At 70.6% G+C, this 97,428-nt stretch carries 81 protein-coding genes and 2 pseudogenes; 39 read left to right on the top strand and 44 right to left on the bottom strand.

All coding sequences use genetic code 11. The features are described from left to right. From KBY19_RS12440 to KBY19_RS12425, 4 genes and pseudogenes are all read left to right on the top strand, one after another. Positions 1-1,672: pseudogene (locus KBY19_RS12440) on the top strand (ABC transporter); the annotation flags it as partial. 181 nt (positions 1,673-1,853) lie between these two features. Next, positions 1,854-3,218 carry an FAD-dependent oxidoreductase gene (locus KBY19_RS12435; RefSeq protein ID WP_210965763.1) on the top strand — a complete coding sequence of 455 codons (1,365 nt, stop codon included), beginning with the start codon at positions 1,854-1,856 and terminating at the stop codon, positions 3,216-3,218. Between the two features lie 32 nt (positions 3,219-3,250). After that, the gene (locus KBY19_RS12430) at positions 3,251-3,928 is read left to right on the top strand and encodes a response regulator transcription factor (RefSeq protein ID WP_185018895.1); all 678 of its coding nucleotides are present in this window, start codon (positions 3,251-3,253) and stop codon (positions 3,926-3,928) included. Positions 3,929-4,021: 93 nt separating this feature from the next. Beyond that, the gene (locus tag KBY19_RS12425; protein WP_099885691.1) at positions 4,022-5,143 is read left to right on the top strand and encodes an MsnO8 family LLM class oxidoreductase; all 1,122 of its coding nucleotides are present in this window, start codon (positions 4,022-4,024) and stop codon (positions 5,141-5,143) included. A 30-nt stretch (positions 5,144-5,173) separates the two neighbouring features. On the opposite strand, the gene KBY19_RS12420 is transcribed toward KBY19_RS12425, so the two are convergent. From KBY19_RS12420 to xylB, 6 genes are all read right to left on the bottom strand, one after another. Then, positions 5,174-6,634: an acyl-CoA synthetase gene (locus KBY19_RS12420; protein ID WP_185018897.1), complete on the bottom strand. Its 1,461-nt coding sequence runs from the start codon at positions 6,632-6,634 to the stop codon at positions 5,174-5,176. A 198-nt stretch (positions 6,635-6,832) separates the two neighbouring features. Continuing rightward, complete coding sequence (locus KBY19_RS12415) at positions 6,833-7,603, bottom strand: DUF4239 domain-containing protein (protein ID WP_185018899.1); 771 nt, start codon at positions 7,601-7,603, stop codon at positions 6,833-6,835. Positions 7,604-7,956: 353 nt separating this feature from the next. After that, positions 7,957-8,193, bottom strand: coding sequence for a hypothetical protein (locus tag KBY19_RS12410; protein WP_180289835.1), 237 nt, complete (start codon positions 8,191-8,193; stop codon positions 7,957-7,959). Between the two features lie 833 nt (positions 8,194-9,026). After that, on the bottom strand, positions 9,027-9,680 hold the full coding sequence (locus tag KBY19_RS12405; RefSeq protein WP_099885694.1) for an N-acetylmuramoyl-L-alanine amidase: 654 nt from the start codon (positions 9,678-9,680) through the stop codon (positions 9,027-9,029). A 237-nt stretch (positions 9,681-9,917) separates the two neighbouring features. Next, positions 9,918-11,378: an ROK family transcriptional regulator gene (locus KBY19_RS12400; RefSeq protein WP_210965762.1), complete on the bottom strand. Its 1,461-nt coding sequence runs from the start codon at positions 11,376-11,378 to the stop codon at positions 9,918-9,920. A gap of 145 nt (positions 11,379-11,523) precedes the next feature. Then, positions 11,524-12,972 (bottom strand): xylulokinase, encoded by a 1,449-nt coding sequence (xylB, locus tag KBY19_RS12395; protein WP_210965761.1) that lies wholly within the window; start codon positions 12,970-12,972, stop codon positions 11,524-11,526. Between the two features lie 133 nt (positions 12,973-13,105). On the opposite strand from xylB, the gene xylA reads away from it, so the two are divergent. Next, positions 13,106-14,272: a xylose isomerase gene (gene xylA / locus KBY19_RS12390; protein WP_185018905.1), complete on the top strand. Its 1,167-nt coding sequence runs from the start codon at positions 13,106-13,108 to the stop codon at positions 14,270-14,272. Between the two features lie 9 nt (positions 14,273-14,281). Here the strand turns inward: xylA and KBY19_RS12385 are convergent, their stop codons facing one another. The 5 genes from KBY19_RS12385 to KBY19_RS12365 all read right to left on the bottom strand — a co-directional run bounded on the left by KBY19_RS12385 (position 14,282) and on the right by KBY19_RS12365 (position 18,776). Continuing rightward, entirely contained in the window at positions 14,282-15,322 is a 1,041-nt protein-coding gene (locus KBY19_RS12385; RefSeq protein ID WP_210957553.1) for a sigma-70 family RNA polymerase sigma factor, read from the bottom strand. Positions 15,323-15,624: 302 nt separating this feature from the next. Then, positions 15,625-16,461, bottom strand: a complete 837-nt coding sequence (locus tag KBY19_RS12380) for an amino acid ABC transporter ATP-binding protein (RefSeq protein ID WP_307843499.1) — start codon at positions 16,459-16,461, stop codon at positions 15,625-15,627. 83 nt (positions 16,462-16,544) lie between these two features. Then, positions 16,545-17,324 carry an amino acid ABC transporter permease gene (locus tag KBY19_RS12375; RefSeq protein ID WP_099885699.1) on the bottom strand — a complete coding sequence of 260 codons (780 nt, stop codon included), beginning with the start codon at positions 17,322-17,324 and terminating at the stop codon, positions 16,545-16,547. Further along, complete coding sequence (locus KBY19_RS12370; protein WP_247690909.1) at positions 17,321-18,073, bottom strand: ABC transporter substrate-binding protein; 753 nt, start codon at positions 18,071-18,073, stop codon at positions 17,321-17,323. Before KBY19_RS12370 ends, KBY19_RS12375 begins: the two co-directional genes overlap by 4 nt. Positions 18,074-18,278: 205 nt before the next feature. Further along, positions 18,279-18,776, bottom strand: coding sequence for an ATP-binding protein (locus KBY19_RS12365; protein ID WP_099885701.1), 498 nt, complete (start codon positions 18,774-18,776; stop codon positions 18,279-18,281). Positions 18,777-18,913: 137 nt separating this feature from the next. Here KBY19_RS12365 and KBY19_RS12360 point away from each other — a divergent pair, with 137 nt between their 5' ends. From KBY19_RS12360 to KBY19_RS12350, 3 genes are read left to right on the top strand one after another with little or no spacing between them, the layout of a single operon-like run. Beyond that, on the top strand, positions 18,914-19,786 hold the full coding sequence (locus KBY19_RS12360) for a helix-turn-helix transcriptional regulator (RefSeq protein ID WP_210965760.1): 873 nt from the start codon (positions 18,914-18,916) through the stop codon (positions 19,784-19,786). Positions 19,787-19,789: 3 nt separating this feature from the next. Further along, the gene (locus KBY19_RS12355) at positions 19,790-20,026 is read left to right on the top strand and encodes a DUF397 domain-containing protein (protein ID WP_099885703.1); all 237 of its coding nucleotides are present in this window, start codon (positions 19,790-19,792) and stop codon (positions 20,024-20,026) included. Between the two features lie 47 nt (positions 20,027-20,073). Then, on the top strand, positions 20,074-20,895 hold the full coding sequence (locus KBY19_RS12350) for an SAM-dependent methyltransferase (protein WP_099885704.1): 822 nt from the start codon (positions 20,074-20,076) through the stop codon (positions 20,893-20,895). Between the two features lie 55 nt (positions 20,896-20,950). On the opposite strand, the gene KBY19_RS12345 is transcribed toward KBY19_RS12350, so the two are convergent. After that, positions 20,951-24,004 carry a glycoside hydrolase family 2 TIM barrel-domain containing protein gene (locus tag KBY19_RS12345; protein WP_210965759.1) on the bottom strand — a complete coding sequence of 1,018 codons (3,054 nt, stop codon included), beginning with the start codon at positions 24,002-24,004 and terminating at the stop codon, positions 20,951-20,953. Between the two features lie 116 nt (positions 24,005-24,120). On the opposite strand from KBY19_RS12345, the gene KBY19_RS12340 reads away from it, so the two are divergent. Next, entirely contained in the window at positions 24,121-24,897 is a 777-nt protein-coding gene (locus KBY19_RS12340; protein ID WP_247690902.1) for a hypothetical protein, read from the top strand. Between the two features lie 157 nt (positions 24,898-25,054). After that, positions 25,055-25,855: an SGNH/GDSL hydrolase family protein gene (locus KBY19_RS12335; protein ID WP_099885706.1), complete on the top strand. Its 801-nt coding sequence runs from the start codon at positions 25,055-25,057 to the stop codon at positions 25,853-25,855. 58 nt (positions 25,856-25,913) lie between these two features. On the opposite strand, the gene KBY19_RS12330 is transcribed toward KBY19_RS12335, so the two are convergent. Together KBY19_RS12330 and KBY19_RS12325 are read right to left on the bottom strand one after the other, a co-directional pair. Continuing rightward, positions 25,914-27,248: an SWF or SNF family helicase gene (locus KBY19_RS12330; RefSeq protein WP_247690907.1), complete on the bottom strand. Its 1,335-nt coding sequence runs from the start codon at positions 27,246-27,248 to the stop codon at positions 25,914-25,916. A 71-nt stretch (positions 27,249-27,319) separates the two neighbouring features. Then, positions 27,320-30,286 carry a DEAD/DEAH box helicase gene (locus tag KBY19_RS12325; RefSeq protein WP_210965758.1) on the bottom strand — a complete coding sequence of 989 codons (2,967 nt, stop codon included), beginning with the start codon at positions 30,284-30,286 and terminating at the stop codon, positions 27,320-27,322. A 260-nt stretch (positions 30,287-30,546) separates the two neighbouring features. On the opposite strand from KBY19_RS12325, the gene KBY19_RS12320 reads away from it, so the two are divergent. Then, a complete protein-coding gene (locus KBY19_RS12320) occupies positions 30,547-30,729 on the top strand; it encodes a hypothetical protein (RefSeq protein WP_099885707.1) in 183 nt (60 codons plus the stop codon). A 198-nt stretch (positions 30,730-30,927) separates the two neighbouring features. Here KBY19_RS12320 and KBY19_RS12315 read toward each other — a convergent pair whose 3' ends face one another. Continuing rightward, on the bottom strand, positions 30,928-31,719 hold the full coding sequence (locus KBY19_RS12315; RefSeq protein WP_099885708.1) for a hypothetical protein: 792 nt from the start codon (positions 31,717-31,719) through the stop codon (positions 30,928-30,930). Between the two features lie 136 nt (positions 31,720-31,855). Here KBY19_RS12315 and KBY19_RS12310 point away from each other — a divergent pair, with 136 nt between their 5' ends. Further along, positions 31,856-32,776 carry an oxygenase MpaB family protein gene (locus KBY19_RS12310; protein WP_185018914.1) on the top strand — a complete coding sequence of 307 codons (921 nt, stop codon included), beginning with the start codon at positions 31,856-31,858 and terminating at the stop codon, positions 32,774-32,776. A gap of 87 nt (positions 32,777-32,863) precedes the next feature. Here the strand turns inward: KBY19_RS12310 and KBY19_RS12305 are convergent, their stop codons facing one another. Further along, positions 32,864-33,478 (bottom strand): class I SAM-dependent methyltransferase, encoded by a 615-nt coding sequence (locus tag KBY19_RS12305; RefSeq protein WP_180289836.1) that lies wholly within the window; start codon positions 33,476-33,478, stop codon positions 32,864-32,866. A gap of 183 nt (positions 33,479-33,661) precedes the next feature. Here KBY19_RS12305 and KBY19_RS12300 point away from each other — a divergent pair, with 183 nt between their 5' ends. After that, the gene (locus tag KBY19_RS12300; protein ID WP_099886967.1) at positions 33,662-34,054 is read left to right on the top strand and encodes a roadblock/LC7 domain-containing protein; all 393 of its coding nucleotides are present in this window, start codon (positions 33,662-33,664) and stop codon (positions 34,052-34,054) included. 102 nt (positions 34,055-34,156) lie between these two features. Next, the gene (locus tag KBY19_RS12295) at positions 34,157-35,155 is read left to right on the top strand and encodes a DUF6397 family protein (RefSeq protein WP_210965757.1); all 999 of its coding nucleotides are present in this window, start codon (positions 34,157-34,159) and stop codon (positions 35,153-35,155) included. Between the two features lie 126 nt (positions 35,156-35,281). On the opposite strand, the gene tesB is transcribed toward KBY19_RS12295, so the two are convergent. Together tesB and KBY19_RS12285 are read right to left on the bottom strand one after the other, a co-directional pair. Then, positions 35,282-36,217 carry an acyl-CoA thioesterase II gene (gene tesB, locus KBY19_RS12290; RefSeq protein ID WP_247690901.1) on the bottom strand — a complete coding sequence of 312 codons (936 nt, stop codon included), beginning with the start codon at positions 36,215-36,217 and terminating at the stop codon, positions 35,282-35,284. Between the two features lie 64 nt (positions 36,218-36,281). Then, positions 36,282-38,810, bottom strand: coding sequence for an RNA helicase (locus tag KBY19_RS12285; protein WP_099885712.1), 2,529 nt, complete (start codon positions 38,808-38,810; stop codon positions 36,282-36,284). A 175-nt stretch (positions 38,811-38,985) separates the two neighbouring features. Here KBY19_RS12285 and KBY19_RS12280 point away from each other — a divergent pair, with 175 nt between their 5' ends. After that, the gene (locus tag KBY19_RS12280; protein ID WP_099885713.1) at positions 38,986-39,783 is read left to right on the top strand and encodes a metal-dependent hydrolase; all 798 of its coding nucleotides are present in this window, start codon (positions 38,986-38,988) and stop codon (positions 39,781-39,783) included. A gap of 26 nt (positions 39,784-39,809) precedes the next feature. Here the strand turns inward: KBY19_RS12280 and KBY19_RS12275 are convergent, their stop codons facing one another. Together KBY19_RS12275 and KBY19_RS12270 are read right to left on the bottom strand one after the other, a co-directional pair. Then, a complete protein-coding gene (locus tag KBY19_RS12275) occupies positions 39,810-41,585 on the bottom strand; it encodes an ABC transporter ATP-binding protein (RefSeq protein WP_185019617.1) in 1,776 nt (591 codons plus the stop codon). Positions 41,586-41,650: 65 nt separating this feature from the next. Then, entirely contained in the window at positions 41,651-43,696 is a 2,046-nt protein-coding gene (locus KBY19_RS12270; protein ID WP_210965756.1) for an ABC transporter ATP-binding protein, read from the bottom strand. A gap of 223 nt (positions 43,697-43,919) precedes the next feature. On the opposite strand from KBY19_RS12270, the gene KBY19_RS12265 reads away from it, so the two are divergent. Beyond that, positions 43,920-44,777 (top strand): L,D-transpeptidase family protein, encoded by an 858-nt coding sequence (locus KBY19_RS12265; protein ID WP_210965755.1) that lies wholly within the window; start codon positions 43,920-43,922, stop codon positions 44,775-44,777. A gap of 6 nt (positions 44,778-44,783) precedes the next feature. Here KBY19_RS12265 and KBY19_RS12260 read toward each other — a convergent pair whose 3' ends face one another. Further along, positions 44,784-46,109, bottom strand: coding sequence for a Gfo/Idh/MocA family protein (locus tag KBY19_RS12260; RefSeq protein ID WP_210957559.1), 1,326 nt, complete (start codon positions 46,107-46,109; stop codon positions 44,784-44,786). A 320-nt stretch (positions 46,110-46,429) separates the two neighbouring features. Here KBY19_RS12260 and KBY19_RS12255 point away from each other — a divergent pair, with 320 nt between their 5' ends. Further along, positions 46,430-47,923 (top strand): alpha-amylase family protein, encoded by a 1,494-nt coding sequence (locus tag KBY19_RS12255; protein WP_247690900.1) that lies wholly within the window; start codon positions 46,430-46,432, stop codon positions 47,921-47,923. Between the two features lie 143 nt (positions 47,924-48,066). Here KBY19_RS12255 and KBY19_RS12250 read toward each other — a convergent pair whose 3' ends face one another. Next, positions 48,067-51,036 (bottom strand): FAD-binding and (Fe-S)-binding domain-containing protein, encoded by a 2,970-nt coding sequence (locus tag KBY19_RS12250; RefSeq protein WP_210965754.1) that lies wholly within the window; start codon positions 51,034-51,036, stop codon positions 48,067-48,069. Between the two features lie 128 nt (positions 51,037-51,164). Then, positions 51,165-51,611 (bottom strand): MarR family winged helix-turn-helix transcriptional regulator, encoded by a 447-nt coding sequence (locus tag KBY19_RS12245; RefSeq protein WP_099885717.1) that lies wholly within the window; start codon positions 51,609-51,611, stop codon positions 51,165-51,167. Positions 51,612-51,763: 152 nt separating this feature from the next. Here KBY19_RS12245 and KBY19_RS12240 point away from each other — a divergent pair, with 152 nt between their 5' ends. Further along, entirely contained in the window at positions 51,764-53,572 is a 1,809-nt protein-coding gene (locus tag KBY19_RS12240) for an ABC transporter ATP-binding protein (protein ID WP_210965765.1), read from the top strand. A gap of 46 nt (positions 53,573-53,618) precedes the next feature. Here KBY19_RS12240 and KBY19_RS12235 read toward each other — a convergent pair whose 3' ends face one another. Beyond that, positions 53,619-54,920, bottom strand: a complete 1,302-nt coding sequence (locus KBY19_RS12235) for an exo-beta-N-acetylmuramidase NamZ domain-containing protein (protein ID WP_210965753.1) — start codon at positions 54,918-54,920, stop codon at positions 53,619-53,621. 183 nt (positions 54,921-55,103) lie between these two features. Here KBY19_RS12235 and KBY19_RS12230 point away from each other — a divergent pair, with 183 nt between their 5' ends. Continuing rightward, positions 55,104-55,613, top strand: coding sequence for an O-acetyl-ADP-ribose deacetylase (locus KBY19_RS12230; RefSeq protein ID WP_210965752.1), 510 nt, complete (start codon positions 55,104-55,106; stop codon positions 55,611-55,613). Positions 55,614-55,646: 33 nt separating this feature from the next. Here the strand turns inward: KBY19_RS12230 and KBY19_RS12225 are convergent, their stop codons facing one another. The 3 genes from KBY19_RS12225 to KBY19_RS12215 all read right to left on the bottom strand — a co-directional run bounded on the left by KBY19_RS12225 (position 55,647) and on the right by KBY19_RS12215 (position 58,102). Continuing rightward, complete coding sequence (locus KBY19_RS12225) at positions 55,647-56,495, bottom strand: ABC transporter ATP-binding protein (protein WP_099885720.1); 849 nt, start codon at positions 56,493-56,495, stop codon at positions 55,647-55,649. 71 nt (positions 56,496-56,566) lie between these two features. Beyond that, positions 56,567-57,310, bottom strand: a complete 744-nt coding sequence (locus tag KBY19_RS12220) for an MBL fold metallo-hydrolase (RefSeq protein WP_099885721.1) — start codon at positions 57,308-57,310, stop codon at positions 56,567-56,569. A gap of 201 nt (positions 57,311-57,511) precedes the next feature. Continuing rightward, positions 57,512-58,102: a hypothetical protein gene (locus KBY19_RS12215; RefSeq protein WP_099885722.1), complete on the bottom strand. Its 591-nt coding sequence runs from the start codon at positions 58,100-58,102 to the stop codon at positions 57,512-57,514. A gap of 187 nt (positions 58,103-58,289) precedes the next feature. On the opposite strand from KBY19_RS12215, the gene KBY19_RS12210 reads away from it, so the two are divergent. Continuing rightward, on the top strand, positions 58,290-59,417 hold the full coding sequence (locus KBY19_RS12210; protein WP_247690899.1) for a LysR family transcriptional regulator: 1,128 nt from the start codon (positions 58,290-58,292) through the stop codon (positions 59,415-59,417). An 81-nt stretch (positions 59,418-59,498) separates the two neighbouring features. On the opposite strand, the gene KBY19_RS12205 is transcribed toward KBY19_RS12210, so the two are convergent. From KBY19_RS12205 to rhaI, 5 genes are read right to left on the bottom strand one after another with little or no spacing between them, the layout of a single operon-like run. Further along, positions 59,499-60,227, bottom strand: a complete 729-nt coding sequence (locus KBY19_RS12205) for an LUD domain-containing protein (RefSeq protein ID WP_099885723.1) — start codon at positions 60,225-60,227, stop codon at positions 59,499-59,501. Further along, a complete protein-coding gene (locus tag KBY19_RS12200) occupies positions 60,224-61,816 on the bottom strand; it encodes a lactate utilization protein B (RefSeq protein ID WP_247690898.1) in 1,593 nt (530 codons plus the stop codon). Before KBY19_RS12200 ends, KBY19_RS12205 begins: the two co-directional genes overlap by 4 nt. Beyond that, positions 61,813-62,565, bottom strand: a complete 753-nt coding sequence (locus KBY19_RS12195; RefSeq protein ID WP_099885724.1) for a (Fe-S)-binding protein — start codon at positions 62,563-62,565, stop codon at positions 61,813-61,815. Before KBY19_RS12195 ends, KBY19_RS12200 begins: the two co-directional genes overlap by 4 nt. Continuing rightward, the gene (locus KBY19_RS12190) at positions 62,556-64,226 is read right to left on the bottom strand and encodes a rhamnulokinase family protein (protein ID WP_210965751.1); all 1,671 of its coding nucleotides are present in this window, start codon (positions 64,224-64,226) and stop codon (positions 62,556-62,558) included. The genes KBY19_RS12195 and KBY19_RS12190 overlap by 10 nt, the downstream gene beginning before the upstream one ends. A gap of 56 nt (positions 64,227-64,282) precedes the next feature. After that, positions 64,283-65,476, bottom strand: coding sequence for an L-rhamnose isomerase (rhaI, locus tag KBY19_RS12185; protein ID WP_210965750.1), 1,194 nt, complete (start codon positions 65,474-65,476; stop codon positions 64,283-64,285). 294 nt (positions 65,477-65,770) lie between these two features. Between rhaI and KBY19_RS12180 the strand changes: the two genes are divergently transcribed. From KBY19_RS12180 to KBY19_RS12160, 5 genes are all read left to right on the top strand, one after another. Beyond that, the gene (locus KBY19_RS12180; protein ID WP_210965749.1) at positions 65,771-67,420 is read left to right on the top strand and encodes a sugar ABC transporter ATP-binding protein; all 1,650 of its coding nucleotides are present in this window, start codon (positions 65,771-65,773) and stop codon (positions 67,418-67,420) included. 35 nt (positions 67,421-67,455) lie between these two features. Next, the gene (locus KBY19_RS12175) at positions 67,456-68,454 is read left to right on the top strand and encodes an ABC transporter permease (RefSeq protein WP_307843498.1); all 999 of its coding nucleotides are present in this window, start codon (positions 67,456-67,458) and stop codon (positions 68,452-68,454) included. Positions 68,455-68,552: 98 nt separating this feature from the next. Continuing rightward, the gene (locus KBY19_RS12170) at positions 68,553-69,545 is read left to right on the top strand and encodes an ABC transporter permease (RefSeq protein WP_221507079.1); all 993 of its coding nucleotides are present in this window, start codon (positions 68,553-68,555) and stop codon (positions 69,543-69,545) included. A gap of 110 nt (positions 69,546-69,655) precedes the next feature. After that, positions 69,656-70,735, top strand: a complete 1,080-nt coding sequence (gene rhaS, locus KBY19_RS12165) for a rhamnose ABC transporter substrate-binding protein (RefSeq protein WP_099885728.1) — start codon at positions 69,656-69,658, stop codon at positions 70,733-70,735. A 155-nt stretch (positions 70,736-70,890) separates the two neighbouring features. Beyond that, positions 70,891-71,910 (top strand): LacI family DNA-binding transcriptional regulator, encoded by a 1,020-nt coding sequence (locus KBY19_RS12160; RefSeq protein ID WP_210965747.1) that lies wholly within the window; start codon positions 70,891-70,893, stop codon positions 71,908-71,910. Positions 71,911-72,046: 136 nt separating this feature from the next. Here the strand turns inward: KBY19_RS12160 and KBY19_RS12155 are convergent, their stop codons facing one another. After that, on the bottom strand, positions 72,047-73,147 hold the full coding sequence (locus KBY19_RS12155; protein WP_210965746.1) for an NAD(P)-binding domain-containing protein: 1,101 nt from the start codon (positions 73,145-73,147) through the stop codon (positions 72,047-72,049). A gap of 102 nt (positions 73,148-73,249) precedes the next feature. On the opposite strand from KBY19_RS12155, the gene KBY19_RS12150 reads away from it, so the two are divergent. From KBY19_RS12150 to KBY19_RS12140, 3 genes are all read left to right on the top strand, one after another. Next, a complete protein-coding gene (locus tag KBY19_RS12150; protein WP_210965745.1) occupies positions 73,250-73,672 on the top strand; it encodes a YjbQ family protein in 423 nt (140 codons plus the stop codon). A 141-nt stretch (positions 73,673-73,813) separates the two neighbouring features. Next, on the top strand, positions 73,814-74,002 hold the full coding sequence (locus KBY19_RS12145) for a hypothetical protein (RefSeq protein ID WP_099885732.1): 189 nt from the start codon (positions 73,814-73,816) through the stop codon (positions 74,000-74,002). Between the two features lie 89 nt (positions 74,003-74,091). Further along, complete coding sequence (locus KBY19_RS12140) at positions 74,092-74,634, top strand: bifunctional 2-polyprenyl-6-hydroxyphenol methylase/3-demethylubiquinol 3-O-methyltransferase UbiG (protein WP_099886972.1); 543 nt, start codon at positions 74,092-74,094, stop codon at positions 74,632-74,634. A 611-nt stretch (positions 74,635-75,245) separates the two neighbouring features. Here KBY19_RS12140 and KBY19_RS12135 read toward each other — a convergent pair. Further along, positions 75,246-75,692, bottom strand: a complete 447-nt coding sequence (locus tag KBY19_RS12135) for a DUF1772 domain-containing protein (RefSeq protein WP_099885733.1) — start codon at positions 75,690-75,692, stop codon at positions 75,246-75,248. A 91-nt stretch (positions 75,693-75,783) separates the two neighbouring features. Between KBY19_RS12135 and KBY19_RS12130 the strand changes: the two genes are divergently transcribed. After that, positions 75,784-76,368 carry a TetR/AcrR family transcriptional regulator gene (locus KBY19_RS12130; RefSeq protein WP_099885734.1) on the top strand — a complete coding sequence of 195 codons (585 nt, stop codon included), beginning with the start codon at positions 75,784-75,786 and terminating at the stop codon, positions 76,366-76,368. Positions 76,369-76,542: 174 nt separating this feature from the next. On the opposite strand, the gene KBY19_RS12125 is transcribed toward KBY19_RS12130, so the two are convergent. Beyond that, positions 76,543-77,757, bottom strand: coding sequence for a metallophosphoesterase (locus tag KBY19_RS12125; protein ID WP_210965744.1), 1,215 nt, complete (start codon positions 77,755-77,757; stop codon positions 76,543-76,545). 581 nt (positions 77,758-78,338) lie between these two features. On the opposite strand from KBY19_RS12125, the gene KBY19_RS12120 reads away from it, so the two are divergent. The 3 genes from KBY19_RS12120 to KBY19_RS12110 all read left to right on the top strand — a co-directional run bounded on the left by KBY19_RS12120 (position 78,339) and on the right by KBY19_RS12110 (position 81,072). Further along, positions 78,339-78,773 carry a PGPGW domain-containing protein gene (locus KBY19_RS12120; RefSeq protein WP_185019619.1) on the top strand — a complete coding sequence of 145 codons (435 nt, stop codon included), beginning with the start codon at positions 78,339-78,341 and terminating at the stop codon, positions 78,771-78,773. 240 nt (positions 78,774-79,013) lie between these two features. Beyond that, entirely contained in the window at positions 79,014-79,844 is an 831-nt protein-coding gene (locus KBY19_RS12115) for a hypothetical protein (RefSeq protein ID WP_247690895.1), read from the top strand. A 331-nt stretch (positions 79,845-80,175) separates the two neighbouring features. Further along, a complete protein-coding gene (locus tag KBY19_RS12110; protein ID WP_210965743.1) occupies positions 80,176-81,072 on the top strand; it encodes a PhzF family phenazine biosynthesis protein in 897 nt (298 codons plus the stop codon). A gap of 25 nt (positions 81,073-81,097) precedes the next feature. On the opposite strand, the gene KBY19_RS12105 is transcribed toward KBY19_RS12110, so the two are convergent. Then, a complete protein-coding gene (locus KBY19_RS12105) occupies positions 81,098-81,781 on the bottom strand; it encodes an HAD family phosphatase (protein WP_210965742.1) in 684 nt (227 codons plus the stop codon). Positions 81,782-81,895: 114 nt separating this feature from the next. On the opposite strand from KBY19_RS12105, the gene KBY19_RS12100 reads away from it, so the two are divergent. Both KBY19_RS12100 and KBY19_RS12095 read left to right on the top strand, forming a co-directional pair. Next, positions 81,896-83,461, top strand: coding sequence for an FUSC family protein (locus KBY19_RS12100; RefSeq protein ID WP_210965741.1), 1,566 nt, complete (start codon positions 81,896-81,898; stop codon positions 83,459-83,461). A gap of 126 nt (positions 83,462-83,587) precedes the next feature. After that, positions 83,588-84,724 (top strand): lactonase family protein, encoded by a 1,137-nt coding sequence (locus tag KBY19_RS12095; RefSeq protein ID WP_210965740.1) that lies wholly within the window; start codon positions 83,588-83,590, stop codon positions 84,722-84,724. A 224-nt stretch (positions 84,725-84,948) separates the two neighbouring features. On the opposite strand, the gene KBY19_RS12090 is transcribed toward KBY19_RS12095, so the two are convergent. The 4 genes from KBY19_RS12090 to KBY19_RS12075 form a co-directional block, all read right to left on the bottom strand. Continuing rightward, positions 84,949-85,929 (bottom strand): hypothetical protein, encoded by a 981-nt coding sequence (locus tag KBY19_RS12090; protein WP_180289837.1) that lies wholly within the window; start codon positions 85,927-85,929, stop codon positions 84,949-84,951. Between the two features lie 162 nt (positions 85,930-86,091). Then, positions 86,092-87,282 carry an N-acetylglucosamine kinase gene (locus tag KBY19_RS12085; RefSeq protein ID WP_210965739.1) on the bottom strand — a complete coding sequence of 397 codons (1,191 nt, stop codon included), beginning with the start codon at positions 87,280-87,282 and terminating at the stop codon, positions 86,092-86,094. Beyond that, complete coding sequence (locus KBY19_RS12080) at positions 87,279-87,956, bottom strand: uracil-DNA glycosylase (protein ID WP_099885742.1); 678 nt, start codon at positions 87,954-87,956, stop codon at positions 87,279-87,281. The genes KBY19_RS12085 and KBY19_RS12080 overlap by 4 nt, the downstream gene beginning before the upstream one ends. A gap of 80 nt (positions 87,957-88,036) precedes the next feature. Next, on the bottom strand, positions 88,037-89,146 hold the full coding sequence (locus KBY19_RS12075; protein WP_099885743.1) for a sialidase family protein: 1,110 nt from the start codon (positions 89,144-89,146) through the stop codon (positions 88,037-88,039). Here KBY19_RS12075 and KBY19_RS36430 point away from each other — a divergent pair. After that, entirely contained in the window at positions 89,042-90,190 is a 1,149-nt protein-coding gene (locus KBY19_RS36430; protein WP_307843497.1) for a DUF6214 family protein, read from the top strand. The genes KBY19_RS12075 and KBY19_RS36430 overlap by 105 nt on opposite strands. 296 nt (positions 90,191-90,486) lie before the next feature. Then, positions 90,487-91,326, top strand: coding sequence for an aldo/keto reductase (locus tag KBY19_RS12060; protein ID WP_210955497.1), 840 nt, complete (start codon positions 90,487-90,489; stop codon positions 91,324-91,326). Between the two features lie 193 nt (positions 91,327-91,519). Here KBY19_RS12060 and KBY19_RS12055 read toward each other — a convergent pair whose 3' ends face one another. Next, entirely contained in the window at positions 91,520-92,266 is a 747-nt protein-coding gene (locus tag KBY19_RS12055) for a DUF1838 family protein (protein WP_210965738.1), read from the bottom strand. Positions 92,267-92,528: 262 nt separating this feature from the next. Here KBY19_RS12055 and KBY19_RS12050 point away from each other — a divergent pair, with 262 nt between their 5' ends. Further along, complete coding sequence (locus KBY19_RS12050; RefSeq protein ID WP_210965737.1) at positions 92,529-93,515, top strand: LysR family transcriptional regulator; 987 nt, start codon at positions 92,529-92,531, stop codon at positions 93,513-93,515. Between the two features lie 81 nt (positions 93,516-93,596). After that, positions 93,597-94,139: a DapH/DapD/GlmU-related protein gene (locus tag KBY19_RS12045; protein ID WP_099885746.1), complete on the top strand. Its 543-nt coding sequence runs from the start codon at positions 93,597-93,599 to the stop codon at positions 94,137-94,139. A 98-nt stretch (positions 94,140-94,237) separates the two neighbouring features. On the opposite strand, the gene KBY19_RS12040 is transcribed toward KBY19_RS12045, so the two are convergent. Then, positions 94,238-94,957 carry a TetR/AcrR family transcriptional regulator gene (locus KBY19_RS12040; protein ID WP_210955499.1) on the bottom strand — a complete coding sequence of 240 codons (720 nt, stop codon included), beginning with the start codon at positions 94,955-94,957 and terminating at the stop codon, positions 94,238-94,240. A 377-nt stretch (positions 94,958-95,334) separates the two neighbouring features. Here KBY19_RS12040 and KBY19_RS12035 point away from each other — a divergent pair, with 377 nt between their 5' ends. Then, a complete protein-coding gene (locus KBY19_RS12035) occupies positions 95,335-96,141 on the top strand; it encodes an SAM-dependent methyltransferase (RefSeq protein WP_210955500.1) in 807 nt (268 codons plus the stop codon). A gap of 76 nt (positions 96,142-96,217) precedes the next feature. Here the strand turns inward: KBY19_RS12035 and KBY19_RS12030 are convergent, their stop codons facing one another. Together KBY19_RS12030 and KBY19_RS12025 are read right to left on the bottom strand one after the other, a co-directional pair. Beyond that, positions 96,218-96,916 carry a phosphatase PAP2 family protein gene (locus tag KBY19_RS12030; protein ID WP_210955501.1) on the bottom strand — a complete coding sequence of 233 codons (699 nt, stop codon included), beginning with the start codon at positions 96,914-96,916 and terminating at the stop codon, positions 96,218-96,220. 114 nt (positions 96,917-97,030) lie between these two features. Then, positions 97,031-97,428: pseudogene (locus KBY19_RS12025) on the bottom strand (M56 family peptidase); the annotation flags it as partial.

Genomic DNA, 97,428 nt, shown 5'->3' with positions numbered 1-97,428 from the left:
CGCCCCCGAGGAAGAGATCCAGGAAAGCGTCACCGCGGCCCTCTGCCGAGACCTCGTCTCCCGCATCGAGGTGCTGGTCGAGCTCGGCCTCGGCTATCTGAGCACCGACAGACCCACCCCCACGCTCTCGGTGGGGGAGCTGCAGCGGCTGCGGCTGGCCACCCAGCTGCGGTCCGGGCTGTTCGGCGTCGTCTATGTACTGGACGAGCCGTCGGCCGGACTGCATCCCGCCGACACCGAGGCGCTGCTGACGGTGCTGGACAGGCTGAAGGAAGCGGGGAACTCGCTGTTCGTCGTCGAACACGAGATGGCGGTGGTCGAACGGGCCGACTGGATCGTGGATGTCGGTCCCAGGGCGGGCGAGCACGGAGGCGAGGTGCTCTACAGCGGCCCCGTGGCCGGGCTGAGGGAGACGGAATCATCCGCCACGCGTGCATACCTCTTCCCGGAGACGGTCGGGCACCCTCCGGCGGCGGCCGGTCCGGTCCCGGCGGCGGCCGGTCCGGTCCCGGAGACGGTCGGCGGACCAGAAGCAACCGCCGCGCGGCGGAGTCCGGGGAGCCGACGGAGTCCCGAGCGCTGGCTGTCACTGTCCGGGGTGACACGGCACAACCTGCGGGAGCTGGACGTGGCATTCCCGCTCGGTCTGTTCACGGCCGTCACCGGCGTCTCGGGGTCGGGCAAGTCCACGCTGGTCAGCCAGGTCCTTGCCGATATCGTCGCCGACCACACAGGCGCCGGGGCAGCGACCCCTCCAGTGGCCGGGGCGGGAGCCCGTACCGGCGCGGCAACGGAGGACCAGGGCCAGGGCCCGGAGCCGGAAACGGAGCAGACGGCCGCACAGGACCGCGGAGCGAGCGTCGCGGCAGCCGAGGGTCTGAGTGCCGTCGACCGACTCGTACGGGTCGATCAAAAGCCCATCGGGCGCACTCCGCGCTCCAATCTCGCGACCTACACGGGCCTCTTCGACGCCGTACGGAAGGTCTTCGCAGCCACCGAGGAGGCCAAGGCGCGGGGTTACGGCGCGGGACGGTTCTCCTTCAACGTGCCCGAAGGCCGCTGTCCGACCTGCCAGGGCGAGGGATACATCGCCGTGGAGCTCCTCTTCCTGCCCGGTACGTACGCGCCCTGCACGGACTGCCATGGAGCTCGCTACAACCCCGAGACCCTGGAGATCACCTATCGGGGCGCGACCATCGCGGATGTCCTGGGGATGACGGTCGACGGCGCTGCCGGGTTCCTTTCGGACGTCCCGGCGGCTCGGCGCGGGCTGGACGCCTTGCAGCGCGTGGGCCTCGGGTATCTGCGGCTGGGACAGCCGGCGACGGAGCTTTCCGGGGGCGAGGCACAGCGGATCAAGCTGGCCAGTGAACTCCAGCGCGCTCGGCGCGGCCACACCCTCTACCTTCTGGACGAGCCCACGACCGGGCTGCACCCCGCCGATACGGAGGTGTTGCTACGTCAGTTGCACGGGCTGGTCCGGTCCGGCCACACGGTCGTCGTTGTCGAACACGACCTGATGGTGGTCTCGGGCGCCGACTGGGTCATCGATCTCGGTCCCGGCGGCGGGGACCGGGGCGGGCGGCTCGTCGCGGCCGGAACGCCGGAGGAGGTGGCGGGCTCCCGCACGAGTGTGACCGCTGCCTATCTCGCGGCGGCTTTGAACGAGTAAGCCCCGCCTCTGCCCGCCCTGCCCCGCCACAACAGCCACGATTGCGCCACAGCGGCGGGTTGCCCAACAGCGGCGGTTGTCCCACATCGGCGGCTGCCACACGCAACCATCCGCTCGCCGCGTGCGGTCCGTAAGGAGGGTAGAGCAGCACTGATCAAAGCGTGACCGACCAGGAGGTGCCATGAGGCACGCGCTCATCATCGGCGGCGGTATCGCCGGAGCCATGACGGCGATTTCGCTGCGCAAGGCGGGGATCGGCTCGACCGTCTACGAGGCGTACCCGACCGGTGCCGATGATGCCGGGGCCTTCCTTGTGCTCTTCCACAACGGCCTGGAGGCGCTGCGTACCGTCGATGCCCACCAGGCCGTCCTGGACGTGTCCTTCCCCGCGGAGCGCGTGGAGATGCTTGCGCACACCGGTGACAGCTTGGGCGTACGTCCGGTCGCCGGTGGTGCTGACGGCTGCGCCAGCGACAACGGGAGCGGCATCGGCAATGGAAACGGCCGCGCTCACCCGGCCCGCGGCAGTGGGGAGGGCAGCCGCTCGGAGGGTGGCGTACGGAGCTTCCTCGGCCCGCGCACGCTCCGGCGCGCAACCCTCTACCGGGCGCTTCACGACGAGGCGGCGCGCCGGGGAGTCACCATCGAGCACGGCAAGCGTCTCGTGACCGCGGACACTGCTCCCGACGGTCGGGTGATCGCTCGCTTCGCCGACGGCACACACGCAGAAGGCGACCTGCTGATCGGTGCCGACGGCCTGCACTCCGTCACCCGGACCCTCATCGATCCCGGCGCGCCCGCACCCCGCCACACCGGCCAGATCACCGTGTGCGGCTACACCCCCGGCGTCCCTCCGGAAGCCGCACCGGCACCCGGTACGTACCGGATGATCCAGGGCAGGCGCGCTTTCCTCGGCTGCACCATGGCGCCGGACGGCGAGGTCTGGTGGTTCGCCAACACGCCTGGTCGGGAACTCGACCGCGAGCAGCTGGCAACCGGGACGCCCGCCGATGAGGCGCGGTGGCGGGAGCACGTGGTCTCCCTCTTCGACGAGGACGACTCGCCCGCTGCCTGCATCGTCCGGGAGAGCGGCGGTATCGTCGCCACCAACGCCTATGACGTGGCTCGCACTCCTGTCTGGCACCGCGGCCCCATGGTGCTGCTCGGTGACGCGGCGCACGCGGCGGCGCCCAACGCCGCGCAAGGTGCCTCCATGGCGATCGAGGACAGCGTCGTCCTCGCCAAGTGCCTGCGTGACCTGCCCGACGCCGGTGAGGCGTTCGCCCGTTTCGAGGCGCTGCGCCGGGAGAGGGTCGAGGCCGTCGTCGAGCGCAGCGCCCAGCTGAACGACCGGATTGTCCAGCGTCCCGCCGAGATCCGGGCGAGCTCCCGCCAGGACGGCGATTCGGGCAGCGACTGGCTGCTGGGCTACCGCATCGACTGGCACACCTCCGTCGAAGACAGCTCCGCCGCAGACAGCTCCATCCAAGACAGCTCTGTCATCGACGACTCTTTCGGGGAGAGCTCTGGCGGGAAGCGCGTGTAAGGCGTTTGCGGCCGGCTGGCTACGGTATGCGCATGACCATCCGCGTGCTCCTTGTCGACGACGACGCCCTCGTACGGGCCGGCCTCCGGCTGATGCTGGAGGGCACTCCGGACATCGAGATCGTGGGCGAGGCGGCGGACGGCAGTCAGGTGCTTCCGCTGGTCGGGGAGCACCGTCCGCACGTCGTTCTGATGGACATCCGGATGCCCACCATGGACGGCCTCACCGCAACCGAGACACTGCGGGCACGCGACGAGCCACCGGAGGTCGTCGTCCTCACCACGTTCCACGCGGACGCTCACGTATTGCGTGCCCTGCGTGCTGGGGCCGCCGGGTTCCTGCTCAAGGACACCCCTCCTGCTGACATTCTGGCCGCCATCCGCAAGGTGGTCTCCGGGGAGCCGGTGCTCTCGCCCGCCGTCACGCGCCAGCTCATCCAGCACGTCACCCCCGCAGGGCAGGACAGCCGCCGCCTACGTGCCAGAAAGGCGCTCTCCGTACTGGGTGAGCGGGAGAGCGAGGTGGCGCTCGGTGTCGGCCGCGGGCTGGCCAACGCGGAGATCGCGGCCTCTCTCTACATGAGCGTGCCGACGGTCAAGACGCACGTCTCTCGCATCCTGACCAAGCTGGACCTCAACAACCGCGTCCAGATCGCTCTGCTCGTCCACGATGCCGGGCTGCTCGAAGAAGCCGGTACGGGCGAAGAATAGGGCGCGACAGGGCACCGCGGGGCTGAGCCACACAGACAAGCCATGGGCAGCGCCGACTGGGAATCCCTGGCGCTCGCAGGCGTTGCAAGTGATGTGACTTCCGCACCTCGGTTTCCGGTCCCCCTCTCCGTACTCGACCGCTCTCTCACCCGGAAGGGCGAGCATCCCGGTCAGGCGCTGCGTGAGACGGTGCGGTTCGCGCAGCAGGCGGAGGAGCTGGGGTTTCTGCGCTTCTGGGTCTCCGAGCACCACGCCGTCCCCGGTATCGCCGGCTCCGCACCGACCGTGCTTGCCGCGGCAGTGGCTTCCGCCACCTCCCGGATCCGTGTCGGTACCGGGGGAGTGATGCTTCCGAACCACCAGCCGCTGGTGGTCGCTGAACAGTTCGGGGTGCTGGAATCGCTCTTCCCCGGCCGTATCGACATGGGGCTGGGCCGTTCCGTCGGCTTCACCGACGGCATCCGCAAGGCGCTGCGGGTCGGCAAGGACGCCGCGGACGGCTTCAGCGAACAGATATCCGAACTGCTCGGCTACTTCGACGGTACGGGCCTTGTTCGCGCCAGGCCCGCCGAGGGACTGCGCGTGCCGCCCTTCGTCCTGGCGGTGGGCTCGGGAGCGACGGTGGCGGCCGAGCATGGGCTGCCGCTGGTGATCGGTGCCTCCCGCGACGAGCGCCGGACGCTGGAGGCTGTAAAGACCTACCGCGCCGCCTTCCGACCACGCCCGTATGGCGTCGCGTACGACGGCGACGCCAGGTCCGGCGCATCACCGCACGGGCCGGTGCCGCATGGCACGTCACCGCACGGGCGGGCGCGGTACGAGACCGCGCCGTACGTCGTCATCGCTGTGAATGCCGCAGCCGCCGACACCCCAGAGGAGGCGGAGCTGCTGCAGCTTCCGGAGGCTTGGTCGACGGCGCTCTCCCGCACCCACGGCACCTTCGCTCCGCTCGTCGCCCCGGAGGAGGTGCTGGGACGCACGATGAGCCCGAAGGAGCGTGCCGCGTTCGACGAGGCCCGGCAGTCGCAGCTGCGTGGGACGGAGGCGGAGATGATCGACGCGCTGACCGGGCTCGTGGAGCGCGCGGGTGCTGATGAGGTCCTGTTGACGCTGAACACCTATGACCCTGACGACCGCCTCCGCTCCTACCGGCGCCTGGCTGATGCCGCAGGACTGGCGCAGGGCATCAGACCTGAGCCGTCGGCTGCGGGCTGACGGGTCGGGAAGGGGACGGGGCGAGCGGAGTCACTGCTGCCGGCCGGGCAACTCCCGCTTGACGATCTTGCCCATGTCGTTGCGCGGCAATGCGTCCAGGAAGCGCACCTCGCGGGGGCGCTTGTGCGGCGCGAGCTGGTCGGCGACCAGGTCGGTGAGCTCGTCCGCGAGCGGCGGCTGCTGCGGTGAGGCCGGGACGATCCAGGCGACGATGCGCTCGCCCAGGTCGTCGTCGGGCTCTCCGGTGACGGCTGCCTCGGCGACGGCCGGGTGCCCGAGGAGGACGTTCTCGATCTCGCCTGCCCCGATCTTGTGGCCCCCGCTCTTGATCAGGTCCGTTGCCTTGCGGCCGACGAGGCGCACGGAACCGTCCGCGTCCCTGGTGGCCATGTCGCCGGTGCGGAACCAGCCGCCGTCGAAGGCTTCGGCGGTCGCGTCCGGGCGGTTGAGATATTCGGTGAACAGGTTCGGCCCGCGCACCTGAACTTCGCCCACGGTCTCGGTGTCCTCTGCGGGAAGGCGCTGGCCCGCGTCGTCCACCAGACGGAGGTCCACATCGCGCAGTGGCACGCCGACAGTGCCCGGGCTGGAGGTCCCTCCGGGGCGCACGCTGGTGTTCATCAGCGTCTCGGTCATCCCGTAGCGCTCGATCACCCGCTGGCCGGTCGCCGCTGTGAGCCTGTCGTGGTCGTGCAGCGGCAGTGCGGCGGAGCCGGAGACCAGCAGGCGCGCCCCGGCCAGTGCCCGCACCAGGTCCGGGTCGCTTGCACAGGCGTCGGCGAGGCGGTGGTACATCGTCGGGACACCGAACAGCATCGTGCCGCCACTGGCCAGCTCCCGGGTCACTCCCTCAGTGGAGAAGCGGCCGAGGTGGCGCAGGGCGCCTCCGCGGCGCAGCGGACCGAGGACTCCCAGGATCAGCCCGTGCACATGGAACAGCGGCAGGCCGTGCACCAGTACGTCGTCCGCGGTCCACTGCCACGCGTCCTCCAGGGCGTCCAGACTGCTGGCCACGGCGCGTCGCGACAGCACCACTCCCTTGGGCGGTCCCGTGGTCCCCGAGGTGTAGATGATGAGTGCGGCAGTCTCCGGGTTCGGCTCGGTGGGCAGGGGCCAGGACTCGTCCTCCTCCCCTTCCGCCGGGATCTCGACATCCGTGCGGAGCAGCGCCTCGAGCGCTTCGGGGAGTTCGGCGCCCGGTTCGGCCAGTACCGCCCCTGGTGCGCTGTCGTTGACGATGTGCGTCAGCTCCCGCTCGCCGCTCTTCGGGTTCACTGGTACGACAGGTACCCCGGCCAGCAACCCGGCGACCACGCCGACCGCCGTCTCCAGGGTCGGCGTCGCCCAGACCGCGATGGGCCCTGAGGTGTGCAACCGGGCGGCCACACCACCCGCGACGGCGGCCAGTCGACGGTAGCTGAGGGCTCGGTCGCCGAAACGCAGCGCCGTGTGCGAAGACGCCGTGTGCAGAGCGGGGAAGAGCAGGGACACCCGGACTCCTTCGTGATCTCTCGCCTCTGATGACCGCCAGCATCTCACTCACCTCCGACACCGGAGGAGACGGCGTGGATGAAGAGGGCCGAAGAAGAGAACCGAGGTGGAGAGCGCCCGCGACGAGGCGCTCAAGCCCTGCTCATCCCTCATCGCTCGCTGCGCACCGCACACCGCCCACTGCTCACCGCTCACCGCTCACCCTGAAGAACCGGTCGCCTGCGGGAACAGCGTTGCGAAGGTCTCCGTCGGTTCGTCGAGCCCGCGGGCGAAGGGCGCGTCGAAGTGCCAGACAAGGAAGAGCAGGAAGGCGATCAGCGCGCTGAAGATGCCGGCCAGCAGCAGTTCCCTGCCCGAACGCTGGATCTGCAGCGCGAAGAGCATGCCCACCGAGACCACCGCGCCCGCGTACAGACCGATCCACACCACGCCCGGCATCGTCGGTCCGGCACTCGCTCCGCGTGCGGTGCGTGCGGTGTCGGCCTCGGCCACCTGGTCGACCACTGCCTGGTACGACTGCGCCTGCCGTGTCGTGGTCGGCTCGTAGGAGGTCACATCCTTGCGTACCCGGTCGAGCATGCGGGACCCCCGGTCGGTGAGTTCACTGTGCTCGACCATGTGCGACCACTCGGTGGTGGTGGCGTACCGCACATAGGAGTTGATGTCCTTCCGTACCTGGTCCCGCTCGTCGGCGGGGTAGACGGCCACCCGCTCGCTCACCTCGTGCAGTGCCTGTGCCTCTTGCGTCACCGCTTCTTCAGCGGCGTTGCGTGCCTCCCAGACTCCGGCGATCGCCAGACCGAGCACGATCGCGTACACCACGCCGATCATCATTGTCATGTATTCGATCACGTCCGGAGTCTCGGACGGATCCTCCGAGGTGGCGCGTCGGCGTCTGAGGACGACGACAGCGACGACCACCAGACAGGCGGCGATCAGGCTGAGCGTCAGCATGAGCCATTCGGACAACGGGGCCTCCACAGAGCGCGAACGGTAGGAGAGAAGCGCGGATTGGTGAGGGTGCGGTGGGGAACGAGGACGTGGCCGCACGGGGGGGGGAGAGAGAGCTGGGTCAGCTGCGGGCCCCCGAGGCATTGCCGGTCGCCGATTGCCGCGAGCTGTTCGACCGGGGCCGCAGCGCCGCGGCCGCGAGTACGGCCGGGGCGACGATCAGCAGGGTGCGGGTGACCATGGACATGCTGCCGTCGGGCCGCTGGCGTTCGGGTGCCGGCTGTCGCGGAGCCGCGAGCACGCCGCGAGAAGGCGACGGCGCGGGGTCGGGCGACTTCCGAGAGGGGCTGGGAGAGGGACGTCTCGGCCGCTCAGCAGCGCGTACGGGCTGCCGGGCCGGTTTCGCCTTCCCGGCCTCGCGAGGAGTGGATGGCTCCGGCGCCGCGGAGGTCGTCGGATCCGGAGAGCTCGGCGGGTTGCTCGAAGCGGGAGGCGACGGCGGCGCGGTCGGGGAAGGGCCGGCCGTCGGGGGCGGCGTCGGCGACGGCGGCGGTGGCGTCGGTGAAGGCGTGGGTGGTGGCGTTGGGTGCGGCGGATGCGGGGGGCACGGCCAGTGCCCCGCCGACAGATGCACGCTGACCCCAAGCGCGGTCTGCACCGTGAGGGAAGCCCCTCGACAGCCGTCGATCCGCCCAGCTGTCGCGTTCACATGGGTTCCGCCTGTGTTGACGGAGAGATGGGCGCCGCTCTCCGGGCCGGGCTGCTCAGAGTCCGGCCCCGGCGCGTCCGGCCCTGGCGCATCCGGTCCCGGCACGTCCGATCGCTGCGCGTCCGGTCGCTGGGCGTTCGAGGGCTCTGCGGCGCCCGGCTGGTGCAATTCCGGGGTCGTGGCCGAGGGCACCGGAGTGGCAGGAGGGGTGACGTCATGGGCCGCGCCCGGCCGGGCGGCGTCCGCGTCCGTCGGCCGGGTCGCCGCCGCGAGTACGACGGATCCATGCGCGCCCGTCGGTTGTGCAGCGCCTAAGGGAGCGGCCAGGACGGCCCCTCCTGCTGCGACACCGAGTGCCGCGCACGTGAGTGTCGCAGCCGTCAGTGCCTGCCGTCTGCCGCAGCGCTTTCTCCGCTTGTTGTCCCGTCCTTGCACACGCTGAGGATGGAGGGGCGGTGCAGCGAGCAGAAGGTTTCCGGCCGGTAGTCACACGATGGGTTGAAGTGTTGCGCGGACAGGATTGCCCGAAGACCGAACTCGCGTATGAACATGGCTGGTTGACCCGTGCATCCGCTCGGCCACCCAACCGCGCGGCGACGGGCTCACTCGGTGGCTCGCGATCACCTGCTGAGCACTTGGCGCAGTGTGGGCGCGTTCTCATGTACGCCGGGGTGGGTGGCGCGCGGGTCCGGTCAGCGGTCAGTCGGTTTCCGGGGCCCGCGCGCCGATCGTCTACTGGGCCTTCACCAGGTCCATGTAGCGCGCCCAGTTCCAGTACGCGCCGGGATCGGTGTGGTCGGCACCGGGCACCTCGTTGTGCCCGATGATGTGCTGACGGTCCAACGGAATGCCGTGGCGACGGCAGATGTCCGCCGTCAGAGCCGCGGACGCCTCGTACATCGCGTCCGTGAACCATGCGTCCGGCTCGTCGATCCAGCCCTCGTGTTCGATGCCGACGCTGCGGGTGTTGTAGTTCCAGTTGCCCGCGTGCCAGGCCACGTTCTTCTCGCGCACCATCTGGGCCACATGGCCGTCCGCTGAGCGCACCACGTAGTGCGAGGAGACTGCCTTGTCGGGGTTCTGGAAGATGGCCAGGGTGTCGTCGTAGAACTCCTGGGTGACGTGGATGATCACGAAGTCGATCGGGTACTGCGTCGGCCGGCTCGCGGTGGTGTAGTTGGAGGGCGAGGCCGGGACCCACTCGGCTCCGGGGTAGTCCACGGCGCGTGGGCCTCTGGAACGGGCCGCCGCGACTCCGCCCGATATGAGTGAGGTGCCCGCGAGTCCGGCGGCGAGAGTGAAGCCTGCTCCGCCACGCAGCAGTGCGCGACGGGGGAGCTGCGGGCGGGTCCGACCGGATGCGGGGTACTGGCGTGCTGAGTCCATCGTGTCTCCCAGTGGGGGGGTGGTGGAGGAGTAATGGGGGCACGTACAGAGCGAGTTGACGCGCGTTGATAATGGCAGCCGCCGAGAGGGCTGCCAAGGGTCGGCATAGGGTGCCATTGGACGGACCTGTGACCGCCCCGGACCACAGCCGTCGCGAGCGGCGGATGGCAGCCGCCGCGAGCAGTCGCAGTCGACAGCCGTATCAACTGCGAGGCCACGGCCCCTCGGACAGGGCGCTTATCCCGTGATCTTGGCCCTGTACGACAGCGGGTCGTCCAGTACCACACACACTGCGGTGTGGGCGGCGCCCAGCAGCGGGCCGTCCGCGCCCAGCCCCGAGACAACCAGGTCGGGCGGCGCGCCGGGTGCCGCCGTACGTGCCACCAGTTCACGTTCCAGCGACGGCAGCAGCCATGGAGCGAACCGGGCCAGCACACCGCCGAGTACCAAGGCACTGGGGTCGAGGAGGTTGACCGTTCCGGCCAGCGCCAGTCCCAGCGCCGTCCCGGCCTCCTCGAGCGCTCGCAGCGCCCGCTCGTCACCCGACGCCGCACTCTCCCGGAGCGCTGCCAGTGCGGCGTCCCGGGGCCTGTCGACGGATACGCCCGCGGCGCCCAGCAGTGCCGGTTCACCCGCGTACTGCTCCAGACAGCCCTTGCCCCCGCACGCGCAGAGCGGCCCGTCCGGGTGTACGGGCACGTGGCCGATCTCGCCGGCGAAACCCCGGTTGCCGCGCAGCAGCTCACCGCCGAGCACGATCGCTGCACCGATGCCGACCTCCGCCGAGACGTGTACGAAGTCGCGGGGGACCCTGCCGCCGTCGAGCCACAGCTCGGCGAGAGCCCCCAGGTTGGCCTCGTTGTCGACGATGAGCGGCAGTCGGGTTCCGGCCACCTGCACCCAGGCTTCCTCCGGCGTCTTCGCCGCTGCCGCTGCTCCGACTCGGCTTGCCGTGGCTCTCTTCACTGTGCTCGCACTCACCCCCTCGGTCGCCTTGGCCCTGGCTGCGGGCCCCGAGCGCCGTTTCACTCCTGCCTCGGCGTCCGCACCTGCCTCCGCTGCCGCGTCTGCTTTCGCGCCTGCGTCTCTGGCTGCGTCTGCCTTCGAGACCGCGTCTGCCTTCGCCCTCGCGTTCGCGTCTGCCGCTGCGAGTGCGGGCGCGATGTCGGTGTCGTGCCAGCCGAGGTTCGGTGCGCGCACAACTGTTGACGTCCCGAGGGAGATCAGTCCGGGTACCGCCACCGCGACAGCGGCCGGGCTCAGGCCGAGTTCCCGCGCCTGTGCGGTCACCTCGTCCAACAGCCCGCGGAGCCGGGGGAGCACCGTGGCCGGCCGGCTGTCCCTGCCCTCGTACTCGATTTCCTTACGCACCCGTACCCGACCGCGCAGGTCCACCGCGCAGACGGCGAGATGGTCGACCCCGATCTCCGCTCCCAGCCCGCACGGGCCGCTGTCGGTGAGTGCGAGCGCGGTACCGGGGCGGCCAGGCCCGCCGCCAGGTGGTGTCGGCCCCTGCTCGGTGAGCAGACCGCCGCGCAGCAGTTCGTCGACGAGCGTCGAGACGGCTGTGCGCGTCAGCCCCAGCCGCGCCGCAACCGCCGCACGGGAGGAAGGGCCCTGCTCGGCCACCGCGTACAGCACGCGCGACAGATTGCGCCTGCGTATCTCCCGCTGGGAGCTGGGCGCCTGAGCTGCCATGGAGGGGCTCCTTCGGGCGAACGAGGCAACGCAACGGCTCGCCGTTTCCTGGGGGTCTGATCACTGCTGTGTGGCGTGGCGAACGGGACAGGCGGTACGGCAGCACGGCTGGGTGCCGCCGCACCGCCCGGGTCGATCTACGGGTTCATGGCCGTTGCCCGAGCAGCGCGCCTGCGTTCTCGAGCGTCCCGGCGAGCCGGTCCAGTGTGGCCTCGTCCCGCTCGACCGGCTCGTAGGAGGCGCCCTCGGTGGTGCGCCAGCGGCGTGCCACAGCGGCCGGGTCCTCGCCCAGCAGCAGCCCGGCGGCCTGTGCCGCGGCTCCCAACGCGACCAACTCCTGCGCGCTCGGTACCTGGACGGCCCGTCCCGACAGCCGGCGTACCGTCTCCCGCCAAGCGGTGCCCTTTGCGCCGCCGCCGATCAGCAGCAGTGGCGCATCTTGCGTCGCACTGCTGTCACCGCTTTCGGCCAGAACGAGGTCCAAAGCGCGCAGCAGTGCGAAGACAGCACCGTCGTAGGCGGCCTGGAGCACCTGGCCGCCGGTGGTGGCGTGCTGGAGACCATTCAGCAGTCCGGTCGCATACGGAAGGTCGGGGGTGCGCTCGCCGTCGAGGAAGGGCAGCGCGGTGACCCTTCCGCCCGCCTCCACGTCCTCGCGGTCGCGGGAGAGCAGTGCGGCCATCCGGTCCACGGCCAGGGTGCAGTTGAGGGTGCACGCCAGCGGCAGCCAGCCGGTGCGGGCGTCGGCGAAGCCCGCGACGGTTCCCGTGGGGTCGGCGGGGCGGCGGTTGGAGACGGCGTACACGGTGCCGGAGGTTCCCAGGCTGAGCACCGGCTGCCCCGGCAGCAGCCCCAGGCCGAGTGCCGCGGCCATGTTGTCGCCGGTGCCGGTGGCCACCAGCGTGCCGGCTGTGAGGAACCCGTCCTCGGTCTCCCGGACCGTGCCTGCCGCCTCTCCGGTGCCCAGCACGGGCGGCAGCAGCGCGGGATCCAGCTCGGCGAGTCGCAGGATCTCCTCGTCGTAGGACTCGGTCGACGAGGCCCACCATCCGGTGCCCGAGGCATCGCCGCGGTCGGTGCTCGCCCGGCCGGTCAGTCGTTCGGTGAGGAAGTCGTGCGGCAGTCGTACGGCTGTTGTCGACTGCGCGGCCTCCGGTTCGTTCTCACGCAGCCAGGCCCACTTGGTGACGGTGAAGGCCGGGGCGGGCACGCTCCCGACGCGCTCGGCCCACGCCTGCTGACCGCCGAGGCCGGACACCAGGCGGTCGCGCTGGGGCGCTGAGCGCACATCGTTCCACAGCAGCGCCGGGCGCACCGGGCGTCCCATGGCATCCAGCGTCACCAGGCCGTGCTGCTGGCCGGCGACGGAGACGGCTGCGGCCTCCCCGGCGGCTCGCCCGCACTGCCCCACCGCTGCGCGGAGTGCCAGCCACCATTCCTCGGGGTCCGTCTCGCGCCGGTCGCCCGGGGAGACGGTGTGCGGTGCCTGGCCCCGGGCGACCACCTGGCCGGTCACGGCGTCCACCACGAGGGCCTTGGTGGACTGGGTCGAACTGTCGACCCCGATGACGAACGGGCCTTCCGGTGCGGTCATGGACTGCCGCTCCCTTCCCTGGCTGCCGATGATGTGCGCATACTAATTTGTAAGCAGCCATGACGAATAGCCTCGCGTCGCGGTCGCCGGGCATGCGCATCAGGGCGGCAGCGCGCGGGAGAGGAACGGCAGGATGAGCTACGAGCCCGTACCGGCGGACAAGTTCAGCTTCGGCCTGTGGACGGTGGGCTGGCAGGGCCGCGACCCGTTCGGTGACGCGACCAGGGCGCCGCTAGACCCGGTCGAGTCGGTGCACCGCCTCGCCGAACTGGGCGCCTACGGTGTGACGTTCCACGACGACGACCTCATCCCGTTCGGTGCGCCCGAGGGCGAACGGGACGCACACGTCAAACGGTTCCGCCAAGCCCTCGACGCGACGGGCATGACGGTTCCCATGGCGACGACCAACCTGTTCACCCACCCCGTCTTCAAGGACGGCGCATTCACCGCCAACGATCGTGACGTGCGGCGCTTCGCTCTGCGCAAGACGATGCGCAACATCGACCTGGCGGCCGAACTGGGCGCGCACACCTATGTGGCCTGGGGCGGCAGGGAGGGCGCCGAGTCCGGCGGTGCCAAGGATGTCCGGGCGGCACTCGACCGGATGAAGGAAGCCTTCGACCTGTTGGCCGAGTACGTCACCGAACAGGGCTACGGTCTGCGCTTCGCCCTGGAACCGAAGCCCAACGAGCCGCGCGGCGACATCCTCCTTCCGACCGTCGGCCACGCGCTCGCCTTCATCGAACGGCTGGAGCGCTCGGAGCTCTTCGGCGTCAACCCGGAGGTCGGCCACGAGCAGATGGCCGGGCTCAACTACCCGCACGCCATTGCGCAGGCCATGTGGGCGGGCAAGCTGTTCCACCTCGACCTCAACGGCCAGTCCGGCATCAAGTACGACCAGGACCTGCGGTTCGGCGCCGGGGACCTGCGTGCCGCCTTCTGGCTGGTCGACCTGCTGGAGAGCGGGGGCTACGAAGGGCCGCGGCACTTCGACTTCAAGCCCCCGCGCACCGAGGACACCGCCGGGGTGTGGGCCTCGGCGGCGGGCTGCATGCGCAACTACCTCATCCTGCGCGAGCGCGCCGCCGCCTTCCGCGCCGACCCGGCCGTCCAGGAGGCGCTGCGGGCCTCCCGGCTGGACGAGCTCACCCGCCCCACGCTCGACCGCGGAGAGACGCCCAGCGCCCTGCTCGGCGACCGCACGGCCTACGAGGAGTTCGACGTCGAGGCCGCGGCCCGGCGGGGCATGGCCTTCGAGCACCTCGACCAGCTGGCAATGGACCACCTGCTGGGCATCTGAGCCGTTCCCTCAGTGCCGGGCAGCGGCCTCCGCCGCGCTCACCTGGGCCGGCAGGCCGAACGTCGCGAACAGGTCGTCCCCGAAGAACGCACCCACGTGGGCGACCTGTCCGTCCCGCAGTGTGAGCACCTGGAGGTGGAACGGGCGGTAGAAGCCGTCCTCCCGCAGGTTGTAGAGGCCGAAGGCGGGCTGGCCGTTGGCCGAGGTCGGCAGCATGAGGCCCTCGTCGCGGCCGATGGGGCACTGGGCACCGATGAGCCGCACGATGTTCTCCCGGCCGCGGAACCACTGGGGGAAGGGAGGCATCTCCCAGACGGCGTCCTCCTTGAAGAGATCGACGATCGCCGTCACGTCGGAGTGCTCGAACGCCGCCGCGTACCGGTCCAACAGCTCCCGGGCCGCCGGATCGGTGGGCTCGGCCAGTTCCTCCTCGACCGGTGCCACCTGTTCGAGCTGGGCACGGGCTCGCTGCAGGGCGCTGTTCACGCTCGCCGTCGTGGTGCCCAGCAACTCGGCGACCTCGGCCGCCCGCCACTTGAGCACGTCACGCAGCAGCAGGACGACACGCTGCCGGGTCGGGAGGTGCTGCAGGGCCGCCACCAGGGCCAGCCGCATGGACGAGCGGTTCACGACCACGGAGGCCGGGTCCGTCGGGCCGGAGGACTCTGAGAACATCGCGTCCGGGATCGGCTCCAGCCACGGCACCTCCGGGGCCTCGGTCACCGGGCGCTGGGGGTCGTCGGTGGGGGCGCCGAGCCCCGAGGGCATCGGGCGGCGGCCGCGCTGCTCGATCGCGGTCAGACATGCGTTGGTGGCGATCCGGTAGAGCCATGTGCGCAGCGAGGATCTGCCTTCGAAGCGGTCACCGGCCCGCCACGCCCGCAGATAGGTGTCCTGGACCAGATCCTCGGCGTCGTGCACCGAGCCCAGCATCCGGTAGCAGTGCGCCAGCAGTTCGTTGCGGTACGGCTTCGCCTGCTCGAGCAGTTCCTCTGCGGTACCGAGCGGCTGGTCCACGGGAGTGTCCGCGGTGCGGGGGCTGTCTGCCATCGTCCTTGCCTTTCGTCTGCTCCGGTCACCCAACGGCACCGGCGAAGCACTCGTCGTCGGTGAGAGTGAATGTAGAGCACGGGTCTGACAGCCTGCTCCCTCCAGCATGGCGGACGGAGCCATTCCCCGCGGCGGCGACCGCCGGCCCGGGCGGCTGGGCCGACGGCCGGGGGCGACCACCTGGCCCGGCCACCGGGTTCGGCCACCTGGCCCGACCACCTGGTTCGACGACTGGCCCGACCACCGAGCTCGACGGCAGAGCCCGAATGCCGCGACTGCAGAGCGCGAGTACAGAGCCCGAATTATCGGGACCGCTCCTTGCCCACCTCCCCATGCCCGGGCTCGATGTCCGATGGCGACTGAGACAGCGACTTCGGTTTCTGCGACGGCTCCGCCTCCAGCACGTCCGCGGCCGCCGGGTCGAGCACCCGGGCGAGGAAGGCACGGGTGCGTGCCTGCTGCGGATCACCCACGACCTGCTCCGCGGGCCCCTCCTCGACGATGAGCCCGTCGTCCATGAAGACCACGCGGTCGGCGACCTCCCGCGCGAAACTCATCTCGTGGGTGACGACCAGCATCGTCATCCCCTCGTCGGCCAGTCCGCGCATCACCGCGAGCACATCGCCGACCAGCTCCGGGTCCAGCGCCGAGGTCGGTTCGTCGAACAGCATCAGGTCGGGACCCATGGACAGCGCACGGGCGATCGCCACCCGCTGCTGCTGGCCGCCGGAGAGCTGTGCGGGGTAGCTCGACTCCTTCTCCGTCAGCCCCACTCGGCGCAGATTGCGCCGGGCCACCTCCTCCGCTTCCGCCTTGCCACGACCCAGGGCCCGCCGCTGGGCGATCGTCAGGTTGCCCAGGGCCGTCAGGTGGGGGAAGAGGTTGAAGGCCTGGAAGACCATCCCGATGCGCCGCCGGACCCGGTCGATGTCCACCTCCGGGTCGGTGACCTCGGTGCCCGCCACCCGAACCGTGCCGGACGTGGGCTCCTCCAGCAGGTTCACACAGCGCAGCAGCGTCGACTTGCCCGAACCGGACGGGCCGATGACACAGACCACCTCGCCGCGCCGCACGGTGATGTCGATGCCGCGCAGTACCTCCAACTCGCCGAAGGACTTGCGCAGGCCCTCGATCTCTATGGCCGCCGCGCCGCCCCCGCTCGTCGCGCTCGGTCCGCTCGTCCCGTCCGTTCCGGTTGTTCCGGCTGTCTCGCCCACCTCGGTCACCTCGCCTTCGCCGTACGGGCCTCGAGACGCCGCACCAGGTGGCCCAGCGGCAGCGTGATGGCCAGGTAGAACAGCCCCGCGATCAGGATCGGAGTGAGGCTGCGGTGCTGGTTGAGCGCGTCCCTGCCGAATTTGGCCAGCTCGTACTGGTCCATCGACAGGCCGAGCAGATAGACGAGTGAGGAGTCCTTGGTGAGCAGGATCAGCTCGTTGGCCAACGGCGGCAGCACGATGCGGAACGCCTGCGGGATGACGATGGAGATCATCGCCCAGGTCGGTGACATGCCCAGGGAGCGTGCGGCTTCCGTCTGTCCCTTCGGGACGGCCTGGATGCCGGCGCGGATGGTCTCCGCCATGTAGGCGGCCCCCACCAGTCCCAGCGCCAGCATCACCGTCACGTACTGGTTGATGGACACCTGGAAGGCCACCGGTACGCCGTAACCGAGCGCGATGAACACCAGAAGCGCCGGTACTCCGCGGAAGAACTCGATGTACGCGGTGGCCAGCCATCGGTACGGCAACACCTGCGACAGCCGCATCAGTGCCAGCAGCAGACCGAGTGCCAGTCCGAACACGAAGCCGAGCACCGTGTAGACGACCGTGTTGACGAGTGCGGTCGTCACCACGTCCGGAAACTGCTTCTTGGCCACCTCGACGTCGAAGAAGGCGCGCCGCAGCTCACCCCAGTCGGCGGCCAGTGCGAAGACGAGGACGACGATCAGCAGGACGCTGTACTGGGCGGTGCGGATGGCGCGGGTACGGTTGCGCCGGCTCACTTCTTGGGCTCCGTGCCGAACCACTTCTTGTAGATCTTGTCGTAGCGGCCGTCCGCCTTGGCCTTCTTGATCGTCTTGTTGATCTGCTTGCGCAGTGCGTCGTTGCCGGTGCGCACACCGATGCCGTACTGCTCGCCCGTGTCGAACTCGGCGGTGACCTGGGTGTCGGGGTTCTTCTTGGCGTAGTCGTACAGCACGCCGTTGTCGTTGATGCCCGCGTCGACCTGGCCTGTCTTCACCGCGGTCAGCAGCAGGCCCAGGTCCTCGTACTGGCGGGTGGTGATGCCCTTGCCGTGCTTCTTGGCGTACTCCTCACCCGTGGTGGACTGCTGGACCCCCAGCTCTTTGCCCTTGAGATCGTCGAGGGAGTCGTACTTCTTGCCCTTCTTGGTGAGCAGGGCCTGGGTCGCTTCGAAGTAGGGGGCGGAGAAGTCGAGATTCTTCTCGCGGACGGGCGTGATGGTCATGCCGGCCGCGGCCAGGTCGCACTTGCTCGCGTTCAGGTCCTCGCCGGACTGGATGCCCTCGAACGGGGTGTCCACGATCTTCTGCTCGACGTCGAGATCCTTGGCGACCAGATCGACCAGCTCGACGTCGAAGCCGACGATCTTCTTGCCCTGTTTGAACTGGAAGGGCTCGTACGGAAGGTGGGTGCAGGTGGTGAGTTTGCCCGAGGACACCAGCTGCACCTCGTCACCGCCCTTGCCGGAAGTTTTGGTGCTGGAACAGGCGGTGACGGCCGTCAGCAGTGCGGCCGTCAGTACTGCCGTGCGGGATATCCGGTGCTGTCGATTACGCGCGGATCGTGCGGACACAGCGCCTCCACAGGGGGGACAGGTCGGCAATGGAGCCCGATCATGGCCGGTAAATGCCGTGCATCCTGCCATCGGCGCGGGGCGATGTCAGCTGTGCGTTCGAGGTCAGCCGTACGTCTGTGTCAGCTGTATGTCTGTGTCAGCCGTGTGTTCTGTGGCATTCCAGCTCGGCCCACACGGCGTGCCCCGTCACTCCCTCGGAGCCGCCTGTGCGGGCCTTGCGTATGCCCCAGTCGTCGGCGAGCACGCTCACCAGCAGCAGGCCCCTTCCGTTCTCGCGTTCGTCGTCGCCGATCCGGCCACGGTCCGCGTCCTCGACGCGCATGACCGACTTGCCGCCGCCCTCGTCCGCCACTTCCAGGCGCAGCCGCACGCCGATGACCCACAGCTCGCAGCTGACCTTCTCGCTGTCCGTGTGACGCACAGCGTTGGTGAACAGCTCCGACATCAACAGCTGGGCGTCGGCGTTGGACTCGTCGTCGACATGCCACTCGCGCAATCTCTCGAGCACACGCGCGCGTGCGAGAGCCACGGAGGTGTCGCGGGCCGGCAGATGGAAGGCATCGCGCAGTGGACGGGTCGTCGGCGCGCCGTCAGGCCGGTGTTCTAAAGGCAGGGCGTCATGGGGGGCAGCCACAGCTCCACTATGCGGTTCGTCACTCGCGTATGGCAAGGATCAATCTGTAAATTGCAGAAATGTGTTTGACAGGGTGTGCTTGAGGGCTGGCACATGCCAAACTTCCCCCTGTCGAAGTCAGTTGGAGGGGAGCGGCTGTGGCGGACTCACGGACGGGCGGTGCGGCGCCCACCGTGCTGCGTGTGGTGCTGGGCAAGAGGCTCCAGCATCTGCGTGAGAGCGCGGGAGTGACCTTCGAGCAGGCGGCGAGAGCTCTCGATGTCACTCACGCGACCATCCGCCGGATGGAGAAGGCGGAGGTCGGACTCAAGGTCCCCTATGTCGAGAAGCTGCTGCGCACCTATGGAGTGACGGACCCCGAGGAGATCGACGGTTTCGTCTCGCTCGCCCGGGAGGCGAACCAGCCCGGCTGGTGGCACCGCTACCGCGATGTGCTGCCCGAGTGGTTCAGCGTCTTCGTCAGTCTGGAGAGCGAATCGGAGGTCATTCGCGCCTACGAGCCGCACTACGTGCCCGGGCTGCTGCAGACCGAGAGCTACGCCAGGGCGGTGCTGCGCGCCGGTATGCCGCATGCCCCCGAGACGGAGATCAAGCGTGGAGTGGCGCTGCGCATGGAGCGCCAGACGGTCCTCACCCGGGAGACCGACCCTCCGCTGCTGTGGGCCGTCATCGACGAGACGGTTCTGCGGCGCCCGCTGGGCTCTCCCGAGGTGATGCGCGAGCAGATCGACCACCTCATCAGGGCCACCGAGCGGCCGAACGTCGCCGTGCAGATCATGCCCTTCAGCGCGGGGCCGCATCCGGCCATGTACGGCCCCTTCCACCTCTTCCGGTTCCCACTCGACGAACTGCCCGACATGGTCTGCTCCGAGAGCCTTGTGGGGGCGGTCTACTTCGACCAGCGGGACGACGTCAGCGTGTTCCTCGAGGCACTGGACCGGATGAGCGCCCAGGCCGTGCCGCTGGTGCGGACCCGGGCGGTCCTGAGTGCACTGCGCAAGGAGATCTGAACCATGGGTCGTATCTACAACGGGATGCCCGCCGCACATCTGGGCAACGAGGGTTGGCGCAAGCCCTGGAGCGGGGGCAACGGTGGCAGCTGCGTGGAAGCGCTCAAGCTCGCCGACGGCCGGGTCGCGCTGCGCCAGTCCACCGATCCCGACGGCCCGGCGCTCATCTGCAGCCGGAGTGACATCTCGGGTTTCATCCAGGCGGCCAAGGCGGGGGAAGCCGACTTCTTGGTCGCCTGAGCACAGCAGCCCGGTCCGCGCAAGCCCGGTCCGGACAGACCGATGAGATGGAGAAGCACGTGTCAGAGGCTGGCTTCAGCCCGGAGCAGATAGACACCACCCGGCCGCACCCGGCCCGGATGTACGACTACTACCTGGGGGGAAAGGACAACTACGAGGCGGACAGGGACGCGGCGGAGCGGGTCCTGACCGCCCTTCCGGACCTGGCGATCACCGCCCGCAGCAACCGCGACTTCATGCACCGTGCCGTGCGAACGGTTGTCGGTAGCGGTATCCGTCAGATCATCGACATCGGTACCGGTATTCCCACCTCCCCCAACACCCATGAGGTGGCTCGGGAGGTGCACCCGGATGTGCGGGTCGCCTATGTGGACAACGACCCGATCGTGTCGACCTACGCGGGAGCGAAGCTGACCAACTCCGGCAATGCCGGATTCGTGCTCGCCGACCTCCACGACCCCGTCGGGATCCTCGACCACCCGGTCACCAAGGAACTCATCGACTTCGACGAGCCGGTCGCGCTGATGCTGCTGGCGGTGCTGCACTTCGTCACCGACGCCGAGGGCGCGGCGGACATCGTGCGGACCCTGACCGAGCGGCTCCCTGCCGGAAGCCATCTGATCCTCAGCCACGCGACCGCCGACTTCGACGACAGCGACGGCTTCGGCAAGGTCGAGAAGGTCTACAACGAGGAATCCACCTCCAACGCCCAGTGGCGGACGGGCGAGGAGATCTCCGCCTTCTTCGAAGGCTTCGAACTGCTGGAACCCGGCCTGGTGCAGCTGCCCCTGTGGCGGCCGGACGGGCCGGTGCCCAGCGGCGAGAACCTCAGGCACCACATGGGATACGGCGGCGTGGGAGTCAAGTGAGTGCCAGGCGGGCCGGTCGTGCCACCGGCCCGCCTGTCCGCTTCGCACACTGCTGTCATGTGGAGGGGGCGACCTCCGAGAAGGTGAAGCCGAACTCGGCCGGCTCAGCGGCGAGCTGGTACTGCGGCAGCACACCCGGTCCGCAGGACTGTGAACCGATCCCGTGCATCCGGTGGTCGAGATTGACCCACACCGTCTCCCCGGGAGCGAGGTCGGTGGTGTGCCCGGCCGCGTCCAGCTGTTCGCTCGTCCAGCGGCGGGCGGTGAACCAGCACGTCGCCCCGTCCGCCTCGACCCGCAGCCCCGGCCTTCCGGGGCCCCGTGTCAGCTCCGCCCAGCGGACATCCGGCCGGGCACCGTTCTCCTGGGGGCGTACATAGGGCGTCTGGAGCGCGTCCACGGTGCTGCGCCACAGCCCGGTACGCGCGGCTGCCGTGGTGTCCGGGTAGCCCTCGCCCGGACCGCCGCCGAACCACCTCGCGTGGCCGTAGGCGGACGGCAGCCCCAGCCGTACACCCAGCCTGGGCAGCGGGAAGGCCCAGTCGCCCTCCGGCTCGACCGTCACCGTCAGCCGCAGCCGCTCGACGGTCCCCGTCCACCGGTAGACCGTGCGCAGACCCAGCGCCGAGGCGGCAGGGGCCACCCGGGTACGGACGACGAGCGCTTCGGGCGTCAGCTCCACGCTGTCCGTCCGGTGCCGCATCCGGTGCAGCCCGTGGCGGCGCCACAGCGGGCCGTTGCGCACATCCGGCTGGAAGGACGCTCCGTCGTCGTTGTCGGTGGTCGCCCGCCACACGTCCAGCCTCGGCCCGTGCAGGGGTACACCTCCCAGACGCAGCAGGGCGCCGCTGTCCGCCGCGAAGACCGCCGGACCCAACCGGATCCGTTCATCGCCGCCGTCGGCCGTCTCCGGGTCGTCTGCGGCGTCGTGCCGGCGCGGCGCGGCGGGAGCCGAGGGGAGGGTGGCAGCCGGTGGGTATTCCGGCTCGGCGGCCCGCAGCTGCCCCCAGGCGATCGGGTGCCCGGGCTCGCCCCAGGCGGTCCGGTGGGCGAGGACCGCGCGAACGGTCCACCAGGCCTCCCCCGACCGCACCGTCTCCGGTGGGGAAGGCAGGGGCAGTTCCACGGACCCGCCGGGCGGCACGGACGCCTCCGGCAGCGGCAGCATGCCGCCGCTGACCTGCTCGCCCTCGATCTCGTACGACCACTCCAGGGCGAGGTGGGACAGGTCGACGAAGTCGTGCCCGTTGGTGACCAGCACGCTGCCGGGCGCCGCAGCCGGACCGATCCGGACCGGCTCGATCACCTTCTTGTACTCGATCAGCCCGGGGGAGGGGGTGCGGTCGGGGAAGAGGAGGCCGTCGCAGACGAAGTTGCCGTCGTGCACCTGCTCACCGAAGTCACCTCCGTACGCGAACCAGCGCCGGCCGTCCTCCGTGCGTTGCGCCAGACCGTGATCGATCCACTCCCACACGAAGCCGCCCTGGCAGCGCTCGTACGTCTCGAAAAGCCGCTGGTACTCGCTCAAACCGCCCGGTCCGTTGCCCATGGCGTGCGCGTACTCGCACAGGACGAACGGCAGGGCGCGGCGGCGGGCGTCCTGTGAGGCATCGTCCAGGGCAGGTTCCTCGTGGCGTCCCACCAGCTCCACCCCGGCATGCGGCAGATACATCCGGGAGTAGAAGTCGCTGTCCGGGCAGCTGTGGTCGCCCTCGTAGTGGAGAGGCCTGGAAGGGTCCCATCGGCGGATCCAGCGGGCCATCTCCGTCAGTCCCGCACCCGTTCCGCACTCGTTGCCCAGGGACCAGATGACGACGGAGGGGTGGTTCTTGTCCCGCTCCACCATGCGGGCCGCGCGGTCGAGCAGCGCGGGGGTCCACCGGTCGTCGTCGACGGGATTGCGTGCGTCGCCCAGTTCGACGAAACCGTGCGTCTCCACGTCGCACTCGTCCACCACCCACAGGCCGAGTTCGTCGCACAGGTCGAGGAAAGCCGGGTGCGGCGGGTAGTGGCTGGTGCGTACGGCGTTGATGTTGTGCTGCTTCATCAGTACCAGATCACGCCGCATGGTCTCGTCATCCACCGCCCGTCCTGTCTCGGGGTGGAACTCGTGCCGGTTGACCCCGCGCAGCAGTACTCTGCGGCCGTTGATCTTGAACAGTCCGTCCTCGACCGTCACCGTGCGGAAACCGATGCGCAGGGCGATCCGCTCACCGCCGACGGTCAGTTCGGCCTCGTAGAGCCGTGGCGACTCCGCACTCCACGGTTCGACCTGCCCGCTCATCGACTCACCGGTGCGCAGTTCCCAGCCGAGCTCCGGCACGGTGATCTGCCCTGGCGGATCACATTCGACGCGCAGCGTGCCGCGGCCCGTGTTGTGGTCGTACTCGGCGTGCACAGTGTGGTCGCTCGCGGCACCTGCGGGACGGTGCAGAAGTGTGACCTCCCGGAAGATTCCCGGCAGCCACCACATGTCCTGGTCCTCCAGATAGCTTCCGGCGGACCACTGGTGCACCCGGACGGCCAGAACATTGCCGCGGGGCCGCAGCAGTGCTCCGACCGCGAATTCGTGCGGCAGCCTGGAACCTTGGAAGGTGCCGAGCTCCTGTCCGTTCAGCCAGACCCGCGCGCAGGACTCCACCCCCTCGAAGCGCAGCAGCGTCTCACCGGCGTCTTCCACCTCCACACCGTCCGGGGCGGTGTCGCCTGTTGTCGGCAGTGGCCAGTCGGCCGGCAGGTCGAAGACATGGCGGTGGTCGCCGGTCGGGTTCTCGTCCGGGACACGCGGCGGGTCGACGGGGAAGGGGTAGCGGACGTTCGTGTAGGCGGGTGCACCGTGCCCGTGCAGCACCCAGTGGGAAGGGACGGGCAGTTCGCCCCACGCGGCGTCGTCGTAGTCCGGGGCCGCGAAGGCGGCACTGTGCCGGTCGGCGGTGGGGGAGAGGCGGAACTTCCATGCCGTACCGGTCAGCGTGAGGCGGCGCGCGTCGGACCCCGGTGCCCAAGCGCGCGGCGGCAGACAGCCGGTCCCCGGGGAGACGTCCTCGTAGTACGGCACGGGCGGCGGTGCCGAGACAGAGGGCGGACCGGCCGGAGGGGGAGTGCTCATGCGTCTCCTCGGTTTCTGTTTGCTCTTGTGGTTTCTCTCCCACCAACCGGCCCCCTCGCATTCCTACTTCATAACCCGAATGCGTACGGTGAGCGCGACATGACACAGTGGTTTCCATGACGATGCCACCGCCGCCGAACCAGCCGCCAGCGGGCGGCCCACCGCCTCCCGTGCAGCCGCCGGGCGGTTTCGGACCACCCGGGTCCGGTGGCTTCGGTCCGCCTGCCGGAGGCGGCTGGCCCCCTCCGCAGCCGCCCGGCAGGAACAACGGAAAGACGATCGCGGCAGTGGTGGCGGCGGCTGTCGTCGCAATCGCACTCATCACGGCGTCAGTCGTCTTCATGACCCGGGGCGACTCGGACACCGATGCCTCCGCCGGGGGCAAGCCCTCCGCGTCACAGTCGCCCTCGCCCTCGCCGTCCGCCTCGGACGAGCCGAGCGGGATACCGTCCGAAGAGCCTTCCCCGGGTGGTGAGGCGACCGAGTTTCCGGGACCGGGGGAGGAGGACGACGAGCCGTCCGAGGAGCCCGACCAGGACGCCAGCGATGTGCCGTTGCCTTCGTTCCTGCTCCGCGTCGGTGACTGCTACGACCGCTCCAAGGAGCGCGAGGCCGCGGTGGTGACCCGCGACTGCGACAAGTCCCACGACGCGGAGGTCGTCAGCCGCAAGAAGCTCACCGGTACTTACAGCAGCGACGGTGCCGTACGGAGCAAGGCCGACTCGATGTGCCGCACCCTGCTGCGCAACAAGGCGGCCAAACAGCCGGCCGGCACGGTGGGCGGAACACTCATCTCGTATCCGAAATCGAAGAACGTCGGCAAGGCCTTCAGCTACGTCACCTGCAGTCTGACGGCGGGCAAGGGCAAGAAGCTGCACAAACCGCTGGTGTGATTGTTCCGACCGGGTGTGCGCGCCCGACGTACCTCAACACGACGGTCTTCGCGCGTAGTTGAGCCTCCAAAGTTGGCATGGACGCATCGGTCGCGGGGTAAATCCGCCGCGACCGATGTGACAGCTGTTCCTTCCGTGCCTACCCCTGAGAGGCTCCATGAAGCTGCGCAGATGGGCGTCCACGGCCACCGCCGTCGCCGTCTTCCTCGGACTTTCCTCCCTCACCGGAGCCGCGTCCGCATCCGCCGAAGAGACTGCCGCCACCGGCTATGTGGCCCTGGGCGACTCCTACTCCTCCGGAGTGGGCGCCGGGGACTACGAGGGGGGCGACTGCAAGCGGAGCGCGAACGCGTACCCGAAGCTGTGGAACGCCGCCAACTCCCCGTCCTCCTTCGATTTCACAGCCTGCTCCGGCGCGCGGACCGACGACGTGCTCGCCGGTCAGCTCGGCCCCCTCAACTCGTCAACGGGCCTGGTGAGCATCAGCGTCGGTGGCAACGACGCCGGGTTCGCCGACGCCATGACGACCTGCGTCACACAGGGAGAGAGCGCCTGTCTGGCGCGCATCCAGCAGGCCCGTGACTACATCAACAGCACCCTGCCCGGCAAGCTCGACGGCGTCTACAACGCCATCACCGAGAAGGCGCCCTCGGCGAAGGTCGTCGTGCTGGGCTACCCCCACATCTACAAGCTCGGCGGCGACTGCGTCGTCGGCATCAGCGAGAAGTCCCGGGAGGCCATCAACGCCGCGTCCGACGATCTGAACGACGTAACCGCCAAGCGCGCGGCGGACCACGGGTTCAGCTTCGGCGACGTGCGCCCCACCTTCACGGGACACGAGATCTGCTCGGGTGACGAGTGGCTGCACAGTGTCACCTTCCCCGTGGACGAGTCCTATCACCCCACCGCGGCCGGACAGTCCGGCGGCTACCTCCCGGTCCTGGAGGGCCTCGCCTGACAGGCCGCTGCGACGCCGGTGCCGCCGCCCTTGGAACAGGGCGGCGGCACAGGCGCGCTCAGGCCGCTCCGCTGCTGGGCTCCGCCTCGTCGGCCAGGGCTACGGACAAAGCAGCCGCCGGATCCCGTTCCGGGCCGCCTGCCGGCCACCACGAGCCTTGCCGCCTGCGATAGGGCCACCACCGGCCGTCCGGTCCGTAGCGCAGCTGGGCGTCCGTCCCCACAGCCGTCCACCAGGCGCCCGACGCCCGCAGCGTGGGGCGGGGCTCCTCCTCCCCCCAGGCGAGGTCGAGCTGTTCGGCCGCGCGGTGCAGCGCCTCGTCGGACGGTGACCAGCCGCCCTCCAGCACGGTCAGTGCCTCAGCGCCCCCGAACTCCCAGGCACGCACGGCCACCGCGAGCTCGGACTCGGTACGGCCGCAGCCCTCCGCGAGCCGCGAGGCCACCGCGCGTCCAGGTTGTGCGGCCGCGAGCCGTACGGCATCCTCCCAGGCCGTCAGCGGCCGCGGCAGCGGGCGGGTGCCGTGCCCCGGCGAGACGGCCTCCGCGAGCATGCGGCGAGCCGTCGCGGCGGAGTGCGAAGCGAGAAAGGTCAGCGCGTCGACGTCCAGCCCCGGCGCCCCGGCGGCGCCACCCTCCAACGCCGTGATCTGCCCTGTCTCACGTACCGGGGAGGGCGGTTCGGGCAACGGGGGAAGCAGTACTCCCAGCGCGAACGCCTCGGCAGCTTCCACCCCCTGCGACTCCTCCTGCTCCGCAGGCGTCACCGTGGCGCCGGTGGTCTGCCCGGCGGCTCTCGCCGTGCTGCGCTCCTGAAGGGCGTTCAGCAGCTCGCGTTCTCCGCGCCCGCGCATCAGCAGCAGCGCGAACGGGTCCTCGTCCAGCAGCCGGGCCGTCTGGTAGCTGAGCGCGGCAGTGTGCGGACAGTGATCCCACGCTCCGCAAGCACACTCGGGCTCCAAATCACCGATACCGGGCAGCAGCTCGATCCCGACGTCTGCCGCGTCCTCCACCAGGCGGGGCGGCATGTCGCGGTCCAACAGGGCGGCGATATGGCCGGCCTGCTCGACGATCACCTCCAGCAGACGCTCCCACTCGTTCTCGTCCAGCTCGCGCAGCAGCACATCGGCCCGGCACGGCGTGCGGTCCGAGCCGAGCACCACGGCGGTGATGCGACCAGGCCGCACGGAGACGGCACCTACCGCGCCCTTCCGGGCGAACGCACGGCCCCGCTTGAGCTGTGCGTTGTCCAGCGCGGTCTCCTCGAGCGCCTTCAGCCATGTCTGCCCCCACCAGGTGCGGGCGAAGCCCTGGCCACGAGCAGGGGGCAACGGTGCGAAGACCCGCTCCCGGTCACCGGATCCGCTACGGTCCATCCGATCGCTGTCGTCCATCACGCCGGTGTCGTCCGTCCCCCCGTTCGCGTCCAACTCCGCTTCCTCTTCGTGCGTCGTCCCGTACTCGCTCAACGCCCCACCTTCCGCAGCTCGACGAGCTCCGCCAACTCGGCATCCGTCAGCTCGGTCAGCGCCGTCTCGCCGGAGCCCAGTACGGCGTCCGCGAGTGCCTGTTTGCGCCGCAGCATGTCGGCGATACGGTCCTCGATGGTTCCCTCGGTGATGAGTCGGTGGACCTGTACGGGCTGGGTCTGGCCGATGCGGTAGGCGCGATCGGTCGCCTGGGCCTCGACCGCCGGGTTCCACCAGCGGTCGTAATGGATGACATGGCTCGCCCGGGTGAGATTCAGTCCTGTTCCGGCTGCCTTGAGGGAGAGCAGAAACACCGGTGCGGCACCTTCCTGGAAGCGGCGCACCATCTCCTCGCGCCGAGCCACCGGGGTGCCGCCGTGCAGACACTGGCTCGCCACACCACGTGTAGCCAGATGGCGTTCCAGCAGATGCGCCATCTGCACGTACTGCGTGAAGACGAGCACGCTCGCCTCCTCCGCGAGAAGGGTGTCCAGCAACTCGTCCAGCAGTTCCAGCTTCCCCGAACGGCCCGGAAGCCGGCCGCTGTCCTCCTTGAGGTACTGCGCGGGGTGGTTGCAGATCTGTTTGAGAGCGGTGAGCAGCTTGACCACCAGCCCGCGCCGCTCGAACCCGTCGGTACCGTGCAGCGCCGCCAGGCTCTCCCGGACCACGGCCTCGTACAGCCCGGCCTGTTCGGTGGTCAAAGAGACCGCCCGGTCCGTCTCCGTCTTCGGAGGCAGCTCGGGCGCGATGCCGGGGTCGGTCTTGTGCCGCCGCAGCAGGAACGGCCTCACAAGCCGCACCAGCCGCTCAGCCGCCACCGGATCACCGCCCTCGGCAGCGTCCGCGTAGTGCCTGCGGAACGTGCCGAGCCGACCCAGGAGCCCAGGGGTGGTCCAGTCGAGGACCGCCCACAGCTCCGAGAGGTTGTTCTCCACCGGTGTGCCTGTCAGCGCCACCCGTGCCCGAGCGGGAAGTGTCCGCAGCGCCTCGGCGGTGGCGGCGAACGGATTCTTCACGTGCTGGGCCTCGTCCGCGACGACCATGCCCCACACCTCGCCCTCGCCGGGGAGCAGCCGGTCGGCGTCCAGTCGCATCGTGCCGTAGGTGGTCAGCACGAACTCGCCCTCGCGCAGCTGCTCAAGGGAGCGGCCCGGACCGTGGTAGCGACGTACAGGGGTGCCGGGGGCGAACCGTTCGATCTCCCGCTGCCAGTTGCCCATCAGCGAGGCGGGACACACCACCAGGGTTGGACCGGCGGTCTCCTCGGTCTGCTGCCTGCGCAGGTGGAGCGCGATCAGGGTGATGGTCTTGCCCAGGCCCATGTCGTCGGCGAGGCAGCCCCCGAGACCGAGCGAGGTCATCCGGTGCAACCAGTCCAGACCGCGCAACTGGTAGTCGCGCAGTGTGGCCCGCAGTTCGGCGGGCGGTGGCAAGGGCGGCTCCTCGCGGCGCTCCGGATCGGAGAGCCGTTCCCGGAGCGCTTCCAGCCACCCGGCGGCCTCGACCTCGACACGTTCGCCCTTCTGCTCGGCCGTACCGGTGAGGACGGCGTTCAGGGCTTCGAGCGTGCCGACCTTGTGGTCCTCGAGCTGTCGGGCTGCCTGTATCTCCTCCGGGTCGACGAGCACCCACTGGTCGCGCAGTCGCACCAGTGGCCGTCCCGCTTCGGCCAACTGGTCGAGCTCGGCCCGGGTCACCTCCTGGCCCCCGATGGCGAAGCGCCAGTCGAAGCGCAGCAGTGCGTCCGGGGAGAGCTGGGAGGGAAGTCCCGCGGTGTACGGGGACTTCCCTCTCGCGCCGGTCTCTTCCGTCTCGTCCCCCGGGCCGATCACGGCGCGTGAGGTGAGCGAGCGAGCGAACTCGCGCGGCCAGTGCACCTGGACACCGGCTGCCGCCAGTGCGCGGGGCACCGAGGTGCCCAACAGTTCGGCGATTTCCTCGTCGGCGAGGTCGATCGCGTCAGGGACCGCTGCCGAGAGCAGGGGAGTGAGCGCGTCCCAGGCTGCCGCCGCCCGACGCAGCGCGAGCAGCGCGTCCGTGCGCGCCCGTGGGCCGAACCGCTCGGCGAGGGGCGACGTACCTGCCCAGACCTCTGCCGCGTCGGCGATCAGTGTGCTGTCGGCCGGGGTGTGGAGCTGCAGCACTCCGCGGAAGGCGGGATCCCGTCGGCCCTCCTGCGTCTTGTGTTCGCTCACCCCCCGTTCTGGCGCGTCGTCCGTCGGAGGCAGACCGTCGATCTCGATGCGCAGCGACAGCCGGACCCCCGCATCGATTCCTGCTGCCACATCGGCGGCCCATTCCCGCAGTTCGGGTACGGCGAGTGGTTCGTCACCCGTGAAGGCTGGTGCTCCGACTGCCAGCGGAGCGGCAGGGGTGCGCGGAAGCGTGTCGGCGACGGCGTCCAGGAAGCTCCGCACCGAAGGGCCGGGGGCCGGCATGCGGAGCGGACCGGGTCCGGGCAGTGGGACAGCGTGCGCGTCCGGAGGCATCGCAGCGGCCAGTTCCGCCACTGTGGTGGTGTCGTCGCTCGTGAGCGGGCCCAGCCGCCAGGCATCGAAACCGGCGGGGCTCAGCCCTGGCAGCAGCCGGCCCTGGGCAGCCAGCCGCAGTGCGAACAGCGCGGTGGCGCCCCAGAAGGCCGTCGTGGGCTCTGTGCCCTCCTCCATGCGTGCGGCGTACGCCCTGGTGAGAACCGGAAGGGCCACGGCCACAGGGAGCGTGACCGCGGGAACTGTGCGGGTCTCCACGCCGCCCTCGGTCGGGACGGCAACCGTCAGCTCGACGGTTTCAGCGGAACGATGATCGTTGCTGTCCGCGTCGCCGGCCTGTGGGCCGGGCGGTGCGGGGAGGGTTCTGTCAGTGGGCTGGGAGACTCCCTCGGGGTGCCGGAAGGCGATCCGGGAGCAGCGTGGCGGGTCTGCGGGCAGAAAGACGGCCACACAGTGGGTGAGCTGGGACATCCAGGAAGTGCTTGCCAGGGTCTCGGCCACAGTGCTGATGCATTCCTCAAATTTGACTAGCGAGCGGGAGCGGTCGAGGGTACATCACCTCGGGCCCAGGTGTGACACACCGGGGAAAATCGCGCGCAGGGGGCCGCGAACCCGCGAGCGGGCGGCGCAGAGGGAACCCGCCGCGCCCGGATGGCGTTCAATGGAGTGAGAGGCGGAGATACCGGACTGGACAGCAGTGGGTGTGCCGCCGGTGCGGAGGAGGTACCGAGATGACCAATCGAGCAAAAGTCGCCGTCGGCGGGGTAGCGGTCGGACTGCTGCTGTGGTGGCTGACGTCGTTCTGGATCGCTCTGCTGGTGATCGTGGGCGTCCCCGCGGTCGCCTATCTGACGCTCGACTCCTCGCAACGGCGGAGGCTGCGCAGAGTCAGCCGCAAGGAACTCGGCCGCTAGCAGTGGCCGTACGCCTTGCCCCCACTGACCGGGCCTTTCCGCCGGGGCCCGGGCTCGGGAGTCCGGCCGCAGGGGAGCGCTGAAGGGCGCGTCGAAGCCGCAATGGATCCATCGCAACCCCTGGCGGATCCGTCGGAACGACGTGTGTCGGGCGCACTCACGCCGGGGACAGGCGTCGGCATGTTTCGGTGTGGCCCGTCACGCCGCCGGACGCAGTGCGATCCCGTCGAGCGCCGAGAGGAGCTCGGGCAGTTCACGACCGCGGCCCACCGGGCGCACCTCACCGGGCGCTTCGTCCAGCAGGACGAAGGCGATGTCGTCGGTGCGCGCCACCACACTCCACCCGGGGCCGTCCGCGCGCAGCGTGCGGGCATCGCCCGAGGCGAAGGCGGACCGTATCCGCCCGGGCGGCGGAGGCGTCTCCAGATAGGCCCGCACTTCCTCCAGGACACGCTGCACCTGGGTGTCGGTTTCGGCTTCTCCTCCCGACTCCACGAACTCCACGTCCTCCTCGACCTGCGCCCGCCACTGCGCCCACTGGAGCGCTATCTCGTCCGCACCGAGACGCCGCTGGGCGGGTCCCCAGCCGGAGGTGTCCGGCGGCGAGAGCACCGGGCCGCTCGTGTCGAGCTCCGCATCCAGCACGGGGTCGTGCGGCTCGGGAAGGCCGGGTGCGGAGACGGCGAGCGACAGCGGCCATCCGGGCAGCACCGCGGCGACGTCCCGTTCGTCGGGAGACAGATCGGCTTCCATGCCACAGTCCCATGCCGCCACGGCACAGGCCACCTGCGTCACGTCCTCGGTCACCACGGTCCAGCGCGCACCGGTGCCGTCCTGCCCCAGTACCAGCCCGTACCCCTCGGCGTAGGGCTCCAGCCCCAGCACGGCGCATGCCGCGGGGTAGTCGTCCCCCAGCACACTCGGGAACTGCGCGGGCGTCAGCAGCACGGCAGTCAGCACATAGAGCGAATCTTCCTCTTCCGCGGCCACCGGTGACCTCCCCTTCCTGGCGGATCTCGGTGACGATAGCCCTCGGAGCGCGTCCGCGACAGATGGAATGGGTCCGCGGCAGGCAGCCGAAATGTGTCCGTGACAGACGCAGTGAATCCGATGAGAGGGGCACCACGTGCGGCGCTACGACCGGCTCAGGCACATCCTCCAGCTGGACCCGGAAGAGGACTCGCACGAGATCTACCGACTGATCGCCGCCTATGAGTTCCCCTGGGACTTCACCCGAGCTCTCGAACTCGCCCTGTACCGGACCTACGCCGTACCCAGCATCGGCAGACTGCTGGCCCGTACCGCCGAGCTGACCGACCACTCGCAGAAGCGCTACGACGACACTGCGCTCCTCCTGGACACCGTCGTCGAGCACGGCTTCGAGAGCGCGCAGGGGCGCACGGCCATCCGCCGGATCAACCAGATGCACCGCGCCTACGACATCACCGACGACGACATGCGTTACGTCCTGTGCACATTCGTCGTCATGCCCAAGCGCTGGCTCGACACCTACGGCTGGCGCCGTCTGACCCATCACGAGCTGCGGGCCGTCAGCCACTACTACCGCACGCTCGGGCGCCACATGGGCATCAAAGAGATCCCCCGCAGCCACGAGGAGTTCGAGGACTTTCTCGACTCCTACGAAGAGACCCACTTCGGGTGGGACGAAGGGGCGCGGAAAGTCTCCGATGCGACCCTTGATCTGATGGCCTCCTGGTATCCGCGTCCGCTCGCCCCCGTGGTGCGCGGTGCCAGCCTGGCCCTGCTGGACGACTCCTTGCTACGGGCCTTCCGCTACGACGAGCCCGGGGGGCTCGCCCGTCGACTGACGAGGGGTGCGCTGCGGCTCCGGGGGCGGGGCGTCCGGCTGATGCCGCCTCGCCGCAGGCCGCACTACGCCCGGCAGAATCCGGAGATCAAGAGCTACCCCGGCTACCCGGGCGATTACCGCATCGCGGACCTCGGCACCTTCCCGGCCGGAGGCGTCTCGGCCTGCCCGGTGCCTCATGTGCCGAATGTGCCGAAGGAAGAACCGGGGCGCTCCTGACAGGCGGGGCGGCGGGGCTGTGCGTTGGAGCCCGGACTTCCCACGCCTGCGCACCGAGAGGTCTCAGGCCCCGGCACGCCCGGTGGGTCACTCCGCTTCCCGCTCGGCGAGTGCGAGATACCGGTCGTCCCGGTCCACGTACGACAGCAACCGCCAGCCGGTGGCGGCCAGCAGGATACGCAAGCGCGGTTCGGCCCGGATGTCGTCCGGGGTGATCTGCCTGCCCTGCCGGGCCGCCAGCGCGGCGCGGCCCACCGGGTGGAAGAGCGCCAGACGGCCCTGCGGGCGTACCACGCGGGCCAGTTCGCGCAGTCCGCTGTCCGGGCCGGGGAGGTGGGAGATCAGCCCGGCTCCGAACACGGCGTCCAGACAGCGGTCCCGCAACGGCAGTCGGGAGACGTCCGCGAGCAGCAGCGTGGCAGTCCGGTGCCGACCGGCCCGGACGGCCTCGTCCAGCATCGCGGGAGTGAGGTCGGCGCCCAGCACGGTTCCGTCCGGGCCCACCGCGGCACGCAGCTCGGGTAGGGCCCGCCCGGTGCCGCACCCCGCGTCGAGCACCGTGTCGCCGGGCCGCAGGGCGGTTTCCTCCACGGCCGCGGCGAACGCCGGACCATCGTCGGGGAACCGGGTGTCCCAGCGCGCGGCCCGCTCGCCGAAGAAGGCCCGGACCGCCGCCCGGTCGTCTGCCAAGTCGTGTGTCATGCTCCTCATCTTCCCGCGTGCGGGCAGATGAGGAGTGGAAGCCTGCACTTCCGTTCGGCGATGCCGTTGTGACAGGTGCGACAGGGGAGTAACTGTGCGCAACAGAACAGGACCTTGTGGTTGCTCACTGTGCTCTTGTGGGTAAGGGTGGCACGGCAGATGCCGAGGAAAAGGGGGCGCGTGGTGGCACTGAACACGGGACTCGACTGGTTGCTGGACGACCTCACGAAGCGGATCTCGTCGGTCCGGCACGCGCTGGTCCTCTCCAACGACGGGTTGGTGACCGGGAGCAGCCACGATCTGGAGCGGGAGGACGCGGAGCATCTGGCCGCGGTCTCGTCCGGGCTGCACAGCCTGGCCAAGGGGTCCGGTCAGCACTTCAAGGCCGGACGAGTGCGCCAGACCATGATCGAGTTCGATGAGGGAGTGCTCTTCGTGATGGCCGCCGGGGACGGCAGCTGTCTGTGCGTCCTCGCCGAAGCCGAAGCGGACATCGGCCAAGTCGCCTACGAGATGACACTTTTGGTCAACCGCGTCGGCGAACACTTGGGGCTGGCAGCGCGAAACGGTAACTGACCTGCGGTTCCGCAAAGTTATCCACAGGCTCGGCGGGAATCGCGGCAGCGGGCTATCGTCGTTTTCACGCAAGGTAGCCGAGTACCGACGGGGGATGACGATATGCGAGCCAAGCCTGGGGACCGCCGCGCGCCGGCGCCGTTCCGCCACGCGGCCGACGTGGCGATGCGCACGGCCGCGAAGGAGCTGGGGCTGCGTCCCAAAGAGTTCGAACTGGCGGTGCAGACCGAGCATGTACGCACGGTGCCGGGGCCGCCGGGAGGAGCCCGCCGGGTGCCACGCCAAGAGCTGGAGCGGATCAAGGGGGCGCCGGATTTCCCCGGCGGGCTGCGGGAGCGGCTGCGCGTCATGGGCGCGAGTGAGGCCTCCGAACTGCTGGACATCAGCCCGGCCCGGTTCGCCCGCCTCGCCAGGGCCGGTTGTTTCGGCCCGGCCAGCTTCTATGTGAACCGGTATCGCACGGTGGTGTGGCTCTATCTGGTGGCAGAACTGCGGGATTTCGCGGAGAACAATCCGACGCTGCTGACCGGACGGCTGCCGGCGGGTATGCGGGCAAAGCTCCAGGCCGGCACCGACCATCGAGCCCGCTGCTGGCGGCAGCGGCGCCTCAACCAGTTGGTGCGGCACGCCGCCGGCCCCTGGGAGCAGGCTGCGGTACGAGCGAGTGTGCTGGACGACGCCACTATCGCCGAGGCCGTGCCCGACCCCGGCGAGCGGGCCCGGCTCGAGACGCTGCGCCCGTGCTTCCTGGAGGTGCGCAGCGTTTCGAAGGCCACCCGGGACACCCTGGCGGAGCTGTGTCTTGCCGAGGGCGAGGAGGAGGTCCGTTGGCACCGGTTCCTGCTGGACGCGGAGCTGGAGACGGCCAGGGCCGCCGAGGCGGTCGCAGCCGCGCCTGCCCTCCGCCCCTGGGCCACGTCCCGGTCGGCGCCCGACCTGGAGGAAGGGCATCCCCTCCAGCCGGTTCCGGAGGTGGGCGCACGGCCCGATCCCGGTACCGCGCGGCCGGTTGCGGGACCCCCTTCCGTCGCGGTTCCCCGGCGGCGCTGGTCGCTGCTGCGGCGCCGCAGGCCGAAGCCCGCCGCTCGCCCGGCCCGGTGAAGTGGTGGCTTGGTGGGCCCCGGTGAACCGGAGCCGTTCCCGGCGCCGCTCCTGTGCCGCCCAGGTTCGCCGGGTGCTCCCGCGCCGCGCGGACCCACCAGGCCGGCCGAGCAACCGGCGAAGGGCTCAGGGCGAGGTGGCCTGCCCCTGGGCCTCCTCCTGAGCCGGAGCAGGGGGCGTCTCGTTCCGCTCGGGGCGGTGCGGGCGGAACAGCCCCTCCTGCATCACGGAGACGATCAACCTGCCCTCGCGGTCGAAGATCTGGCCCCGGGCAAGACCCCGCGCACCCGTGGCGATGGGTGACTCCTGCTGGTAGAGGAACCACTCGTCGGCACGGAACGGCCGATGGAACCACATGGCGTGGTCCAACGAGGCGGTATCGAAGTTCCGCGGCCCCCACAGCGGCTCGACGGGCAGGCGTACCGCGTCGAGCAGCGTCATGTCGCTGGCGTAGGTCAGTGCGCAGGTGTGCACGAGCGGGTCGTCACCGAGGGACCCGATCGCGCGCATCCACACCGCGCTGCGCGGCTCGACCCCTTCGAGCTCGGAGGGGTTCCACCGCAGCCGGTCCACGTAGCGCAGGTCGAAAGCCTGTCGTCGGGCCATGCGCTCCAGCGGCACAGGCAGCGAGCCCAGGCGCTCTCGGATCTCGTCCGCGAGTTGCGGAAGGCTCTCGGGCTCCGGCACCCGCGGCATCGGCATCTGGTGCTCGAAACCGGGCTCTCGAATATGAAAGGAGGCGGTCAGATTGAAGATCGTGCGGCCCTGCTGGACGGCGACCACGCGGCGCGTGGTGAAGGACCGCCCGTCCCGGACCCGCTCCACCTGGTACACGATCGGCACTCCGGGGATGCCAGGACGCAGGAAGTACGCGTGCAGCGAGTGCACGGGGCGCTCCTCGTCCACGGTCCGCCCCGCCGCCACCAGTGCCTGTCCGGCCACCTGCCCGCCGAAGACCCGCTGGAGTGACTCGTGGGGACTCCGGCCCCGGAAGATGTTGAGGTCGATCTCTTCGAGGTTCAGCAGATCGACAAGGCGTTCGGCAGGGCTGGGCCCGGTCATCTCATGCGTTCCTCTCTCACGTCCGGGTCGGCAGTCGCGCTGGGAAGCGCGCTGGGTGCCGCACTCACATCGGGCCGACGTCGGTCACCTTGACCACCGCACGACCCTCCTCGTCCGAGGCGACGAGATCGACCTCGGCCGAGATACCCCAGTCATGATCGCCACGCGGATCGGCGAAAGTCTGCCGGACGCGCCACAGCCGGTCCTCCGGGACCTCCTCGATCTTCAGCAGACGCGGACCACGGGCGTCCGGCCCGGTGCCCAGCTCGTCGTACTCGTCCCAGTAGGCGTCCATGGCATCGGCCCACGCGTCCTCGTCCCAGCCGGCCTCCCCGTCGAGGTCGCCCAGCTCGGCGACCTTGTCCATGGCGGCCAGCTCCACCCGGCGGAACATCGCGTTGCGCACCAGGACCCGGAAGGCCCGGGGATTGGCGGTGACCGGCTTGACCTGGTCGGCGCGTTCCTGGGCCTCCTCCGCCGTCTCGTCCTCCGGGTTGGCCAGCTGCTCCCACTCGTCCAGCAGACTGGAGTCGACCTGCCGGACCATCTCACCGAGCCACTCGACGATGTCCTGGAAGTCTTCCGACTTGAGGTCGTCGGGGACGGTGTGCTCGAGAGCCTTGTAGGCGCCGGCCAGGTAGCGCAGGACGATGCCCTCCGTGCGGGCGAGCTCGTAGAAGGAGACGAACTCGCTGAAGGTCATCGCGCGTTCGTACATGTCGCGGATGACCGACTTCGGGGAGAGCGCATGGTCCCCGACCCATGGGTGGGACTTGCGGTAGAGCCCGTAGGCGTGGAAGAGCAGCTCTTCGAGGGGCTGGGGGTAGCTGATGTCCATCAGCCGCTCCATCCGCTCCTCGTACTCGATCCCGTCGGCCTTCATCTGGGCCACGGCCTCGCCCTTGGCCTTGTTCATCTGCGCGGCGAGGATCTGGCGCGGGTCGTCCAGCGTCGACTCGACGACCGAGACCATGTCCAGCGCGTAGGAGGGCGACTCGGGGTCCAACAGCTCGAAAGCAGCGAGGGCGAAGGTGGAGAGCGGCTGGTTGAGGGCGAAGTCCTGCTGGAGGTCGACGGTCAGTCGGATGGTGCGGCCCTCGGAGTCCGGCTCGTCCAGCCGCTCGACGATGCCGCCGTCCAGCAGCGAGCGGTAGATGGCGATGGCCCGGCGAATGTGCCGCAGCTGGGAGCGGCGGTCCTCGTGGTTGTCCTCCAGCAGCCGCCGCATCTGGGTGAACGCGTCACCGGGGCGGGCGATCACGGAGAGCAGCATGGCGTGCGTCACCCGGAAGCGGGAGGTCAACGGCTCCGGGTCGGAGGCGATCAGCTTCTCGAAGGTCTGCTGACCCCAGCTGACGAACCCCTCCGGGGCCTTCTTGCGCACCACCTTGCGGCGCTTCTTCGGGTCGTCCCCCGCCTTCGCGAGCGCCTTCTCGTTCTCGATCACATGCTCGGGGGCCTGGGCGACGACGAAGCCGGAGGTGTCGAAGCCCGCGCGTCCGGCCCGGCCCGCGATCTGGTGGAACTCGCGGGCGCGCAGTGTGCGCACCCGGCTGCCGTCGTACTTGGTGAGCGCGGTGAACAGCACCGTCCGGATGGGGACGTTGACACCGACACCGAGGGTGTCCGTGCCGCAGATGACCTTCAGCAGCCCTGCTTGCGCAAGCCGCTCGACCAGCCGCCGGTACTTCGGCAGCATCCCCGCGTGGTGCACGCCGATGCCGTGCCGCACGTAGCGGGAGAGGTTGCGGCCGAACTTGGTGGTGAAGCGGAAATTGCCGATGACCTTGGCGATCTCGTCTTTCTCCGCGCGGGTCGACATATTGATACTCATCAGTGCCTGTGCCCGCTCCACGGCCTGCGCCTGCGTGAAGTGCACGATGTAGACCGGCGCCTGGTGGGTCTCCAGCAGCTCGGTCAGCGTCTCCGTCAGCGTCGTCGTGCGGTACTCGTACGACAGCGGAACCGGGCGTGTCGCGGAGCGCACGACCGCCGTGGGGCGGCCGGTGCGGCGGGTCAGGTCCTCCTCGAAGCGGGAGACATCGCCCAGCGTCGCCGACATCAGGATGAACTGCGCCTGCGGCAGCTCCAGCAGCGGGATCTGCCAGGCCCAGCCCCGGTCGGGCTCGGCGTAGAAATGGAACTCGTCCATCACCACCTGGCCGATGTCGGCATTCGCTCCGTCACGCAGCGCGATGGAGGCGAGCACTTCGGCGGTGCAGCAGATGACAGGAGCGTCCGCGTTGACCGAGGCGTCACCGGTGAGCATGCCGACGTTCTCAGTGCCGAAGAGCTTGCACAGGTCGAAGAACTTCTCCGAGACCAGTGCCTTGATCGGAGCCGTGTAGAAGGTGACCTTGTCCTGTGCGAGTGCGGCGAAGTGAGCCCCTGCCGCGACCAGACTCTTACCCGAACCCGTCGGGGTCGACAGGATCACGTTCGCCCCCGAGACCACCTCGATCAGTGCCTCCTCCTGGGCGGGATAGAGCGAGATACCCCGCTCTTCCGCCCATCCGGAGAAAGCCTCGAAAAGGGCATCGGGATCGGCGTCGCTCGGCATCTGGTCGATAAGGGTGGCTGTCACGCCCCCCATACTGCCTGCTGCCCCGGCCGATCAGGGAACCGGTGGGTTCTCGATGATCACCGGGCGCTACGCTGTGTCGTCGAACGGGCGTCAGACCCGAACGGGAGCAGCGCGGGGGCGCGGGGCGCGGGCCCGGCGGCGGAGCCGCGAGGCACGCGATACGAAGGACAGGGCGGGGATACGCATGATGGGACCGGCGCACTCGCTGTCGGGAGCAGCTGCCTGGCTCGGCGTAGGGGCCGCCGCGGCTGTGCTGGACCATCCGATGCCCTGGCCGGTGGTGGTCGTCGGCGCGCTGCTGTGCGCGGGCGCCGCGTTGGCGCCCGACCTCGACCAGAAGTCCGCCACCATCTCCCGGGCCTTCGGCCCTCTCTCCCACGTCTTGTGCGGCGTGGTCGACAAGCTGTCCACCGCTGTCTACAACGGCACTCGCTCGCGGGGCGAGCGGCGCCGCTCCGGAGGCCACCGCACACTCACCCACACCTGGCCCTGGGCTCTGTTCATAGGTACGGGCTTCTCCGCGGCCGCCGCCATCTGGGACCGCTGGGCCGTGCTGGTCATCCTTTTCATCCATGTGGTGCTCGCTGTCGAGGGCCTGCTGTGGCGGATGGCCCGGGTCTCCAGCGATGTGCTGGTGTGGCTGCTGGGAGCCGCCTGCGCCTGGATCCTGGCCGGGGTGCTGGAGAAGCCGGGCAACGGTGCGGACTGGCTGTTGACCGGAGACGGCCAGGAGTACCTGTGGATGGGGCTGCCCATCGTGCTGGGCGCGATGGTGCACAACATCGGCGACGCCCTGACCATCTCCGGCTGTCCGGTCCTGTGGCCGATTCCGATAGCGGGCAAGCGGTGGTACCCGCTGGGCACACCCCGCTTCATGCGCTTCCGCGCCGGCGCCTGGGTCGAGAACGCCATACTGATGCCCGCCTTCATGGTGCTGGGCGGAGCCGGCAGCCTGGTCGCCTTCGGATTCATAGGAAGCTGACCCGTCGCGTCGGCCGGCTCCTGGGGTCAGCCGTGCCAGGAGCGCCACAGCGCCGCGTACGGGCCGTTCGCCGCCACCAGCGTTCGGTGGCTGCCCAGTTCGCTGATACGGCCGTCCTCCACCACGGCGATGACATCGGCGTCGTGCGCCGTGTGCAGGCGGTGCGCGATCGCGACCACCGTGCGCCCTTCCAGTACCTTGGCGAGAGACCGCTCCAGGTGCCGAGCGGCCCGGGGGTCCAGCAGGGACGTCGCCTCGTCCAGTACAAGGGTGTGCGGGTCGGCCAGCACCAGTCGGGCGAGCGCGATCTGCTGGGCCTGAGCTGGGGTGACGGTCAGCCCGCCCGAACCGACCTCGCTGTCCAGCCCGTCCCCGAGCGCCCGCACCCAGCCGTCGGCGTCGACCGCGCCCAGCGCGGCCCACAGCTCCGCGTCCTCGGCGCCCTGCCGGGCGAGCAGCAGGTTGTCGCGCAGGGTACCGACGAAGACGTGGTGCTCCTGGTTGACCAGCGCCACATGGCGGCGCACCTCCTCGGCGGGCAGCTCGCTCAACTCGGCGCCGCCCAGGGTGACCTCGCCTCGCCGCGGTCCGTAGATACCGGCCAGCAGCCGTCCCAGCGTCGACTTCCCGGCGCCCGACGGGCCGACCAGCGCGACGCGGCTGCCGGGGGCGACCTCCAGCGTGACCCCGTGCAGCACATCGACATCCGCGTGGTAGCCGAAGCGCACCTCCCTGGCGCGCACCTCCTTACCCTCGGGCGCGGTGCCGCTGCCGCCTTCCGGTTCGATCTCCCGCACCCCCACCAGCCGGGCGAGCGAGACCTGGGCGACCTGGAGCTCGTCGTACCAGCGCAGGATCAGCCCCACGGGCTCGACCAGCATCTGGGCGAGCAGGGCGCCGGTCGTCAGCTGTCCGACGCTGATCCACCCCTGGAGGACGAAGACACCGCCCAGCAGCAGTACGCCACCCATGATCAGCATGTTGCTGAGATTGACGGTGGGGAAGAGCACCGTGCGCAGCCACAGTGTCCTGCGCTCCCAGGCCGTCCACTCGGCGACGCGGCGCTCGGAGAGCGCCACCCGGCGTGCGCCCAGCCGGTGGGCCTCCACGGTCCTGCCCGCGTCCACCGTCTCGGCGAGTGCCGCCGCCACCGCCGCGTATCCTGCGGCCTCCGCGCGGTAGGCGTGCGGTGCCCGGCGGAAGTACCACCGACAGCCGACGACCAGCACGGGCAGCGCGAGCACCACGGTCAACGCCAACGGCGGCGCGGTGACACACAGTGCCCCGATCAGCAGCGCGGCCCACACCAGGCCGATCGCCAGCTGAGGGACGGCCTTCCGCATGGCGTCGGCCAGCCGGTCGATATCGGTGGTGATCCGGGAGAGCAGATCGCCCGTCCCGGCCCGTTCCAGCACGCTGGGCGGCAGCCCCACGGAGCGGACGAGGAAGTCTTCACGCAAGTCGGCGAGCATCTCCTCGCCCAGCATCGCGCCACGCAGCCGCACCTGCTGGGTGAAGACCGTCTGCACCAGCAGCGCGAGTGTGAACCAGACGGTGATGCGCCCCAGTTGCAGCTCGCGATCTCCGGCTGCCAGATCGTCCACGAGCCCGCCCAGCAGCGCCGGCCCCACCATCGACGCCACGACGGCGACGCTGTTCACGGCCACGATCAGCAGGAACGAACGCCGGTGCCGCCGCAGCAGCTCACGCACATAGGACCGGACCGTCGCGGGGGAGCCGACCGGGAGGATCGTGACGTCCTCGGGGGCCGACGGGTCGTAGTCGGGTTCGGGCACGCCGATGCGCCGGGTGCGCCACTGCCGGGGGTCCGGGCGTTCCTCACTCGTCGCCGTAGTGCTCTGGGGGCTCACGCGGATTCGACTCCCTCGGTATGTGCGGCTTTGGTCCGCCGGCCCGCCCGCACCGGAGCGGCGTCCTGCGGCTCGCGGGTGACCACGGTCCGGTATGCCGCGTCTGAGTGGAGGAGCTGCCGGTGGGTGCCGGTGACCGCGGCAGCCGTTCCATCGACGAAGACGACCCGATCGGCGCGGTCGAGCAGCAGCGGGCTGGAGGAGAAGACCACGGTCGTCCGCCCGGACCTGAGTTTGACGAGCTCGCGGGCGATGCGTGCTTCCGTGTGGGAGTCGACGGCCGAGGTGGGTTCGTCCAGGATCAGTACTTCCGGGTCGGTGAGCAGTGACCGCGCCAGCGCGAGACGTTGGCGTTGGCCGCCGGAGAGGGACCGTCCCCGTTCGGTGATCCGGGCCCGCATCGGATCACCGTCGGCGTCCGGGCTGCCCTGCACCAGCGCCTTGAGGACATCGCCGCACTGGGCGGCCTCGAGCACCTGGGCGGAAGTCACCTGGCCGGAGGAGGGCACGTCCAGCAACTCGGCGAGTGTGCCCGAGAGCAGTACCGGGTCCTTGTCCTGTACGAGGACGGCGGCCCGAGCCTGCTCCAGCGGCATACCGTCGAGCGGCACCCCGTCCAGCAGCACCGAGGCGGGTGCGTCCCGCTCCTCGCCGTCTCCCGTCCGGTCGGCTTCCGGGTGCACCGCTCCGGCCCGGTCTTCCTCGCCGGGCTCTCGGGCGCTCCCACCCAGGACGGCCGCGTCGCTCCGACCATGGACAGCCGCGTCGCTCCCCTCCACATCAGCCGTGTCACTCCCGGCCCAGGCTTCCGCGTCACTCCCGCCGGAAACGTCGGCCTCGGAAGCGGGGTGCCCGCCCAGCCGTTCCGCGAGACGCCCGGCAGCGTCCGGGTCACCACAGACGACCGCGGTGAGCTGTCCGGGCGGGGCGTGCAGGCCGGTGCCGGGGTCGTACAGCCCCACCGGGGCTCGCGTCTCGGCAGTCGCTGCCTGGACCTGTCCCTCCTCCGTGGGTATGCCGGCTCGCGCCGCGTCGTGGTCCTCGCCGGGCCGCCGCAGACCCAGCACCCGTGCGGCGCGGGTGGCGGACGGACGGGAGAAGGAGTACGACATGGCGAACTCGCCGAAGAGCTGGAGCGGAAGGAGCAGGAAGCTGACCGCGCCGTAGACCATGACCAGTTCACCCACCGCGATCCGTCCGTCCAGCGCCAGCCGGGCGCCGTACCACACGACGCCGACCAGCAGCAGCCCCGGCAGTGCCACTTGGAGCGCCTCGATGAACGACCACATCCGCGCCGTGCGCACGGCTGCGTGCCGCACCTGCTGGGAGGCTCGCCGGTAACGGTCGAGGAAGAGGTCCTCACCACCGATGCCGCGCAGCACCCGCAGGCCGGCGACCGTGTCGGCGGCCAGCTCCGTCGCCCGTCCCGCCCGCTCGCGTTGTGTGTCGGCACGCCGGGTGGCTCTCGGCAGCAGTGGCAGCACGGTCAGCGCCAGGGCGAGCATGCCCGCGCAGGCCAGCAGCCCCAGCTGCGGCTGGTAGACCACCAGCGCGGCGCAGACACCCAGGGTCGTCAGCAGAGCGGCGCTGAAGCGGGAGACCGCCTCGACGCACCAGCCGATACGCTCGATGTCGCCGGTCGATACCGCGACCACTTCCCCGGCGGCGACGCGGCGGGTGAGGGTGGCGCCCAGGGCCGCCGTGCGGCGTGCCAGCAGCTGCTGGATGCGTGCTGCCGCGGTGATCCAGTTGGTGACGGCGACCCTGTGCAGCATGGTGTCGCCGACTGTCACCGCTACGGTCACCACTGCCATCGCGGCCCCGGCCAGTGCCAGGTCGCTGCCCGAGTTGTGCACCACGGCGGTCACGGCCAGCCCGGCGACGGCGGGGAACGAGGCGATCGAGGCGAGCTGCAGCACCCCCCAGCCCAGCGCCTTGAGCTGTCCGCCCAACTGCATGCGCCCAAGCCAAAGGAGCAGCCGGAAACCCGACCTGACGTCGGGAACGCCGGGGTCGCTGTAAGGGAGATCGCGAATCTGCATGACGTTCCAAGGTCTCGGAACCGCACGAGCTCGGGGAGCGGTACGGGCACAGGTGCGGAGGCTGGTACGGGCACGAGCAGGGACGGCGGCACACGGAAGGCGGGCATGCGGGCAGGCGGCAGAGGTCCTGCGGGTGTGCGCCGATCCCACCCGGTCACCCGCGGATTGGCAACGGGTTTTCCCGGACGCCGGCACACTTCCGGCCAATGCGAAGATGGGGGCTATGGGCATGCGCGCGGCAGGACGTACAGGCACCGGGACGGGTCGGCACGGGGCTGCGGCAGCACGGCCCCGCGAGGTGGCCCAGGTCCGGGCCCCAGGGCGCGCGAGGGCCAGGGCGGCAGTGGTGGCCGCGGCGGGCGGCACGGTGCTGGCCTTGCTGCTTTCCGGCTGCGGCGGGGACAGCGGTGGCGGGAGCGGCGGCGGTGACCAGGGCTCCGGCAGCGCGAAGAAGGCAACGGCGTCCGAGCTCTCCCCGCAGGCCGAACTGGCCAAGCACCCCACCCGGATTCCCCGGGTGGGCGACCGCCTCCAGGCGAAGGTCCCGGACAACGCCGAGCAGGTGGTGGCCGTGGAGGGCAAGGGCAAGGATTCCGCCGACGCGACGGTGCGGCTCTACACGCGGCACGGCGAGAAGTGGCGTGAGGAGCACAGCTGGGCGGCGCACAACGGCAAGAAGGGCTGGACGAACGACCATCACGAGGGCGACAAGCGCAGCCCTGTGGGCGTGTTCACGCTCTCCGACGCGGGGGGCGTACTGCCGGAGCCGGACGCCAAGCTGCCGTACACGCAGACCTCGGCGTTCACGCCTCCCTCCTACTGGCCGAAGAAGACCCGGCACGACTTCGACCATGTGATCGCCATCGACTACAACCGTGTCAAAAGCACGTCCCCCCTCGACCCGACCAGGCCGCAGGGCAAGGCCAAGGGGGGCAGCATCTGGCTGCACATGGATCACGGCAGCGGCACATCAGGGTGTGTGAGCCTGTCCAAGTCCGGTATGCGAACCCTGTTGCGCACTCTGAGCCCGGACAAACACCCCGTCGTGGTGATGGGGGACAAGGCGTCACTCAAGCGCTGAGTCGGCTCAGGGCTTCTTCGAGTCGACGCCCGGGCGCTTCTTCCGCCACAGCCCTCGGGTGAAGTCGGGTATCTCCTGCGGGGTGCCCTTTGCCTTGATCGAGGCGTGGCTGAGCGGCACGGGGGAGGTCCAGGTCGCCGCGTCGTAGACGTCGAAGTCGGGCACCAGCCCGAGACGCATGCACTGTGTCAGGCGGAACAGCATGATGTAGTCCATACCGCCGTGCCCGCCGGGCGGATCGGAGTGTTCCTTCCACAGCCAGTGGTCGTGCTCCTTGTACTTGTCGAAGTCGCCCCACTCGTCACCGGACATGTCCGGCTCCAGATAGATGCGGGGCGGGTAGTCCTCGAAGACGCCCTTGGTGCCGCCGAGGATGTTGAGGCGGGAGTAGGGGTGCGGGTTGGAGACGTCGTGTTCGAGCCGGATGACCCTGCCCTTGGCCGTCTGGACGAGACTGATCGACATATCGCTCTTTACATAGGTCTCCTTCCAGCTCTCGTGGCCGGGTGGCATGTGCTCCTCGCGGTAGGCTGCCAGGCCGAGTGAGGGGGAGCCGAAAGTGGTGATACGGACCGCGCGGTCGCCGCGGTTGACGTCCATGTAGTTGGCGGCGGGGCCGAAGCCGTGGTTCGGATAGAGGTCGCCCTTGAGCCGCGTATGCCATTTCCGGCGCCACGGCCCTTCGTAGTAGTCCGCGTCGAACATCAGCCCGCGCAGGTCGTGGAGGTAGGCCCCGGCGCTGTGCAGCAGATCGCCGAAGAGCCCCTCGTGCGCCATCCGCAGGACGCGCATCTCGTTCTGCCCGTACACGCAGTTCTCCAACTGCATGCAGTGCCTACGGGTCTGTTCGGAGAGGTCGACCAGTTCCCACAGCTGGTCCAGTTCCATCGCGATGGGGCACTCGACGCCGACGTGCTTGCCGCCCTTCAGCGCGGCCTTGGCCATCTCGAAGTGCCAGTCCCAGGGGGTGGCCACATACACGAAGTCGAGATCCCCGCGTCTGCACAATTTCTCGAAGTCGTGATCGCCCTTGGTGTAGAGGGCGGGCGCGGGCTGTCCGGCGTCGGTGACCTTCTTCGCGGCGCGTTCCGTCTTCTCCCGCACCGGGTCGCACAGCGCGACCACACGCACGCCTTCCAGCGCCAGAAACAGGTCGATCATGCTGCCGCCACGCTGCCCCAGACCGATCAGCCCGACCCGGACGGTGGTCCGCTCCTCGAACGGTACGCCGATCATCGTCCTGCCCCGGCGGGGTGGCGCCATGGCGGCGCTCGCGCTGTCCCCGGCGCTCCGCAGGACTGAACGGCGGCTGAATCCTTGCTCGTCACTCATCGGCTCTCCCGCAGCTGTGTGCACGTCGGATGCGTGAACTCGGCTCAGGACCCTGCTGGTTGAGACCAGTGGTGCGCAAGAGCGCGTACTTGGACCTTCGTTGCTCGTGGATGGACTTTCGGCTCCGTAAGATCTTGCTGCAATTGACTGGAATTTCTTGCGTACTCTCTTGACGCCGCTCTCCGACAGCGGCAGGCTCCCGGCCGTACCACCTGTGAACGGCCCCTTGTGGGCGGACCGTTCACATCCCCCCACGGTGGCCCAGGCGCCTGGCTGCCTTCCCGGGCATCCCCATGCCCGCACACCGAAGGAGCCGCACGATGAGAAAACGACTGCTCAGCGTCAGTACGGCGGGAGTGCTGGCGGCAAGCGGCCTGATGGCGGCAACGCCTTGGCACGCACAGGCGGCCCGCTCCATGCCGACCGTCCCCGCGCAAGCCGCCCCCGCGCAGGCCCCGTCCGGGCAGGCGTCTCGACCGGAAACGCCCCCCACCTTCGCGCCGGCCGCAGCAGCGCAGCGTTCGCTCACCCAGGCCGCACCGCCCGGCGGAAAGAGCGTCACCGCGACGCTGTTCGAGCGCCCGTTCACCTCCGTCGCCCGGGAGTGCAGGGACACTCTCGGCCCCGCCGGTTACGGCTACGTCGAGGTCTCACCCGCCACGGAGCACATCCAGGGCGATCAATGGTGGACGTCGTACCAGCCGGTCAGCTACAAGATCGCAGGTCGACTCGGTGACCGTGCCGACTTCGCGCAGATGGTCGACACCTGCGAGGCCGCAGGGGTCAAGGTCATCGCGGACGCCGTCATCAACCACATGACCTCCGGTTCGGGCACCGGAACCGGAGGCACCCAGTACACCAAGTACGGCTACCCGGGCACCTACCAGGACGGCGACTTCCACACCTGCCGGAAGAACATCACCGACTACACCAACCGCGACGACGTGCAGAACTGCGAACTCGTGGGCCTGGCCGACCTCGACACCGGCAACGAGAAGGTACGAACCGCCATCGCCGGCTACCTCGACGACCTGCGCTCCCTCGGCGTGGCCGGCTTCCGAATCGACGCGGCCAAGCACATGGCGGCAGCCGATGTGGCGGCCATCAAGGCGAAGATGTCCCAGGACCCCGGTTTCTGGGTCAGTGAGGTCATCCACGGTGACGGGGAGGCCGTGCAGCCCGATGAGTACACCGACATCGGCGACGTGGACGAGTTCCGCTACGGCCGTCGGCTCAAGAGCGCCTTCCAGGGCGGCGACCTCGGTTCCCTGCGGACCATCGGCGACGGAATGCTGGGCAGCGGCGACGCTCGCACGTTCGTCGACAACTGGGACACCGAACGCAACGGCTCCACTCTCACCTACAAGGACGGCGCGGCCTACACGCTCGCCAACGTCTTCCAGCTGGCCCATCCCTACGGCTCGCCCAACGTCTTCTCCGGCTACGCGTTCAGCGATCACGACGCCGGACCGCCCAGCGGCGACGAGGGGTGGACCGGCATCCACGCCAAGCCTGAGATCACCGGCATGGTCGGCTTCCGCAACGCGGTCGGCTCGGCGGAGCTGACGAACTGGTGGTCCGAGGGGCAGGCCCTCGCCTTCGGACGCGGTGACAAGGGGTTCGTCGCCCTCAACAACGGCGATGGAGGGGTGAGCAGGACCTTCCGGACCTCCTTGCCCGCCGGTACGTACTGCAACGTCGCCGCCGCGCAGGGCGGCTGCGCGCAGAAGGTCGAGGTCGCTGCCGATGGCAGTGCGCAGCTGACTGTTCCGGCGCACGGGGCCGTCGCCCTGCATGTGGACGCGACCGGCTGATGCACCGGGCGGGCCGCCGAGGGGCGGCCCGCCCCATGTGTGTGGCGCCGACGAGCAGCCGACCGACGTGTGCCGTACCGCCGAGCAGACGGACGTGTGCCGTACCGCCGAGCAGACGGACCCCGGTATGGGGTCACCGCGGATCAGCGGGGCCGGGTGGCCAATTCCAACTCCTGGATGACCGAGTGGTAGCCCTGATTGCCGGTCGCGTGGTCGAGGCCTATCTCGCACGTCCGGTTGGCCGACAGGTAGGCGTCGTAGGAGCGCGCCGTCACCTCGGCAGCCTCTCGGGCCGTCGCGGAGGCGGTCAGTTCCTCGTGCAGCAGCCCGCGGTCGCCCGCGAAGGCACAGCATCCCGCGTCCAGCGGCACGACGACCTCCTCCGCGCACGCCTCGGCGACCTCGCGCAGCTCCGCCTCGTCGCCCAGGTGCCGCATCGAGCACGTGGGATGAAGCACGGCGGAGTCGACGCGCCGCTCGATCGTGAGGCGGGGCAGCAACTCCCGCGCGGCCCAGACGAGCGAGTCCAGAACCGTCAGTCGTTCGTGAAGTTTGCGGTTGGCCGGTGTCAGGTAGGGCACGACCTCTTCCGCGATGCCCAGGGTGCAGGAGGAGGCGTCGACCACAAGGGGGAGTTCGCCGCCGTCGGTCCACCGCCAGGCGGCCTCCACCATGCGGTTGGCCATCAGGGTGTTGCCGGCCTCGTAGCCCTTGGAGTGCCAGATCGTCGAGCAGCAGGTGCCGGTGACGTCCTTCGGGATCCACACCGGCCGGCCGGCCCGTGCCGAGACGGTGACCACGGCCTCCGGAAGCGACAGTCCCGAGTAACCGTCCGGGTCGCCGAAGATCCGGTTCACACACGCCGGGTAGTACACGGCGGTGGCGAGCTGTCTGCTTGTCGCCGGGAGCCGCTTGGCGGCCGGGGCCGGGATCTCCGGCAGCCACTCGGGCACCAGATCGGGGCGGACCGCTTTGCGGGCGGCGCCGGTGACCGCGCCGAGCAGCCGGTCCCCGAGATCGCCCTCGCGTCCCCGCAGACGTCTGCGGAGCTGGTCGGCGGCGGCCACCGCCAACCGCGCCGAGCGCTCCACCCGCGCGAAGTGCCGCGCCGTGCGCTCGGCGTTGCGCTCCTCGCGGGGCGAGTGCCGGGCGTGCCGGAACGTCTTCATCAGCGCACCGGTGTCGATTCCGACCGGGCAGTCCAGCTTGCAGGTGGAATCGCCCGCGCAGGTGTCGACGGCGTCGTACCCGTAGCTCGCCAGCAGGTTCTCACCCACCAGCGAGTCACCGGGCTGGCGCATCATCTCGCGGCGCAGCACGATCCGTTGGCGCGGCGTGGTGGTCAGATCCTCGCTGGGGCAGGTCGGTTCGCAGAAGCCGCACTCGATGCACGGGTCGGCCAGAGCCTCCACGCCCGGAATCGACTTCAGGCCGCGCAGATGCGCCCGCGGGTCACGGTCCAGCAGTACGCCGGGCGCCAGGACCCCGGTCGGGTCCAGCAGTCGCTTGATGCGCCACATCAGCTCGGTCGCCTTGCTGCCCCACTCCAGTTCCAGGAACGGCGCGATGTTGCGGCCGGTGGCGTGCTCGGCCTTGAGGGAGCCGTCGAACCGCTCCACGGTCATGCGGCAGAACTCGTCCATGAAGGCGGCATAGCGCTGGACGTCGTCCGGATCGCCCGCGTCGAAGGCCAGCAGGAAGTGCAGATTGCCGTGTGCGGCGTGGCCCGCGACAGCCGCGTCGAAGCCGTGCCGCTCCTGGAGCTCCAGCAGGGCCTCGCACGCCTCGGCCAGCCGGGAGGGCGGTACGGCGAAATCCTCGGTGATCAGTGTGGTGCCGGAGGGGCGGGAGCCGCCGACCGCGGTGACGAATGCCTTGCGTGCCTTCCAGTACGACGCGATTGTGGCCGGGTCGCGCGTCAACTCGTTGGTGACGGAGGCGACGGGGGCGACCAGCTCCAGCCCGGCCAGCACCTTACGTGCCGCCTTTTCCCGCTCCTCGCGTACGGCGTCGTCGGGGGAGCGGAACTCCACCAGCAGCGCGGTGGTCTCCTTCGGCAGTTCGGCCCAGTCCTGCGGCACCCCGGAGACACTGACCGAGGCGCGCAGCGTGTTCCCGTCCATGAGCTCGACGGACATCGCCCCGGCCGCGTTGAAACGCGGCACGGCGGCGGCTGCCGCCGACAGCGACGGGAAGAAGAACAGTCCGGTGGAGGTGCGCCGGTGCAGTGGGAGGGTGTCGAAGACGAACTCGGCGAGGAAGCCGAGGGTGCCCTGGGAGCCCACCATCAGCCCGCGCAGGATCTCCACCGGAGTGGTGCCGTCCAAGAAGGCGTCCAGCCGGTATCCGTTGGTGTTCTTCAGCTCGTGCTTGGCCCGGATGCGGGAGACCAGGGCGGCGTCGGCCTCGATCTCGGACTTGAGCGCCAGCAGGCCCTCGCAGAGCGCGGGCTCGGCGCGTGCGAGCTTCTCGTCCGCCGCCGGGTCCGCCGTGTCCACGACCGTGCCGCTGGGCAGGACGCAGGTGAGGGAGGCGACGGTGCGGTAGGAGTTGCGTGTGGTGCCCGCCGTCATCCCGGAGGCGTTGTTGGCGACCACGCCGCCCACCGTGCACGCGATGGCAGAGGCCGGATCGGGGCCGAGCAGCCGACCGTGGGCCGCCAGCGAGGCGTTGGCCCGGAAGACGGTGGTCCCCGGCCGGATCCTGGCCTGCTCGCCCTCCGCCAGCACCTCCACACCCGCCCAGTGGCGCCGCACGTCGACCAGGATGTCCTCACCCTGGGCCTGCCCGTTGAGTGACGTCCCCGCGGCGCGGAAGACGACGCCCCGGCCGTTCCGCCGCGCGTAGTCCAGCACCGCGGCGATGTCGGTCACGTCCTCGGCGAGCACGACGACCTGCGGGATGAAGCGGTACGGGCTCGCGTCCGAGGCGTAGCGCACCAGGTCGGAGACCTTCGAGAGCACTTTTCCGCTACCCAGCAGCCGCTCCAGATCGCTCCGCAGCGGCTGCGGAGTGCCCTGCGCCAGCTCGTCGGGGACCCGGTCGGCGGCGGGGGAGTGGCCCGCGCCGGTCCGCGGACGCAGCGCGCCGGCCTTGGGTTCGAGCAGCGGCATGGCATCTCCAGGGCGCACAGGGGATTGGAGCGGAGTGCGGGCTTATGTGTGCCACATGCTAGTTCGGGCCACCGACACCGGCCGTGGGGGTCGTCCCCGCCGCGTAACGGTCGTCCGACTGTGGACCCTCAGCAGTGGCCGCCCTCGGTGTCGAGCAGCGCCAGCAGGCGGCTCAGCTCCTCGCGCTGCCCTGGCCCCAGCGGCGCCAGCAGCTGTTCGGCAGCGCTCCTGCGGGCCCGCCGCAGCTCAGTGAGGGCCAGGGAGCCGTCTTCCGTCAGCTCGATACGGATGACCCTGCGGTTCGCGGTGTCGGGGGCCCGGCGCACCAGCCCACGTTCTTCCAGGGCGTCCACCAGGCTGGTGACCTGCCTGGGAACCACGCCCAGCTGGGTGGCGAGGTCTGCCATCCGGGGTGGCTGAGAGCTGTGTGCGACGGTGCGCAGCATCCGGCCCTGCGCCGGTGTGACGCCCAGCGGTGCGAAGTTCTGCCGGTGTGCGTGGTTGATCCGCTTGGTGAGGCGCAGCAGCTGGTCAGCCAGGTCGGAGGCGGGCTCGTCGGAGGGGTGGTGGACCATGGCGGCAGCCTATCAGGGGTCTATTCATTGTGAGTATAGGTAACGATGAACTATGCTCCATGACCTGAGCCGTACATCTGCTCCGCAGACCGACCCCGAGGAGCCTCTTGCACCGTGAAGCGCCCGGCTGGACGCAGCCGCCGAAGGAGCCGCTGACCCAGGAGCAGCCCGCCGAGCAGCCCGCGCAGGTGCGCCGCATCCTGCGCCTCTTCCGCCCCTACCGTGGCCGTCTGGCACTGGTCGGCCTACTGGTGGCGGCCTCCTCCCTGGTCTCCGTCGCCTCGCCGTTCCTGCTGCGGGAGATCCTGGACGTCGCCATCCCGCAGCAGCGCACCGGTCTGCTCTCGCTGCTCGCCCTCGGCATGATCGTCACCGCCGTGGTGACCAGCGTCTTCGGCGTGCTCCAGACCCTCATCAGCACCACGGTCGGACAGCGCGTCATGCACGACCTGCGCACCGGTGTCTACGCCAAGCTCCAGTGGATGCAGCTCGCCTTCTTCACCCGGACCCGGACGGGTGAGGTCCAATCCCGCATCGCCAACGACATCGGCGGTATGCAGGCCACCGTCACCTCCACAGCCACCTCGCTCGTCTCCAACCTGACCAGCGTGGTGGCCACGGTCGTCGCCATGCTCGCGCTCGACTGGCGGCTGACGCTCGTCTCCCTCGTACTGCTGCCCTTCTTCGTGTGGGTGAGCCGCCGGGTGGGACGGGAGCGCAAACGCATCACCACGCAGCGGCAGAAGCAGATGGCCGCCATGTCCGCCATCGTCACCGAGTCCCTGTCGGTCAGCGGCATCCTGCTCGGCCGCACCATGGGCCGGGCCGACTCGCTCACCAACAACTTCTCCGACGAGTCCGAACGACTGGTCGACCTGGAGATCCGCTCGAACATGGCCGGGCGCTGGCGGATGGCCACCATCGGCATCGTCATGGCCGCCATCCCCGCGCTGCTGTACTGGACTGCGGGCATGCTCACCCGGTTCGGCGGCCCCGCCTTCTCCATCGGCACTCTCGTCGCGTTCGTCACCCTCCAGCAGGGGCTGCTGCGGCCCACCGTCTCGCTGCTGACCACCGGCGTGGAGATGCAGACCTCGCTGGCGCTCTTCCAGCGCATCTTCGAATATCTCGACCTGCCCGTCGCCATCACCGAGCCGGCCCGCCCGACCGCGCTCTCGAAGGTGCGCGGCGAAGTGCGCTTCGAGAACGTCGACTTCACCTACGACACCCGCCCACCGGGTAGCCCCGCCCGCGACACCGGATACACCCTGCGCGGAATCGATCTGACCGTCCCGGCGGGCACCAGCCTCGCCGTGGTCGGAGCCACCGGCTCCGGCAAGAGCACCCTCAGCTATCTGGTGCCGCGCCTGTACGACGTGACGGGAGGCCGCGTCACCCTCGACGGCGTCGATGTACGTGAGCTGGACTTCGCGACCCTCTCGACAGCGGTCGGCGTGGTCTCCCAGGAGACGTACCTCTTCCACGCGACCGTTGCGGACAACCTCCGGTTCGCCAAGCCGGACGCCACGGACGAGGAACTGCGCGCCGCGGCGCGGGCCGCGCAGATCCACGACCACATCGGCGCACTGCCGGACGGCTACGACACACTGGTCGGCGAGCGGGGATACCGCTTCTCCGGCGGTGAGAAACAGCGCCTCGCCCTGGCGCGCACCATCCTGCGCGACCCGCCGGTGCTGATCCTGGACGAGGCCACCAGCGCCCTCGACACCCGTACCGAACGTGCGGTCCAGGAGGCCATCGACGCGCTGTCGGAAGGGCGCACCACACTCACCATCGCGCACCGCCTCTCCACCATCCGGGACGCCGACCAGATCGTCGTTCTGGACGGCGGCCGGATCGCCGAACGGGGCACCCACAGCGAACTGCTGGCGGCTGACGGGAAGTACGCCGCACTGGTGCGACGCGACAGCGAGACGGCGGACGCGACGGTGAGCGGCTGACCGCGTCGTCTCACCGGCACGTACCGTCTCAGCGGTACGGACTCTCTCAGCGGTACAGCAGGTACCGCCGTCGCGCCCGCTCGAAGTCGCGTACTTCCGAGCGCCACGCGCCGGTGACCTCCTCCGTACTGCGCCCGGCGTCCAGCATCTCCCGCAGCCGCGGTGAGCCCGAGAGTTTGTCGATCCAGAACGGCCGCTTCGGGTCGGCGTCCTTGCGCCAGGCGAAATCGTCGTAGCGCATCGCCTCGCGCAGCATGGCCACCGCTGTCGGCACTGCCTGATAGCGGGCGGGATCGGTCACCAGCAGCTGCACACCCGCGCATGTCTTGCCCTGGTGCTTGCTGAAGGTGGGCACGAAATAGCCCTCACGGAAGCGCACCCCGGGGAGCCGCAGGGCATTGAGCCGATCGCTGTAGTGGTGGTCCAGGAACGGCGCGCCGATGAACTGGAACGGCAGCGTGGTGCCGCGTCCCTCGGACAGGTTCGTCCCCTCGAAGTAGCCGGTGCCGGCATAGGCGGTCGCCGTGTCGGGTGTCGGAACGTTCGGGGACGGCGGCACCCATGGCAGCCCGGTCTGCTGCGCCGTCGTACGGGGCGACCAGCCGCGCACCTGGACGACCTCCAGCTCCACCCGTCCGCCCTCGCCCTCCTGGGGCAGCAGTTCGCCGTTGAAGTACCGGGCCAGCTCGCCGACCGTCATACCGTGCTGCTGGATGATGGGCTTGAGCCCCACACCCGAGGCGAACTCGGATCTCAGCAGCGGGCCGTCTGCTCTGCGGCCGATCGGGTTCGGCCGGTCCAGGACGACGAAGGAGGCTCCGATGTCCCGAGCGGCGACCATGGCGTGGTACATCGTCCAGATGTAGGTGTAGAAACGCACGCCGACGTCCTGGATGTCGAAGACGACGGTGTCCACGTCCGCCTTGCGAAACAGGGCGGCCATCTTCGCCGCGTCGGCACCGTATGCGTCGTAGACCGTCAGACCGGTACGCGGGTCTTCGAACTCGGGCTCGGACTCGCCCGCCTGTGCGCTGCCCCGGAAGCCGTGTTCCGGGCCGAAGACGCCCATGATGCGCAGCTCGTCCCGGGCCGCCATCGAATCCACCACATGGCTCGCGTCCCGCAGCATTCCCGTCGGGTTGCTGACGACGCCGACCTTCCGGTCCCGCAGCATGCGCCAGTCCGAGGCTGCCGCGACATCGGCGCCCGGGACCACGGGCCGTCCGCCGTGCCCGCCGACAGCCCGGGTGGACGGTGCCGCGGCAGCGGACCCGGTGAACAGCGGGGTGGCGACAGCGGCGGCCGTACCGCCGGCCAGCAGGGAACGGCGCGAGGGTGCAGCGGTCATGTGAAACCGTCCTTCCGGCGTCCGGGAAACAGCAGGCGGTGGGACCAGCTCATGCGACCAGCTAATAGGAACGCGGGAGCGCCGACCAGAGGGCGCGCAGTGGACAGCCGATGCCGAAACGTCCGCCAACGGTGCCGCAGCAATCCGTGTGCGCTTCGACCTGCGCCGCGTCAGGATGGGGCCATGCCCATGAACATCACCCTGGTGCAAGGCGACATCACCGAACAGGATGTCGACGCCGTAGTCAACGCAGCCAACTCCTCGCTGCTGGGCGGGGGCGGAGTGGACGGCGCCATCCATCGAAAGGGTGGCTCGGACATTATCGCCGAGTGCCGCAAGCTGCGCGCCGAACGCTACGGGAGAGGCCTGCCCACCGGGCAGGCCGTCGCCACGACAGCGGGACGGCTGCCGGCGCGCTGGGTCATCCATACGGTGGGCCCGGTCTGGAGCCAGGAGGAGGACCGCTCGGACCTGCTGGCCTCCTGTCACCGCGAGTCGCTGCGCGTGGCACGCGAAATCGGCGCCCGTACGATCGCGTTCCCCGCCATCTCCACAGGCGTCTACCGCTGGCCGCTCGACGACGCGGCACGCATCGCATTGCGTACGCTGCGGGAGGAGGGTGAGGGCTTCGCCGAGCTGCGTCTCGTGCTGTTCGACCAGCGCTCCTACAACGCCTTCCAGGCCGCCGGCTGAGCGGCCCGGGGGGCCAGGCGGGCCGACGGAGAACTAGACGGGCCGACGAGGCTCGGCGCCGCGGCCCGAGCGGGCCAGCCACCGGCCGTCCTGACGGCTGACGTCGATGGGGCGGCCGAAGCACCGTGTCATCAGTTCCCCGGTGAGCACTTCCGAGACGGGACCGCATGCGGTGACCCTGCCTTCACGCAGCAGCAGAGCGTGGCTGGTGGTGTCAGGCAGCTCCTCCAGGTGGTGGGTGACCGTCACGGTGGTCAGGGACGGACGGTCGGCTGCCAGTCGGCGCAGCGCGTCGATCAGATCCTCGCGGGAGGGCAGGTCCAGGGCGTTGAACGGCTCGTCCAGCAAAAGCAGCGACGGCGCCGGCATCAGAGCGCGGGCGATCAGGATGCGGGCCCGCTGTCCGCCGGAGCACACCCCGAAGGGTCGGTCGGCCAGCTCCTTGCAGTCCAGCTCCGACAGCAGCTCGCTCGCCAGCCGACGGGTCTCTTCGTCGTACTTGCGCCACAGTGGCTGCACGGTGCCTGTCGCACCTGTCAGCACGACGGTGTGTGCCGTGGCGTCCCGCGGCACCCGCTGGCTGGTGGACACATGACCGATGTGGGCGCGCAGCTCGCGCACGTCCACTCTGCCGAGCCTGTTGCCCAGCACTTCGACGCTGCCGGTGGTGGGGTGCATGACGGCGCCCAGCAGCTTCAGCAGGGTGGTCTTCCCGGCACCGTTGGCCCCCAGCAGCGCCCAGTGCTCACCGGCTCGCACCAGCCAGTCGATCCCGTCGAGGATGAGCTGATCCGACGTCGTACGGCGGACACCCACTCCCTCGATCGAGGCCACCTGCGAGGCCACATGCGGGGCGGTCTGGAGGGATGAGGGCTGATTCATGGGGGTCTCCCGGACCTGGCACGGTGGACGCACACGGAACGCCCGGCTCCGCGCGCCGTGGGGCGACCAGACTAGCTGTACCTTGCAGCGGCCTGGGCGAGTGTCTCACCGCCACCGGTGGCCAGCGGGGCACCGTGCCCGAAGCAGACGGTCTCCACCGCCTCCTGGGCGCCCAGTGCGCACAGCCGCAGGAACGCGGTCTCGGTACGTGCCCTGTCCTGGTTGAAGACGCCCGGCGCTGGACCGTCCTCGGTCCGCGCGGCCGTGTCCCCGGTGAACAGCGTGCGATGCTCGGGCAGCAGCAGTGCGATGCTGCCCTCCGTGTGCCCGGGGACGGACAGCACGGTTGCGCCCCCGCCGAATTCCAGCACGTCACCTTCGGCCACCTCCTGGTCGACTCTGCAAGGCGGTGCGAGCGGTATTTCCGGAGCCTCCGCGGTGATGCCGAACGGGGCGTGCACGTGGTCGAAGACTGCGCGCTCCCACGCCGGCGCGGCGGCCATGTCCGGTGGCGGGGAGGGCGCCTCGCCACGGATCACCGCTGCGTCGGCGCGATGTGCCACCACCTGCGCACCGTGCCGGGCGGCCAGTTCGGCGGCAGAGCCGGCATGGTCGGGGTGGAAGTGGGTGAGCACGATCCGCCGCAGTGCCGCCGGTTCGGCCCCGCAGTGCCGGATGGCGGCCTCCACCGCGTCGGCGCCACCGGGCGGACCGGTGTCCACGAGCGTGACCGCCTCGCCGTCCTGCCACAGAAACGCCTGGCCGACAGGGAACGGGATCATGTGCAGCTGGGGCCGCACTGTCTGGGGTTCCATGACGGGACCGTATGCGGTTCCCCGGCAGCTTCCAGGGGCATTGTGCTGGTGGCGTAGCGGCTGCGCTGTCGGCGAACTCCCGGCCGCACAGTGGGGCACGCACAGCGCGACCGGTGCGGGCCGGGAGGCGGAAAGAAGCGACGAGGTGGAAGGAGGGTGAAGGATCCGACAGGGGTGTGCGGAGGTCGGATACGGGCGGCGTCAGCGGCCCTGCAGCGCCTTTTTGTAGCGCCCGACCGGTGGCAGCCAGCACAGCACCACCGCGAGCAGCCCCAGGACGATGGCCCCCAGGCTGGTGGCGTACAGCCCGGCCGGTGCGGCGTCCCGCAGGACCAGCATGTGCGGGAAGACGGCGGCCAGCACCGCGACGACGCTGAGCAGCACCCGCGCCCACACGGCGCCCGTACGGGCGAACAGTGCGAACAGCAGCACAGCGACGGAGAAGACAAGGGCGATCGTGGCCCGTGCCGACATCGTGCTCTGCCAGTCGGTGACGATGCCGTCCCAGGCGGTGCCCGTCAGCTGCTTGACATCGGCCGCTGTGGTGCCGGAGGGGAGGCCGACCGCGGCCGGGTCGCTGTCCACGGCGTTGCGGACGTTCTCGTCGGCGAGATCCTTGCCGCCGACGTACACCAGCAGTGCGCTGAGAGCGCCGGAGAGCGCGGACAGTACGGTGACGGCCAGCATGGCGATCATGAGGCCCGGTCTCTTCACCGGCTCGGCGGCCGGGTAACCGGTGCCCGGAAGGCCGGAGGGCATGCCGATGTGGGGGGCGGTCTGGGGGTGGCTCACGTGCACGAACTCCTTGCGGAACTGCAGTGGGAAACACGAACGGCTCGACTTTTGCACGGGAACACCCGCTCGAACCACCGGTTCCGCTAAGGAACCTGAAGAACATTGGTCCTGAACTCGCGGACACGGCGCGGAAGTTAGGCTGCTGGGCCGCGAAACGCCGATTCGAGGAGAGTGAGCAGTACGTATGCCTCTGCCAGGCACCCCCGACTACCCACCAGGGTTGCTCGACATCACGATGGATCAGCTCCGCACCCTGCTGGCCGTCTACGAGGAGGGCACGGCCCTGGGCGCCGCCAGGCGGCTGGGGCGGGAGCAGTCCAGTATCCAGAAGCAACTGGACACGATGAACCGCAAATTGGGCGACCATTGCGGAGAGCCGCTGCTGCGCAAGCGCGGACGCGGGGAGCGGGTGCACTTCACCCGCACCGGCGAGGAGCTCGCCCGGCTCGCACAGGGAACGCTCGACGGGTGGCGCGAAGGGCTGGACACCGCCCGCAGGCGCCGTGGCCGCAGTCTGCGCGTCGGCTCCACCCGCTACACGCTCGGCTACCTTCTGAACGCTGTCGAACAGGTCAACGACCGGTTCACACGGGAAGGGGTGGAGCTGACCATGGCGCACGTCCGCAGCGGAACGCTGCTGGAGAAGCTGCGCTCCCACGAACTCGACCTGGTGTGCGGCAGCATCCTCGTCTCGGCGTCCGCGGGGGCCGCCGAGACGACAGCAGTCGCCGAACAGGACGCCCGGTTCGCGGGGTACGAGGTCATGGAGTGGCGTCGCGGCGGCTTCTGTCTGGCCACCAACCAGCCGGACGGTGACCTGGTGCAAGGCAGCAGGTCGGATGGCAGGGGAGTGGGCGTGCGTTCCCTGCCCAGGCTGCCGCTCGTGGTGTCCACCGACGGGCTGATACCCGACGTGCTGCGCGGCTGGTTCGGTCCCGAGTACCGGCGCCGGATGCGGATAGCGGCCGAGATCGACTCGGCCCACTACGGTTTCGAACTCCTCAGCTCCCGCGTGCTCTACGGCAGCATGCTCGTCACCCAGGGCATCGGGGAGGCGATAGCAGAGGGCAGGCTTCCCGAGGCGCAAGGGCTGCGCACCCTGCCACTGGTGGACGACGTCGGAACGAGCCAGCGGGTGCTCGTCGGTGCCTTCCGCCGCAGCGAGCCGGAGAACCGCGATCCCGACCACCCTGTCAGCCTGCTGTGGGAGGAACTGGCCCGCAAGCACGCCCATATCCGGGCCGAGGAACGGGCCTCGGCCCGGAACACGTCCGAGAACGCGCCCGAACCGGCCGTCGCCTCCGCGAGCTGACGCCCGGTCCGATCGTCCGCCCCGTCGCCCTGCCGCCCCGTTGCGGTGCCGTGCGCCGACGGGGTGCGGGGGACGGGCCGGTCAGCCTCCGGCGGTCTCGGCTCCCTGCGCTTCCTGCGCTCCCTCCGCCGTCCCAGCTGCATCGGCCTCCGTCTCGGTTGCGTCGGCCTCCGCCGCGACCAGCACCACATCGAGCGTGCGCGGCCCGTGTACGCCCTCCACCCGGTCGAGTTCGATGTCGCTGGTGGCCGACGGGCCGGAGATCCAGGTCTGCGGCCGGGCGGGATCCAAGCGTTCGAGGGCCTGCGGTACGGAGTCGACGACCTGCTCCGGCACCCGCACCACACAGATGTGGTGGTCCGGGACGAGCGTGATGCGGCGCCGCCCCTGGTCCTCGGACGCGTCCAGCACCAGGGTGCCCGTCTCTGCCACGGCGACCGCGCACCCCGTCACCACGCTTCCCACCGCGTCCAGGTCGAGCGGGGTGAGCGCCGCCGAGTCCGTCACGCGCTCGACGTCTTCGGGCAGCCACTCAGCGGGCACCCCGGCAGGCGTCACCACGCTGCGCGATCCCCGCCGCGCCAGCAGATCCGCGATCGTCTGCGGCAGGTCGGCCGGGGTGCAGTGCGACACGTGTGCCCGGTAGTCCGCCAGATGGGCGGCGAGCAGCCGCGCCGTATCTTGCGCGGAGCGCTCGCCGTGGACTCGCAGATGGTCGCGGGCGACCGGAGCATGATCGGGCCGCTCTGTGCGAGGTACGTCCGCCAGCGCGCGGCGGATCCGGCCGAGCACTGTCTCCCGACCGCTCATCGCGTGCCCTCCTGCGGCCCCGCCCCGCCGGACCCGCCCGTCCTGCCGGATCCGTCCGGCTCGCCCGTGGCCCCCGTACCGGTGCCCGACGGGCGATCGTTCGCACTGCCGCTCGGCACACTGCCCGAGGGACCGCGGGTGCGTCGCCACCAGTCGCGGAAGGACTCCTTCGGCAGCTGCGGCACATCCCGGGTGTCCGTCCAGGCGCGGCCCGGGCCCGGCAGTCGGTGCGGCACCAGGCGCCGAGCCCGCGAGGCCAGCCGCTCCCCGGCGCGCAGCGCACGCGGGTGGTCGAACGTCCAGGAAGCAGCCCGCATGGCAGCACGCTCGGCCGCGTGCCCCTTCGCCGGTTTCACGGTCGTGCGCTGCCCGCGCACGGTGGCTGTACCGCCCTGCACCACACGCTCCCGAAGGTGCACCAGTACCTCGGGGATGTCGATGGCCACCGGGCACACCTCGAGGCAGGCCCCGCACAGCGACGACGCGTACGGCAGGGAGGCGTCCAGCCCGGTCTCCATACTGTCGAGCTGCGGGGTGAGGATCGCGCCGATCGGCCCCGGGTAGGGCGAGCCGTAGGCGTGCCCGCCGGCGCGCTCGTAGACCGGGCACACGTTGAGGCAGGCCGAGCAGCGGATGCAGCGCAGTGTCTGGCGTCCCACCTGGTCGGCGAGGGTGTCGGTACGTCCGTTGTCCAGCAGCACGAGATGGAAGTGGCGGGGGCCGTCGCCGTCCGTGGTCCCCGACCAGGTGGAGGTGTAGGGGTTCATCCGTTCGGCCGTGGAGGAGCGCGGCAGCAGTTGCAGAAAGACCTCCAGGTCCTGCCAGGTGGGCACGACCTTCTCGATACCGACCACGGAGATCAGCGTCTCGGGCAGCGTCAGACACATCCGGCCGTTGCCCTCGGACTCGACGACGACCAGGGTGCCGCTCTCGGCGACCATGAAGTTCGCTCCGGAGACACCCACCTTGGCGTTCAGGAACTTCTCCCGCAGGTGCAGTCGCGCCGCCTCCGCCAGATCGGCGGGCCGGTCGGTGAGCCCCTGTTGCGCCGGGCGCCCCCAGCGGCCCATCCGCTCCCGGAAGATGTCCCGGATCTCTCCACGGTTGCGGTGGATGGCGGGTACGAGGATGTGCGAGGGGTGGTCCTCGCCCAGCTGCACGATCAGCTCCGCCAGATCGGTCTCGTACGCCGAGATCCCGGCGCGCTGCAGCGCCTCGTTGAGCCCGATCTCCTGGGTGGCCATCGACTTGACCTTGACGACCTCGCGCTCACCGGTCTCCCGTACGAGCCGGGTGACGATCTCGTTGGCCTCCTCCGCGTCCGCTGCCCAGTGCACGGTGCCGCCGGCCGCGGTGACCGAGGCCTCCAACTGCTCCAGGTAGTGGTCGAGGTGGTGCAGTGTGCGGTCCTTGATCTGCGCTCCGGCCGTACGCAGCGCGGACCAGTCCGACAGTTCGGCCACCGCGCCGGCGCGTTTGTCGCGGATGGTGCGGGTGGCGTGCCGGAGATTGCCGCGCAACCGCTCGTCCCCGGTGGATGCGGCAGCCGCCACCGGGAACGGCGGCATGCCCAGGTAGGTGACGCTCATAGCGGTGACTCCTCGGTACTGGCCAGGATCTCCGCGAGATGCACGGGGCGCACGCGCGAGCCCGCGCGGGAGAGGGTGCCGCCGATGTGCATCAGGCACGAGTTGTCCACCGTGCACACCGACTCGGCGCCGCTCGCCTCGATGTGGCGGGCCTTGTCGGCGCCCATGGCGGAGGAGACCGCCGCGTTCTTGACGGCGAACGTGCCGCCGAAGCCGCAGCACTCCTCGGCGCCCTCCAACTCGCGCAGTTCGAGGCCTTTCACCTGCTCCAGCAGCAGGCGCGGCCGTTCCTCCAGACCGAGCATGCGCAGCCCGTGGCAGGTCGGGTGGTAGGTGACGGTGTGCGGATACCAGGCGCCGACATCGGTGACCTTCAGGACGTCCACGAGGAACTCCGTCAGCTCATAGGTGCGGGGCACCGTCCGCGCGGCTGCCGCCGAGAGTGCGCCGCCCCGCCCCTCGGCTGCCGCCTTGGCGCCGATGCGCGGATAGTTCTCGCGCACCATGGCAGCGCAGGAGCCGGAGGGGACGACGATGTGGTCGTAGCCCTCGAACGCCGCGGCGTAGCGGTGCACCAGCGGCTCGGTCGCATGCCGGTACCCGGTGTTGAACTGAGGCTGCCCGCAGCACGACTGCGCCTCGGGGAAATCCACCTCCACGCCCAGCCGCTCCAGCAGGGTCACCACCGCCTGGCCCGTGCGCGGATAGAGCGCGTCGTTGATGCAGGTGACGAAGAGCGCTACGCGCACGACGCCTCCCTTCCGTCCTTCGACTGCGGGCCGCCACAGGGCGCGTCCTTATGCGTGCCCGAACGCACGTCTGTACGCACATCCGTGCCCGTGTCCGTGCTCGCGTCCATACCCGTGTCCGTACCCGCGTCCGTCCGTGCCTCCGTGCGGATGCGCGCTGCGGCCTGTTCCCACGCCGAGTGATCACCCGTCGGGGCATACTGTCGCAGCCGTACACTGCTGCGCACCAGGGTCCGCAGCGCGCCCAGAGGCCCGGTCACCGCTGTGGCCGTACGCGCCTGGACCAGGACGTTCCCGTACGCGGCGGCCTCCACGGGCCCCGCTACGACCGGCAGGCCACAGGCGTCGGCCGTCAGCCGGCACAGCAGCGCGTTGCGTGCCCCTCCGCCCACGACGTGCACCGTCTCCACGTCCTGCCCGGACAACCGCCGCGCGTCGAAGACCGCCTCCCGATGTGCGAGGGCGAGCGAGTCGAGGACGCAGCGTGTCGTCTCGGCCGGGTCGCGCGGCACCGGCTGGCCGGTGCGGCGGCACGCGTCGGCGATCCGCTGCGGCATCCGCCCCGGCCGGAGGAACTCCGCGCTTCCGGCATCCACGACCGAGCGCAGCCCTGGCACCTCGGCTGCCGCCTCCAGCAGCGCGTCCAGCTCCTGCGGAGTGTTCTGTGCCTCCCAGGCGCGCAGACACTCCTGCAGCAGCCACAGCCCCATGATGTTGCGCAGATAGCGCACGGTGCCGTCCACGCCCAGCTCGTTGGTGAAGTTCGCCGCCCGGCTCTCCTCGGTGAGCACCGGAGAGGTCAGCTCCACTCCGGCCAGCGACCACGTTCCGGTGGCGATGTACGCGAATCTGCTGCCCTGTGCGGGCACTCCGGCGACAGCGGAGGCCGTGTCGTGCGCGCCCACTGCTGTGACGGGCACCGGCCCGGTCAGCCCCGTCTCGGCGAGTACGTCGTCCCGCAACTGCCCGGCCCCGCCCCCGGGCGTGCGCAGTGGCGGGAACAGGCCGCGATCGAGGCCCAGCGCGTCCATCACGACGGGAGACCAGTCGCGGGTGCGGGGGTCGATGAGCTGGGTGGTGGAGGCAATGGTCAGCTCGGTGCCGCGCTGTCCGGTCAACCAGTACGAGATCAGATCGGGGATCAGCAGCAGTTGTCGCGCCGCACGGAGCCGGCTGTCCTCGCGGGCGGCGGCCAGCTGGTACAGCGTGTTGATCGGCATGCGCTGAATACCGGTGTGCGCGTACAGCTCTGCAGCGGGCAGCACTTTCTCGACCTCGGCCGGCATCCCCTGGGTGCGTGTGTCGCGGTAGTGCACCGGGTTGCCGAGCAGAGTGCCGTCCGCGTCCAGCAGTCCGTAGTCGACGCCCCAGGAGTCGATGCCCACGGACGCCACGCCATCCGGCCCGACCCCCGACGCTGCGCCTGCGGCGCGCAGCCCGTCCAGGACGCCCCGGTAGAGATCGAGGACGTCCCAGTGGAGGGTGCCGAGCACCCGCACCGGCCGGTTGGGGAACCGGTGCACCTCCTCCAGCGCGACGCTGCCGTCGCGCACCTGTCCGAGCATCACCCGGCCGCTGGAGGCGCCCAGGTCGACGGCGGCGAACGCGCCCTTCGACGCGGCGGTACGGGAGGGCGGGGGAGCCGGGCTGGCGTGCGGCATGCGGACCTCGCGGCGTCGTACGGCGGTCTTGGCGGTCTCGTGCGGGGGCTACTGGCTCACGCGCCCCATCCGGCCTGCCTGCCGCCCACGCGCTCGCGTGCGATGGTCTCCGCCCAGCCGGAGGCCGCGTAGGCCGCCATCGGGTCGCCGTCGGCGCCGAGCTCTTCCCGTACCTCCGCCAACAGCGGTCGCACATCGGTGTTGTAGGCGTCCATCAGCAGCGCGTTGGCGCCCAGTACGTCTCCGGCCGACTGCGCCTCGCCCAGCGCCTCCCGGTCCACCAGCAGGGCCTTGGCGGTGGCCTCCTGGACGTTCATCACCGAGCGGATGATGGCGGGGATCTTCGGCTCGATGTTGTGGCACTGGTCGAGCATGAACGCGATCCCGGGATCGTTCTCCGCGCTCTCCGGTGTCCCCGGCAGACCGCCGCCGGCGCGCACCTCGTACATGATGCGGAAGAGCTGGAAGGGGTCTGCGGCGCCCACCATCAGGTCGTCGTCCGCGTAGAAGCGCGAGTTGAAGTCGAACGCGCCCAGCTTCCCCTCGTTCAGCAGGAAGGCCACGATGAACTCGATGTTGGTGCCGGGCGCGTGGTGGCCGGTGTCCACGCAGACCTGTGCTTTGGGGCCGAGTTTGACGCAGTGTGCGTAGGAGGTGCCCCAGTCGGGCACGTCCGTCGCGTAGAAGGCGGGCTCGAACAGCTTGTATTCGAGCACCAGCCGCTGATCGGGTGCCAGTCGCTCGTAGACGGCCCACAGCGCTTCCGCCAGCCGTTCCTGGCGGGCCCGCAGGTCGTCCTGGCCCGGGTAGTTGAGGCCGTCGGAGAACCACAGCTTCAGATCGCGGGAGCCGGTCGCGTCCATGATGTCGACGCACTCCATGAGATGGATCAGTGCTTTGCGCCGTACCGCGGGGTTGGGATTGGTGACCGAACCGAGTTTGTACTCGTCCTCCTGGAAGACGTTCGCGTTGATCGCGCCCAGCCGAAGTCCGTGCTCGCCGGCGTGGTCGGCCAGCGCGGTGTAGTCGTCGGTGCGGTCCCAGGGGATGTGCAGGGCGACCTGGGGTGCGACGCCGGTGTGTTGGTGCACCCGTGCCGCGTCGTCGAGCTTCTCGTACACCGTACGCGGCACTCCCGCCTGTGCGAACACCTTGAAGCGGGTACCGGAGTTCCCGTACGCCCATGACGGCGTCTCGATCCGCTGGGCGCGCAGGGCGGATTTCACCCGCGCGAGGTTCTGCTCAGGCATACGGCTCCTCGAGTGGGCGCGGCGCTGGACACGGGCCGGGGACCTGGCGTCCGCTGAGCACTTGCGCCTCCTGAAAGCGGTACGGGCTAAAAACGATTCATTACTCGGCGCTGGGAACGTACGGCGGCTTCCAGCGAACGGTCAATACCCCTGTCATCACCGGTATTTAGCTGCCTCGCACCCTCTTGACCCCTCCCCGGGTTGGGGCTAGCTTCCCGTCCACTGTCCGGCAGACTTGAATCATTTCACCCCTGAGCTGCCGCCAGTCCCCCTGCTGATCGACGGAGGAGAAGCATGAGCAGGACCGCTCCGGCCGGCGCCGACCGAGCGCCGGTCCTCGCGCTGAGGGAGGTGAACAAGTCCTTCGGCAGCGTGCGGGCTCTGCGCGGTGTACACCTCGACCTGTACGCGGGGGAGACGCACGCGCTCGCGGGCGAGAACGGCGCGGGCAAGTCCACGCTGATCAAAATCCTCGCAGGCGTGCACGCCCCCGACAGCGGCACCGTACTGCTCGACGGCTCCCCGGCGGTCTTCCACGGCCCGGCCGACGCGCGAGACGCCGGTATCGCGGTCATCTACCAGGAACCGACGCTCTTCGGCGACCTGTCCATCGCGGAGAACATCTTCATGGGCCGTCAGCCCCGCCGCTTCATGGGCCGCATCGATCACACCGCCGTCCGTGAGGCGACCGCCGCCTTGATGGACCGGCTCGGCGTCGAGCTGCACCCCGACCGCGCCGCACGCGGCCTGTCCATCGCGGACCAGCAGATCGTCGAGATCGCCAAGGCGCTCTCCTTCGACGCCCGCGTACTCATCATGGACGAGCCCACAGCGGCGCTCACCGGGAGCGAGACCGCGCGGCTCTTCGCCGTCGTCGAGGCGCTGCGGGCCGAGGGCGCCGCCGTACTGTTCATCTCCCACCGGCTCAGCGAGATCTTCGAACTGTGCAGGCGCGTCACCACCTTGCGCGACGGCCGGCTCGTCGCCTCCGAGAGCCTGGCGGGTCTGACCGAGGACGACCTCGTCCGCCGTATGGTCGGCCGCGATCTGGGCGAGCTGTATCCCAAGCAGGAGACCCGCACCGGCGAGGTCGCGCTCACCGTGCACCGGCTCACCCGTGAAGGAGTCTTCCGCGACATCTCCTTCGAGGTGCACAAGGGGGAGATCGTCGCCCTGGCCGGGCTGGTGGGCGCGGGGCGCAGCGAGGTCGCCCAGGCCGTCTTCGGTGTCGACTGCCCCGACGCGGGCGAGGTCCGGGTGGCGGGCAAGGCGCTCCGCCCGGGTTCGCCCACGGCAGCCATGGGCGCCGGGCTCGCCCTCGTCCCCGAGGACCGCCGCCAGCGGGGCCTGGTCATGGAAGCCTCCATCGAACGCAATATCGGCCTCACCGGGCTCGGCAGCCTCGGCAGGGGCGGACTCGTCCGCCGCGCCGCAGAGCGCGCCCGCGCCGGGGACTGGGGACTGAAGCTGCGTCTGAAGTACGACCGCCTCTCCGACTCGGTAAGTGTGCTCTCCGGCGGCAACCAGCAGAAGGTCGTCCTCGCCAAGTGGCTGGCCACTCGGCCGACGGTGCTCATCGTCGACGAGCCCACCCGGGGCATCGATGTCGGTACCAAGGCCGAGGTGCACCGGCTGCTGACCTCGCTGGCCTCCGAAGGGCTCGCCATTTTGATGGTCTCCTCCGACCTGCCCGAAGTCCTCGGCATGGCCGACCGTGTGCTCGTCATGCACGAGGGCCGGCTCGTCTCCGAGATACCCCGTGACCGGGCGGACGAGGAGACGGTGATGGCGGCGGCGACCGGCCGTGCCCATCAACCGGCGGACCCGGCCGAGCAGTTGCAGCCGCAGCCACCGGATATGCCGCACCCACCCGGCAGCCCCCCGGGCCCGCAACAGCCTCCCGGCCCGGAGCGGTCTCCTGGGGCGAAGGGAGGCACCGCGTGAGCACCACCGCGCCCCCGCGCACCGCCACCCGCGCCGTGCCCGAGCCCACCGGCCGCACCGCGGCCGAGACAGTGCTGCGCGTACGCGAGTACAGCATCGGCGGCGCCCTCGTGCTGCTGATCCTCGTGACCTGGTTGGCCAACCCGTCCTTCCTCGACCAGCAGGGCATCAAGGACCTGCTGCTCAACTCCTCGATCCTGGCGCTGCTCGCCACCGGTCAGTCGGTCGTCGTCCTCACCCGGAACATCGACCTGTCCGTCGGCTCGGTGGTCGGGCTGACCGCCTTCGCCTGCGGCTCCTTCGTCTCCGGCACCGATCACGGCCCGGTCGCCCTCGTGCTGCTCGGCATCGCTCTGGGGGCCGGCTGCGGGCTGGTCAGCGGTGCCCTCGTCAGCTTCGGGAGGGTGCCCGCGCTGGTGGTCACCCTCGGCATGCTGTACGTCATCCAGGGTGTCGACCACGCATGGGCGCACGGGGAGCAGATCAACGCGGCCACCGTGCCGGACGACATCCTGACCCTCGGCAGCGGCAGCGTCCTCGGCATCCCCTATCTGCCGCTCATCTCCGCGCTGGTGCTCGCCGGGACGGGCTACTTCCTGCGCACCTACCGCAGCGGCCGGGAGCTGTACGCGATCGGCTCCAACCCCGAGGCGGCCCGCCTGGCGGGCATCCCCATCCGCCGCCGGGTGCTGACCGCCTACGCCTTCTCCGGAGCCGTCGCCGGGTTCGCCGGCGCGCTGTGGCTGGCCCGCTTCGGCACCGTCGTCGCCGACGCGGCCAACGGTTGGGAGTTGACCGTCGTCAGTGCTGTCGTCGTCGGTGGCGTCGCCATCACCGGGGGAGTGGGCACCGTGTGGGGCGCCGCACTGGGCGCGCTGCTGCTGACCACCATCGGCAGCGCCCTGGTCGTGCTGAAAGTCAGCTCCTTCTGGGAACAGGCCATCACCGGTGCGCTGCTGCTCGCGGCCATCAGCACCGACCGCGTGGTGCGCAGCCGCAGCACTCGTGCGCTGAGGAAGAGGAGAAGGCAGTGAACGCACCACCGGCCATCAGGGCGGCGACGCCCGAACCGCCCGCCGGGGGCCCGCCTGCCGAGGGCCACCGCGAGGTCCGCCGAGGCCCGGGCCGCTTCCTGCGCTGGGACGCGGCTGTGGGCGCGCTGCTGGTCGCCGCCTTTCTGGTGGGCACCGGCAGCACCGAGGGCTTCTCCGACACCGCGAACCTGTCGGCGGCCCTCAACGACACCGCGGAGGTCGCTCTGCTGGCACTGCCGATGACTCTGCTGGTGGTCGCGGGCCAGGTCGACCTGTCCGTCGCCTCCATGCTCGGTCTCTCCAGTGCGCTGGCGGGCGCGCTGTGGGACGCCGGGTGGACCTTCGAGACCATCGTGCCGGTGTGTCTGGTGGTCGGGCTGCTCGGCGGTCTGCTCAACGGCTGGCTGGTCACCCGCGTGGGGCTGCCCTCGCTCGCCGTCACCATCGGGACCCTGACCCTCTACCGGGGGCTGGCCTCCGTGGTGCTGGGCAACAAGGCCGTCGCCGACTTCCCCGAGACCTACGCCAGGTGGGCGAGCAACACCGAGACCGTGCCGGGCACTTTCGTTCCGTACCCACTGGCGCTCTTCGCCGTGCTGGCCGCCTGCGCGGCGCTCGTGCTGCACCGCACGGGCTTCGGCCGTGCGCTGTTCGCCGTCGGCGCGCAGGAGGACGCCGCCTACTTCGCCGGTGTCCGGGTCAAGCGCCTCAAGCTGATCCTCTTCGCCGTCAGCGGGTTCGTGGCGTCCTTTGCCGGGATCGTCTACACCCTGCGCTACGGCAGCGCACGCGCGGACAACGGGCTGGGTCTGGAGCTGACCGTCGTGGCCGCCGTACTGCTGGGCGGTATCGACTTCGACGGCGGCAGGGGAACCCTCGGCGGTGCCGTGGCGGGGGTGCTGCTCATCGGCGTCCTCAACAACCTCCTGACCCTCAACGACGTGTCGCACGAGATCCAGGTGATCGTCACCGGTGCGCTGCTGATCGTCTCCGTGCTGACGCCCAGAGCGATCGCGGTGCTCACCGCGCGCAAACACCGCCGCACCGCGATCACCGAGGCGACCGACACGGCACTGGGCAAGGCGCCCTGACGGATGGCGCACCCCACCGCCCCCGCCCACCAACTCACCGTGGTTCTCGCTCCTCCTCCCCTCCCGCACCCTTCCGAATCCCCCCGGCACCCCTTCCGAAAGGCAACGCCATGCGACCGCACCACCGCTCACGTGTCCTCGCCGTCACAGCGGCGGCCTGCGCTCTGTCCGTCACCCTCGCGGGCTGCTCGGGCACCACCAAGAGCGACGCCGAGGACGACGCGAAGGACACGGCAAAGAACGCCAAGGCCGACCCGGATGCGCCGCTGAAGAAGGGGCTCGAACTCGCCTTCCTGCCCAAGCAGATCAACAATCCCTACATGACGGTCGTCGACAAGGGCGGCATCAAGGCGGCCAAGGAGTTCGGCGGCAAGGGCAAGGAGGTGGGTCCCTCCGATGCGAAGGCGTCCTCGCAGGTCAGCTATATCAATACTCTCACCCAGCAGCGCCAGGACGCCATCCTGCTCGCCGCCAACGACCCCAACGCGGTGTGCGGGCCCCTCAAGGCCGCCATGAAGCAGGACGTCAAGATCGTCACGTACGACTCGGACGCGGGCAAGGACTGCCGCCATCTGTTCATCAACCAGGCCGCCTCCGAGGACATAGGCCGCGGCCTGGTCAAGGACATGGCGAAACAGCTCGACTACAAGGGCGACATCGCGATCCTCTCGGCGACCCAGAACGCCACCAACCAGAACACCTGGATCAAAATCATGAAGGACGAGCTCAAGAAGCCCAAGTACAAGGGCATGAAGCTCGTCAAGACCGCCTACGGCGACGACGTCGACCAGAAGTCCTTCCAGGAGACCCAGGGACTCCTCAAGGCCTATCCGGATCTCAAGGGCATCATCTCGCCCACCACTGTCGGCCTGGCAGCGGCGGCCCGCTACGTCAGCGGCTCCAAGTACAAGGGCAAGGTCACCCTCGGCGGACTGGGCACCCCCAACCAGATGCGCAAGTACATCAAGGACGGCACCATCGAGCAGTTCTCCCTGTGGGACGCCTCCAAGCTCGGCTATCTGGGCGCCTACGCCGCCGCGGCCCTGGCCTCCGGACAGATCACCGGCAAGGAAGGCGAGAAGTTCAAGGCGGGGAAGCTCGGGGAGTACACGGTCGGCAGGGACGGCGAAGTCGTCCTCGGCCCGCCCACGGTCTTCACCAGCAAGAACATCGACGACTTCGACTTCTGAGACACTTTCGGCCTCTGACAGACTTGACTTGTACGACGTCTCCCACGACCGGGGCGTCGACTTCGCAGCGGTCGGCCGGGCGGGGCCGGCAGGGAGGGGCTGAGCACGGTGCGGCGGAAGCGGCACGGCAGACCGGGAAGCACCGGGGCAGCCAGGTGAGCCAGACGGTCGGAATCAAGGAGGTCGCCCGTGCGGCCGGGGTCTCCGTCGGCACAGTCTCCAACGTCATCAACCGACCCGCCATGGTGGCCGAGGAGACCCGCCTTCGCGTGCAGTCAGCCATCGAACGGCTCGGCTATGTGCGCAGCGAGGCCGCCCGCCATCTGCGGGCGGGACGCAGCCGCATCATCGCCCTGCTGGTCCTCGACATGGCCAACCCGTTCTTCGTGGACGTCGCCGCCGGAGCGGAGCGGGCGGCGCGTGCCGCGGGGCTGGGCGTCATGCTGTGCAACAGTGCGCAGAGCCCCAGCGAGGAGGCCGACTACCTCGCCCTCTTCGCCGAGCAGCGCGTCCGAGGCGTACTGATCACCCCTACGGAGACGACAGGGGGCAATCTCACGGCCTTCCAGCGGCACGGCATCCCCTTCGTCTCCGTCGACCGGGTGGTGCCCAGCGCGGAAGGCTGCTCGGTCTCCGTCGACGACGTCGAAGGGGCCGGGCTGGCCGTACGCCATCTGCTCGACAGCGGCCACCGCGACATCGCCTACGTCAGCGGACCGATGCAGCTCAGCCAGTGCCGCGACCGGCACACCGGAGCCACCCGCGCCCTGCGCGACTTCGGCACCGGCGCCCGGCTCCGGCACATCGAGGGCGCCCGGATGGACGTGGCAGCCGGGCGCGACGCGGGCGCCCGACTGCTGGGCATGTCACCGCGCCCCACTGCTGTCTTCTGCGCCAACGACCTGATGGCACTCGGCGTGCTGCAGGCGCTCTACGGCGCCGGTGTCGCCGTCCCCGAGGAGGTGGCTCTGGTGGGCTACGACGACATCGAGTTCGCCGCCGCCGCAGCCGTCCCCCTCACCTCCGTACGGCAGCCCGCCTACCGGATGGGCCGGGCGGCGGCCGACCTGCTCATAGAGGAGACCGGCGAGGAAGCGGACCGCCACCAGCACCAGCGCATCGTGCTCCAGCCGGAGCTGGTCGTGCGGGCCTCCACACTGCCGCCCCGCGGCTGACCGGCGTGGCCGCGCATCGGCGTACCGCAGCTCGGCCGACGGGCAGGGCGAAGGGGCGGACGAAGAACGGAGCGACCACCGACGGGCGCGCCGCCGGCCAGCCGCTCGAAGGCGCAGTGGTGCCGCCGCGCCAGAGCTACCCGGCGGAGGCGGACACCGCCGACTCCTGCCCCCGCGCGGCTGCCAGGAGCGCCCGTACATCCCGTACCGCGGACCGCCCCGCCCGGTTGGCGCCGATCGTGCTGGCAGAAGGCCCGTAGCCGACCAGGTGGACGCGCGGGTCGCGAGTCACCCGCGTGCCCTCCAGTCGGATTCCGCCGCCCGCCTCACGCAGCCGCAGCGGCGCCAGATGATCGATGACGGGGCGGAAACCGGTGGCCCACAAAACCGTGTCCGCCGGCGCCCGGCTGCCATCGGCCCACTCGACGCCGTCCTCGGTGAGCCGTGCGAACATCGGGTGCCGCTCCAGCACACCACTCTCCCGCGCACGACGCACCTGCTCGGTCATCGGCAGTCCGGTCACCGACACCACGCTGCGCGGCGGCAGGCCCTCCCGTACCCGCTCCTCCACCAGGGCCACGGCGGCCCGCCCCTCCTCCTCACCGAAGGATCCGGTACGGAAGAGCGGCGGTCTCCGCGTCACCCACAAGGTCTCGGTCGCCACCTCTGTGACCTCCATCAGATGTTGCACCGCCGAGGTCCCGCCCCCTACGACGACCACCCGCTTGCCCACGAAGGCGTCCGCCCGGGGGCCCGGGTACTGCGCCGTGTGCAGCTGCCGGCCCCGGAAGACCTCCTGGCCGGGTATCCGGGGCCAGAACGGCCGGTCCCAGGTGCCGGTCGCGTTGATCACGGCCTGTGCCGCCCAGTCCCCTTCCGCGGTCCGCACGAGCAGCCGCCCGCCCCAGCCCGCGTCACGTACCTCCCGCACATCCACGGGCCGCCGCACGCGCAGATCGAAAGCGCGCTCGTAGGCGGCGAAGTACTCCCCGATCACCTCCGACGACGGACGCTCCGAATCGGCGCCGGTCAGCTCCATGCCGGGCAGCGCGTGCATACCGTGCACCCGGCCGTAGGTCAGCGTCGGCCACCGGAACTGCCACGCACCGCCGGGCGCCGGCGAATGATCCAGCACGACGAAGTCCGCGCCCGGCTCGAACCCGGATCGCCGCAGGTGATACGCGCTGGAGAGCCCCGCCTGCCCGGCACCCACGATCACGACCGCCACGTTGTCCATGGTGGTGGGAACCAGCCGGGGCGCCGAAACCTTCCCGGCGCCCAGGACGCCTGGCCGGCGCTCGGTCGGCGTCTTGTCGGTCCCCTTTGAGAAGATCGACCCATGGCTGAGAGCTTCACGACACGCGAGATCGACGTCAGGACCGGCTCCCAGGAGACCGTCCACGACCTGACCCGGGAGTGCGCCTCCTTCCTGCGGGATGTCGCCGCCGGCCGGGACGGGCTGCTGAACATCTTCGCGCCGCACGCCACCATGGGGGTGGCGCTTCTGGAGACCGGTGCGGGCAGCGACGAGGACCTGCTGTCCGCCCTCCGCGATCTCCTCCCGCCGGACGACCGCTGGCGGCACAAGCACGGCAGCCCCGGCCACGGCCGCGACCACGTACTCCCCGCCCTCGTACCCCCGCACGCCACCCTCCCCGTGGTCGGCGGAGAACTGGCTCTGGGCACCTGGCAGTCGGTCTGCCTGGTGGATACGAATGGGGATAATCCCAGCCGTCAGGTGAGGCTGAGCTTCCTGGGATGAGCCTGGCTGACGGCTGACAAAGATCCTCCTGGGTGTGGCCGCCATCTCCGTACTCGAACCGGTCTCGGGATGCGACAGCAGCCACTCGGGCGGGCTTGCCCGCTCGACGAATTCGGCCGGCTCCGTGCGCAGTCGTACCCCGTGCGCCTTCAGGTGGGCAGCCACAAGGTGGTGCTCGCCTCATCCGGCCACCCTCTGCTGGAACAGGCCCAATGGTGGCAGGGGCCGATGTCCGACCGACCGACGGGAGGCTGGAGCGGCCATCAACGCGGCGATCTCCAGCAGGTGATGACCGATTTGATCGGCCGGTCCTACGCCTCGGACACATGATCTACGCCAACGCCCCGCGGCCGAGGTCATCACACGAGCGGCCCCGGGGCGAGTGCGATGGCGGAGGTCTGATGTGCCAGGGTGCCCGTATGGCGTGGAATGGCGAGGAATACCAGGCTCGGTTCGACAGGATCGCCGCAGAAGGCGGGGATGTGCACGGTGAAGCCGCGTTGGTGCGTTCCTTGGGACCGTCCAGCGTCCTCGACGCGGGGTGCGGCACGGGCAGGGTGGCGATCGAGTTGGCGCGGCACGGGATCGACGTGGTGGGGGTGGACCTCGACTCCTCGATGCTGGCCACGGCCCGACACCTCGCTCCCGACATTCCCTGGCACTTGAGCGACCTGGCCGGCCTCGACCTCGGGAGGTCCTTCGACGTGGTGGTGATGGCGGGAAACGTCCCCCTGTTCACCCCGCCGGGAACGGAACCGGCCTTGGTCGCGGGAGTGGCGGCACACGTACGGCCGGGAGGCCGCCTGGTGGCGGGCTTCTCCTTGGACCGGGGCTACACCCTGGACGATTACGACGCACACTGCGTCGCGGCGGGCCTGATGCCTGAGACGCGCTACGCGACGTGGTCCCGTGAGCCCTACGCCGGTGGGGCGTACGCGGTTTCGGTTCACCGCAGGCCCTGAGAGCCGGTCACGCTCCCGGGCTTGGCGCCTCACGGCATGTGAGGTCGTGGAGGCGTAGGCGCGGAGCCGCGCACTCGGGACGTGGCCGTCCCAGTCCTGGCTGCCGCCGCGCGGTCGGTGGAGCGGACGTACACGTGGCGAGGGCGACCACGGACAACGCGACGAACGCTGCCGCCACCACTGCGAGCCCTCCGTGCACCTGGCACAGCGCCGCACCGGTGACCGCTCCGACGACGATGAGCGTGACGGCCGCGCCCCTGGGGCCGGCGCCCCCTTGAGCGCGGTCCGCTCCCCCAGCCGGGAGTCGCCGCCCGTTCGGGTCGGTGGCGGCCAGGGCGCCTGCGCCCGGACGTGGTCCAGCCCCTCGGTCGGAGGTGCTCGATCGTGGCTCCGAATGTCTGGAGGCGAGGCGTGAAGCCGGCGCCCGGTTGGTCCTGAGACGGTGAGGGAGCGTCCGGAGAGTTGCGCAGGTCGTCGCGGTCCGTAGCTTGTCGGGGTCGCAGTTGTGGGCTCTCAGTGGCAGCTGCGTCCCGGATGTGGGGAGTTCGGTGGCCCGCCGCCGTCGGGGGAGTGGGGATCGCGCGCCGCCAGCGCGGTGTCGGCCCGAGGGCTCAGGCGAGGGCGGTGACCAGCAGGGTGAACGCGGCGATGATGACGGCTACGCGGATGTAGTGGAAGCGGTCCCAGCGGTTCATCTGCTCCTTCCAGTCCTCGGGCCGGTTCTCGGCGGTCCACGTCTTGCCCCGGTTGTTGATCGGCACGAGCAGCAGGAGCGACATGACCACGCTGAGGACCAGCAGTGTGCCCGCGATGGTGACGAGTCCGGTGCCGTCGTGGTGCCGTCCGGCGATGGCCCAGACCGCGACGAGAACGAGCGAGCCGATGTACCAGACCGGCATGACGGCGCCGAGCATCCGGCCGCCGTGGCTTCTGCCGCGTTGGCTGCTGTCGTCGGGGAGGGCGTTGAGGATCGGGTTGATGACGAGGGCGACGGACAACTCCACTCCCACCATCAGGCCGACGATCACGGTGGTGACGATCTCAAGTGCGTTGAGCATGACTACCCCTCCTGAAATCTAGTGTTGCTAGATGATGGGGCGACGCTAGCTCTACTATTGCTTGCTTGTCTAGCGGTGCTAGGGTCGAATCATGTCGGTACAGGAACGCAAGGAGCGCGAACGGGCGGCCCGTGAGCGCCTCATCGTGGCGACGGCCCGCGAACTCGCCGAGCAGCAGGGCTGGGACGCGGTCACCACCCGCCGGCTCGCCGAGCGCATCGAGTACAGCCAGCCCGTCCTCTACAGCCATTTCCGCGGCAAGCGCGAGATCATCGGCGCCGTCGCCCTGGTGGGCGCAGCCGAGATGGCCGCGGTGCTGCGGGCTGCGGCCTCCGCCGCGGACGCGGACGGTCCGCGCGCACGGGTCACCGCCCTCGCCCGCGCCTATCTCGACTTCGCCGAGCGCAACCCGGCGGTCTACGATGCCATGTTCCGGCTCGACGGCGGCCTGGCGTTCGCACACGAGGAGACCCCGGAGCCGCTGAAGGACGCCTTCGCCGCCCTGCTGGAGACTCTCGGCGAGGTCGCCGGGGACGGCGTCCACCCGGCACTGTTCACCGAGGCGTTCTGGGCGACCCTGCACGGGCTGGCCACCCTGACCCGGGCGGGACGGCTGCCCCGGGAGGACACCGATCGGAGGGTGGAACTGCTGGTGGGTCGGCTCGCCATGGTCTGACACGCCGTCCCGATGGGTACGCGGCCGGGGCCCTCGGGCCCCGCTGCCTGCCTGCATCGCTGTCGGCCACTCGCGCCCGCATGGCGCAGCCGCAGATCGCCGGACCTCGCACCCTCGACGGGACACCCGCATCGGAAGCTGCGGTACTCATTGATCACGGCCCGATACGCGCCCCTACGACGACGTGGACCGCTGCGGGGAGCGGAGCACGAGCAGGGTGATCTCACTGGGGGCGAAGACGCGGAAGGGCGGGCCCCAGAAGCCGGTGCCGCGGCTGGTGTAGAGGAGGGTGCGAGTGCCGTGCCGGCTGAGGCCGGAGAGGGCTGGTTGGTCGAGGCGGACCAAGTGGTGGAAGGGCCAGATCTGGCCGCCGTGGGTGTGGCCGGAGAGCTGGAGGTCGACGCCGTGCGCTGTCGCGCGGTCGATGAACTTGGGCTGGTGGGCGAGGAGGAGGACGGGGTCGTCGGGGTCGGCGCCGTGGAGGGCTCCGGCGAGGTGGGCTCGGTGGCCCGCCAGTCCGGAGGACTCGGCTGTGACGTCGTCGACGCCGGCGACCACGAGGTTGTCGCCGGCGCGTTCGAGCAGGAGGTGGCGGTTGCGCAGCGGCTCCCAGCCCAACTCGTCCATCAGGTCGACCCAGCCCTGGGCCTCGCTGTAGTACTCGTGGTTGCCGGTGACGTACACCCGGGCACGGGAGGCCCGCACGGTGCCGAGGGGGGCGGCCTGGGCGCGGCGGCGTTCGGCCGTGCCGTCGGCGATGTCGCCGGTATGGCAGACCAGGTCGGCCTCCAGCGTGTTCACCGTCTCGCAGACCCGTGCCGACCAGCGGGCGCGGTCGAGCGGACCGTAGTGGGTGTCGGTGATCAGGACGACTCGGGTGCCGTCCAACCCGGCTCCCAGACGCGGGAGTTGCACGTCGAGTCGGCACACACGGGGCACGCGTCGAGCCTCGGCGTACCCCCAGGCGAGCACTACGGCGGTCACGCCGAGGACGGCCCAGGTGACGAAGCGCGCCCGGCCCTGTCCGTCACCGACGCCGGCCACGGTCAGGGCGAGCCGCAGCGGGACGAGCAGAACGGACCAGGTGAACAGGATCCAGACGCTGCCCAGCAATGTGTCACCGACGATCGCCGCCCGGTCCTGCTGGCGGCGACCGTGGCCGCGCACCATCGCGAGCGGCATACCGACCAGGCCGAGCGCGAACAGCGTCGTGCCGATTAGTGTGACGGGGAGCGGCCAGTGCTGACCGGTGTGCAGGAGGATCCAGCACGGCACGGCCCACAGCAGCACGGGAGCGATCATGGGTATGTAGCGCATCAGGCGATGCAGTCGGCTCCGTGGCGCCCCTTGGGCTTCACTGTCGGCGGATCGGTCGCTGGTCTCGGTCACGCTTCCCCTCCTGAGGTTCTGTCCGTCGGATCGTGCCCGTGACGGAGCCGGGTCGTGGCAGCCGACGGCCACGGCTCAGTGGCCGTGCCGGCCCTCTCCGTGGCTCCGGCCTGATCCGCCGCCCATGCCCTGATTCTGCTCCGGCCTCAACTGCCGGATGCTTTCGGGGGATCATTGTCCGCCGTCGTGGAAAGGGTCCACCCTCCAGGTTCCGGTGAGTACGTTCCGGGTCGGCCCCCAGGCCCGACCGACCGGGGGCATCCGGGGGGCACGTGGCAGTGGTTCCCCGGGGCCGGGCGCTCCGGACTGCTCCTCGCGGAGCCGTATCCTCGCGGTGGGGACAGCCCAGCTGCAGCCAGTCGGGTGACCGGTGGGCGTGGTACCGGCCCTCCGCCGGTACGGCGACCAACCCTGGTGCAGCAAGCCCCCGGTCCGCGGTGCGGGGAGAGGCCGGCCGCGGCGGGGACGAGCAGTCCAGCACCTGGCGGCTCCGCCGGGACCTCGGGGCCCGCTGTGCCCGGGTGGGCACACGGGTCAGGGTCGAAGGAGCCGGATTGCGAGCGACCGAAACGGGAGATGACGTGGCGGACAACAACCTGCATCCGGTGCTGCGGGCCGTATGGGCCGTCGCCGGCGGGGTGCTGGTCGCAGTGGGCATCGCGTTGCTTGTCCTGCCCGGCCCCGGCTTGCTGCTGGTGTTCGCCGGCATGGTGCTGCTCGCCCGTGCCGTCCCCGCTCTGCACCGGCACCTGGAACCGGTGCGGGCCCGCGCCATGCAGGCCGCCGAGGAGAGCGTGTCGTCCAGATGGCGGATCGCCGGATCGACGGTGGTCGGCCTCGGGCTGATCGGCGGCGGCGTCGCCTGGGGACTGGTGCCGCAGTTGCCGTTCAGCGGCTGGAGCACCGGCGGAAGCCTGATCGTCTCCGGCGTCGTGCTCTTCGTGCTCCTCGTTTGGAGCTACCGCCGATTGCAACGTCTGCGGGCGACCCGCCGGCCAGGGCCGCCCGGTAAGTGACCTCGCGGTCAGCGCGCTTCGACTGGTCGTCGGAGTGTCAGCGGGGTGCCGCCCGGCGGTCCGCACGGGTGCGGCGCCACCCCGAGGAGGGCGTTCGGGGCCGACGCTGGACGGTTCGTGCGGTTCCTGTGCGTGCCGCGTGCGGCAGCTGCGAGCGCGGTGTCACGAGCGCGTATCCGTCTCGTAGCGGACCTCCATCCGGTGGAGGAGGAGACCTGCAGTTCACTTAGGGTGTCGATCATGTCTCAGTCAAGAATCCGCCGGCTAGCGGCCCGCCGACAGTCCACCCCGATTCCGTCCCGCCGAACGAAGAAGAGCCTGGTGGTGGCCGTCGGTATCGGCATGGCCGTCGCTCTGAGCGGGTGCAACGACGACACGGGCAAGGCCTCGGACAAGGACTCCGACGCCGCGGCGTCGAAGACACCGTCGGAATCCTCCAAGCCCGCTGCCCCCGAGAGCCCTTCGGGCGACCAGCCCGCCGTGGCTGGTTGGCAGACGCAGACTTCGGAGAAGCACCACTTCCGGTACGACGTGCCCGCCAAGGCCAAGAAGTGGAAGATCCTTCCCGAGGAGACGGCCCTGTCCTATCTGGACAAGAAGGGCAAGCCGATCGTCGTCATGACCGCCGCCGCAAACTACCGGGAGGGCGGCTGCCCGTCGAGTCCCAACCCGAAGGCGCTCGGTGAGGCGGGCAAGGGCCAACTGGCCACGGTCGGCACCACAGGTGGCGGTAAGGAGGGCAGCCTCCAGGAGAACGCCCGTAACTGGGCGGGCAACTGGGGCTTCGCCGCATACGGCGGTGAGGACCACAAGCCGAAGATCAAGGTCAGTAAGCCCAAGCCGTGGAAGCACGGCGGTATCGACGGCTACACGGCGACGGCCGAGGTCACCGTCACCAACCGGCCGGGCTCTTGCGTCCCGCCCAAGGCAGTTGTGCACAGCATCGCGCAGAAGCTGCCCGACGGCACCATGCACGGCTGGGTGATCTACGCGGACCAAGGAGTTCCCAAGGCGCTGAGTGGGGCCGAGATCAAGAAGATCATGAGCACTGTTCGCGCCACGGGCGACTGACGTCCGGACGAGCCGGGCCCGTAGTGTCAGGCGCAGGCGCAGGCGCAGGCGCAGGCGCAGGCGCAGGCGCAGGCGCAGGCACGGGCCCGGCTCGGCACATGCGGGATAGCGGGACGGTGCCGGACCCCGGGGCGGTGCGGGTCCGCCCGGTGCTGGCCGATTCCGGACATGACATGGAGAGCCGGAACCGGTGCGGCCCTCGCCGACCTGGCCGGTGCGGGCCGTTTCCGGACGCGGAGAGCCCGGAACCGGTGCGGCCCTCGCCGGTTGGTTCGCCGTTGTGCAGGTGGTCCGAGGGCCGTACCCCGAACACGAACGGAGAACCGGTGCCATGACCCCTTCCACCGACCCCGCCGACTGCCAAGTCCTGCGCTACAGCGCCTTCACCACCGACCCGGCAGGCGGCAACCCCGCGGGCGTGGTATTGGACGCGGACGGTTGGGACGACGCCCGGATGCTCGCAACGGCGGCCGAACTCGGCTACAGCGAGTCCGCGTTCGTCGTCCCCGCGGAGGGCGAACGCACCTATGGTCTGCGGTTCTTCAGCCCGCTCGCCGAGGTCTCGTTCTGCGGACACGCCACGGTCGCCACCGCGGTCGCGCTGGCGGAGCGGGAGGGTGTGGGGGAGTACCTGTTCCACACCTCCGCAGGGGACGTGCCGGTCGAGGTCACCGAGCAGGCCGGGTCCTACCTCGCCACGCTGACCAGTGTGGAGCCGCACAGCGAGGCCGTCGCCCCGCAGGATCTTGACGAGGCGCTGGCCGCACTCGGATGGAAGGCGGACGAGCTTGCCGCCGAGCCCGCGCCGCGCATCGCCTACGCGGGCGCCCGCCACCTGGTGCTCGCGGCCGGGACCCGGAGCCGGCTCGCCGACCTGGACTACGACTTCGACCGGCTCAAGCAGTTGATGCTGAAGCTGGATCTGACCACCGTGCAACTGGTGTGGCGCGACGCACTCGACGAGCAGGGCAACCCGGTCTTCCACGTCCGCGACCCGTTCCCGGTCGGCGGCGTGGTCGAGGACCCGGCCACCGGTGCGGCAGCGGCCGCCTTCGGCGCGTACGCCAGGGAGAGCGGCCTGGTCGCCTCGGACGCTCGGCTCACCCTGTACCAGGGTCAGGAAATGGGTCGCCCCGGCACGCTCACCGTCACCCTCTGCGCCGACGACCCCCGGGTGCGGGTCAGTGGCAGTGCCGTCCCGATACCCGCGCCCGTGCAGCAGTCGTGACCGCCGGCCCGCGTCCCGTCCCCGCTCAGCCGGCGATCCAGTCGTAGGCCTTCTGCGCGTCGAACTCACGCTGACCGCCGGGGAACAGCAGGTCGGCGCCGGAGAACGCCGGATCGGTGACGTGGGCCGGAACATAGGGAACCGCTACGCAGCGCATTCCGGCGCGGTGGGCCGCCTCCGCGCCGGGTGGGGCATCCTCGACGACCGCGCAGCCGGCGGGGGAGACGCCGAGCCTGCGGGCCGCTTCCAGGAAGACATCCGGTTCGGGCTTGCCGTGCGGCACCTCTTCCGCCGACACTCGCAGCGGCAGCAGCTCATCGAGGCTTGTTGCGCCCAGTACGGCGTCGATGGCGGCGCGCGACGACCCGGAGGCGACGGCCAAGGGGTGTCCGGCCGCGTGGAGGCGCTCGACCAGCTTGCGCATCTCGGGGAATACCTCTGTGCCGGAGCGCGCTAGCTCCAGATAGAGGCGGTTCTTCTCCGCCAGCAGCGTCTCCACGGATGCCGCGAGCCCGTTCTCGCGGCGCAGCGTCTCCAGGGTCTCCTGGGTGCCGATACCGATGAACCGCAAATGGTTCTCCCATGTGAAGCCGGGAACACCGTGTGCGGCAAGGAGGCGCCTGCCCGCCTCGTAGTAGTGCGGCTCACTGTCGACGAGGGTGCCGTCCAGGTCGAAGATGACCGCGGGGCCGGCAGCAGAGCTGATCATGCCTTCCAGCATGCCAAACGCTTGCGATTTGGTCGCAGGTGGGAAGGGGTGCTTTCCTCTTCGTACCAGCATGTGGACACATGGCCGACCAGAACGGCCCGGATTGGAGGGGTTTTGGAGAAGTCGCTTCGGAAGCCCGGGGGAAGGACCCCAGTACATCTCCTCCGTCGCACCGTCGCGACACTCGGACCGGACCACTCCCGCAGGACACGTGTCTCGTCGCGCGCAGTGGTCGGTATCGGACTCGCCGTCACCGTCTGCGCGCTCGCCGGTCTGCCGCTGCAGGCCGCTGTCGCCGGGGGACTGGTGGCGCTGCTCGCTCTGTTCACCGTCGCGGACACGACGGTGCGGGGGCAGGCCGTCAGCACGGCACTGCTGCCGGTCGTCGGATTCCCCGTCCTCGCGCTGGCCGCATTCCTTCACGAGCTGCCGCTCGCCCGGAACGCCGCGTTCCTCGCCGTCGTCTTCGCCGGGGTCTACGCCCGGCGCTGGGGGCCGCGTGGCAACGCGCTCGGGATCTTCGCGTTCATGCAGTTCTTCGCCGCGCAGTTCCTGCACACCGTCCCCGACCACCTGCCGCAGGTCTTCGCGGCCGGCCTTCTGGCCCTGCTCGCCGCGGCGCTCACCCGGTTCGTCCTGTGGCCGATCGAACGTGGCGCCCGCCCGCAGCCCGCAATCGCGCCGGTGGGCGGCCGGGGCTTGAGCCGCCCCACCACCCGGCAGGCCTTCCAGGCGCTCGTCGCCTGCGGCTTCGCGCTGGCAGCGGGCCAGGCGCTCTCCCTGGACCGCTGGTACTGGGCGGTCGGCGCCGCCTGGTGGATCTTTGTGAACACCGCTTCGCGAGGCGAGACCCTGGTACGCGGCTTCCGCCGGGTCCTGGGCACCGTCACCGGGCTCGTGGCCGGGCTGCTGGTCGCGGTGCCCGCCGACGGGTCGCTCGCGCCCACCCTCGCCGTTGTGGCCTGCTGCGTCTTCGGGATCTTCTACACGGCGCCGCTGTCCTACTCCTGGATGATGTTCTTCGTGACGCTGATGGTCGGCATGCTCTACGGCCTGTTGGGCGTGCTCCACCCCGGTCTGCTCGGGCTGCGTCTGGAGGAGACCGCCGTGGGCGCACTGGGCGCCGCCCTCGCCGTCGCCCTGGTGCTGCCCGTCACCACGCACGCCGCGACCGAGGTGTGGATACGGCGCGCGGTGCACTGCGTACACGAGTGCGCCCTCGATGCGGCCCGCCGCCTCGCGGGCGAGCAGGGCGACGGTCCCGAAGCCCGTATCGCCGAGCTGGAGCTGCTGCTGGGGCGCGTACGGCTCTCGGTCGCGCCCCTCGTCCATCCCCTCAGCCCGCTGCGTGCCCGTAAGACCCGGGCGCGCCAGGTGCTGGCTCTGCTGGACGACTGCGCCCGGCAGATCCATGGCCTGACCGAGGCCGCAGCGGACCCGGCCGCCTCGCACGACGCGCGGCTCACCGCCGCCTGCGAGCGCGTGGAGGCCGCCGTACGCCGCCTGGCTGCCCCCGCGCCGGGCCAGGCCGCCGCGGTGCACCGCGCAGGCGCTCCGGCCGCCGCTGCCGCCGCAGAGCCGCCGCCCGGCGACCGCGCCCTGGCTCACCTGCACGCCCTGGAGGCCGCGCTGCACCAGCTCGCCACCCCGCTGCACACGCACCCGAGGGCGGCTGCCTAGCGGCAGCCCGAGGGCTGCCGAAGGACTGCCCAAGGGGCGCGGCGCCGCCCGGCATTTGGTCCAGACCACGGGCCGTGCCCCTGCTACCGTCGTGCTCCCGGACGGAGCGGCGAAGGGGGCAGCGCAATGGCTGACGGTACGGAGCGAAGGCCGCGGGCCTACATCGGATCGTTCACCTCCGCGGGAGGCCGCGGCATCACCACGGCGGTTCTCGACCTCCGCACCGGCGCGCTCACCGCGCAGCACCACACGGAAGACGCCGTCGCCAACCCCTCGTTCCTCGCCCTGGGGCCCGGAGGCGGCGTTCTCTACGCCGTCAGCGAGACCGATCGGGGCGGAGCCGCCGCCTTTTCACTCAGTGACCTCCACGCCTCCCACGGCACCCATGGCGTCCGCGCCTCCCGCGACGCCGACGCGGGCCCGTTCCCGGTGCCGCTGGACGGCACGGTTCCGGTTGATGGTTCCGGACCCACGCATCTGGCCGTGACCGGTGACGCTCTCTACACCGCGAACTACACCTCGGGCAGTGTCACCGCGCTCCCGCTGCGCCCCGACGGCGGTCCGGGCACCGGGGCGCACACCCATCACCACCACGGAGGGGGGCCGGTGGAGGAGCGGCAGGAGGGGCCGCACGCGCACGCTGTGGTCCCCGATCCGTCCGGACGGTGGCTCCTCTCGACCGATCTGGGAACCGACTCGGTGTGGATCTACGACCTGCGGGGAGCGCCCACCGGTCTGCGCCTCCACGGCGAGGTCCCGCTCCGCGCCGGGACCGGACCCCGTCATCTGGCGTTCGCACCCGAAGGCACCGGGACCGGGCAGCAGGCCACCGCCCGGCGGGTATACGTGATCAACGAGCTCGACTCCACGCTGACGACCTGCCGCTGGGACGCCGACCGAGGCGAACTGGAGCCGCTGGGTGAGACGCGAGTCGTGCCGCAGGACCACGCGGCAGTGGCCAACTACCCCTCCGCGCTCGCCGTCTCGCCGGACGGCCGCTTCGCCTGGGCCGCCAACCGGGGCGACGACAGCGTGGCCGTACTCGACCTGACCTCAGCGCAACTGCCGGAGTTGCTGGCCACCTTTCCCTGCGGCGGCCACTGGCCCCGCGACCTGGCCGTGCACCCGGCGGGACGCTGGCTCTACGCCGCCAACGAGCGCTCGGGCGACGTCACCTGGTTCGAGATCGATCCGGAAGGCGGAACACCGCTCCTGAGGGGGTCCCTGCCCGCACCGGCCGCCTCGTGCGTGGTCTTCGCATAGGTGCCGCCGGGCGAGCTCATAGGGCAAATCCCGGTACGGGTCGGGAGAGCTCATCTCCGGCCCGTACCGGCGCCGCTTCGACCGTCCTGCCCCGCCCGCCCCCACCCGGGTCGCCTGGTCCCCGCTCCAGCTGCTCCGGTTGCGCCCGCAGCCTGGCTGCTCGGACGGGTCGTCCCGTCTCGTCTCGGCGGCCGTCGCCCGTCCGACTCGAACGTGCGCGCGGCTCAGCGCGCCGGTGCGCCCTGCGGTGCCTGCGGCTGTGCGATACCTGCCTTGGCGGCGTACGTGGAGGCCACCAGCTTGCCCAGCGCCGGGTAGGCACCCAGCGGCTCGGCAGCCGAGCAGCCCGCCTCCTCGGCCGCCGCCTCCAGCAGCCCCTCGGCGATCTCGGGGCCGATCAGACACGGGGCGATGGCCAGTTGCTGCGAGCCGGAGTTGCGTAGCTGCTCGGCGGTGTGCCGGACGGCGCCCTCGTCGTCGAGCGCCGCGGCGAGCACCGGTACCGCCAGCCGCGCGGCCAGCAGCATGCCGGTGATCCCGGCCGCCTGTACGGCCTCCTCGCCGCCGATGGTCGCCAGGATGATGCCGTCCGCCGCCGTCGCCACCGTGAACAGCCGAGCCCGGTCGGCGCGCGCCAGCCCCGCCTCGGAGAGCCGCACGTGCACGGCCTCGGCGAGCAGTGGATGGGGCCCCAGTACGTCGGTCAGCTCAGCACCGGAGCCGCTGTTGAGGACCTCTTGGCGGATTCCGCGCAGCTGTGCGGCGTCCGGTCCCGCCAGCAGCGGAACCACCACGGCGGGCAGACCGTCGTCGGCCGTCTCCCGAGCCGGTGCCGCCACCGCGGTCTCGCCCTCCTGCGCGGCGGTCTCCTCCGCCCTGGCGGCCGCCTCACGCGCGTACTGGCGGCGTGTCGCACGGTCGGCCACCGCCTGGGCGAGCGCGGAGCGGATGGTCGGGAACTCCTCGCCATCGCCCTCGGTGAAACCGACGCGCGCGTCGAGACCGGGCAGCTCCGAACGCGCGATGCTCAGCGTCTCCTCAGCGAGACTGCGCATGGCGCCGGAGGGTGTGCCGGGGACGGCCAGAACCAGTGCCGGCGCGCCCTCGGGGGCGACGACGGGCTCCGGTCGGCGGTGCCGTCCGGGCTGGCGGGGACGTGGCATTCGTACGGGCAGGCCATTGTCCGGTCCTGTGGGGGAGCTCATGCGCCCGCATGCTAATGCCTTCATGGGCTTGGCTGTTCGGCCGGGGGAGACCGATGGGCTTATGTCCCGATTCATCCAGCCGGAGTAGTGGCGTTCTTCCGCTCATCCTGCTGTCGGTACCCGTACCGGCCGCAGCCCCGGCCGCAGCGCTCACCCCAGAGCCTACGCTCCCGCCCCGCGTCCGTCCTGGGCCACGACCGACAGCAGCACCGGGTCGGACGGAAGCGCGAGGCCGCCGGCAGCCAGGCGCGCGGCAACCAACAGCGCACCGTCCAACGGCCCGCCAGCGGCCTCGACGACCTGGGCCGCCGGCAGCCGCTCCACCAGTTCCGCGCGCAGCGGGCGGGTCAGCACCTCACCGATCCGGAACAGTCCTCCGGTGAAGGCGACCCGCACACCGTCGTGCGCGGGCTTCCCGGCCGCGGAGGCTGCCGAGCCCTCACCCGCCCCGGCGGGCGTCCCACCGCCGGGGCACACCGCGACGGCGGCAGCCGCGATCTCCCGTGCTGCCGCCCGCACGATCCCCGCCGCGACCGGATCCTCCTCGGCGCAGCGCGCCACCTCCGGAGCGAACGAGGCCAGAACGGCCGCCCGGTCCGTACGCGGATACAGCTGTCCCGGCAGCGCGCTGAGCGGCGCGCCGAACACCGCCTCCGCCCGTGCCCGCAGCGCCGCCGAGCCGCCTGCGCGGCCGTCGAAGGCGCGTAGCGCGGCCTCCAGTCCCGCGCGGCCGATCCAGGCGCCGCTGCCGCAGTCGCCGAGCAGATGCCCCCAGCCGTCCGCGCGCCGCCAGGAGGCGAGATCGGTGCCCATGGCGATCATTCCGGTACCGGCGGCCACCACGGCGCCGGGCCGCTCGCCCAGCGCCCCGGCGTACGCCGTCACCGCGTCCGCAGCGAGCGCCAGCCGCCGCACTCCGAACGCCTCCGCCAGCACGCCCGGCAGTTCGGCCCGCAACTGGTCGCCGAGGGTCGCCATACCGGCGGCGCCGACACACACTGCCGCGATCTGCCCCGCCGAACCCTGCTCCGTTCCGGCTCCGGCGTCCGCCAGCAGTGAGCGGACCGCGGGCACCAACTGTTCCGCCATGTGTGCCGCGTCGATACCCGCAGGCCCTGTGCGCACCGGCTCCGGGCAGGTGACGACGCCGACGATCTGCGGCGGTCCACTCGGGCCCGGTGGCGCGCCGCTGCTCTCACCGCGGCTCTTCGGGCCCTCCGCAGGCGCGTCCTGGTGCTGCCGCGCCAGCGCGACACGCAGCCCGGACCCGCCCGAGTCGACGCCGAGCAGCCACTCGCCCCCGCGGCCCCCGCCGAGCGCGGCTCGGTCCGCGCCGTCCGCGGTCGGGCTCATGGCAGGCGCCAGTCCACGGGATCGGCCCCCTGCTGGGCGAGCAGGTCATTGACCCGGCTGAACGGACGCGAGCCGAAGAACCCGCGGTCCGCCGACATGGGCGAGGGGTGCGCCGACTCGACCGCGGGCAGGTTGCCCAGCAGCGGTCGCAGATTCCGGGCGTCCCGGCCCCACAGCACCGACACCATCGGGCGTCCGCGCTCCACCAGGGCGCGGATCGCCTGCTCTGTGACTTCCTCCCAGCCCTTCCCCCGGTGCGCCGCGGGCTGGCGCGGAGCCGTCGTCAGCGCCCTGTTGAGCAGCAGCACACCCTGCTTCGTCCAGGGGGTCAGGTCGCCGGTCGAGGGGCGGGGGAGTCCGAGATCGCTGTTCAGCTCGCGGAAGATGTTCTCCAGACTGCCCGGCAGCCGCCGGACCTCCGGGGCCACCGAGAAGGACAGACCGACCGCGTGCCCCGGCGTGGGATACGGATCCTGGCCCACGATCAGGACGCGCACCTCGTCGAAGGGCTGCTGGAACGCCCGCAGGACGTTCGCCCCCGACGGAAGGTAGGTTCTCCCCGCCGCGACCTCCGCGCGGAGGAAGTCGCCCATCGCGGCGATCCGTTCGGCGACCGGCTCCAACGCCTTGGCCCAGCCTGGTTCGACAATTTCGTTCAACGGTCGTGCAGCCACGAGCCGTCACTCTACTGGCTCAGCGGCACGGCTCGCCCTGCCTCCGGGAAAGACCCCCGGCTCGCCCTCCGGGAGCCGCGTCAGTCGACGACCGCCGCCCGTACGCACAGCACGTCCGGCAGGTGCGAGGCCAACTGCCGCCAACTGCTGCCCTCGTCCGCACTGGCGAAGACCTCGCCGTTGCGGTTGCCGAAGTAGACCCCGGCCGGGTCCGCGTCGTCCGTGCACAGCGCGTCCCGCAGCACCGGTCCGTAATGCGGCTCCTCGGGCAGGCCCGCATCCAGCGCCTCCCAGCTCTCTCCCGCGTCCAGAGTGCGGTGGACACGGCAGCGGTGCTCCGCCGGCACCCGGTCCGCATCCGCGTTGAGCGGGAAGATGTAGGCCACCCCGCCGCGCCGCGGGTGGGTGGCGACGGGGAAGCCGAAGTCCGAGGGGAGGGGGTCGCCGATCGACTGCCAACTCGTGGCGTCGTCGTCGCTGCGGAAGACTCCCCAGTGGTTCTGCAGATAGAACCGGTCGGGGTTCTCCGCGTCCCGGGCGATCTTGTGCACACATTGCCCGTACTCCGGGTAGCGTCGGCTCTCGGGCAGGAAGACCGCGGAGACTCCCCGGTTGCACGGCTCCCAGCTGTCACCGCCGTCCGCCGTGCGGTAGGCCCCGGCGGTCGAGACGGCGACCGTCACCCGCCGCGGGTCACGGGGGTCGACCAGGATCGTGTGGAGCCCCAGTCCGCCCCCACCGGGCTCCCATTCCTGCCGCGTGGGGTGCTCCCACAGCGAGCGGACGAGTGCGAAGGACTCACCGCCGTCCGTCGAGCGGAACAGCCCTCCGGGCTCCGTACCGGCGTACACCACACCCGGCTCGCTCTCCCCTCCGGGCTGCAACTGCCACACGCGTTCCAGGGAGGTCCCGGTGTCCCTGGGATATCTGATCGGAGGCTGCCCGGGCTCCTTCCAGGTCTTGCCCAGGTCGTCGGAGTGGAAGACCGAAGGGCCCCAATGCGTGCTGTCTCCACCGGCCAGCAGTCTGGGCGGCCCGGAGCCGCGCCGGTCGATGCTGAAGGAGTAGATGGCCTGCGCGTTGAAATGCGGGCCGGTGAACTCCCACGGCGCCGAACCCCGCCGGCCCGCCTCCTGCCGGGCGAGGAACAGGCCCTTTCTCGTACCTACCGCGAGCAGCACGTCCGCCATGGCGGCACCGCCTTCGAGACGTCGTTGTCTGAGGTACGAACAGTCTGCACCCGCCCACTGACAATGCCTCCGGCCAGCACGGACGCCCGCCCGAGCCGAGCTGCCCGACACCCGTACGGCGGCACGCCGGTGCGCCGTTCGGCTCCCGCCGCCTCCGTCGTCAGGGTGCCCTCCGACCGGCTGAGCGTGCCGCGCCGCTCCCGTCCGCGCGGCCGGGCCTACGGTGCCGACGTGTCGGAGAGATCCCCTTGCTCTTGCTACTCGTCGGATCACTCGTACGAACGGGGTGGCTGGCCGCCGAGGCGCGACCCCCTGTCGCCGCCCTGCCAGGCCTGGAAGCTGCGGGGCTACGGCACCGGTGCGGGGCCCCCGCACGCCGCCGGTGCCCGAGCGCCCTGGTTCGCCGTCGGGGTCAGCCGCGCGGACGGTACTCAGGTGGAGGTGGTGGCCGCCGTGGTGGACGGCCGGGTCCACCTCGAAGAGGTGCGGGCCGACCCGCCACTGTCGCCCCAGGCGTTCGCGAAGCTCGCGCCCTGCCTCGGGGAGCCGCTGACGAGGGCGTGCCCGTCGGCCATCCGACCGCCGCAGACGGCCCCCACCGTCCGGGCCACGGGCGCCTGCGTACTCCCCCCGGTGCCGCGGGCGGCAGGACCGCAGCCGTCGGTATCGACGCTTCCGCCTGCGCCTCCGTTTCCGCATCCGCCTTCGGGGTCCCAGCAGCGCTGTCCGTCCGTGGCGCCTCCGCCCCCGGCGTCCCGACAGCCCTCGGACGCGCCGCAGCCGTCGACTCCGGTACGGCCACCGGAGTCGCGGCACCCGGAGTCGCCGCACCCGCCCGTCCGGGGCCGCAGACGGCCACCGGCTCCCCGTGGCCGGGCGGCCCTGCGTGTGGCGGCCGAGGCGTACACCGCGGCGCGGGAGCGGGGTCAGGACCCCGTGCTGGCCGTCATGCGGGTCACCGGGCGCAGCAGACGCAAGTCGCTGCGCGTCATCGCGAGCGCTCGTGACGCGGGGCTGCTGAGCCCGCGCCACGCCCGCCGCTGAGCGGCGGACATCGACGGGGCGTACCGGATCGCCGCCCGGCCCACGGGTGCGCCCGAGTGCGGGCCGCCCGAGCGGATCACCTGGGCGGGCCCGCCGGGCTGCCGGACTCGCCGTCGTCCGGAGGCCTCATCGCGGGTCCTGGAACACGGCCTGTCCACGCCGGACTGCGAGGACGCCGTCGCCGCACGGCCGTCGGAGTCCGTGCCGCCTTCGACGTCGCGTATGGGACCGACGGTGGTGGTGCCCAACTGCACTGGTAGCGTCGCCCCTTGGATGACGGGGGAGGAAGACAGCGCGTGACATCGACTGCGTTTGCCATCGGCGGGGATCTGGAAGTACGGCGGCTGGGGTTCGGGGCCATGCACTTGCCGACGGAACCAGGTCCCGCCCGCGAGACCTCTCTCGCGGTGGCCCGACGGGCTGTCGAGCTGGGCATCACACTGATCGACACCGCCCATCTGTACGGTGGGGGCGCCAACGAGGAACTCCTGGCCGAGGCCCTGTACCCCTACCCGGACGGGCTGCTGATCACCACCAAGGTCGGCGTTGCCCGATCGGGCCCCTCAGGTGAGTGGAAGCTCGACGGGCGGCCGGCCGTCCTGCGCGATCAGGTCGAGCAGGCTCTGCGCCGATTGCGGGTCGAGCGGATCGAGCTGCTTCAGCTGCACCGGGTCGACCCCGAGACACCGCTCGCCGACCAGGTCGGCACGCTGCGGGATCTGCGGACCGAAGGCAAGATCGGCCGGATCGGGCTGTCCGAGGTCACCGTCGACGAACTCGACCAGGCTCGGGAGATCGTCGATGTCGCGAGCGTGCAGAACCGGTACAACCTGCTCGACCGCGAGCACGAGCCCGTGCTCGCGGTCTGCGACGCGGCAGGGATCGCCTTCCTGCCGTGGCGTCCTGTCGCCTGGGGGGATTCCGGGACGGAGGCGGAGGTCGCCGCCGTGGCGGCCGATGTCGGCGCCACCCCCACCCAGGTCGCGCTCGCCTGGCTCCTCGGCCACTCACCGGTTGTCCTCCCGATCCCCGGTACCGCGCGGATCGACCACCTGGAGGAGAACCTCGCCGCCGAACGTCTCGAACTGGCCCCGGCCCACCGTGATCGCCTCGACCGTCTGGGCGAAGCGGCATAGGGCTCGCTCCTCGGTCGCGATCGAAGCCAGGTGGGCAGCCTTGTGATCCCTCTTCCCAGGGATCACTTCGGTCACTTGTCGGGTGCCGCGTCCGCGCAAGTACGGGCCGGTCTTGCGGATGACTGGTTCGGGCTGGGCCCGATCCCGCCGCTGCCCCGGTGTGCCGGCCGGCGGCGGTGGGGAGATCCGGCGGCTACTTCGGCGGGTTCAGTTTGCGGAAGTACGTCCAGCTGGTTTCGTTCGGCTCGCTCCACTCCTCGGGGGCATGGGCGAACTTGGGGTGGTGGTCGGCGATGTAGGCGCGGGTGCGCTCGGGGACCTCGGCGTACGAGCCGAGCTTGCTGCCCCGGCAGTGGAAGGTGAGGCCGCCGGGCTGCCGGCCGCGAGCCATCCATGGGAGCCACGGGGACATCCGGGTCCACGACATGGTGGCCGGGACGCTGGGCGCGGGGCCGGCGAGGTCGGCGCGGTCGGCGAAGAACTGGAAACACTCCAGGGCCCTGTATGTGTCGCCCGCCGAGTGGACGGGGTACTCGGCAACCGGCAGCGGTGACGGATAGGAAAGCGGAATCTCCAGGCTGAAGCAGATCTGCCCGCCCAGCTCGGTCGTCGGGATCGGGAAGGGGCGCCACTTCTGGTTCGCCGGATCGTTCCAGATGTGCACCACCGGCAGGTCCTGCCAGGTCTCCAGGATCTCGCGGCCGACGGGATCCAGGAAGAACGCGGCCTCCCGGGTGAGCAGTTGATAGGCGTCCGGACCGGAATCGGCATCCTCGACCAGACGGGCGACGTTGAGCCCTTCGAAACCGAAGACGCGCTGGTACGGCTCGTCGGGAGCCCAGGAGTAGACGTCTCCAGACCACCAGTATGTGACCTCCTCGCCGTCGAGCGAGGCGCGGGTGCGGGCGAAGGAGCGGAGCAGTTCTGCCGGTGTCGTCATACGGACCACTCTGCACGTGTCCGCCGCCCCGGGTGGAGGCAAGCACCTGGTCCGGGTGGAAACAGCCGGAAGGAGACGTGCCATGGTGCGGGCCCCGTGTGTCACCCGCCGCCCGGAACCGGACCCGATCCCCTGTGCACATGACTCCGAGCGACAACGGATGGTTCGGTCCCTCGGCACCGCACCGGCCGGGCCCAGTGCCATCAGACAACTGATCCTCGACAAGCCACAACGAATGGTTGTACGCCCTTAGGGTGATCTCGTGGACACCGAGGCATTGCGATCGTTCGTCCGGGCGGCCGAGCTCGGACAGTTTCGCCAGGCGGCCGATGAGCTGGGCGTGACGCAGCAGGCAGTCTCCAAGCGCATTGCCGCTTTGGAGCGCGAGTTGGAAGTCCGGCTGTTCGCACGTACCGCACGAGGGGTCGAGCTGACGCTCGACGGTCAGGCGTTCCTGCCGCACGCGCGGAGCATCGCCGCGGGGGTCGAGCGCGCCATCACCGCCGTCAGGCCGGGCTCGCGGGCCCTGCGGATCGACGTTCTCGGCCGGCGCAGCGCGCAGGCCGTGGTGCTGCACGACTATTGGCGGGCGCATCCGGAAACCGACCTCGACGTGGTGACCCTCAGGGTCGACGACCCACGTATCGCGGTCGCCGCCGTCGAAGCGGGCGAGATCGACGCCTCGTTCCGTACCGTCACCGACCCGGCGGCGCTGCCACCCGACGTGCACATCATTCACGCGTTCGACTCGCCGCTGGAACTCCTCGTCGGCCCGGGGCATCCGCTGGCCTCCGCCCGAAGACTGACACCAGCGCAGCTGCGCAAGCACCGGATCTGGGTGCCGGGTATCGCGCCCCGGAGCGAATGGGCGGAGTTCTACGATCAGCTCGCCACCGACTTCGGCCTGCGCATCGACGCGGCAGGCCCGCACTTCGGAGACGAAGTGCTCCTGGACACCCTCGCGGAGTCCGCGGACGTGGCCACCCTCGTCGGAGCACGCGACCGGTACATCTGGCCGGCCAACCACGACCTGCGCCGCATCCCTGTCGTGGAGCCGACCCTCGTCTACCCCCTCTCGCTCATCCTCCCCAAAACGAATCCCCACCCAGGGCTTTCTGGAATCACCGCCCACCTCGCAAGCCTGCCCACGGCCCCCGAGCCGGCCTGGCTCCCGTCCTGGGCAACGACTCCACGGCACGGCGAGAGGGGCATCGCGAACGCCCGCGGGACCCGTCCCCGAGCAAGGTGACCCGACCGGCTGCCGACACAGCCTCCATCAGCGCCCGGTGAGCTCTGCTCGACCACCGGCGCACCAGGAAAGGAGCGCGGCATGTCCCGTGACCGTCTCATGCGCATACACAGCCCCGAGTTCCGAGCCATGGCAGAGCGGGTCCTGGAGGTCACCGAACTCACCTCCCGTCTGAACGCCCTGCCCTTCGCGGACGAAGGGGGCAAGGCGGACCTGCTCGAGAAGATCCTCGGCAGACCGCTGCCGGCGAGAGCCACGATCTATCCGCCCTTCTACACCGACCACGGTCTCCATCTCGACCTTGCCGAGCGCGTGTTCATCAACCAGAACTGCACGTTCCTGGACTACGCCGGTATCCGGCTCGGCGAGCGTGTGATGGTCGGCCCGAAGGCCACGTTCATCACCGTCGGTCACCCGGTCGATCCCGAGGAGCGACGGGGGTGGTTGAGCGGCGCGCCCATCGACGTGGCGGACAACGTGTGGATCGGCGCGGGCGCCACGATCCTGCCCGGCGTCAGCATCGGCCGTGATGCCGTGGTCGCCGCCGGCGCGGTGGTGGCCGACGACGTCCCTGCGGCGAGCCTGGTGACCGGTGACAAGGCAACCGTGCACCGACAGTGGTGACGGCCTCTTCTGCCTTTTCCCAGCACCACTGCGCAGTGCCGCTCGACGCGGTCGGCGTCAGTGCGTCCACGGGGAGCTGTCGCCGATCGTCGACCGCTCTACTGGCCTTCCCGTGCGCGGTGCGGCTCCCGGCCCGCTTCCCAGCCGCACGGTCGCAGCCGCTCCAGGTGCCGGACGCGCGCCGCGGGTGAAGCCTCCAACGGTCCTCCTCGTACCTTGTCCGGCGGTGTCCCCCGTTCCCATTTGAGGCCGTACCGGGCGAACAGCTCACCCCGGAGTCTCTCCAGCGGCATCGGCGCACCGGGCAGCAGTGCCGCGACGACGGCGCCCATCAGATTGGCGCGCAGCAGTGGATAGTCGGTGTCCGGGTCGGGGGACCCGTACCGGGCCACGGTGGTGCGCAGCAAGAACGCCAGTCGCTGCTGCTCGTCGCACTGGACGAACCCCTCCTGCTGCAGGATGCCGGCCATATGGGCACGCATCAGCACCGGTTGGTCACGCGCGAGCCCCAGTACCGCGTCGATGGCCCGGGCCAGCATCTCCTGCCCGCTGTCCGGGCCTTCGGGCCGCGGCCCGCGCTCCAGGGCCTCGGCGAGGGTGAGATGCATCAGCCGGTGCACCGCCGACTGGAACAGCTGCCGCTTTCCTGGGAAGTAGTACGAGATCAGACCGCGTGCGGAGCCCGCCCGGTCGGCGATCGCCCCCAGCGTCGTCGTCTCGTACCCGCGCTCCGCGACCAGCTCGACCGTCGCCTGAAGCAGGCGCTCGCGCGAGCGTCGGCGCAACTCTTCATTGACCGATGCGCTCCGGGGGGACATGCTGTAACTCCTGCGTTGACTGGCTGGCAGCCAATATACTCAGCACGGCTTCGGGTGTTCGCGTCCCATGGAGTTACGGAGCACGGACGCCCGGCACAGCGGCCGATATCGGGGCGACGCGGGGGATCGCCCCGATATCGGCGTCGACCCGGCACAGCCGGCGGGCAGACCGGTGAGAGTCGGCCGAGCTGCCGACAGCGGCAGCCGCAGGCCTGACTCTAGAGGACCCGCGGCTTCCCAACACCCCTCCCGCAGCCCTCACTTTCTCCTGCCGTCGCCCGGCCGACGGCCCGCGGGTACGTTGGTGCGCGCGCGGCGGACGGTCAGGACGCACGCGGCGACGACACATCGAGGGCCATCGAGGGCAGGGGAGAGCCATGACGGACGGGCCGGTATCGAACGCCACGGAGATCGACGACACGGTGCCGCACTCGGCACGGATCTGGAACTACTGGCTCGGCGGCAAGGACTTCTACGACGTCGACCGGCAGGTGGGCGACGAGATCGCACGCACCAACCCCGGCATCGTCGACACCGCCCGCGCCCAGCGGGCCTTTCTGTGCCGCGCGGTCCGCCATCTCGCCGGGGAGGTGGGCATCCGGCAGTTCCTCGACATCGGCACCGGCCTGCCCACCGTCGACAACACCCACGAGGTCGCTCAGCGCATCGCCCCCGAAGCGCGCGTCATCTACGTCGACCACGACCCGCTCGTCCTCACGCACGCGCGTGCCCTGCTGACCAGCTCCCCCGAGGGCGTCACCCACTATCTCGACGCGGACCTGCGCGAGCCGGACACCATCCTCCAGGGCGCGGCCGAGACGCTCGACTTCGACCGGCCCGTCGCCCTCATGCTGCTCGGCGTCGTCGCACACCTCACCGACGACAGCGCCTATGACGTCGTGTCCCGGCTGATGGCGGCCCTCCCGTCCGGCAGCCACCTGGTCTTCAGCGACTCGGCCGAGGTCGTCAACCCCGAGGCGGTGCGCGCCATGGTGCGCCAGTGGAACCGCACCAGCGACAACCCCCGGGTCAACCGCAGCCGCGAGCAGATCCTCCGGTTCTTCGACGGCCTGGAGATTTTGGAGCCGGGCCTGGTGTCGGTCACCCGCTGGCGTCCCGAAGCGCTGCCCTTCGGCGAGCCGGAGGAGGTCGACAACGTGGGCGCTGTGGCCCGTAAAGCCTGAACGCCCGGGTGATCCGGGTGAACACACCCCGGCGAACGCCCGGGAACGACCCTGGAGCCTCGCTGAGGGCTCCCCGCTACCCCCTGCGGCCCGCGGGGGCGGGCAACCGCTCTCCGGGCCGCAGAGCGGCCCACGTCGCCGTGGACGCCAGTGCCACCGCCGTACCCAGCAGCACGCCCACCACCGTGTCCGTCAGCCAGTGCACGCCCAGCCAGGCGCGGGTGAACGAGACCCCGACCACGCTCACCACCGCGACGACGACGGCCGACCGCCACCACACGTCGGCCGACGACGCGCCCCGCTCATGCCACAGCCACAGCAGCAGCACGCACACCAGCGCGGCCGTCATCGCGTGCCCCGACGGCATCGCGGCGTACTCGGCCGAGTCCACCGGGTCCCGCCAGCGCGGCCGTTCCCTCCCGAGCGCCGCCTTCGTCCCCTGCTGCACGCCCGAGCCGACCAGCGCCGTGCCCGCCGCCCAGTACGCCAACACACGCTCCCCGCGCCAGACCAGCCGGAAGAACACCACCGCCAGCAACAGGCGGAACGTCCACGGGTCCCACACCCAGTCGGTGAGGATCCGCATGGTCCGGGTGAGCGCCGGATGTTCCACCGCGACCGTGTGCAGTTCGGAGGCCGTGTTCCGGTCGAGCGCGGCCAACGGCTGCCACGGAAGGAGCGCGAGGACGATCAGCAGGACGGCGGCGGCGCCGAGCGTGGCGGCCGCCCCGGCCTGCCGCACGCCGGGCGGACTCGGGCGGGTCGCATTTCGCATGTGCCGATCATCACCCCCGACACCCGGGAGAGCACAACTCCCGGGCGCGCCCTCGGCGGACTGCCCTCGCGCACCCCTTCCGGGCCGGATGCGTGCCGCTGCCGGGGCCGGAGATCAGCGCAGTGCGGACAGACCGGGAGCGAACGCCACGAGTACCGGGACGACCGGCACCAGTGAGGCCACCGCGGTCATGCGCAGTCTGCGGCTGACCGACAGCCGCGGGGCGGGAGCGAGCAGCCGGTGCACCCGCTGCGGCACCATCGCCACCGGAGTCGGGCAGGGGCCGAAGACCCCGCGCCCCTCGTTGAGTTCCACCAGTGCCAGCGCGATCGTCAGTCGGCCGTAGCGGCGCGACGCGGCGTCGTCGGCGGCCAGCTCGACCAACCGGTGCACCTGGTCGCGGAATCCCGCGAAGACCGGTACCCGGGAGAAGCCGGCGGCCAGCGCGGACGAGCAGTGCAGCAGCCAGTCGTGACGCGCCCGTGCGTGGCCCTGCTCGTGCTCCAGTACCG

Source organism: Streptomyces sp. B15, assembly GCF_018070605.1.
Taxonomy (GTDB): domain Bacteria; phylum Actinomycetota; class Actinomycetes; order Streptomycetales; family Streptomycetaceae; genus Streptomyces; species Streptomyces smyrnaeus.
This window is presented reverse-complemented; position numbering and strand designations above follow the sequence as displayed.

Bases quoted from the DNA above. Each gene is read 5' to 3' on its own strand.
- KBY19_RS12435 (WP_210965763.1), top strand. From the start codon at position 1,854: ATGAGGCACGCGCTCATCATCGGCGGCGGTATCGCCGGAGCCATGACG.
- KBY19_RS12430 (WP_185018895.1), top strand. From the start codon at position 3,251: ATGACCATCCGCGTGCTCCTTGTCGACGACGACGCCCTCGTACGGGCC.
- KBY19_RS12405 (WP_099885694.1), bottom strand. From the start codon at position 9,680: ATGGACTCAGCACGCCAGTACCCCGCATCCGGTCGGACCCGCCCGCAG.
- KBY19_RS12400 (WP_210965762.1), bottom strand. From the start codon at position 11,378: ATGGCAGCTCAGGCGCCCAGCTCCCAGCGGGAGATACGCAGGCGCAAT.
- xylB (WP_210965761.1), bottom strand. From the start codon at position 12,972: ATGACCGCACCGGAAGGCCCGTTCGTCATCGGGGTCGACAGTTCGACC.
- xylA (WP_185018905.1), top strand. From the start codon at position 13,106: ATGAGCTACGAGCCCGTACCGGCGGACAAGTTCAGCTTCGGCCTGTGG.
- KBY19_RS12385 (WP_210957553.1), bottom strand. From the start codon at position 15,322: ATGGCAGACAGCCCCCGCACCGCGGACACTCCCGTGGACCAGCCGCTC.
- KBY19_RS12355 (WP_099885703.1), top strand. From the start codon at position 19,790: ATGGGTCGTATCTACAACGGGATGCCCGCCGCACATCTGGGCAACGAG.
- KBY19_RS12350 (WP_099885704.1), top strand. From the start codon at position 20,074: ATGGAGAAGCACGTGTCAGAGGCTGGCTTCAGCCCGGAGCAGATAGAC.
- KBY19_RS12345 (WP_210965759.1), bottom strand. From the start codon at position 24,004: ATGAGCACTCCCCCTCCGGCCGGTCCGCCCTCTGTCTCGGCACCGCCG.
- KBY19_RS12340 (WP_247690902.1), top strand. From the start codon at position 24,121: ATGACGATGCCACCGCCGCCGAACCAGCCGCCAGCGGGCGGCCCACCG.
- KBY19_RS12335 (WP_099885706.1), top strand. From the start codon at position 25,055: ATGAAGCTGCGCAGATGGGCGTCCACGGCCACCGCCGTCGCCGTCTTC.
- KBY19_RS12330 (WP_247690907.1), bottom strand. From the start codon at position 27,248: ATGGACGACAGCGATCGGATGGACCGTAGCGGATCCGGTGACCGGGAG.
- KBY19_RS12325 (WP_210965758.1), bottom strand. From the start codon at position 30,286: ATGTCCCAGCTCACCCACTGTGTGGCCGTCTTTCTGCCCGCAGACCCG.
- KBY19_RS12320 (WP_099885707.1), top strand. From the start codon at position 30,547: ATGACCAATCGAGCAAAAGTCGCCGTCGGCGGGGTAGCGGTCGGACTG.
- KBY19_RS12305 (WP_180289836.1), bottom strand. From the start codon at position 33,478: ATGACACACGACTTGGCAGACGACCGGGCGGCGGTCCGGGCCTTCTTC.
- KBY19_RS12295 (WP_210965757.1), top strand. From the start codon at position 34,157: ATGCGAGCCAAGCCTGGGGACCGCCGCGCGCCGGCGCCGTTCCGCCAC.
- tesB (WP_247690901.1), bottom strand. From the start codon at position 36,217: ATGACCGGGCCCAGCCCTGCCGAACGCCTTGTCGATCTGCTGAACCTC.
- KBY19_RS12285 (WP_099885712.1), bottom strand. From the start codon at position 38,810: ATGGGGGGCGTGACAGCCACCCTTATCGACCAGATGCCGAGCGACGCC.
- KBY19_RS12280 (WP_099885713.1), top strand. From the start codon at position 38,986: ATGATGGGACCGGCGCACTCGCTGTCGGGAGCAGCTGCCTGGCTCGGC.
- KBY19_RS12270 (WP_210965756.1), bottom strand. From the start codon at position 43,696: ATGCAGATTCGCGATCTCCCTTACAGCGACCCCGGCGTTCCCGACGTC.
- KBY19_RS12265 (WP_210965755.1), top strand. From the start codon at position 43,920: ATGGGCATGCGCGCGGCAGGACGTACAGGCACCGGGACGGGTCGGCAC.
- KBY19_RS12260 (WP_210957559.1), bottom strand. From the start codon at position 46,109: ATGAGTGACGAGCAAGGATTCAGCCGCCGTTCAGTCCTGCGGAGCGCC.
- KBY19_RS12255 (WP_247690900.1), top strand. From the start codon at position 46,430: ATGAGAAAACGACTGCTCAGCGTCAGTACGGCGGGAGTGCTGGCGGCA.
- KBY19_RS12250 (WP_210965754.1), bottom strand. From the start codon at position 51,036: ATGCCGCTGCTCGAACCCAAGGCCGGCGCGCTGCGTCCGCGGACCGGC.
- KBY19_RS12245 (WP_099885717.1), bottom strand. From the start codon at position 51,611: ATGGTCCACCACCCCTCCGACGAGCCCGCCTCCGACCTGGCTGACCAG.
- KBY19_RS12235 (WP_210965753.1), bottom strand. From the start codon at position 54,920: ATGACCGCTGCACCCTCGCGCCGTTCCCTGCTGGCCGGCGGTACGGCC.
- KBY19_RS12230 (WP_210965752.1), top strand. From the start codon at position 55,104: ATGCCCATGAACATCACCCTGGTGCAAGGCGACATCACCGAACAGGAT.
- KBY19_RS12225 (WP_099885720.1), bottom strand. From the start codon at position 56,495: ATGAATCAGCCCTCATCCCTCCAGACCGCCCCGCATGTGGCCTCGCAG.
- KBY19_RS12220 (WP_099885721.1), bottom strand. From the start codon at position 57,310: ATGGAACCCCAGACAGTGCGGCCCCAGCTGCACATGATCCCGTTCCCT.
- KBY19_RS12210 (WP_247690899.1), top strand. From the start codon at position 58,290: ATGCCTCTGCCAGGCACCCCCGACTACCCACCAGGGTTGCTCGACATC.
- KBY19_RS12205 (WP_099885723.1), bottom strand. From the start codon at position 60,227: ATGAGCGGTCGGGAGACAGTGCTCGGCCGGATCCGCCGCGCGCTGGCG.
- KBY19_RS12200 (WP_247690898.1), bottom strand. From the start codon at position 61,816: ATGAGCGTCACCTACCTGGGCATGCCGCCGTTCCCGGTGGCGGCTGCC.
- KBY19_RS12190 (WP_210965751.1), bottom strand. From the start codon at position 64,226: ATGCCGCACGCCAGCCCGGCTCCCCCGCCCTCCCGTACCGCCGCGTCG.
- rhaI (WP_210965750.1), bottom strand. From the start codon at position 65,476: ATGCCTGAGCAGAACCTCGCGCGGGTGAAATCCGCCCTGCGCGCCCAG.
- KBY19_RS12180 (WP_210965749.1), top strand. From the start codon at position 65,771: ATGAGCAGGACCGCTCCGGCCGGCGCCGACCGAGCGCCGGTCCTCGCG.
- rhaS (WP_099885728.1), top strand. From the start codon at position 69,656: ATGCGACCGCACCACCGCTCACGTGTCCTCGCCGTCACAGCGGCGGCC.
- KBY19_RS12155 (WP_210965746.1), bottom strand. From the start codon at position 73,147: ATGGACAACGTGGCGGTCGTGATCGTGGGTGCCGGGCAGGCGGGGCTC.
- KBY19_RS12150 (WP_210965745.1), top strand. From the start codon at position 73,250: ATGGCTGAGAGCTTCACGACACGCGAGATCGACGTCAGGACCGGCTCC.
- KBY19_RS12140 (WP_099886972.1), top strand. From the start codon at position 74,092: ATGGCGTGGAATGGCGAGGAATACCAGGCTCGGTTCGACAGGATCGCC.
- KBY19_RS12135 (WP_099885733.1), bottom strand. From the start codon at position 75,692: ATGCTCAACGCACTTGAGATCGTCACCACCGTGATCGTCGGCCTGATG.
- KBY19_RS12130 (WP_099885734.1), top strand. From the start codon at position 75,784: ATGTCGGTACAGGAACGCAAGGAGCGCGAACGGGCGGCCCGTGAGCGC.
- KBY19_RS12115 (WP_247690895.1), top strand. From the start codon at position 79,014: ATGTCTCAGTCAAGAATCCGCCGGCTAGCGGCCCGCCGACAGTCCACC.
- KBY19_RS12110 (WP_210965743.1), top strand. From the start codon at position 80,176: ATGACCCCTTCCACCGACCCCGCCGACTGCCAAGTCCTGCGCTACAGC.
- KBY19_RS12105 (WP_210965742.1), bottom strand. From the start codon at position 81,781: ATGATCAGCTCTGCTGCCGGCCCCGCGGTCATCTTCGACCTGGACGGC.
- KBY19_RS12095 (WP_210965740.1), top strand. From the start codon at position 83,588: ATGGCTGACGGTACGGAGCGAAGGCCGCGGGCCTACATCGGATCGTTC.
- KBY19_RS12090 (WP_180289837.1), bottom strand. From the start codon at position 85,929: ATGAGCTCCCCCACAGGACCGGACAATGGCCTGCCCGTACGAATGCCA.
- KBY19_RS12085 (WP_210965739.1), bottom strand. From the start codon at position 87,282: ATGAGCCCGACCGCGGACGGCGCGGACCGAGCCGCGCTCGGCGGGGGC.
- KBY19_RS36430 (WP_307843497.1), top strand. From the start codon at position 89,042: ATGCGGGCCGGTGAACTCCCACGGCGCCGAACCCCGCCGGCCCGCCTC.
- KBY19_RS12075 (WP_099885743.1), bottom strand. From the start codon at position 89,146: ATGGCGGACGTGCTGCTCGCGGTAGGTACGAGAAAGGGCCTGTTCCTC.
- KBY19_RS12055 (WP_210965738.1), bottom strand. From the start codon at position 92,266: ATGACGACACCGGCAGAACTGCTCCGCTCCTTCGCCCGCACCCGCGCC.
- KBY19_RS12045 (WP_099885746.1), top strand. From the start codon at position 93,597: ATGTCCCGTGACCGTCTCATGCGCATACACAGCCCCGAGTTCCGAGCC.
- KBY19_RS12040 (WP_210955499.1), bottom strand. From the start codon at position 94,957: ATGTCCCCCCGGAGCGCATCGGTCAATGAAGAGTTGCGCCGACGCTCG.
- KBY19_RS12035 (WP_210955500.1), top strand. From the start codon at position 95,335: ATGACGGACGGGCCGGTATCGAACGCCACGGAGATCGACGACACGGTG.
- KBY19_RS12030 (WP_210955501.1), bottom strand. From the start codon at position 96,916: ATGCGAAATGCGACCCGCCCGAGTCCGCCCGGCGTGCGGCAGGCCGGG.